Raw genomic sequence first — 111,890 nt, forward strand, 5'->3', positions numbered from 1 at the left:
GCGGGGCGATGCCTCGCGTCACGTCGTAGAGGGCGACATAGGCGGCGCGCTGGGCGTCGTACCACTCGGCCGACGCGGCGTCGGGATCGGCCGACGCCTCAGGAGCGGGGGCGACGAGGAGACCGCGCGGATCGCCGCCGATCCCCCCGAGTGCGAGCATCGCCGCTCCGCGGGCGGAGGCATCACGGGCGACGGGCGTCATCCGCACTCCGGCAGCTGCGGCCCGAGCGGCGAGCGCCGCGGCATTCTCCGACCCCGCTCCCGTGACCTGCAGGTCATCGACCGGGACGCCGTGGGCATCCAGCGCCGTGATGATCTTGTGGAACTCGAAACCGGCAGCCTCCACGACCGCTCGCGCCAGTTCCGGCACCGTGGTGTCGAGGGTGAGTCCGTGGATCGTTCCGCGCGCGGAGGGGTCGTTGTCGAGCGTGCCGGAGCCGGCGAGGTACGGCAGCACGATGAGGGCGGGCGGACCTACGGCGAGTGTGCCGAAGACATCGCCGACGTCGCGGCCCAGGAGCCCGGCCAGCCATTCGAGCGCCCACCCTCCGGCGGCGGTGCCGGCGAGCGTGATCCAGGTCTCGTCGTCGAGGCGGTAGCTGGCGAAGCCTGTCGCGCCGAGACCTCGCGGGCGCCGGCGGGTGGCGACCGTGAGACAGTCGCTCGAGCCGAGTGCGATCACGGAGCGGACCCCCGCCTCCCCACCGGCGCCGAGGAAGGCGGCCGCCTGGTCATGCGTGCCGGCGACCAGGGGTGTTCCGGGCGCGAGACCGAGCACGGCCGCCGCACGTTCGTGGATGCCGCCGATCACCGAGCCGGAGGGAACGGGCATGGGGAGACGTTCGGCCCGCAGCCAGGGCGCGGAGACGCCAGCCGCGTCGAGGATCTCTTCGCTCCATTCGCCGCGATCGACATCGAGGATGCCGGTGCGTGCGGCCTGACCGAGATCGATGGCTGCGACGCCGCTCCACCGCTCGGCGACCAGGTCTCCGACGCAGCGGTAGCCTGCAGCCTCGGCCCAGACTTCATCGCCGGCCATGATCTTGAAGATCGAGAACATGCCGTGCAGCGGCTGCCCGGTGACGGCCGTGAAGCGGCCGTCACCGAGCCGCGCACCGAGCGCGACCGCGGGCTCGATGCCGCGGGTGTCCATGCTCACCGCCACCGGGGCGAGGGGGAGCCCGGACTCGTCGACGGGAACGACGGCCTCGCCGAGCACGCTGAAGCCGATGGCCTGCACCGCGTCGCCGAGCTGTGCGGCGTCGGCCGCCGCCGCGCGCACCACCTTCTCGGCGGCGGCGATGATCTCCTCGGCATCGAGCTCGACGCGGCCGCGCCCGTCGCGCCGCAGGGTGAGGGGTGCCGACGCTCCCCCGACCATCCGCCCGTCCGCGGCGAAGGCGACCGCCCGCACACCGCTGGTCCCGAGGTCGAGGCCGATGACGCTCATTTGATCGCCCCCGACAGGCCGTTCACCAGGTACTTCTGGATGAAGACGAACAGCAGCACGACCGGGATGGAGATCAGCACCAGGATCGCGAACAACGCACCCGGCTGCGACAGGTACATGCCGCGATAGGCGAGAGGGACGAGCGTGAGCGGCTTGAGCTCGTTGTCGCCGAGCGTGACGAGCGGCAGCAGGAAGTCGTTCCAGCTCATCATCGTCTGCCACACCGCGACCACGGCGAGAGCGGGCTTTCCCAACGGCAGGTAGATGCGCCAGAAGATCTGCCAGGAGTTCGCGCCGTCGAGTCGCGCCGCTTCATAGGTCTCGAGCGGGATCGCCAGGTACGAGGTGCGGATGATGATCACCGCGAACGGCAGCCCGAGGGCGCTGTACACGAGCACGAGCCCGAGGAGGTTGTTGTACAGCTGCATCGACTGCAGGATGCGGAACGTCGCGACCACGATGCTCGACATCGGCAGGATGAGCGCGAGGATCAGCACCCCGAAGATCAGGGCCTTGAGCGGCACCCGCAGTCGGGCGAGGGCGAAGGCGGTCATCGATCCGAGCAGGCAGACGAGCAGCACCGACGGCACCGTGATGAGGAGGCTGTTGAGCAGGTGCAGCAGGATCGGGTTCTGGTCCCAGATCGTGAGGTAGTTCTTGATGCTGAACTCTGCGGGGAACAGTCCGAAGAACTGCGTGCTGGGATTGTTCGGCGGCATCATCGAGAGCCCGACGACCATGATGATGGGCACGAGCCAGAGCACGGCGAGCGGCACGAGCACGAAGTGCAGCCAGCCGACGCGCCGTCCGGGGGCTCCATGGCGATGGCGACCGGCCGTGTCCTTCGGGACGATCAGGGTGCGGGTCTCGCTCGTCGCGGTCATTTCTCGTCTCCTGTGATGAATCCGGCGCCGAACACCCGCACCATCGAGAGCGAGCTCACGACGGCGACCACGAGCAGGACGACGCTGATGGCCGAGGCGTATCCGACGTTCTGCAGCTGGAAGGCTTCGAGGAAGGCGAACGTGGGGAGCATCTCGGATGCGTGGTTGGGGCCGCCCTGCGTGAGCACGTAGACGAGCTCGAAGGTCTTGAGCGATCCGATGATGCCCAGGAGCACGAGCGACAGGGTCGTCGTCTTCAGCAGCGGGAACGTGATGCGCACCATGGTCTGGAAGCCGCTGGCGCCGTCGATGCGCGCCGCCTCCACGAGGCTGGGATCGATCAGCTGGAGACCTGCGAGGTAGAACAGCATCGAGAACCCGGTCCACATCCACACGTTCACGAAGATCACCGCGAAGATGGCCGTCTGCGGGTCGGCCAGGTAGTTGCCGCCGAGGAACGTGAGCCCCGTGGCCTTGCCGATGGCGGTGAGCACGCCGTTGAACGGGTCGAGGATCCGCTGCCAGACGATGCCGACCACGACCGGCGAGAGGATCGCGGGGATGAAGAAGATTGCCCGGTAGATCGTGCTGCCGCGGAGCCCCTGATTGAGGGCGACGGCGAGGAGGAACCCGATCACGCCCTGCGGGACGATCGTCAGCACGATCCAGAAGGCCGAGTTGCGCAGGGTGATGAGGAACGTCGGGTCCTGGAACAGCTCCAGGTAGTTGCCGATCCCGACGGCCGTGCCGACGTTGACACCGTCCCAGTCGAGCGTGCTCGCCTGGACGTTGTACACGATCGGGTAGACCACGAACACCGCGAACAGGATGAGTGTCGGTGCCAGGAAGGCCAGGCCGACCAGCCGCTCTCTCGTCAGGATCTTCATGCGCGTTCCTCTCAGGCAGGGCCCGGGGAAGAGGTCCCGGGCCCTGCACGAATTCCGCTGTTACAGCGTGTCCTGGACGGCCTGTACGGACTCCGCCGCTTCCTGCGGAGTGGCATCGCCGGTCGCGATGGCGGCGAGCGCATCGGCCACGGCCTGGTCGAGCTTGGGCGACTCGAAGTAGCGCGAGTACTTCACCTGCGGGAGCCACTCGTCGACGAACAGGTTCCAGATCTGCTCCTGCTTCTCGCTCGTGAACTTCTCCGGTGCGAGGCCGGTGACGGCGGGCACGTCGTTCATGGTGTTGACGAGCTTCTGCGCGGCGGAGCCGGCGATGAAGTCGGTGAGCACCTTGCAGGCGAGCTCGGGGTTGGCCGTGTTCTTCGAGATGCCGAGGCTCACGTCGATACCTCCGACGAACTGCGACTCCGCGGCCCCACCGGGAATGGTCGGGAACAGGAACGGCTCGTAGCCGGACATGCCCTCAGAGAGCGGCGGGATGTCGGACTTCGTCGGGTCGGACTGCTGGATCCACCAGGCGCCGAGCGGGATCATGGCGGCGTTTCCGGCCTCGAACTGGTTCACCGCCGACGGGTACGCGTCGAGGCCGATCGCGCCGTCCTGGGCGATGCCGTCGGAGAACAGCTTGCTCCAGTAGTCGAACGCCTTCACGATGGCGGGGTCGGTCCACGGCACGGTGCCCGCCTCGGCCTCGTAGACGGTCCCGGGCGAGACGTTGTTGGCGATCTGCAGGAACACGACGTTGCGCAGCCACGAGTCCTTGGCCGGCAGCAGGAACGGGGCGGCGTCACCGCCGCTGAGGTCCTTCGTGGTCTGGACGAGCTCGTCCCAGGTCTTCGGCACACTCAGGCCCGCCTCATCGAAGATCTCGGAGTTGGCCCACAGGTTGACGGTCTGGGTGAGGATCGGGAGCGAGTAGAAGTTGTCATCACCCTCGGGGTTGCCCATCCGCGCCTGCTCGATACCGATCGGGTAGAACTTGCTCTGCCAGTCGTCGCCCCAGGTCTCGGCGGCGCAGTCCTGCAGCGGCATCAGATTCTCGCGGTACTGCTGGGTGAGCGCTCCGGGCTGCAGGCCGAGCACGTCGGGCATCGTGTTCGAGCTGGCGCGGCTCTGCAGGTCGACGAGATACTCCGGGTAGTTGAAGATCGTCGCATCGATCTTCGATCCCTCGTTCTCGGCCTGGAAGGCCTCGATCATCTGGCGGGTCGTCTGCTCGATCGGGCTCCACGAGCGGAACGTGATGGTGTCGCTGGAGGCGTTCCCCGACGCGTCCGGCGCTGCGCCTCCGGCGCAGGCGGTGACTCCGAGTGCGGTGATGACCGTGGCCACTCCCGCGAGGCTCCTCTTGAGCTTCATCTGCAATCCCCTTACTTCGCTGTAAAAGTCCTCGGCGAGATGCCGGATGCGCTCAGTTTAGGTTTATTTGCGTATTATTCGCCAGGAATCCGGGGCACCTCGGGGAAAGTCTTTCTATTTCTGTGTTTTCACATATGTTGGTCGTCGAAATCGAAAGCGGACGGGTGCGCAGAGGCCGCAACGGCGCGGAATGCGGGTTTCTGTTTCGCAACACCCCGCCCTCGTGATACCCGCACAGACGACGGATGCCGCGACCCCTCGGGCCACGGCATCCGTCGTGCTGCTGAGGTTCTTCAGCTCAACCAGGCCGGTGCACGTCCTCGCAGGAACGCCCCGTCGAGGGAGAACCGCCCCGCGCCCGTGAGCGCGAGTGCGAGAGCTGCCGCGCCGAGGACGGCGACGAACTCGTAGCCGCCCTCACCGACCCAGAGGCCGGCGGGAAGGTGCACGGCGATGAGTGCGACGATCATGTCGATCGCCAGCAGGATTCCGACCGGACGGGTGAACAGGCCCAGCATCAGGAGGATGCCGCCGATGAGCTCGACGAAGGCGACGACGGGCCCGGCGATCTCCGGGAGGGGGACCCCCATGCCCGCGAAGCTGCCGATCGTTCCGGGGAGCGTGAACTCGAAGATCTTCTGCGCGCCGTGTGCGGCGAAGATCGCACCGACGACCACGCGCAGGACGAGGAGTCCCAGCGAGGGTGCGGCGGAAGGGGCTTTGGTGTTCGTCATGAGGAGTTCTTCCTTCGTGGCAGGACACCCGCGCGCCTGGCGCGGAGCAGGGGCTTTCCCTGCGTCCACGCTAGGAAGAGGACATTTCCATCTCCTGTGACCTGTCACCGGTGATGTGTCACCGGTGCGCGGCCACTACTTCGGCGACGGCGATGCGCTCGGCGGCGCTCGGCTCCGCGATCGCCATGCGGCAGTGCGTGTCGACGACCTCCAGCACGCGGTACGCCTCCTTCATGCGCGCCATGTCGCCGCCGATGAGCGCGACCACATCGTCGACCGCATCCTGTGCGGCGACGATGGCTGCCGCGTCTCCCGACCGCCCGGCATCAGCGAGAGCCCGGAACGGCTTCGGCGTGACCGACGACACTCCGGAGACGACGCCCTGCGCTCCGACCTCGACAGCGGCGATCAGGTCGCGGTCGGCGCCGGTGTAGAGATCGAAGTCGGCCGGCACGACGGCACGGTAGGCGGCGATGTCCGCGAGCGAGAGTTCACTGATCTTGGCCCCCACGACGTTGGGCAGCTCGGCGAGCCGCACGAGGAGCTCCGGCGACACCGGGTTGCCACTGCGAGCCGGGTAGATGTAGACGTACAGTCGCCCGTCGCCGACAGCCTCCGACACCGCGCGGTAGTAGTCGAAGATCGCCTCATCCGTCGCGCGCAGGTAGTACGGCGTCAGCGCGGCGAACTCCACGGCCCCCAGCTCGCGGGCGATACGGGTCAGCCGCACGGCCTCGAAGGTGCTGGGGCGCCCGACGTGCACGACCACGCGCATGCGGTGCTGCAGCTCGGCCAGCGCCGCTTCGACGATGGCCGCGAACTCGTCGGCGTCGACCGCGGGGAACTCCCCCGTCGTGCCGAGCACGAACGCCCCCTCGTTGCCCGAGTCGGCGACGAATCGGAAGATCGCACGCGAACCCTCGATGTCGAGGGCGCCGTCGCGGTGGAACGCGGTGGGCACGGCGGTCAGGATGTCGTAGCGGGTCACTTCTCGGTCTCCTCGGAGTTCTTGCGGGGCTTACGGGCACGACGCCGCGGGGCGTCGACGTTGCGGACGGTGGAGGTGAGCAGATCCGGCTGGGCGGCGAGCTCGTCGTGCGCCTTCTCGATCTGCTCGATGCTGTCGTCGTGCAGGATCGAGTCCGCGAGCGAGGCGCGCTCGGCACGGGGGCGGCGGGCGGCGCGGATCGCCGGCATCACGATCGAGAGCACCGCGAGTGCGAGCAGCACGAGCGCGATGGGGCTGACGACCTCGAAGAACGGACGCGTGGGCAGGATCGCCAGCGTGCGGGCGAGGTTCTCCTCGGCGAGCGGACCGAGCAGCAGTCCGAGGACGATGGGACCCGCCGGCACCTGCATGCGCTTGAGCATCACGCCGATCACGCCGAACACGAGCATCGTCACGACGGTCGAGAGGCTGTTCGAGGTGGCATAGGTGCCGATGATGCAGAAGATCAGGATGCCGCTCCACAGGTACGGCTGCGGCACGTCGAGCAGCTTCACCATGCCCTTCATGCGCACCAGGCTCAGGCCGAGCGAGAGGATCGTCGCGATCAGCATGATGCCCACGATCGAGACGACCAGGTCGGGACGGTTGGTGAACAGGGTGGGGCCCGGCGTGATGCCCCAGATGATCATGGAGCCGATCATCACGGCCATCACCGAGTCGCCCGGGATGCCGAGCGCCATGGTCGTGGTGAGCGATCCGCCCAGCGTGGCGCTCGAGGCGGTGTCGGAAGCGGCGACACCCTCGATCGATCCCTTGCCGAACATCTCGGGATGCTTCGACGCCTTGCGCGCCCGCTCCCATCCGATGAGTCCGGCGATGTCGCCGCCGGCCGCGGGGATGAGCCCGACGCCGAGTCCGACGGCGCCGCCGACCGCGGTCGCACGCCCGCTCTGCTTCAGCTCGGCGCGGTTCGGCCACCAGCGTCCGAGGCTCGAGATCGGGCGCACGACCGACTTCCGATGCGTGAGCAGTTGGTCGAACAGCTCGGCGATGCCGAACAGCCCGATGATCACGGCGATGAAGTTGACGCCCTCGACGAGTTCGAGCACCCCGAAGGTGAAACGCTGATCGGCGGTGGCCGCGTACGTGCCGACGCTGCCGAGCATGAGGCCGAAGAGTCCGGCGAGGATGCCCTTGAGCATCGACTTCGACGAGATGCCGATCATGATCGCGATGCCGAAGACCACCAGCGCGAACAGCTCGGGCGACTTGAAGTAGTCGCGGGCGAAGCTGGCGATCGGCACCGCGGCGACCGCGAACAGCACGAGCGAGGCCAGGATGCCGACGGCCGAGACGATCGCGGAGATGGTGAGCGCGAGACCCGCCCTGCCCTGTTTCGCCATCGGATACCCGTCGAGGGTGGTGGCGATGGACGCGGGGGTCCCCGGGGTGTTGATGAGGATCGACGGCACCCGATCGCCGAAGTTCGCCGCGACGTAGATCGTCAGCAGCACGGCGAGGCCCTGCACGGGCTCGAGGGTCATCGTGAAGCCGGCAGCGAGCGCGACGGCCATGGTCGCGGTGATGCCGGGGAAAGCTCCGACCATGAAGCCGAGCACGAGGCCGACGAGCATGTAGAGCAGGATCGAGATGTCGAGGAGCGAGTTCAGCCCCTCCATGAGCGCGTTCACAGGGGGATCCTCAGGAGCATCCCGAACACGACGTAGACGAACGCCGTGACGGAGGCGGAGTAGATGATCAGGCTCAACCAACGGCGGTGGCCGTAGAGGAGCATGAGGGCGGCCATCAGCAGGGCGGCGGCGATCGGGAAGACCTCGATGCGGTAGCCGAAGAGGATGACGGAGCCCAGCGACCACAGCGCGATGAAGGCGCCGGTGATCGCGAGCGTGGCGATGACGCGGAGGTAGCCGCCGGGCTGGATGCGCTCGAGGTCCTCGCGGGTCGGAGCGGGACGGGTGACCGCGACGGCGAGCAGCGCGATGGCGATGACGACCCCGGTGACCCCGATGACGAGGGGCCAGAAGCGGGCGTCGATCTGCCCGGGGGCGGCCTCTCGGCGCAGCGGGATCTGCGTGGAGAGGAAGAGGTAACCGGCGGTGAACGCCAGGGCGACGACCGCGAAGACGATCTCGAGCGGTCGCGATGCGGGCGCGCCCTGATACTCGCCGGCTGGATCGTCGTGGCCCGCCGGTTGCGCCGCGGTGTCGGGGGTGGACATCATGCTCCTTCTTTCATCGAAGGGGAACAGCTGCGGGGCCGGTCTGCACCGGCCCCGCAGTGTTCTCAACCCAGGAGATCCTTGAACAGGTCGAACTGCTCGTCGACGAACGTGGTCCACTCGGCGGAGTCGCGGTAGACGACCAGGTTCCCGGCATCAGCCTGGAACTTCTGGTAGCTGTCGGAGTCGACGGCCTTCTTGACCGCGGCCTCGAGGGTCGACTTCACGTCATCGGGCAGACCCTTGGGGGCGTAGATGCCGCCCCAGCCGCCGAAGACCACGTCTTCACCGATGGCCTCTTCGACGGTCTCGACGTCTTCTGCGTCGGGGTGGCGCACATCATTCATGACGGCCAGGATGCGCACGGCCTCGCCCTGCGCGAGAGCCTCGCCGAGTCCCGAGACCGCAGCGACCGTCTCGCCGGAGGCTGCGGCCGCGACGGCGGTCGCACCGCCGTCGTAGGGCACCGGGGTGAAGTCGGCCGCAGTCGCGTCGCCGAGTCCGATGGTCGCGGCCTCCCAGATGGAGCCGGCACCGGAATTGGCGACCGTGACCGCGCCGGACTTCGCCTGGCTGACGAGGTCTTCCAGCGTCTCGATGCCACTGTTCGCACCGACTGTGACCACGCCGGGGGCCAGCATGATCTGGCCGAGCAGGTCGAAGTCCTCCGGCAGCACGTTCGCGCTCTGCGTGGTGTTGAGCATCGCGATCTCGACGGGGGCGAAGCCGATGACGTAGCCGTCGGGATCCTGCGCGCCCACGTACTCCATGGCGAGGGCTCCGGCAGCACCGGGCATGTTCTCCGGGATGACGCTGATGCCGAGGATCTTCTCCAGCTCCGTGGCGAGCGCGCGCGAGGACAGGTCGGACCCTCCGCCGGGGTTCGCCTGGATGATGAGTCGGATGTCGTTCTCGGGGAACGCCGATCCGGTTTCCTCGCCCTCTTCGACCTTGGTGCAGGCCGAGACGATGAGAGCGGTGGCTGCGAGGGCGGCGATCGCGGCAGCCGCCCGGGTGATGCGCTTGCGGGGCATCTTTGCTCCTCTACGTGGGTCGACCCTGTTGTCGACATCCTGACCGTAGCAGTGTTGACTGTTAACAGTCAACACTGAAGCGTGCCCGTATCGCCTTCATGCGGGAAAGGCTCGCTCAGTCGCGGGCGGCGATCTCGCTCAGCATGCGCTCGCGGGCGCCGTCCAGGTGCTCCGTCAGCACCTTGGCAGCCTGGGTCGGCGTGCCGCTGCGCATCACGTCCATGAGCTTGACGTGGTCGCTCGACGACTCGTGCAGGTCTTCGTCGTGGTTGATCGTGACTTCGAGCAGCGCAGTGAACGTCGGAAGGTACTGGTTCCATGCGCCCTCGAGACGCGGATGGTCGGCGAGCGCGTAGATCTGCGAGTGGAACTCGAGATCGGCCGCGACGAAAGCCGCGTGGTCGCCGGCGTCCGCCGCCTCGCCCATGCGCTCGACAGCCGCCGCCATCGCCGCCCAACGCGCATCGTCATCGACGCGCATGGCCCGCGCGAGGGCGAGCTGCTCGAGCGCACCACGCAGGCTGTAGAGCTGGTCGACGTCGTCGTGCGTGAGGCCGACGATGTATACGCCGCGCGGTCGCTGCACCTCGACGAGCTTCTCGAAGCTCAACTGCGTCAGGGCATCGCGCACCGGTCCGCGGCTGACCGAGAACTCCTCGGCCAGCGCCTCTTCGGTGATGCGTTCGCCCGGGGCGAGTTCGCCGCGCACGATGCGGTGCCGCAGCACCCGCGCCACCTGGGCACCGAGAGATTCTCCGCGCGTGACGGTCTGCGTCATGGTGACCTCCTGTTAACTGTTGACAGGATACACACCACGGCGGTGCTTGACCTAGGCGCTCCCCCGCGGGTCCCAGAGCACGACTTCGGTCGAGCGCCGCAGACGCCGCCCGGTCGGCATGGGCACGACGCCGGCGGAGCCCGCGGCGAACACGCGCACTCCGGGACGACTCTCGCGCTCGGTGCGCAACGCACTCTCGAGCACGGCGATGCGGTTGCGCAGCGCCCTGTTCTCGTCTTCGAGGTCGAGCAGACGAGCGATCGCGGGGAGGCTCACGCCTTCGGAGGAGAGCTGAGCGACCTCGCGCAGCTGCTCGATGTTCCGGGGCGAGTACCGTCGCGAACCGCCGGAAGTGCGTCCGGGGACGACGAGTCCGATGCGGTCGTACTGCCGCAGCGTCTGGGGATGAAGGCCGGAGAGCTCGGCGGCGGCCGCGATCGCGAACACCGGGGTGTCAGCATTCATCATGAACGCCTCCGCCCCCGGTGCCCGCTTCGACGACTGCTCATCGCCGCGCCTTCGCCATCAGCTCGGCCCGCGGGTTCTCCTGCGGCTCGAGCTTCTGGAACTCCTCGAGCGCCGCACGTGCGGCCTCGTCGAGGTGCGTCGGCACCGCGACCTGGAGCTCGGCGAGCAGATCGCCCGTGCCCTTCGATGTCGCGACGCCACGGCCCTTGACCCGCAGCACCCGCCCGGAGGGGGTGCCGGGTGCGACGCGGAGCTTGACCACGTCACCTCCGAGAGTGGGGACCTCGATGGTCGCGCCGAGAGTCGCCTCGGTGAACGTCACCGGCACCACGACGCGCAGGTTGAGGCCGTCGCGGGTGAAGACCGGGTGCGGACGCACCGTGATCTGCACCACGATGTCTCCGCTCTCCCCGCCGTCGGGCGAGGGCCGGCCACGACCGCGCAGACGGATCTTCTGCCCGTCCGCCACACCCGCGGGGATCTTCACCTTGAACGGCTTGCCGTCTTCGCCCTGCAGGGAGATGGTCTCGCCCTGCACGGCGGTGGCGAAGTCGAGCGTGGTGCGCGCCGTGACGTCGGCACCGCGCTGGGGACCGCCGAAGCCGCGATAGCCGCCGCTCGGCTGCCCGAAGCGTCCGTTGCCGAAGCTCGCGCCCTGACCCTGGTTGAACATCGCGAAGATGTCCTCGAAGTCCGCGGTCTGCCCTCGACCCTGCTGGCCGAACCGGCTGAACACGTCTTCGAAGCCGCCGGCGCCCTGGCCACCCGCTGTGAAGCGGGCGCCGGAACCCATGGCGCGGATCTCGTCGTACTCCTTGCGCTGTTCGGCGTCGGAGAGAACCGAGTAGGCCTCGCTGATCTCCTTGAACTTCGCCTCGGCCGTGGCATCACCCTGATTGGAGTCCGGGTGGTACTTCCGCGCGAGCTTGCGATACGTCTTCTTCAGATCCGCATCACTGACGTCCTTGGAGACCCCGAGGGTCTTGTAGAAGTCCTTGTCGAACCAATCCTGGCTGGCCATCGATCACCTACCCTTCCGGGACAGCGACGACGACCTTCGCGGGACGCAGCTCGACGTCTCCGAGGCGGTAGCCCACCTCGACGACCTCGAGGATCGTGGTCTTCTCGGCGCCGGGGGTCGGCTGCTGGAAGATGGCCTCGTGGCGCTGCGGGTCGAATTCCTCGCCCTTCGCGCCGTACGCGACCACTCCGAGACGCTCCACGACCGTGCGCACCTTGTCGGCGATCACGGCGAAGGGCGTGCCCTCCACCAGATCACCGTGCTGAGCCGCGCGGTCGAGGTCATCGAGCACGGGGACCAGGCCCTTGGCGGCCTCGCCCTTCGCGCGCTCGATCTCGACCTGGCGCTGCTCCTCGGTGCGGCGACGGTAGTTGGCGTACTCGGCCTGGAGGCGCTTGAGGTCGTTCAGCAGCGTGGATTCGAGGTCGGCGAGCACGGCGTCTTCCGCCGCGGCTTCGCCGGTCTGCGTCGCTCCGAGGATGTCGTCGACCGTGAGGTCGTCGGGGGCGCCGTCGACAGGGGTCTCGTCCGACCCCTCGGCAGCCTTCGCCTCGGTGGAGTCCGGGTTCTGCGGCGCGGGGCCGGATGCCTGAGCATCCGACCCCTCGCTGCGACCTTCGGCGGACTCAGGAAACTGGTTCTCGTCGAAGTTCTTGTCCGTCATGATTACTTCTTCTCGTCCTCGTCGTCGACGACCTCGGCGTCGATGACGTCTTCCTCGGAGGAGGGAGCGTCACCGGCCGGGGCCTCGCCGTCAGCCGAAGCGCCGGAAGCGGCATCCGCCTGGGAGGAGGCGTAGATGGCCTCGCCGAGCTTGGACTGCGACTGGTTGAGCTTGTCGAATGCGGTCTTCACGGCCTCGTCGTCTTCGCCGGCCAGCGCCGTCTTGAGCGCGTCGACGTCGGCCTTGACCTCGGTCTTCACGTCTTCGGGCAGCTTGTCGTCGTTCTCGGTGATCAGCTTGTCGATCGAGTACGCGAGCGTCTCGGCCTGGTTGCGGACCTCGGCGGCCTCACGACGCGCCTTGTCCTCAGCCGCGTGCTCCTCGGCCTCGCGCACCATGCGCTCGATGTCTTCCTTCGACAGCGAAGAGCCGCCGGAGATGACGATCGACTTCTCGGTGCCGGTGCCCTTGTCCTTGGCGGACACGTGCACGATGCCGTTGGCATCGATGTCGAAGGTGACCTCGATCTGCGGGATGCCACGGGGAGCCGGAGCGATACCCGTCAGCTCGAACGTGCCGAGCGGCTTGTTGTCGCGCGTGAAGTCACGCTCGCCCTGGAAGACCTGGATCGCGACGGACGGCTGGTTGTCGTCTGCCGTGGTGAAGGTCTCGCTGCGCTTGGTCGGGATGGCCGTGTTGCGCTCGATGAGCTTGGTCATCATGCCGCCCTTGGTCTCGATACCGAGGCTGAGGGGGGTGACGTCGATGAGGAGAACGTCCTTGCGCTCACCCTTCAGGACACCGGCCTGGAGAGCGGCGCCGACGGCGACGACCTCATCCGGGTTGACACCCTTGTTCGCGTCCTTGCCGGTCTCGCGCTTGACGAGCTCGGCGACCGCAGGCATACGCGTCGATCCACCGACGAGCACGATGTGGTCGATCTCGGACACCTTGATACCGGCTTCGCGGATGACATCCTCGAACGGCTTCTTGGTGCGGTCGAGAAGGTCCTTCGTGAGGTCCTCGAACTTGGCGCGGGTGATGGTCTCGGAAAGCGACACCGGGCCGGACTCGGTCAGCGACAGGTACGGCAGGTTGATGCTGGTGGAGGTCGAGGAGGAGAGTTCCTTCTTCGCCTGCTCCGCAGCCTCCTTGAGACGCTGCAGGGCGATCTTGTCACCCGAGACGTCGACGCCCGTGGTCTCCTTGAACTGCTTGATCAGGTAGTCGACGAGACGCTGGTCCCAGTCGTCTCCACCGAGGCGGTTGTCGCCGGCGGTCGAGCGCACCTGGATCGTGGAGAAGTCGTCGTCCTTGCCCACCTCGAGCAGCGAGACGTCGAACGTGCCGCCACCCAGGTCGAAGACCAGGATGAGCTCGTCTTCCTTGCCCTTGTCGAGGCCGTAGGCCAGAGCGGCCGCGGTCGGCTCGTTGATGATGCGCAGGACGTTGAGGCCCGAGATCTCGCCGGCCTCCTTGGTGGCCTGACGCTCGGCGTCGTTGAAGTACGCGGGGACGGTGATGACCGCGTCGGTCACCGTGTCACCCAGGTACGCCTCGGCGTCGCGCTTGAGCTTCATGAGGATGCGCGCGGAGATCTCCTGCGGCGTCCACTTCTTGCCGTCGACGTCGAAGCTCCAGTCGGTGCCCATGTGGCGCTTGACGGAAGCGATCGTCCGGTCGACGTTGGTGACGGCCTGGCGCTTCGCGGTCTCACCGACGAGCACCTCCCCGTCCTTGGTGAAGGCCACGACCGAGGGGGTCGTGCGGAAGCCCTCGGCGTTGGCGATGACCTTGGGCTCGCCACCCTCGAGGACGCTGACGACGGAGTTGGTGGTTCCGAGGTCGATACCGACAGCACGTGCCATGTGTTCTCTCCTTTGTTGGAAGTTCGTTGTGGTTCGGAAATCTGCGGCGATCAGGAAAACCTGAGTCGCGATGACTCAAGTGTAACGAGGGGTTGCGGAGGTGTCAAATGAACTTGATATGAACTGACTCAACTTTGACGATCATGACCACCGGGAATCAGCGCGGCCACTCAGACCGGTCGCTCGGCACCGTCACTCAGAACGGCGGAACCCCTTGATCCTCGGCGAAGGTGACGGTGTTCTGCGGCGGCGGCCGATCGATGTAGACCTTGCCGGTCGGGCTGGTCCAGGCGTAGATCCCGCCGCCCGAGGGCTCGACCGCCCACGGCGAGTGGTGTTTGAGCACGTGATGACGTCGGCACAGGTGCCCGAGGTTCGATTCGCTGGTGGCTCCCCCGAGAGCGGCATCGTGATGATGATCGACGTCGCAGTCGATGGACGCATACCCGCAGGTGGGGAATCGGCAGCGCTGATCTCTGGCGCTCAGGTGCCGCTTCAGGTCGGAACTCGGACGATAGCGGTCGACCGCGAGGAGGGCCCCGGTGAGGGGGTGGGTGAGGATCCGATCCCACCCGGATGCCGCGCCGGCCAACCTGCGGGCGGTCGCCGCGTCGATCGGGGTCCGGCCGTTCAGCTCAGCCGGGGTCGTGTCGCTTCCCATCAGGGTCGTGACGGGAACGGTGATCGACACCGATCCGCGGATCGCCGCGAGGAGCCCCTCGGGCGCGTCATGTCCTGCCGGTGCGCCGGACAGGAGCAGATCGAGGGCCAGGTCGGCGCGGATCTGCGCGATGGTGCGAGGATCCGCCTCCGCATCGGGGGTCGCAACCCCCTCCGCGACCGGCTGCTCCTGCGTGACCTTGGCCATCTGCGTCAGCCGCTCGAAGACACCGTGGACCAGCGCGGAGGGACCGAGCAGCCCGAGCTGCGTCATCCCGTCGTCGACGTCTTTGATCCACACGGACCGCTGCTCCCGCGCATCCTCGTGCCGCTGATCGACCGATCGCGCCTGGAACCGTTCGGCGACCCGTCGCGCCATCCGTGCGACCCTGCCAGGAGACTCGCTCTCCGCGAAGGCGATCATCTGCGTCGCGTAGGCATCGCGGCCCGCCGCCTCGTCGAGATGCTCGCCGGCTTCGCAGATGACCCTGGCGTGCGCCGCGCTGATGCGGCCGGCGCCCTGTGCTTCCCACACCAGGGGAAACCGATCCACGACCCACGCCGCATCCGCCATGCGGCGCTGCACCGTGCGGTCGCTCACGCGCAGGGCAGTGGCGAACTCCGCGGCCACGGTGCGCGCCGACATCTCGCCGTGATCGGGATGCTCCGCCTGCGCGGCGACCTCGAGCGCGAGCCGGGACCCCAGAGCGAGGATGCCGTCGCGGGCGGCCTGGAGGCTGCCGATCGTGCGTTCGACCTCGACGAGCATCTCGGTGAGCGCGGCGAGCGCACCCACCTGTTCGAGAGTCGCATCCGCCAGTGCCGTCATACCTTCAGTGAACCAGGGGCCACCGACATTGAAAGGGCCAGATCAGCGAGCTAAAACGAAATACCGGAATGCAGCCGACACCGCGGAAGGCGCACCGCGAGCACGCCGAGCTCAGGCCCCGTCGAGCGACCGCACCCACACCGCACGGTGCTCTCGCACGTATCGCAGCGCCTTCGCCCAGTGGTCGCCATGGCCGCTCGCGTACATCGACGCCCACGGCTCGTCGCCGGTCGCGTGCGCCCCCTCCAGCAGCGCGAGCATCGCCGCCGTCCGCTCCTCCATCGCTCGAGGCAGGTCACGGCGCATGGGGCCATCCGCACCGTATCCGTCCACGAGCGCCGCGAGATCGACGGCCGCATGCTCCGGCGCCCGTTCGCCATCGGACAGGGCGAACGCCTGCGCCGCGTACGCGAGGTCCCAGAGGCGGGTGCTCGGTGCGGCGGCATCCCAGTCGATGAAGACCCAACGGTCTCCGGTGATGAGGTTCCAGGGCGCGAGGTCGTTGTGACACACGAGCTCGGCGGCGGGCGCGGGGATCGCCGTCCGCCACACGGCTCCGGCCTCCGGCACGTATCGGGCGCTTGCGTCGTGGATCTCACGGATCATCGATCCGACGCGGCGCAGTTCGCTCGCCGTCAGCGGAGCACCTGCGATCGCCAGCTCTCCCGGCACGAACTCGACGACCTGCCGCCCCTGCGCGTCCCGTCCCCGCGGCTCCGGCGCATTGACGCCCTCTGCCCGCAGGGCGGCCACGAAGCCGCTGACGCTGGGGGTGGCGTCCGACCATGGCTTGCGCACCGTGTCGCCGATCCGCACCACGGCCCCGCTCGCATTCCCGCCGACCAGCACCTCTTCGTCCACCCGTCGACGTTAGCGCGCCGACGTGAGCGCGCCGAGCATCCGCCCGCACCCACCGCGATACTTGACTCTGACACAGTGGCAGACGGGAGAACTGAGACATGTTGTCCATCGGAGCGTTCGCGCAGATCGGCCAGGTGACCCACCGGATGCTCCGGCATTGGGACACCGCCGGCCTGCTCGTGCCCGCCCACGTGGACGAGTTCAGCGGATACCGCTCCTACGATCCCTCGCAGCTGGAAAGACTGCACCGGATCGTCGCCCTGCGCCAGCTGGGCTTCGGGCTCGATGACATCTCGGCGATCCTCGAACGCGGTGTCGATGCCGGGCGCATCGCCGCCCTGCTGCGGATCCGTCGCGCAGAGGTCGAGCAGGAGCATCGGATCGCCGCGGAGAGACTCGTCGACGTGGAGAGGCGCCTCCACCTGATCGAAAGAGAGCAGCACATGTCCCAGATCGAGATCATCGACAAGCCCCTCCCCACCGTCCGCCTCGCGGCCATCCGCACGGTCGTCCCCGACCAGCCGGCGGTCGCGGGAGTGGTCGGACCCGCCTTCGACGCCGTGGCGGAGATCATCGGCGACGCGCACTCCCTGTCCACCCCGATCGCCGAGTACGAGACCCTCGACGACGGCCTGCAGGTCATCGTCGGGTACGCCTACGCCGGACCCGCCCAGGACGGGTTCGAGATCATCGAGCTCCCGGCGGCGGATGAGGCCGTGTGCGGCATCCATCTCGGCTCGATGGACCACATCGCCGAGAGCTGGCATGCGATCCACACCGAGATCTTCGCCCGCGGCCTGGTGCACGACGGTCCCTGCCGCGAGCTGTACGTGCGCGCCGTCTCCGACGACCAGTCCGACTGGGTCACCGAACTGCAGCAGCCCGTGCGGCGCGGCTAGGTCGGACCGGAGGACACCGACCCGCGTCGCGGCCGGCATCGACCGCCACGCGGGTCGCAGCCCGTCGAACAATGGCAGGATGAGAGTAAGGCGCGCCTTACGGGCCGCCCGGCGGCGTCGCCTCGGCAGACGCCGTGCGATGGACCCGCCCCTTTCTCGGAAGGACCTGCGGATGACATCACCGGCCCCTGGCATGAACGAGCGTGCCGACTACGACGTGCTCATCGTGGGCGGCGGACCGGCCGGCCTCTCCGCCGCGCTCAACCTCGGCCGCGCGCTCGCACGCGTGCTCGTGATCGATGCCGATCGTCCTCGCAATGCGGCGACGCTGCGATCGCACGGATTCCTGACCCGTGACGGCATCCCGCCCCAGGAGCTGCGCCGCCTCGCCAGGGACGAGCTGGCGGCCTACCCGAACGTCGAGGTGAGATCGCGGACGCGGGTCGCCGCGCTCCGCTCGACGACCGGCGGTTTCGCGGCCGACATCGGACGACGGGAAGCCGAGACGACCGTGACCGCCCGAGCTGTGCTGCTGGCCACCGGGCTGCGCGAGACGCTCCCCGACGTCCCGAACCTGCGCGGCTACTACGGCATGAGCCTGTTCAGCTGTGCCGCATGCGACGCGTGGGAGCTGCAGGGCCGCCACCTCGCCCTGATCGGCGAGACGCCGGACATCGCCGATCGCGCACGACTCATCGGACGCTGGACCGAGAGCCTCATCGTGTTCACGCACGGTGCGGACGCCGTGACCGCGGAAGAGGAGGTCGAGCTCGCCGCCGTGGGCATCGCCGTGCGCCGGGACCCCATCGTCGAGCTCGTGGGCGAGCGGGGACGCCTGGAAGCCATCCGCCTCGCCGACGGCACCGAGCTCACCGTCGACGGAGGCTTCGTGCGACCCGAGTGGGAGAGCACGCTGTCGTTCCTCGACGGGATCACGCCGGCGCTGGACGATGCCGGACACCTGCTCACCGACCGCTCCGGTCGCACCGACGTGCCGGGGCTCTACGCCGCGGGGGATGCTGCGGCTCCCGGTCCGCAGCAGCTCATCGTCGCGGCGGGGGCCGGGGCTCGGGTCGCCGCGGTGATCGTGCACGACTCGGTCGGCGTCGCCACCGCCCACTGAACGGCCGTCCGGGACCGGGACTAGGCTGACCGGCATGACGCGCACCTCCTCGATTCCCTTGCGCCTGGCCAGCACCGCGATCGCCGCCCTGGCCGTCCTGTCACTGAGCGGATGCCTGTACGCGCAGATCCCCGCAGGTTCCCCCTCCGACGCTCCGTCCGATATCCCATCGCCGAGCGCGGAGACCGACGCGCCCCTCGACGAGTCGCCCGGCGCGACGCTGACCTTCGCCGAAGGACTCGATCTCGCAGGCGACGCCTACATCGAGTGGGGCGACGGCCTCGTGGTCGACGAAGGATGGAAGATCGTCTCACCCGACGACGGCAACGGCGGCTGGACCTACGGCACGGTCGACGGCACCTGCACCGCGCGGTTCTGGCAGGGGCACACGACCGACGTGCCCCTGGTCGCCGGAGACGACAGCGCGTCGTCCGATGCGATCCTCGGCGTGCTGCTGCAGACACCGACGGCCGACATCACCCCGATCGCGACCACCGGAGAGTTCAGCTACATGGCCGGCGGGAACGGAGGCGTCGAGACGCGTCAGGTCGTCGGTGTGGACGGCAGCCGCACCTGGCTCATGGCCGCACGCGCGTTCACCCAGACCGGGGTGGGCCTGTACGTGATCGTGGACTGCACCGCCGCGGACGCAGAGTCGACGATGGCCGCGATCAACGAGGAGAACGCGGTCGTCGTCACGCCCTGACCGCGCGGAACTCGCGGCGGCATGGAGTCATTTGCCGCCGGGGGGACCCACCAGCAGCAGGATGACGTACAGCGCGACGATGCCGACGACCAGCAGCAGCGCGAGGACCCACGGCCGCTGCAGGAACCACCGCATCAGCCGGTCGTACCAGCGGCGATCGCGCGGGTCATCCGTCGCCTCCAGACGCCACTCGCCAGTGAGTCGTCCGGTGCGATGCAGCCAGATCTCGGTCGGGATCGTCGCGTACGGGACGACGGCGCTGGCGACGGCGAGAACACCGACGCCGACGTGCCAGCGCTGATTCAGCGCGACCAGGATCGCGGTCGCCGCATACGACAGGAAGACGAACCCGTGGATGCCTCCGCCCACGGTCACCACGACCCCCGGGGCGCCGACGGCGCGGGCGATGATCGCGGCGATCAGGATCGTCCAGGTGATCGCCTCCGCGATCGCGAGAACTCGGAACAGGCGGTCGGGGGTGCGGAACACGGTACTCCTCGGGTGGTGTCCTTCCACCGTATCCGGCGGTCGCCTCCTCCGAATCAACCGAATGGTTGAGGACGTCAGCTCGATGCGACCCGTTTCACGATTCGAGGAGCTCGAGTTCGGAATAGGACGCCACGCGTCGACGTTGCCGAAGGCATGGTGACAGTGGATGCGGACGCGCTCTCGCACGTGCTCGGCGCCGTCGACCTGCGCGTCGGTGTCGCGCGGCGCACGACCATCGCGGCCGGTTCTCTGCTGCCGATACCCGCCGGATCCATCACCCTCGTGTACATCGCGCAGGGCAGCGTGCACGGGCATCCACCCCTCGGTGACGGCTGCCGGCTCGACGTCGACCCCGACTCGCGACGCATCGTGCTCGACCCGCAGATCCGCCGCGACCTGCTCGTCGCCGGCGACGCCTTCCTCACCCTCGGCGGAACCCCGTTCGCACTCGAAGCCGATGATGATGCGAGCCTCATGGTCGTCGACCTCGAATTCGCGGATGCGGCCTCGCCCCTGCCCGCCCTCCTGCCGCCGTTCCTCACCGTCACCGGATTCGACGCACTCGAACCGGCGGCGGCCGCGCTCGCCGAGAACATGGGACTGGTGGACCCCGGCGCGTGCCCGGTTCGCCAGGGCGACCCTGTGATCTGCCGCATGATGGCGACGACCGTTCTCCTCTCGGTCATCCGCGCCTGGGCGGCGAACGGCTGCGCCCCGGCGGGATGGCCCTCGCTGTCGAACGACCCGTTCCTCGATCGCGTCGTCGACGCCATCCGCGAGGAACCGGGCCGCGACTGGACCGTCGAGCGCCTCGCCGGAATCGGCGCCATGTCGCGCTCGACCTTCGCCGAGCGGTTCCGCACCGCCGTCGGCCGCTCGCCCGCCGACTACGTCACCGAGGTGCGGGTCGACGCGGCCAAGCGGATGCTCGAGACCGGACGCAGCGTGTCGGACATCTCCCGCGAGCTGGGCTACGCCTCCGACGAGGGGTTCAGCCGGGCGTTCCGACGACGCACCGGGCAGACCCCCTCGTCGTGGCGCCTGGCGAACCGCACTCCCGTCTCCGCCTGAGAGTCTCCGCCTGAACAGCTCCCACCGCGTCAGCCTCTGCTGCTGACGCGGTTCGAGATGCCGAAGAGCACCGCACCGGCGAGCAGCGCGATCGCCCCGATCGCGTAGACGAGCTCGACGTTCAGGGTGTCGACGAGCAGCCCGCCGATCCCCGCGGCCAGGGTGATCGCGCCCTGGAAGCCCACGACGACCAGGCTGCCGCCGGCCTCGAGCCGATCGGGCATGCGGTGTCCGACCCAGGTGTTCGCGACGATCAGCCAGGACGAGAAGAAGAAGCCCCACACCAGCACGACGATGCCGACTCCCACGATCGACCCGGAGAACAGGATCATCGAGATCACGGATACCGCGATCACGAGGGGGGCGAACACCGCGAAGAATGCGAACGTGCGGTCGATCACGAGGCCGATCGTGATGTTGCCGAGCAGGCCGCCGACGCCGAACAGCGCGAGCAGCACGACGATGGTCGAGGCGTCGACCTCGGGGATGCGCTCCAGCGCGAGACGCACGTAGGTGTAGGCGAGGAAGTGCCCGAGTACGACGAGCACATGGCCGACCATGCCGAGACCGATGCCCGGACGGCGCAGAGTGTCGACGAGCAGGCGCAGGCTCGACGCCCGCTCCGCCGGCACCGACGGCAGCGCGAACCGCAGGACGACCGCGAGCGCGACCATCAGCACGCCCGCGATGGCGAAGACCATCCGCCAGTCGACGAGCTCGCTCAGCATGACGCCCAGCGGCACACCCGCCACAGTCGCCAATGAGACCCCGGCCGAGGTGAACATGACGCCGCGTCCGAGGTTCTCCGGCCCGGCGAGACGTGCGGCGACCGTGATCGACATCGCCCAGAACGCGCTGATCGCCGCGCCCAGGAGAAAGCGCGCCAGCAGCACGATGATCAGGTTCGGCGCGATCGCCACGATGAGGTTCGACACCGCGGCGGCGAGCGCCATCCACACCAGCAGCGACCGCCGGTCCAGACGCGGGAACATGAGCCCGACGGTCGGCGCGACGACGAGCCCGACCAGCGCGGTCACGGTCACGGTCTGTCCGGCCTGCCCCGGGGTGACCCCGAGACCGTCGGCCATCTCGGTGAGCACGCCGTTGGGCAGGAACTCGGCGGTGACCAGCAGGAACCCCATCAGCATCAGGACGATCAGGCCGCCGTAGCGGATGCGGGACGCCGCGGAAGGCGGCAGCGTGGGGACGGGCGCTGTGGTGGTCATGCCCTCCACACTCGCAGTGTGCGGATGCCGAGGTCCGATCAGGCGTCCGCAGCATCCGACCATTCGTCCGGAGCGCGATTCATGGATCTCCCAGTCGGAGCCTGCAGAGTATCGGCATGCAGCAGCAGCGGGGGAAGGCAGGACGACGGACGCTCCACGGGGCCGCAGCCACCGCGACGATCATGCTCGTCGTCGGATGCGCCCCGCAGCCGGCGGCCGGCCCGGACGATTGGACCCTTGCGCCGATCTCCTTCCAGAGTTCCTTCACCGGTTCGGGACCGGAGGCCGCTCCGGCCGGCCACCCCATCGACCTGGCGTACGGGATGCACGTGCTGTCGGCCGACGGCGCAGGGGGGTTCTGGACCGCGTCTGCCGGATCGTGGCTGCACGTCGGGGCCGATGGCAAGACGCTCGCCAGGTTCAACACCGAGCCGGGCGACCCGCTCTCGCAGATCGGAGCCATGGCGCCGCTGTCGGCGACCGAGCTCGTCGTGGTGCAGGGCGACCGAGTCCACGTGATGCCGATGGTCTCGGTGCTCGACACCGCCACCATGACGATGCGAGACCTGCCGGCCGACGCCGTGGGCGATGAGGGCGACGACGACTACGGGGACTTCGAGTTCGGCGACGTCGCCGTGCACGACGGGGACGCGATCGTGGTGCGATACCAGCCGCGCCCTCCCGACGCCTACCTCGACTACGAGGTGCTGCGCATCGACCTCGACAGCGGAGCACGGGCCCTGTTGCACAGCGGCCGGGTCGACCTCGACGATGCGCCGGGCGCTCGGCCCGGTGTCCCGCCCGTCGGCATCGATGTCGACAGCGCCGGACGTGTGTACATCGCGACCCCGTCCGCACGGATCATGCTCGCCGCCGACGGCACAGAGGTGAGCCGGGAGCCGCAGGTCGCGAACCGTCCGCTCGTCGCCGCTGCTCCCGACGGCACGGCGCTGTGGTGGGGCGGCGAGCCGGTGCAGAGTGACGCGCGGGCCGTGATCGTCGGCGGCTCCGCCGACGCGAGGACGGCGATCGAGGGCAGGATGCGCTGCGCCGAGCCCTCGCGCGGTGACGCCCTCCTCTTCAGCGACGCCGCCGGACAGCATCCGCTGCCGTTCCTGTGCGGCGCGAACGATGCGGTCTGGACCGGGATGTCATGGGTGGTCGCCACCGGCGGCGAGGGCGACGGGGTGCTCGTGCGGGTCGCACCGCCCGCCGGGAGCTGACCCCTCCCTCTGGACCTCTGGACTAGCCCGGCCTCTGAACAAGCCCGGCCTCTGAACAAGCCCGGCCTCTGGACAAGCCCGCCGCGCACGCCCTAGGCTCGACGTCGCACCGGGATGAGCCCGGGAAGCCGAGTGGAAGGAGCCGAGGACATGAACACCGTCTTTGTCGCGCTCTCCGCCGACCATCTTCCCTTCGAGGCCACCCGCTCCTGATCCTGGCGTGGCCTCCCCTCCCGGAGCCACATCTTGTCTGATCTCTTCGCTTCCTCGGAAGCCGCGTCCTTCGACGCCACCCCCTTCAATGCCACCCCCTTCGACGCCACCGCATTCGAGTCTCTCGAAACCGAACTCTCCTTCGCCGACGTCGACCCCGGCGAGGGGCAGCGCTGGTCCACCTGGCCGGCGATCACCCCGTCCGAGCGTGGACCCGAGCCGTGGCCCGCGTGGGTGGTGACCTCGGCCGGCGCGCTCGACACCGAGCGCGGCATCCTCAAGACCGGCAAGGAGGCCGACGTGTTCCTGCTCGAACGCGCGGTGCCGGGTGACCCCACGCAGCACACGCTGCTCGCCGCGAAGCGCTACCGCAGCGCCGAGCATCGCAGCTTCCACCGGTCGTCGGTGTACACCGAGGGGCGCAGCACGCGGAACACCCGCGACGCGCGCGCCCTCGCCAAGAAGTCCGACCACGGTCGCGAGGTGGCCGCCGCACAGTGGTCGTTCGCCGAGTTCGAGGCGCTGTGTCGCATGTGGGAGCTCGGCGCCCCGGTGCCGTACCCCGTGCAGGTGAACGGCACCGAGGTGCTCATGGAGTTCCTCGGTGACGCCGACGGCACGGCCGCGCCCCGACTCGCCCAGGCCCGCGGAGACCGTGCCGAGCTGCAGGACTACTACGCGCAGGTGGTCGATCTCATGCGCATCTTCGCCGCGGCCGGCTTCGCCCACGGCGACCTCTCGGCGTACAACCTGCTCGTGCACGAGGGGCGGGTGCGCGTGATCGACCTGCCGCAGATCGTCGACATCATCGCGAATCCGCAGGGGCTCGATCTGCTGCACCGCGACTGCGTGAACATCTGCGATTGGTTCACCCGGCGCCGTGTCGAGTGCGACGCCGAGGAACTGTTCGCCGAGCTGCTCGCCGCGTCATTCACGTGAGCTAGGCGGAGAGGCGGGCGGCCAGCAGCGTCACGAGCTCGTAGACCACGTGGCTCGCGGCGATGCCGGTGATCTGCGCGTGGTCGTAGGCGGGCGACACCTCGACCACATCCGCCCCGACGATGTTCTGCGACTTCAGGGCGCGCAGGATGCGCAGCAGCTCGCGGCTCGTCAACCCGCCCGCCTCGGGGGTGCCGGTACCGGGTGCGTGGGCGGGGTCGAGCACATCGATGTCGATCGAGACGTACAGCGGCTTGTCGCCGATGCGCTGCAGGATGCGGGCGATGCCGGCTTCGACGCCGTGCTCCTCGATGTACTCGCTCGACACGATCGAGAAGCCCAGCCGCTCGTCGTCCTCGAGGTCCTGCTTCGAGTACAGGGGTCCGCGGGTGCCGACGTGGCAGCTGGCGGTGAGGTCGATCAGTCCCTCCTCGCTCGCCCGGCGGAAGGGGGTGCCGTGCGTGATGGGAGCCCCGAAGTAGGTGTCCCACGTGTCGAGGTGGGCGTCGAAGTGCAGTACCGCGACGGGGCCGTGCTTGGCTGCCACGGCCCGCAGCAGCGGCAGGGCCACCGTGTGGTCGCCGCCGATCGTGACGATGCGCTGCACCTGCTCGCCGAGGGCCAGTGCCGCACGCTCGACCTCGGTCACCGCCTCCGTGAGATCGAACGGGTTGACCGGGATGTCACCGGCATCCACGACCTGCGCGATCGCGAACGGCGACACGTCCTGCGCAGGGTTGTACGGCCGCAGCAGCCGCGACGACTCGCGCACGTGCGACGGGCCGAACCGCGTGCCGGGACGGTAGCTCACCCCGGAGTCGAAGGGGATGCCGACGACGGCGATGTCGGCGCGCGGCACGTCTTCGATCCGCGGCAGCCGCGCGAAGGTCGCGATGCCGGAGTAGCGGGGGTTCACGGACGCGTCGATCGGGCCCACGTTCTCGGTCATTGCTCGTTCCTGTTCGTCGGGGAGGTCTGGAGGGTCGGTGTGGAGTCAGAGGGCGTTCTGCGGGATGTGCACCAGCTGCACTCCCCCGTCGGTGATCGCGGCGCGGATGCTCGACGCGATGTCGTCGCGCCGCTCGACTCGACGCCCGGTTGCGCCGAAGGCCGTGGCGAGCGCCGCCCAGTCGGGCTGCACCAGGTCGACGCCGATCGGGGTCATACCGCGGTCGACCTCGTTCTGCCGGATCTCCGCATACCCGCCGTTGTCGACGCACACGATCGTGACGTCGAGGCGCTGCTCGACGGCGGTCACGAGCTCGTTCACGCAGAACATCAGGGCGCCGTCGCCGATCACCGTCACGACCGGGTGCGCGGTCTGCGCGACCCGTGCGCCGATCGCGGCGGGCAGGCCGTAGCCGAGAGTCGCGTACGTCGGGGTGTAGAGCAGGGAGTGCGGGTGCGCCGACTGCCGCACGCTGCCGAGGGCCATGTAGACGATCTGCGACGAGTCGCCTGCCACGATCGCGTCGTCGGGCAGGGCGCCGGCGATGATCTCGGCCAGCGCGACCGTCTCGGGTGCGGCCTCCCGCATCTCGGCGGCGATCTCGGCGCGTTCGGCCGTCAGGTCGCGTGCCGGGCGGGTCTCGGCGAGGAGCAGATCGAGCAGCGCCTCCAGAACGGCAGCCGCATCACCCGTGATCCCGATCGTCGCTTCGAGATTCTTGTCCCGCTGCGCCGGCGAGATGTCGATGCGGATCACGGCTCCGCGCGCGTCGAGTCGCGGCGCCCACAGCTCGGCCTCGCCGAGTTTCGAGCCGACCACGAGCAGCACGTCGGCGTCTTCCGCGACCTCGCGGGCCGCGGCCAGGCGCAGGTTCGAGCCGAGCGAGAGCGCATGCCGTTCGTCGACGACGCCCTTGCCGTTCAGCGTGGTCAGCACCGGGGCGCCGAGTCGCTCGGCGAGGGTCGTGACCTCGTGCGCGGCATCCACCGCTCCACCACCGGCGACGACCACCGGATTCTTCGCGGCAGCGAGCAGGCGTGCCGCCTCGGCGAGCGCGGTCGGCTCCCCGGAGACCCGGGTCGGCACCGGGCGCGGTCGCCGCGCCTCGGCGGAGACATCGGCCGGAGCCTCCAGCACGTCGAGCGGGATCTCGATGTGCACGGGACGAGGACGACCGGTGCGGAACAGCGTGAAGGCGTCGTGCACGGCCTCGACGGCCTCGGCCGCGCTCGTCACCCGGCGCGACCACTCGGCGATGGCGCCGACCATGGCCGTCGCGTCCTTCGTCTCGTGCAGCGTGCCCACGTCGGCGAACTCGGCGCCGAGCGGCACTCCGGGCGAGAGCACGATGAGCGGCCTCGACTCGCAGAACGCGGTACCGATCGCGCTCATGGCGTTCTGCAGTCCGGGGCCCGAGGTGGTGATGACGACGCCGGGGAGGCCGGTCTGCTGCGCCCAGCCGTCGGCGCCGTATCCGGATCCCTGCTCGTGGCGGTTCGTCACCGCGCGGATGCCGAGGTCGGCGAGCGGCCGGTATAACTCGAGGTTGTGGGTGCCGGGGATGCCGAAGATCGCGGTCACGCCGTAGGCGCGGATCGTCTCCAGCACGGCTCGCCCTGCGGTGTCGGCGTACTGCTCCGCCGTCGTGGTGTCGGTGCTCATCGTGTCATCCTCACACCTGGTGACGGCGCGTGCCGTCGACCCAGGTCTCGCGCACAGTGATCGCCGAGATCTCGTCTGCCGGAACAGTCAGCGGGTCGCCGGAGAGCACCGCGAAGTCGGCGTACTTGCCGACCTCGAGCGACCCCAGGTCGTCTTCGCGGCCGATCGACACGGCGCCCTCGATCGTGTGGGCGCGGAGGGCTGCGAGCGCGGAGACGCGCAGGTCGTCCGGGCCGAGCTTGTGTCCACGCCGCGTGACGCGGGTCACCGCGGTCTGGATGGCCTCGAGCGGGATCGGCTCGGCGACCGGAGCATCCGACGAGATCGTGAACGGCACACCCGCGCGCTCGAACTCGCCCAGCGGGTTGAAGCGCTCGCCCGGGGTGCCGATGGCCTCTTCGACCCCCTCGCCCCAGTTGAAGTAGTGCTGGGTCTGGTTGACGGGACGGATGCCGGAGACGGCCATCCGCTCGATCTGCTCGGGCGTCGGCAGGCCGCAGTGCTCGATGCGGTGGCGGGCGTCGGCATCCGGATGCTCGGCGAGCGCGGCCTCGATCGCCGACACGACCATCTCGATCGCGGTGGGCGACTGGGCGTGCGTGGCGGTCTGGAGTCCTGCCGCATGCGCCTTGCGGATGAGCCCCGCGTACTCGGCCGGCTCGTGGTACAGCTGGCCGGTGCGGCACGGGTCGCCCACGTAGCCGTCGGGGAAGTACGCGGTCCAGCCCCCGAGCGTGCCGTCGGCGTAGAACTTGATACCCGCGAAGCTCAGGTGCGCGTTGCCGAACTGACCGACGAGACCCATCTCGAGCGCCTCGTCGAGCAGGTGCGAGAGCAGGTACATCGACACGCGCAGTTCGAGGCGTCCGGCTTCGGCCAGGCGCAGGTACATGTCGAACTCGCGCCGTGTGACCTGGGCGTCGCCGATCGAGGTGACCCCGCCGGCGAGGAAGCGCTGGGTCGCGGCGTCCAGCTGGCGCAGGTGCTCCTCGGGCTCGTCGGCGAGGTGGAAGTTCGGGCCGTGGTGGCCGATCTTCACGCCGTGCACTCCGGTGAGGATGTTGCACGCGGCATCCGACAGCTCACCGGTCAGCTCGCCATCGGCGTCGCGGAAGAACTCGCCACCGTCGGGGTGGGGAGTGCCACGGTCGACGCCGTTGATCTCCAGCGTGTGGGAGTTCACGACGCCGCCGTGGCCCGACGCGTTCATGAGGTACACCTCGCGGTCGGCGGCGACCTCGTCGAGCTCGAAGCGGGTGGGGTGACGCTTCTCGGCGAGGTTGCGCTGCTCGTAGCCGTAGCCGCGCACCGGACGCCCCGCGGGGAGGTCGGCGGCCGCGGCCTTCAGGAGCGCCACGATCTCGGGGATGCTGCCGGCCTTCTCTGGTCCGCAGTCGACCCAGCTCATCATCTGCCCGAACATGAGCGGATGGGCGTGGGCATCGACGAACCCGGGGACCACGACCGCGTCTCCGAGGTCGATGCGCTCCGGAGAGAGCCCACCCCGCTCGGCCGCCGCCTCGCACTCGGCGGGGGTGCCGATCGCGAGGATCCGCCCGCGGTCGGTCAGCATCGCCGTGGCCGTCGTGGCCGCGGCATCCGCCGTGTGGATCGCGTGCGCGGTCAGCAGGACGGGTGTCGTCTGCGCCGAGCGGTCGAAGGGGGTGAGCTTTCTCATGGCAGCCTGTTCGCGGTCGTGTCTGTGCGGGCGGTGAAGGAGAGGTCGCCGATCACGGAAGCCTGTTCGCCGTCGTGTCGGTGCGGGCGGTGAAGGAGGCGGTGACGGGGGCCTCGTCGGAGTGCTGCGGCGCGAGGCGCGTGCAGATGCCGGCGATCACGGCCATGCCGATGAACATCGCGATGACCGACCAGATGCTGCCGGTCCAGGCGATGAGCTGCGTCGCGAACCAGGGCGAGAAGCCGGCCCAGACCGCCGCACCCACGCCGTAGGACAGCGCGATCGAGGTGTAGCGGGCCTGCGGACGGAACATCTGCGAGAGCAGCGCGGCGATCGGCGCGTAGGTCGCACTCATCGCGATGCGCACCAGCGAGGCGAACAGGAAGATGAGCGGTTCGATACGGCCGGGCATGATCAGCAGGAACGGCACGAAGGTCAGCACCGAGGTGATCAGGCCGATGTACATGACGTTCTTGCGGCCCCACTTGTCGCCGAGCCAGGCGACCGGGAGGGTCACGACGAACTCCACGAACGAGGCGATCGTCATGGCGTCGAGGATGACCTGCTCGCTCACGGAGATCGGCTCGCCGGTCGCGTACGCGGTGACGAACGTGGTGGCCAGGTAGTAGCCGCCGGTCGAGATCGGGAGGATGCCGATGCCGAGGAGGATCGGACGCCAGTTGGTGCGCAGCGCGAAGGCCAGCGGCATCGACTGCTTGCGGCCCTCGACCTTCGCCTCGAAGACCGGGGTCTCCTCTACGCGGTAGCGCACCCAGAAGCCGACGCCGACCAGCACGATCGACAGCAGGAAGGGGATGCGCCAGCCGCCGTTGATGATGAAGTCGTCGCCCATGCGGGTCATGATCGCGAAGATGCCGGAGGCCAGCAGGGCACCGGCCGGGTTGCCGAGCTGCGTGAAGCCGCCGTAGAAGGTCTTGGACTTCTCGGGGGCGTGCTCGACGCTCATGAGCACCGCACCGCCCCACTCGCCGCCGACCGCGAGACCCTGCACCGCACGGAGCAGGATGAGGAGGATCGGGGCGAGGATGCCGATGTTCTCGTACGTGGGCAGGCAGCCCACGAGCACCGTGGCCGCGCCCATCATCAGCAGCGTGATGACGAGCGACGTGCGCCGGCCGAGCTTGTCGCCGATGTGGCCGAAGATGATGCCGCCCAGCGGACGGACGAGGAAGGCGACCGCGAAGGTCGCGAAGGCCGCTGCGGTCTCGGCCAGCCGGTCGCCGCTCGGGAAGAACAGCGGACCGAAGACGAGCGCCGCGGCGGTCGCATAGACGTAGAAGTCGTACCACTCGATGGTGGTACCGACGAAGGCGGCGATGCCGGCGCGTCGCGCCCGGCTGTGGGTGCCGCGGGTGGGGGTAGTGGTCATGGGGTGCCCGCTCCTTTGCGGAAGATGTCGGATAGCGAAGGATGCTACGGACGTGCAGCGCCGCCAGCAAGTGCAGAAATCCAGTGATAGAGGTTATTCACTGGAGAATTGATCGAGTGAGCGTGCAATGCGCGCCTTCCCGATGGCCGATCGCCCTCCTACACTGAACATGCGCACGGCGAAGCGTGCGATCGCGGGAAACTGACGAAATGGGCGGAACCATGGATTTCGACGCCGAGCTCATCCGCGCGCTGCAGGAAGACGGTCGCGCCAGCATCCTCTCGCTCTCCCGGCGACTCGGTCAGTCCCGGGCCGCGGTCGCCGCCCGGCTGCGCACGATGCTCGCCGACCGCACCGTGCGGGTCGTGGCCGCCGTCGACCCGGTCTTCCTCGGCCAGCACGTGCTCGCCCACGTGTCGATCCGCACCGACGGCTCCGTCGAGCTCGTGGCCGAGCATCTGCGCGACATGAGCGAGACCGTGCTGGTGTCGGCGGTGGGCGGGGCGCACGACGTGGTCACCGAGGTGCGCGTGGGGTCGATGTCGGAGCTGCACGACCTGCTGGCCCTGATCCGCGCGATCGACGGCGTGCTCGACATCAGCACGATCATCTACTCGACCGTGATCAAGGGCTTCTTCGTCTCGGAGTACCACGGCGGCGTCATGCTCGACACGATCGACGAGGCTCTGATCGAACGCCTCCAGGCCGACGGGCGCGAGAGCTTCCGCGCGTTGGGCGAGGAGGTGCGCCTCTCTCCCTCGGCCGTCGCGACCAGGGTGCAGCGGCTGATCGACGGCGGCGTGATCAAGATCAGCGCGGTCGAGGCGCGTGGCCTCGCGCACCGGCAGCTGTCGATGGGGGTGGGCATGACGCTCGGCGACGACGACGAGGCCGTGATCGACGAGTTGCGACGCGGACGCGGGGTGGACTTCGCCGCGCGCACGCTCGGCCGCTTCGATGCCGTGGCGACGCTCGTCGAACCATCGGCCGGCGCCCTCTATGCGAGCCTCGAGCGCCTGCGCGCACTGCCGGGCGTCACCCGCATCGAGGCCTGGCTGCACCTCGCCGTGCTGAAGGAGGACTACGCGCGCACGCTGCGGCCGCTGCGCACGGACTGAGGTTCAGGACGCGAGCGGTGCGAGGAAGGCGCGACGGACGGCGGCGATGTCGGCGTCTTCACGCGATGGATGCACGCGGTTGACGAGCAGCACACCGAAGCCGCCGGAACCGGTGTGGACGGCGAAGCATGTACCCGTGAATCCGGTATGCCCCACCGCGTCGATGCCGGACATCCACGACTCGTCCCGTACCCGCAACCCGATCGCCTGGCCGTAACCGGCATCGGCACGCACGGTCGGCACGCGGAGTGCGCGCGTGGAGTCCGCCGACAGCACGCGCTCCCGCGGCCCCTGCCCGTCCTCACGGATCATCCGCGCCAATGCGGCGACGTCGTGCACCGACCCGAACAGCCCGGCGTGACCCGCCGGGCGTTCGAGCGCGTGCGCCAGCTCGTCATGCACGTCTCCGCGCACCGGACCGCGGTGCGGCTGATCCTCCGTCGCCACGGCCTCGCGCGGATCGGGCGACGATGTCAGCGACCCCGCGCCGATGGCCGTCGCCACCTCCGCCCACAGCTCGGCGAGGGGTCTCCCCGCGACGCGCTCCAGGTACTCCCCTGCGGCGATGAACCCGACGTCGGAGTAGAGGTGACCACCACCGGGTTCATATCCGAGCGGTCGCTGCAGCACCCGCGCGCGCAACTCATCGCCGCGGATCCCGTCCCGCCACTCGCGTCCCTCGGCCGGCAGCCCTGAGCTGTGCGTGAGGAGGTGGCGGAGGGTGATGCGTCCAGCACCCTCACCCGAACCGGCATCCAGGACCGGCGCGACGGGCGCGTCGAGGTCGACCCTGCCCTGGTCGACGAGCCGTAGCGCGGCGACTGCGGTGAAGACCTTCGTGAGCGACGCGAGATCGAACAGGTGCCGCTCGTTCAGAGGCGTCCGATCGTCGTGGGCCGGGGCGCCGAGGAGCAGCAGCTCGTCGACTCCCCGCCCCGGCGTCGTGCGCAGGGAGGCCCACGCCGACCCCGGCGCCCCGTTCACCACGGCCGCTCTCCCGTCACTTGCTCATGCCGGAGGTGAGTCCGTTGATGATCTGCTTGGTCGCGAGCAGGAACAGCACGATGAGCGGGATCGTCGCGATCGTGAGCCCGGCGAACAGCTGCGGCCAGTCGGTGGAGTACTCGCCGAAGAAGCGGGTGAGTCCGACGGGAAGGGTGTACGAGTCCCGGTCGCGCAGCAGGATCAGCGGGTAGAAGAAGTCGTTCCACACCGGCACGAAACGGAAGACGATCACGGTCGCGAGCGCCGGACGCACGAGCGGCAGCAGGATCTGCACGAAGGTGCGGAACGGACCGGCGCCGTCGATGCGCGCGGCCTCTTCGAGTTCGATCGGCAACGCGCGGAAGAAGACCGTCAGCACGAACGTCGTGAACGGAATGCCGAGGGCTCCGTAGACGAGGATCAGGCTGAACACGTTGCTCGTCATCTTGAGCGAGTCGAGCAGGTAGAACAGCGGCAGGATCGCCAGGTGCACCGGCAGCATGAGCCCGGACAGGAAGACCGCCTCGATGCCACGGAAGAACTTCGCCCGAGCCCTCGCGAACGCGTACGCGGCGAGCACCGAGACGACGGTCGTGACGATGACCGAGCCGACGGTGACGGTAATCGAGTTGAGGAAGTAGGTGTCGAACGACGCGGTGATCCACGCGCTCTGGAAGCTCGTGAACGTCGGCGGGACCGGGAGTCCGAGCGGCTCGGTCGCGATCTGCTGCTGTGTGCGCAACGAGTTGTTGACCATCAGCAGCAGCGGGCCGATGGCGACGAGCGCGTAGCCCCAGAGGAACACGTTCGCGAACAACCGCCCGATGAACGGGGCATCGGCGGTGCGGCTGGAGCGGCGGCGGGGGGCGGAGGAACGACCGGAGACGATCGCTTCGGTGGTGGGCTCCGGACGGGTGTCGAGGGCAGTGCTCATCAGAACAGCTTTCGTTCAGCGCGACGCATCGTCGAGGTGATCACGACCGAGATCACCATGATGAAGATGAACAGGACGGTCGCGAGCGCGGAGGAGACGCCGATCGAGTTCGGGTTCCCCGATTCGAAGGCGGTCCGGTAGAAGAGGAGCATCATGACGTCGGTCGACCCGGCGGGCGCCCCGTTCGAGCCGGCGAGCGCGAACGGAATGGCCATCGCCTCCATGCTGCCGATGAAGGTGAGCACCGTGATGATGCCGATCGTGGGCGTGAGCATGGGCAGCGTGATGTAGCGGAAGCGCTTCGCCGCGGTCGCCCCGTCGAGCGAGGCGGCCTCTTCGATCTCCTCCGGGATCCCGCCGAGGGCGGCGCCGTACAGCAGGATCGGGAAGCCGATCCACTGCCAGGCGCTCACGAGCACGATCACCCAGATCGCGAGCTGCGGGTCGCCGAGCCAGGGAAGCGCGAGGCTCTCGAGGCCTACACCGCGGAGGATCGCGTTCACCGGGCCGAACAGCGGCGAGAGCATGAGCGACCACAGGTAGCCGATGACCATGGGGCTCACCAGGTAGGGCAGCGCGAAGATCGTCTGGAAGAAGCGCTTGGTGCGCTTGCGGCGGTGCAGCAGGGTGGCGATACCGAGGCCGAGCGAGTTCTGGAAGACCAGCGCACCCGCGAACAGCAGCAGGTTGTGCCCGAACGCGTTCCACAGCTCGGAGGCGTAGGGCTCCTTCGTGAGGAGGGTGATGTAGTTCGCGACCCCTGCGAAACCGCCCTGCTTCGTGCCCTGCCAGTCGAAGAACGAATAGCTGAGCGCAGCGAGCATCGGATAGAGGATGAGCACGGCGAACAGCACGGCGGCCGGCAGCACGAACAGGGTGGCCGTCGGGGTGGACAGGGCGATGCCCGCGCGTGTGCGTCGCTTCGTGCCCTCGCGCTTCGCGGGGTCGCGCCGGACGGGGATGGTCAGTGCCATGGTGTGTCTTTCGCTCCGCGAGGGGGCGCCGGATCGACGCCCCCTCGTGTTCGGATCAGGAACCAGGGGTGAACCAGGTGGAGACCCCGGACTGCAGGTCGGCACCGAGCTGCTCCGGCGTCTTGTCGCCGAGGAACATCGCCTGGATGTCCGGGCCCAGGACCGCGGTTCCGGTCGGGTCGCCGTAGCGGAAGTCGACGAGCAGCAGGTACGGCGCCGGGTTGGCGGTGTACTGCTCGTTCATCTCCTGCATGAGCGGGTCGGAGTACTTCACTCCGGGGAGGGCGGAGAACTGGTCCACCTCATCGGCGACGAGCTGACCGAATTCCGAGGTCGTCATCCAGTTCAGCAGCTCTGCCGCCGCCTCCTGGTTCTCGCTGGAGGCGTTGATACCGAAGCTGCCGTCGGCGTAGCCCGGGGTGACCGCATGGTCCAGAGCGCTGCCGGGGGCCGGGGGCACCTCGTACACGCCCCATTCCGTGTCGGGCGCGGAGTTCTGGAACGTCGGCAGATCGAACGATCCACCGGGCCACTGGGCCGCCTGCCCCGAGGTGAACTGCAGCACGGCGTCGGCGACGGCGATCGCGTTGACGTTCTTGTCGAGGTACTTCTGCATGTCCTTGACGATCTGCAGCGACGACACGTACGTCGGGTCGGTGAAGTCGATGTCGCCGGCGAGCACCTTCTCCTCGAACTCGGATCCGCCGTAGTTCGCCGAGCCCATGATGTCGTGGAACATCGGCAGCACCCAGTCCTCGCGGGCACCGAGTGCCATCGGGGTCACGCCCTCTTTCAGCAAGGTCTCCTGCAGGTCGATGAACTCGTCCCAGTCGGTGGGCTCCTCGAGACCCATCTCGTCGAACATGGTCTTGTTGTAGAACATCTGCATCGTCTGGTACGCGAACGGGACGCCATAGGTCTTCCCGTCGTCCTTGCCCTGAGCTGCCCGCAGCACGGTCGGATCGAACTGATCGAGTCCGTCGACGATGTCGTCGATCGGCACGATCTGCTCCGACTGGATCGCCGGCTGGATGCCGCCGTACGCGCGGAGCATGGCGATGTCCGGTCCATCGCTCCCCTCGAGACCGGTCGCCAGGATCTGGTTGTACTCGGTCGGCTGGAAGCCTTCGAACTGGATCGTGACCCCGGGGTGGGACTCTTCGTACTTGTCGAAGACGGCCTCCCACTTGGGCGAGGAGGAAGCCTGCCACGACCAGATCGTGAGCGTGACATCGCTCTCGGCTTCACCGCTGGACGCGGCGGGGGCACAGCCCGCGACAGCGAGCCCAGCGACGAGAATGCCTGCTGTGGATGCGAGGCGGACGGGGCGGTTTCGCATGATGTTCCTCTCGGACGGTGGCAGCTGCCTGGCACGTCGTGGGCTGCCGTTACTTCGGGGGGAACGCCCTTCGAAGTGCCCTCGGTGCTGAGGACACGTCGCGTGACGTCGATGTCATGCGGCATCCCCGTGGTTGGGGAGATGCCGACATGCCCACTTTGGGCAATCTCTTACAGAAATGCAAGCAAATCTGAAAATTTCTTCCGAAGTGGGTTTCGGCCTGACATCATGGGCACGTGCCGAACAGTGTCGTGACAGCCATCCATCAGCGTCTCTCCGAGTTGACCCCGACCGAGCGCCGTATCGCCGAGTACGTCCTCGCCGAGCCCCAGGCCGTCGTGGAGAGCTCCATCACCCGGTTGGCCGAGGAGTGCGAGGTCTCCGTCGCCAGCGTCGCCCGCTTCACCCGCAGCGTCGGCTTCGGCGGCTACCCGGACATGCGATTGGCGCTCGCGACCGAGCTCAGCCGCAGCGCCTCCGACCAGGAGAGGTTCCAGGTTTCTGCGGGCGACGTCAGCCGCTACGACGACGTCGCGACGACCGTGCGCAAGATCGCCTTCGCGGAGGCCGCCGCGATCGAACGCACCGCCCGCCAGATCGATCTCGACGAACTCGAACGCTGCGTCGCCGAGGTCCGAGACGCGCGACGCATCGACATCTACGGTGCCGCCTCCAGCGGACTCGCCGCCCAGGATCTGGAGCAGAAGCTGCACCGCGCAGGACTCGTCGCCCAGGCCCGCACCGACCACCATCTCGCGCTGACGGGCGCCGCGCTGCTCGACGGGCGAGATGTGGCGATCGCCATCTCCCATTCCGGACGCACGCTCGAGATCGTACAGGCGGCGCAGGTCGCGGGGAGAGCCGGGGCGACCACGATCGCCATCACGAACAACCCGAAGTCGCCTCTGGCCAGAGCGTGCGACCTGGTGCTCGTCACCGCGGTGTCGGAATCGACGTTCCGCTCCGGCGCGATGGCGAGCCGCATCGCGCAGCTCGCGATCCTCGACTTCCTCTACACCCGCATCGCGCAGGCCGACTACGACACCATCTCGGCGAACCTGCAGCGCACCCTCGACGCCGTCACCACTCACAGAATCGACTGACCATGCACCTCGGTATCGACCGGCTCCTCCGGCACGACCTGCCCCCGCGCCTGCTGACCACGCTGCGCACCGCGCGGATCGGGATGCTCACCAACGACCTGGCGCTGACGTCGCAGCTCACGCGTGGGCGGGCCGCGCTCGCGGCGGAGGGGTGGTCGCTGAACCTGCTCTTCGGCCCGGAACACGGGATGGACGGACGGGCGAAAGAGGGAGCGCTCATCGACGACGTGCGAGACCGCGTCACGGGCGTTCCCGTGCGCAGCCTGTACGGCCCCTCCGTGCGCCCCTCCGCGGAAGACCTCGCCGACCTCGACGTCGTGCTGGTGGATCTCCCGGATGTCGGCGCACGCTTCTACACCTACATCTGGACCATGAGCCACATGCTCGAAGCCTGCGCGCATGCGGGGGTCGCCGTCATCGTGCTCGACCGCCCCAATCCGCTCGGCGGTCTCCTCGAACAGGCAGAGGGCCCGATGCTCGACGAGGCGGCGCAATCGCTGGTCGGGCGCTGGTCGATGCCGATCCGTCACGGACTCACCATCGGAGAACTCGCTCGGCACTGGGTGCGCACCCGCGGCATCGATGTCGAGCTCGACGTCGTCGAGCTCGACGGCTGGCGACGCGGGGACACCGCGATCGGTCGCGAAGAGCTCCGCTGGATGCCGCCGTCACCGAACCTGCCGAGCGCGGCGACAGCCCTGCTCTACCCCGGGACGTGCCTCGCCGAGGGCGTGAACGTCTCCGAAGGGCGCAGCACCGCGGTGCCGTTCCGTGTGATCGGGGCACCCTTCATCGACGCCGAGGACTATGCGCAGGCGGTGGTCGACCTCGATCTCCCCGGGGTGACCGCCTCCCCCTACGGATTCACCCCCCTCGTGCGCGACCATGCCGGCGCGCAGTGCGAGGGTGTGATCCTGCACGTGACCGATGCCGCGGCCCTGCGGCCGGTGCACACAGGGGTGCGCCTCCTGTCACTCCTGGCCGAGATGTACCCGGAGTCCCTCGCCGAGCGGTCGCTGATCCCGATGCCGGGAGAGTCGAACTGGTCGCCGCTGGAGAAGCTCTTCGGCGTCCGCGGCGCATTCCGCCAGATCGCCGACGGGAGCTGGAACGACCCGGCGACACTCGCGGTACCGGACTGGCCCGCGGCCGTCGAGGCGGATCTGCTCTACGCCTGAGCCTCACTGCGGCTCCGATCTCTGCCCCCTGGCGCGGCGCGCCGTCACCGGGCGTTCACCGGGCACCGCCAGACTTCCCCCATGAGCGAACCCGAACCTCGCCAGGGCGTTCCCGAGCCCGTGGCGACCGCGAACAGCGGCGCCGTGGCCGTCGTCGGCCTCGACCTGCGCGGCGAGACGCCGGCACCGAAGAAGCAGGTGTACTCCTGGGCGCTGTGGGATTGGGCGACGCAGCCCTTCAACACCGTCATCCTGACGTTCATCTTCACGGCGCTGTACTTGACGACCGACGCGTTCCTCCCCGCCGAGGTCGCCGCGCTCGACCCGAAGAGCCAGGCGCACGAGGCGGCCATCGCCGATCTCACCTCGGGCCTGGGCCTCGGTTCCACCATCGCGGCCTTCGCGATCCTGCTCCTCGCCCCGGTGCTCGGTCAGCGGGCGGATGCCGCCGGACGGCAGAAGCTCTGGCTCGGCATCGGCACGGGCGCCCTCATCCTGTGCATGTTCGGGCTCTGGTTCGTCGAACCCACCCCCACGCTCTTCTGGCTCGGCGTCGCGCTGATCTCGGCCGGCTCGGTGTTCGGCGAGATCGCGGCGGTCAACTCGAACGCCATGCTCATCGGCATCGCCAACCCCAAGACCGTGGGTCGCATCTCCGGGCTCGGCTGGGGTTTCGGCTACCTCGGCGGCATCATCGCGCTCGTCATCGTGATCGTCTTCTACATGATGGACTGGTTCGGCCTCCCCTCCGACGGCGGCCTGCCCTTCCGGATCATCGCCGTCGGCTGCGCGGTCTGGGCCATCGTGTTCAGCATCCCGATCTTCCTGAACGTGCCGGAGCCCTCCCTCGGTCGCCCGGAGCGCAAGGTCGGCTTCTTCGCCTCGTACGGCCTGCTGGTCAAGGACGTCATCGGGCTCTACCGCTCCCCCGAGACGCGACCGACGTTCTGGTTCCTGCTCGCGAGTGCCGTGTTCCGCGACGGTCTCGGCGGTGTCTTCGCGTTCGGCGCCGTGATCGGATCGACGGTCTTCCACTTCCAATTCCTCGACATCGTGATCTTCGGCATCGCCGCCAACCTCATCGCGGGGGTCTCCACGATCATCGCCGGGCGCTTCGACGACCGGTTCGGCCCGAAGCGCATCATCCTGCTGTCGCTCGGCTCGATGGTGGTCGCCGGTCTCGGCGTGTTCTTCCTGCGCGACGGCGGCACCATCGTCTTCTGGATCGGCGGCCTCATCCTCTGCGCCTTCGTCGGCCCCGCACAGGCCTCCGCCCGCTCCTTCCTCGCGCGGGTCACCCCGGCCGGACGCGAGGGCGAGATCTTCGGCCTGTACGCCACGACGGGTCGAGCCGCGAGCTGGATGGCCTCGGGCGCCTGGACGCTGCTGATCGTACTGACGGCTCAGACGGCGTTCGGCATCCTGGGCATCGTGATCGTCCTGATCGCGGGCTTCCTGCTCCTGCTGCCGGTGAAGGCCCCGCGCTGACCGGGACTCGCCGTGCACAACTCCGGAGAAACGCGCTGAAACGGCCCCGCCGCAGACGGATCCGCGGCGTGTCGTCGAAGATCTCCGGAGTTGTGCACGCCCGCGGCGGGAGTAGCCTGACCGCGTGACCGTGATCCTCGCCTTCCTCGCCAACATCCTCGTCGCGGTGGCGAAGACCGTCGCCGCGATCATCACCTCGTCGGCGTCGATGGTCGCCGAGGCGGCGCACTCGTGGGCGGACGCCGGAAACGAGGTGTTCCTCCTCATCGCCGACCGTCGCGGGGCGAAGGCGAAGGATGCGCGGCATCCGCTCGGCTACGGTCGCAACGCGTTCGTGTGGTCATTGATCGCCGCGTTCGGGATCTTCACGGCCGGGTCGATCGTGTCGATCATGCACGGCATCCAGGAGCTGTCCGACACCGGTCCGGTCGAGAGCCCGATGGTGGCCTACATCGTGCTGGGGATCTCGTTCGTGCTCGAGGGCGCGTCGTTCACCCAGGCGATGGTGAAGTCCCGCCGCCTCGCGAAGGAGCGCGGTTCGTCGACCTGGGACTTCGTGCTGGAGACCAGCGACACCACGCTGCGTGCCGTGTTCTTCGAGGACTCAGCCGCGCTCATCGGCCTCGTGCTGGCGGGCGGTGCGATCCTCCTGCACCAGATCACCGGCGTCGCCGCCTGGGACGCGATCGGGTCCATCCTGGTCGGTGTGCTGCTCGGCGTGGTGGCGATCATCCTGATCCGGCGGAACATCGCGTTCCTCGTGGGCGCGACAGCGGCACCGGAACTGCGAGCGCGCGTCGGCAATGCGCTGCTCGGGCTGCCCCAGATCGAGCGGGTCACGTATCTGCACATCGAGTACGTGGGACCGAACAGGCTCTTCATCGTCGCCGAGGTCGACCTGGCCGGCGATGCCCGCGAACACGACGTGGCCCGGAGGCTGCGGGAGCTCGAGCAGCGGATCGAGGAGCACGACGCCGTCGAGACCGCGGTGCTGTCGCTGTCGGTCGACGACGAGCCGTCGGTGGAGTTCGCTTCGGCGTGACGTTCGCTGCGGGCGGCCTCAGCGCTGCCAGTTGTCGGCGAGCTTGTTCAGCAGCCGCGCGAGCTCGGCGCGTTCGTCGTCGGTGAACGACGTGAGTGCGCTCGTCAGCATCTCGCGACGCTCACCTCGAACCCCGCGGGCGAGGCGACGCCCCTCGTCGGTCAGCGCGATGCGCGTGCGACGTGCGTCGTCGGGGTCGGCCTCGCGGCGCACGAATCCTCGTTCCACGCCCTGTTGCACGAGCCGTGAGGCTCGCGGCTGGTCGACCCCGATCGCGGCACCGAGGTCGCTCACGCTGAGCGGTGCGGAGGCCGCGGCCAGCGCCTCCAACATCCGCATGCGGGCCGGGCCGGCGAGCCGACCGGACGGGTCGGCCATCCAGGGCGGCATCCCGGGATGACCCCGGTGGTGGTCGAAGTGGTCGTGGGGATCGTCGCCGCCTCGCCCACCGTCACGGTCGCCGTGCGGGCCGCCATGCCAGCCGTGCGGGCCGCCGTGGCCACGACCGCGTCCGTCCGTCCCTCTTCCCCCGGGCCCACGCTCACCCGGGCGCCGGCCGCGCAGACGGGACAACGCCTGGGCGATGGCTTCGGCGGGATCCGGTGCGGCGTCGTTCGGTTCGGCGTCGTTCGGTTCGTTGGTCACAGATCGATTTTACATGCGACTTGACATGGATTGAGCGTTCATGCCACACTACATGTACATGCACTGTGACATACACATGCACACTGACATCAAGTCACCTGACCACGAAGGACTCCCCATGAACACCTCTGAATCACAGAACGGGCCCGCCCAGGGCCCCGAGAACACCTCCCGCCCCTTCGGCTATTGGCTGAAGGCTGCCGACCGCCTGATGGCGGCCGAGTTCGCCGCCGCATTCGACAGCGAGCATGCGAGTCGTCGCGACTGGCGCATCCTCAACATCGTCGACGGCACCGTCGCATCCGACCGCCCGCTGAACGGCCACAAGCTGCACCGACTCGTCGAGCGCGGCTGGGTCTCCCCCGAGGGAGACGGCTGGACGCTCACCGAAGACGGCCGTGCAGCGAAGGAACGCCTCGGCACGATCGTCGACGAGATCCGCGCGAAGGTCAGCGAGGCCGCCTCTCCCGAGGAGATGGCCACCACGCTGGCTTCGCTCGAGAAGATCGCCCGCGCGTTCGGCTGGGACGAGGAGACCCCTCTTCCCCGCGGACGCCGGCACGGCTTCGGCGGACCCCGCCACGGACGCGGTTTCCCGCGCGGATTCGGACGCCCGTTCGGGCGCGGATTCGGCCCCGGACACGGCTTCGGCGCGGACGCGGATGCCGAGCACGGATGCCGCCACGACGAGTCCGGTGCCGGTCGCCGCGGTCGCGGACACGGAAACCCCGGTCACGGCGACCACGGCGACCACGGCGGTCACGGACACCGCGGACACGGTCCGCACCGTGCGGAGCGCATCGCTCAGCACGCGTTCGAGCGCGGTTTCGATGCGGGCTTCACCCGCGGTCGCGACGCCTGACCAGCAGAAGCACCCCGTGAAACGCCTCACCCGACACACCGGGTGGGGCGTTTCGTGTTCTCAGAGCTCAAGCAGAGCGATGGCCGACTCGTCAGCACCCGCGGCACGCAGCCGGGCACGCATCGCCGCGGCGGCGAGCGCATACGGTCGTGCGTCGTCCAACAGCAGCGAGCGCGAGTTGGCCTCTTCGTTCAGGGCGACCAGCTCGAACGCGAGCACCTCGGGGTCGGCGTCGACCTCGCCCGCGTCGACCGCGTGACGCAGCTGAGCTTCGACATAGCCGTACCAGTCGACCAGCGCGGCGCGTACGGCATCGCTCACCGGTCCGGATTTCGAGTCGACGTCGGCGGCGGTCGCCGCGAAGAAGCACCCGCCGGTGAAGACACGGTCCTTCGAGTACGTCAGCGAGTTGCGCAGCAGCGCGGCGAGACGGTGCACCCCGCGGGGGTATGCGCGCGCCGGCTCGACGATCCGGGCCGTGAAGATCTCGCGGGCAGCGGCGACCGTCGCCAGCTGCAGTCCCTCTTTGCTCTGGAAGAGCGTGGCGATGCTGCTCTTGCTCGACCCCGAGGCTTCGGCGAGGCGGCCGATCGTCAGCCCGTCGAGGCCATCGACCGACGCGAGGTCGGTCGCGCTCTGCAGCACGATCCGTCGCGACGCATCGCCGCGGGCTCTCCGCCCGTCCAGGACCGCGCTCTCCGTCATCCCCCTAGTATACGAACGATCGTTCGCCTAGTATACGTATGATCGTTCGTATTGTTCTGGCGAAGGAGCTCTCATGCCGTCCGTTCCCTCGATGCTCGCTCGCAGCATCCATGCCGCCGCCGCGGTCTCACCGACGCTCGCCGGCGACATCGCCTACCGCCTGTTCTTCACGATTACTCCGCGGATGGCGGTGCGCGACGCCGATGCGGCCACCCACGCCGACGCGCGCCGCGGACGACTGACCGTGCGCGGCCTCGACGTCGTCACGTACGAATGGGGCACCGGATCGCGGGCCGTCCTGCTCCTGCACGGATGGCGCGGGCGCGCCTCGCAGTTCGCGCCCCTCGTGCGGGAGCTCGTCTCCGAGGGGTTCCGTGTCATCGCGTTCGACGCCCCGGCCCATGGCGCCTCCTCCGGGCGGGGCACCGACATCCGCGACTGGATCGACGCCGCCGAGCAGCTGCAGACCGACCACGGAGCGTTCGACGCGGTCATCGGACACTCGTTCGGCGCATTGGCTGCGCTGACCGTGGCACGGTCGACCGTTCACACCCGGGCGGTTGCCGCGATCGCCGGGGCCGCCGGTCCCGACGCCTTCCTCACCCAGTTCGCCGACGACCTCCACCTCGACGCCGCGACGACAGCGCGCCTGTCAGAGCGGTTCCGCGGACGGCTGGGTATGGATCAAGCCGCGGTGTCGGCCCGATACGACGCCGCCCGTCACCCGCTCCCCGCCGACACCGCACTCCTCGTCGTGCATGACCGCGCCGACCGGCGCATGCCCGACCACGACGCCCTCCGCCTGCACGACGCCCATGGCGACCGCTCGCGCCTCGTCCGCACCGAGGGACTCGGTCACACGCGGGTGCTGTCGGCGGATGCCACGCTCGATGCGGTCGTCGCCTTTGTCACGGATTCGGAGGTGATGTCGCCGACGACGAGTAATCTGGCGCCGTGATCACCTGCGTCGTGACGTACACCATCGATCCGGAGAAGATCGATGCCTTCGAAGAGTTCGCGCGCGCCTGGATGCGGCTCGTCGACCGTCATGGCGGCACCCATCACGGCTACTTCCTCCCGTCCGAGGGCGCGAGCGACCAGGCCCTGGCCCTGTTCACCTTCCCGTCGCTCGCCGAGTACGAGGTGTATCGGGCGAGGTTCGGCGTCGATCCGGAGTTCATCGAGGCCGACCGCATCCGCGACGACAGCGGATGCGTGCGGCGATACGAGCGCACCTTCATGCGACCGCTGCTGCCGACGGACCTCGTCCCGGAAGCCACCCGAACCGAGGGCTGACCGCATGGACCGGGTCGGCGTCGTCAGATGCGGCGCGGCCCCGGCCCGTCGATGCTGAGCGCGTCTTCGGGGTTGAGCAGACGGCACGCCTTGAGCGACAGGCAGCCGCATCCGATGCATCCGGTCAGCTCGCGCCGCAGGTGTTCGAGCTGTGTGCGCCGGAGGTCGAGCTGCGCGCGCCACAGCTTCGCCACCCGCTGCCAGTCCCGTTGCGAGGGAGGCTCATCCACCGGGAGGCTCTGGAAGACCTCGTGCACATCGGTGAGAGGGATGCCGAGCCGCTTGGCGACGACGATCAGTGAGATCCGCCGCAGCATGTGCCGACGGTAGCGACGCTGGTTTCCGGTGGTCCGGGTCGACGCGATGAGGCCGAGCTGCTCGTAGAAGTGCAACGCCGTCGCGGGGACCCCGGAGCGCCGGACGACTTCGCCGATCGCCAGCAGGTCATCGGGTTCCAAAGACATCGTCGCCTCCTCTTGACCTCGAGTTTACTCGAGGTATTAGCGTGACGATCGGTCGCCGAGGAAAGGCGCCTCCGGGTGGATCACCGCCCGCTCCGACGTCACGAAGGGCAGCCGATGACCCAGACACCACCCCGCGCACACCCCGCAGGCAGTTGGCGCGAACTGCTCGGCAGCCGCTATGCCCCGATCGCCTCGGTGCTGGCCGGCGGCGTGCTCCTCGAGGCGAGCAATGTCTATCTCACGACCAGCCTGCTCCCCACGATCGTCGGTGACATCGGCGGAGCGGAGTTCTACGCCTGGACGATGATGGTCTTCCTGCTCGCCTCCGTCGTCAGCTCGATGATGGTGAGTCGGATCCTCACGCAGCGGGGAGCAGTGCAGGCCTACCTGCTGGCGCTCGGCCTGTTCGCGCTCGGCTCCGTGCTGTGCGCCGCGAGTCCCTGGATGTGGGCGCTGCTCGCCGGACGCGCCGTGCAGGGTCTCGGCGGCGGACTGCTCGCCGGGCTCGGCTACGCGCTGATCCAACGCGCTCTCCCCGAGCGCCTCTGGGCGCGCGGGGCCGCACTCGTCTCGGCGATGTGGGGCGTCGGCAACATCGTCGGCCCGGTGGTGGGCGGCGTCTTCGCACAGCTGGACGCCTGGAGGGTGACCTTCGTCGGGCTCGCGGTGGTCTCCGCGTTGATCGGCATCGTGGTGGTGCGCGCCCTGCCGCGCACCACTCGAAGCCGATCCAGCGAGTCCGTTCCGTGGGGATCCCTCGTGCTCCTCTCCGCCGGAGTCGCCGCGGTCGGCCTCGCCGGCGTCGTCCCCAGCGGCCTCGCCACCGGAGTCGCCATCGTGGTCGGCGTCGTGCTGGGCGCGTGGTTCCTGCGTCACGAGCGTCGGGGCCGCACGGGGGTCCTCCCGCGGATCACCTTCGCCGCCGGCTCATCCCTCGGCTGGGTGTACCTCACGGTCGCCGTCCTGGCGTTCGCGATCGGCACCGAGGCGTTCATCCCGCTCTTCGGCCAGGAGATCGGCGGACTGATGCCGTTCGTCGCCGGCCTGCTCGGTGCGGCCCTCTCGCTCGGGTGGTCGATCACGCAGGTGTTCACGGCCAACGCCACCGGCATCCGGTCGCGCCGCGTGCTCATCACGATCGGCCCTCTCGTCATCGCCACCGGCCTCACCGCATACGGTCTGCTCCAACACGAAGCCCCGTCCGTCCTCGTGATCGCCCTCTGGTTCGCCACGCTGTTCCTCGCCGGTGCCGGCATCGGCCTGGGGTTCCCGCACCTGACCGTGGCCGCGCTGGGGAGCACGCCGGGCGAGGAGGAAGGCGCCAAGGCGGCCGCGGCCGTCAACACCGTCTTCATCATCGCGAGCGCGTTCAGCTCGGCCATGGCCGGGGTGCTCGTCAATCTCGCGATGCCCGACGTCGTCGAGGCCGCCCGACTGCTGATGCTGGTGTTCGCGGGCGTCACCGTTCTCGGCACCTTCGTCGCCCGCGGTGCGAGCTGGGGCATCGGACGCGCGGACACCACACCGATACCGACACCGACACCGACTGATCGAAAGGCGCCATGAGCATGGACACGAACATCGACACCAACACTCCCGTCACCGTCATCGGCCTCGGAGAGATGGGAACGGCGATCGCCGCAGCGCTCATCGAGCGTGGCCACCGCACCACGGTGTGGAACCGCACCGCGAGCAGGACCGCACCGCTGGTCGCGCTCGGCGCCGAGGCCGCTCCGACGGCGGCGGCTGCAGTGGCCGCAAGCCCCCTCATCGTCGTGTGCCTGCTCGACGGTGCCGCCGTGGATGCCGTGCGGGGAACCATCGATGCGGATATGCGCGACAAGGTCGTGGTGAACGTCACCAGCGGATCGCCCGCCGCGGCCCGGCGCACCGCGGAGTGGGCGTCGGCACACGGCGCGAAGTACGTCGACGGGGGCATCATGGGCGACGTGTCTCGCGTCGGCACGCCCGATGTCCTGTTCTCCTTCAGCGGCGACCGTGACGGCTACGAGGCGCACCGTCCCGTGCTGGAAGGGCTCGGCACCATCGCGTACTTCGGGGAAGACGCCGGATTCGCCGCCGTCGAGTTCCTCGCCCAGGTCGCGGTCGGTTACGAGTTCCTCCTCGGTCTGCTGCACACGTTCGCGCTCGTGAAGGCCGAGGGTGCCGACGTCGCCGCATTCGCCGACCGCGTCGCCGGTTCGATCGGAGGCTACGTGCCGCTGGTGAAGAGCTTCGGCGCCGCCGTGTCGACGCGGGAGTACGGGCCGGACCTGGGTCCGCTGAGCGTGCAGGCGGCGCTGATGGACGACCTGATCAGCCATCGCGAATCCCTCGACATCGACACTGTGCGCATGCGAGAGGTCCAGCGATTGATGGACAGGCGGATCGCCGACGGCCACGGCGACCAGGGCTTCTCCAGCCTGTTCGAACTGCTGGACGACTCGCGACCCCACCGACGAAAGGGGGATGACGTGATCCCGTTCGGCCCTCAGCTCATCGGTCAGACGGAGAAGGCACTGAACGCGCTTCTTCAGACCGTCCTCTCCGGCCGTGACCTCACGGAACGCGAGTGGGTGTCGCTGCGACTCGCCTCACAGCTCGACGACGGCGACGACCTCGACACCTTCGTGGCCGCCCGCCTGCATGATCCGGATGTCGGGCGGCTCCTCGCTTCGCTGCGGGATCGCGGACTCATCGCCGGCTCCGGTCTCGCCGCCGGGGGAACAACCCTGGTCGCGGAGATCGGACACGAGATCGCCGAACTCACCGGCGCGATCTGGAAGGGCCTCGACGAGCAAGAGACCGAAGCCGCGACACGAGTCCTGAACCGGGTCCTGGGCGAAGCCCGGCTGCTCCTGCAACGATCGACCGCCTGACCCCGGCCGCAGCGGAGGATTCCGAGGGCGACGTAGGCTGGATCGGTGGCGGATTCCCGGGGAAGAGTGTGGACCGGCGTTCTGCGCGTCGAACCGCACCGCGGTGACCACAGGGTGGCTCTGCGCGCCGCGGTCAGCGTGGCGGTGCCGCTCCTCGTGCTGTGGATGCTGGGGCGCCTCGACCTGAGCATCTACGCGAGCTTCGGGGCCTTCGCCGCGCTCTACGGGCGCCACGACGTGTTCCGCGACCGCATCCGGATGCAGGCGAGCGCCGGTGGCGTGATCCTCGCCTCGATGCTCGTCGGCACCGTCCTGTCGGTCCTCGCCGCTCCCGCCGCGATCAGCATCCTCGTCGTCGCGGTCATCGCATCCGCCGTCACCTTGCTCGCCTACACGATGCGCTGGCATCCGCCGGGGCCGCTGTTCCCGGTGTTCGCGGTCGGGGCGTGCGCCACGATCCCGGCCACCGCCGCCTCGTTCGGCGACGTGCTCCTGGTCGGCGGTCCGAGTGTGCTGTTCGGGCTGGCCATCACCGCGCTCATCGGCATCTTCACGCGCAGCACGGCGGATGTCGCGCCGAAGGTCCGACAGCCTGTCGGTCCCATCGCCGGGGAGATGGCGGTGTCGGTCGGCGTCGCGATCGTGGGTGCGGGCTTCGCCGGTCTGCTGATCATGGATTCGCACTGGTACTGGGCGGCCGTCGGCGCGGTCGCCGCGGTCAGCGGGCCGCAGCTCAACGCCCGGGTGATCCGCGGCATCCAGCGCCTCGTCGGCACCCTGCTCGGCGTCCTGGTCGCCGCGGGCATCCTCGCGATCGACCTGCCGCCGCTCGCCGTCATCGCCCTCGTGGTCGTGCTGCAGGCTGCCGCCGAGCTGTTCGTGGGCCGCAACTACGGCATCGCGATGGTGTTCATCACCCCGCTCGCCCTGCTCATGGTGCACCTCGCCGCGCCCACCCCGGTCGACATGCTGTTGCAGGACCGCGCGATCGAGACCGTCATCGGGGTGGGCATCGGCACCCTCGTCGCCGTGGCGTCGGCGGCCCTCCGACGCCGGCAGCTGCCGAAGCGGGCCTGAGCCTCAGCAGTCCAGACCCGCAGGCGGCAGCTACGTGATCGGCGCGAACGAGATCGACGCCGCGAGATCGACACCGGCGACGTCTGCACCCGCGAACGGGAAGGTCGTGGTGTTCAGCAGGTACACGCCCACGATGATCGCGGCGACGAAGAGCACGAACAGGAACGCGAAGATCACGATGGTGAGCACGCGATAGCCGCCGGATGTCGGGACTTCGGGTGCGACGGACGGCAGCGCCCAGTCGTCCGCCACCGCGGCGGGCGGTTCCCCCTCGAGGATGGCGGGAGTCGGACGCGGGCGATCGGAACCACGACGCGTCGCGGGCGGAGGCGGCGGGATCACCGCGTCGGACGCGGATACGTCGGAGGGGATGTCCGTGGGTGGCGGGGTCAGCAGCCCCTCCGGGATCGGGATCTCGGGTGGGGGCGGCGGGATGACGACGTCGGCGGGCGGGATCAGCGGCTCGTCCGGGAGAGCGCCCGGCTCGTCCGGGACGACCGGCTCTTCCGGGGGTGTGCCGCTGACATCGCTCATCTCAGCCTCCGACTGCTCCGATGTCGGTACTGCCGACATCCGTTCGATGGAAGTTCTGGAACGACCGGGAAGCGGTCGGTCCACGCTGCCCCTGGTACCGGTTGCCGTAGGGCCCGGAACCGTAGGGGTTCTCGGCGGGCGAGGTGAGCCGGAAGAAGCACAGCTGCCCGATCTTCATCCCCGGCCACAGCTTGATGGGGAGGGTCGCGACGTTCGCGAGCTCGAGCGTGACGTGTCCCGTGAAGCCCGGGTCGATGAAACCCGCGGTCGAGTGCGTGATGAGTCCGAGGCGTCCGAGCGACGACTTGCCCTCGAGGCGTGCCGCGATGTCGTCGGACAGCGTGACCTGCTCGAACGTCGCGCCGAGCGCGAACTCACCGGGGTGAAGGATGAACGGCTCGTCGGGGTCGACCTCGATCAGGCGCGTGAGCTCGGGCTGGTCGACCGACGGATCGATGAAGGGGTACTTGTGGTTGTCGAACAGCCGGAAGTACCGATCCAGGCGCACGTCGATGCTCGACGGCTGGATCATCCCGTCTTCGCGAGGGTCGAGGCCGATGCGGCCGGATGCGAGTTCTGCCTTGATGTCGCGGTCGCTGAGAAGCACGGGTTCAGCCTAGTTGCCCTGGGCTTCGTGCGTCGTGCCTGCTTTGGCCAACCGGCACCTGCCAGGTAGGCTTGCGTTCACCCGGTCCTCGGATGCGAGTACGGGACTGTAGTTCAATGGTAGAACTTCTGCTTCCCAAGCAGATAGCGCGGGTTCGATTCCCGTCAGTCCCTCCACACGGTTTCCCCCCCATCTAGGCTGAGTAGTCAGAATCATCACGGGGGGAAGAGAATGGTTGATCGCGCACGACGATGGATCGCGGCCGGAGCAGCGCTGGCCGCCCTGGCGACCGCGGCGGTGGTTCCGAGCGCGGCAGCCGCGCAGGACTTCTCGTCCGGTGGGCCCAACTGGTACATGGATGCGATGAAGCTCGCCCCCATCCACGACGCCGGCATCACCGGTGAAGGTGTGACCATCGCCGTGTTCGACGGTGGCCTGTACCTGGATTCACCCACGCTGCAGGGAGCGGACATCGAGGTTCCCGACTTCGACGCGTGTCACGACCCGCTGGACTACGCGCCGACCCAGTACGAGGAACTGCAGCACGGCACCTCGGTGACCTCTCTCATCGTCGGCAACGGCACGTCCGAGAGCGGCGAGGGGCCGAAGGGAATCGCGCCGGATGTCGACATCCTCTACTACGGAGCGCTGCAAGGCGGCGACAGCCTGGGTCAGTCCCCGTACACGTGCAAGGCGCCGTTCGAGGACTTCCTCGACGATGCCGTCTCCCGCGGGGCCGACATCGTCACGATGTCGGGCGGCACGAACTTCCTCGTCGAGGAACTGGCCGAGGGCGCATACGAGGGTGTCGCGAGGGCCCTGCGAGCCGGAGTCGTCATCGTCACCGGGCTCCCCAACAACGACGACGTGTGGGCGAACGAGCTGGACGCGGCAAACGGCGTCATCAGCGTCGCCTCCGTGGACGCGATGGCGGCCCCAGCGAAGAAGAAGTACTCGGAGGAGGAGATGGCCGACCCGAACACCGACGTCACAGCGCCCGGGATCGGCGTGGCCGGCGTCGGCTTCAACGACACCTGGGGCATGACCACCTGGCAGGGCAACTCCGCCGCGGCGCCCCTGGTCGCGGGGCTCATCGCTCTCGGGATGCAGAAGTGGCCGGACGCGACAGCCGCGCAGCTGACCCAGTCGCTCATCCACAACACCGGATCGAACCCTCACGAACTCGAACGGTCCGACCGGTTCGGGTACGGGATCGTCAACGCCACCCGGTTCGTTGCCGAGGACCCGACACAGTACCCGGACGAGAACCCTCTCTTCGTGGAGGACCGCTCGCCGTCGTTCGACGCGGTCTACAACCCGCCCTCCCCCACGCCCACCGCCGAGCCGGTCGCTCCCCAAGAGTCGAAGCTCCCGATGGTGCTCGTGAGCCTGGCAATCGTCGCGGTCCTCGCCCTCGCCGCCGTCGCCGGCGTCATCATCCTCATCGTGATCATCGTGAAGCGCCGCCGACGAGCACCCCACCAGGACTGATCTGCCGGATCCACCCCATCCGAATCATCGCCGGCTCCGAACAGGAGGCGATGGGCCCGTTCTCGCGCGCCCGAGAGGAGCCCCGATGATCGAATCGTCGACCCCGCCGCTTGCCGCGCTCGACGGCTACCGCAACGTCACCGACCTGCTCGTGGCGCGCGCCGCCTCGGCCCCGGATCACATCGCCTTCGAGGTCGAGGACGCGCGCGCCGGGGCGTGGAGGCCGGTCACCACGCGCGCCTTCGAAGCCGAGGTGCGCGCGCTGGCGAAGGGCTTCATGGCCCAGGGGATCCAGGTCGGTGACCCGATCGCGATCATGGCACCCACGCGCTACGAATGGGCCGTCGCCGATCTCGCCGCCTGGTTCGCCGGCGCCGTCGTCGTGCCGATCTACGACACGTCGTCGCCATCGCAGGTGGATGCCATCGTCGCCGATGCCGGTGTGCGCCTGGCGATCGGCGGCACCGCGGAGCACGCGGCACTCCTGCAGAACGCGCTGGCGACGTCCGACACCGACACGATCGGGGCCTGGACGATGGATACCGGGACATCCGCTGCCCTCGCCGCACTGGTCGCGAGCGGCAGCGACGTCACCGACGAGGAGCTCGAGGCCCGCAGGACGACCGCCACCCAGGACGACCCCGCGACGATCGTCTACACCTCGGGCACCACGGGCGAGCCGAAGGGAGTCGTGCTCACCCATCGGAACTTTCTCGGCCAGGTGCTGAACATCGCCGCCGCGTACAGCGAGATCGTGAACGAAGACGGCAACACCGTCATCTTCCTCCCCCTCGCCCACGTGCTGGCCCGCGGCCTCCAGCTGATCTGCCTGGCCAGCGGCATGCGCATCGCACACCTGTCCGACCCCTCGACGGTCGTCGCCACCCTCGACACGCTGCGCCCGACGTTCCTGGTCGTCGTGCCGCGGGTGCTGCAGAAGATCCAGGCGGCGGCCGCGAGCAAGGCGGCCGACAAGGGGCTGGCGGGAGTCTGGGCGAAGGCCGAGTCGACGGCGATCAACTGGGGTCGGCGCGCCGAGCGGATCGATGCCGGCAGACGCGTCGCGAGGGACCGCGGACTCCACCTGCGACACCGCCTCTTCGACGCCCTCTTCTACCGTCGCCTGCGCACGGTGATGGGCGGGCGCGTCGGCTACATCCTGTCGGGCGGAGCAGCCCTCGACACCGACCTCTCGCTCTTCTTCCGCGGCATCGGGGTCCCTGTCATCGAGGGCTACGGCCTCACAGAGACCACCGCACCGCTCACCGGCAACCTGCCCGGGCGTATCGCCTCGGGCAGCGTCGGCGCGCCCCTCCCCGGGCTCACGGTCCGCATCAGCGACGAAGGCGAGGTGCTGGCCCGCGGCATCGGCGTGTTCGACGGCTACCGCAACCCGGCCCATGACGACGACGCCTTCGTCGACGGCTTCTTCCGCACCGGCGACCTCGGCCGTCTCGATGCGCAGGGCCGGCTGATCCTCGAAGGCCGGATCAAAGACGTGATCGTGACCTCGAACGGCAAGACGATCGTGCCGACCCGCTGGGAAAGCGCGGTCGAAGCGCATCCGCTCGTGTCGCATGCGGTGATGGTCGGCGAGGGGAAGCCGTACCTCTCGGCACTGCTCGTGCTCGACCCCGAGCAGGCCAGGGCGTGGGCAGACACGGAAGGCACCCGCATCTCCGCGACCACGCAGGCCGACATCCGTGCGGTGGACGACCCGACGCTGCACGCCCACCTGCAGCAGGCCGTCGACGCCGCCAACGCGCTCGTGGCGCGCAGCGAGCAGGTGCGCCGGTTCAGTGTGGTCTTCGCCGACCTCGATGACCGCGGGCTCGTCACACCGACCATGAAGCTCAAGCGGAACGTCGTGCTGGATCGCGCGGCCGTCACCGTCGAAGACCTGTACCTCTGAGAACCGGAAAGCACACCATGTCCTCCCCCACGCCCACCCGCCCCGCGTCGTCGCGCTCCTCCCTCATCGCAATCGGTGCCGCCCTGGTGATCGGCGCGCTCGTCGCGGTCGCCGGCAGCCAGAACAGCGCGACGATCGGCGGCATCCCGCTGTTCGCCCTGGCCGTCGCCGCGGCCTTCGCGATCCAGGTCATCGCGTTCATCCCGGCGATGCTCCTGCAGACCGAGCGGTTCTTCGACCTCACCGGCAGCCTCACCTTCCTCGTGATCTCCGCGGCACTCGTCCTACTGACGCCCATGCCCGACGCGCGCAGCTGGATCCTCGCGGCGATGGTGATGCTGTGGGCGGTGCGCCTCGGATCGTTCCTGGCCCTGCGCGTGCACAAGGCCGGATCCGACGGACGCTTCGATGCGATCAAGGGCTCGCCGCTGCGGTTCCTGCAGGTGTGGGTCATCCAGGGGGCATGGGTGTCGCTGACCGCGGCCGCGGCGTGGATCGCGATCAGCGCGGGTACCGCCGCCCGGGCGCCCATCGGATGGCTGACTGTCGTCGGGATCGTCGTGTGGGTTCTCGGCATGGTGGTCGAGATCGTCGCCGACGCGCAGAAGTCGGCGTTCCGTGCAGACCCGCGCAACCGGGACGAGTTCATCCGCACCGGACTGTGGTCGAGGTCTCGACACCCGAACTACTTCGGCGAGATCGTCATCTGGGTGGGTGTATTCCTCACCGCCGCCCCGGTACTCGTCGGATGGCAGTGGATCGCCCTGCTGTCGCCGCTGTTCGTGATCCTGCTGCTCACGCGGGTCAGCGGGATCCCGCTGCTGGAGACACGTGCCGAGAAGAAGTGGGGCGATCGCACCGACTACATCGCCTACCGCGAGAGCACGCCGGTGTTGATCCCGAAGCTCACGCGGATCGCGGTGCAGGAGACCGCGGCGTAGAAGTTGCTCTCAGCTTTTCGGCGTCAGCCGGATGTGCCCCAGGCCGTCCCTCCCGGAGGGTTCGAGTTCAGGGAACTGCGCGATGTAGTGCCGGGCGACCGCCCGGTTCTGTGCGCGGATGTCGAGCTCGTACCCCCTCAGCCCCACGACCCAATCGGCCACGGCCCGCCGCAATCCCGGGGCGCTGATCGCACTGAAGGCGCGGCCGTGGTTCGCGAGCACGATGCGGTGACGGGCCTTGAAGACCACGTCGAGCACCGCCCCGTTATCCGGAGCGAGCAGTATCAGACGGTTCGAGTCGAGAAGACGCCAGATCGTCTGGAGCGCAACCACCACGACGACGAGCAGCCCCAGCCCCATCACGAAGAGGAGGAGCAGCAGGAGCGGCAGCGGCGAGCCCAGCAGAAGAGCCAGCACGACCACTTCGAGCAGTAACAGACCGAACACGGCGATCATCAGCCATCGCCATAGCGGGGACCTCCACACCGCCAGGACCTGCATCGAGATGCCCAGCCCGAGGAGCGACCACACGTCGCCGAACGCAGCGTCGCGAGCATGGGCTGGTCGGCTGGCGGGGAGTCGGCTCACACCGACACTGTAGGGGACCGTGCGTGACCACCGTTCCCGCACCGACTTCGTCTCTCCGCACACATCCGGGCGCGACACTCGGTGCCCCCGGACATGACTTCGGGCGCCTGGCACGAGAGCCTGGAGACGAACCGGCGTTTCCCGCCATCACAGCACGCCCGAACAGAGGAGTCTCCATGTCCAGCGAAACCCTGGTCGTGCCGCTCGTCGATCAGCTCGACGCGTTCTTCGGGCAGTACACGGCTGCGGGTCAGTCCCCGGGGCTCGTGTACGGACTCGTCGGGCCTGACGGCCTCGAGCACACCCGGGGGTTCGGGTCCGCCGATGACGACGGCAGCATCCCCGATACCGACACCGTGTTCCCGATCGCATCGATGACCAAGAGCTTCGTCGCACTCGGCGCCCTGCTCGCCCGCGACCGCGGACTCCTCGACATGGACGCCCCCATCACCGACTTCTATCCGCAGTGGCACGGCACGGTGGGCGACGAACCGGCCGTCGCCCCGACGCTGCGGCAGTTGCTCAGCATGGGCGGCGGACTCACCGAGGACAACTCGTGGGTCGACCCGTTCCTGGGCCTGTCCGAGGCGGAGCTGGTCGAGCGGATCAGCCCAGGATTCAACTACAGCACCCATCCGGGAAGCGCCTTCGAGTACTCGAACATCGGCTTCACCATGGCCGGCCTCGCGGTCGGCACGGCTGTCGGTCGGCGCGTGGAGGACTGGGTCACCGACGAGATCCTGCGACCCCTCGGCATGAACAGCACCTGGTTCGACAACCGCGCACCGGAAGACGGTTTCCATCGAGCGGTCGGCTACTCGCTGGACACCGCGGGGAACTGGGTGGGGTTCCCTCCCGCCGTGTCCGACGCCATGGCCGCGGCCGGCGGCATGCAGTCGACGATCAACGATCTGAGCATCTGGGTGCGCTTCCTCGCGGCCGCCACGCGACCCGCTTCGACACCCGCGAGCGATGACGACGCCGTCGTCAGCCGGGACTCACGGCGCGAGCTGCAGCGCATCCATCAGGTCGACATCCCCTCGCTCCAGGCACGCCCCGATGGCTCGTGGAAGTTCGTCACGGGCGGCTACGCGCTCGGACTCTTCGTGCGCGAAGACCTGCACCGTGGACGCATCGTCACACACAGCGGCGGCCTTCCGGGATTCATCCTGAACATGGTGTGGCACGCGGGGTCCGGGAAGGGCATCGTCGTCTTCACGAACAGCCATCGGAGCAACCCCGTCGCGCTGTCGGAGGATGCACTGTTCCGCGCGCTCTCCTACGACGACACCCCCGCCCGCACCGTGCAGCCGTGGCCGGAGACGCGTCGACTGATGTCCGCCGCAGACGATCTGATCCGCTCCTGGGATGACGCCCTCGCCGCCGAGATCTTCGCCGACAACATCGACTTCGACCGCCCGCTCCCCCAGCGCCGAACTGCGATCGACGAACTCCTCGCTCAGGTGGGCCCGCTGCACGACGGCGTGGGCGCACCGGAAGTCGTCTCCGCGGCGACTCCTGCCGACATCACCTGGTCGATCCCCGCCGAACGCGGCGAGCTGATCTGCATGATCCACCTCACCCCGGTGCGACCCGCGCAGATCCAGGAGTTCGAGGTGATCGCCGTCGAGCGGAGCATGCCCCGTGCCGCACGACCGACCGACATCTCCGCCCGACGTCGCGCCTACGCGCGCCCGACGGTGAGCTCTCTGCCGAACACGCGCGTGCTCTGAGATCGAGCCGCCCTCGACTCAGCCGCGCGGGTCGAATCGGCGGGCCGGGTGGGTCGCCGCGACGAGCGCGCGCAGCCCCTCCAGGTCGGCAGCAGCTGCACCCAGGGCACGCGCCTGCACGAGCACGTTGCCGAGAGCGGTCGCCTCGACGGGACCGGCCAGCACGGGGAGTCCGGAACGATCGGCGGTGGCCTGGCAGAGGAGCGCGTTGAGCGAGCCGCCCCCGACGAGGTGGATCACGTCGATCTCACGCCTCGCCAGCGCCGACGCCGTGCGGACGGTCTCGGCGAAGGCCGCGGCGATGCTCTCCACGATGCTGCGTGCGAACGCCGGGCGGTTCGTCGGAGCGACCATCCCGGACGCGCTGATCAACGCGGCGATGCGTGCGGGCATGTCGCCGGGGGCACCGAGCGAAGGATCGTTCGCATCGAACAGCGGCACGTCATCCGAGACGGCGGATGCTTCCGCGAGCAGCTCGGGCAGGTCGATGCGCGCACCGTCCGCCGCCTCCCACGCCCGCACGGTCTCGCTCAGCAGCCACAGTCCGGTGACGTTGTGCAGGAAACGGTATCGACCATCGACGCCGAGTTCGTGGGTGAAGTTCGCCTCGCGCGCGGCATCCGTCAGCACGGGTTCGGCCAGCTCCAGTCCGACCAGGCCCCACGTCCCGCACGAGATGTACGCGGCAGAGGGCGACGTCATCGGTACGGCGACCACTGCTGAGGCGGTGTCGTGCGAACCGACCGCGATCACGGGGAGGCCCGTGCCGATCCGCTCCGCCAGCTCGGGGCGCAGCGACCCGATCACCGCGCCGGGGTCGATCAGCGGCGGCAGGATGCGCGGCGGGATGCCGATCCGCGACGCGAGATCCGTGTCCCACTCACCGTCTTCCACTCCGAGCAACCCGGTCGTCGAGGCGTTCGTGCGCTCGGCGACGCGGACCCCGGTGAGCAGGAACGCGATCAGGTCGGGAATGAGGATCGCGCTGTCGGCATCCGCTATGCGCCCGTCGATCCGGTACTGGTACAGGGTGTTGAACGGCAGGAACTGCAGCCCGTTTCGGGCGTAGAGCTCCGAGAACGGAACGAGGTCGTGCACCTCGGCGACGCCCCGCGCCGTGCGGGAGTCGCGGTAGTGGAACGGCTCGGCGAGCAGAACGCCGTCCGCGAGCAGGCCGTAGTCGACGGCCCAGGAGTCGATCCCGATGCTCTCGATCGCCGGCTCTCGCCGCACCGCCTCCGCCAGCCCGTCGACGACATGCTCGTACAGCGCGGAGAAATCCCAGTGCAGTCCGTCCTCCCGCTCGACGGGGCCGTTCGGAAAGCGCGACACGAGTTCGAGCTCGAGCCGCCCCTCCCCGATCCGCCCGATCATCACGCGGCCGCTGGTCGCCCCGAGATCGACGGCCGCGACCGCGCGCACGCTCATCGCAGGAACGCCGCGGCGACGCCGGAGTCGACCGGGATGTGCAGGCCCGTGGTACGGCTGAGCTCGGGACCGGTCAGCACGTAGACGGCGTCCGCGACGTTCTCGGGCACGACCTCGCGCTTGAGGATCGTGCGGTTCGCGTAGTACTGACCGAGGTCTTCTTCGGCCACACCGTAGGTCGCCGCACGGTTCGCGCCCCAGCCCGAGGCGAAGATGCCGGAGCCGCGGACCACACCGTCGGGGTTGATGCCGTTCACACGGATACCGTACTCGCCGAGCTCGACCGCGAGCAGTCGCACCTGGTGGGCCTGGTCGGCCTTGGTGGCGGAGTAGGCGATGTTGTTGGGGCCGGCGAAGACCGAGTTCTTCGACGAGATGTAGATGATGTCGCCGCCGAGCTTCTGATCGATGAGCACGCGGGCGGCGGCCTTCGACACGAGGAACGAGCCCTTGGCCATCACATCGTGCTGCAGGTCCCAGTCCTTCTCGGTGGTCTCCAGCAGCGGCTTCGAGAGCGAGAGGCCGGCGTTGTTGACCACGAGGTCGACACCGCCGAACGCGAGCACCGCTTCGTTCAGCGCGGCCTGGACGGCCTCGGCATCGGCGACGTTGGCGGCGATCCCGATCGCGACATCGGTGTTGCCCAGCTCGGCGGCCGCGGCCTGGGCCTTCTGGAGGTCGAGGTCGGCGACCACGACGCAGGCGCCCTCGGCGGCGAGACGGGTGGCGATGGCCTTGCCGATACCGGATGCGGCGCCGGTGACGAAGGCGATGCGACCCTGGTGCGACTTCGGCTTGGGCATCCGCTGCAGCTTGGCCTCCTCCAGCGCCCAGTACTCGATGTCGAACTTCTCGGCATCCGAGATCGGCGAATAGGTCGACAGGGCCTCGGCGCCGCGCATCACGTTGATCGCGTTCACGTAGAACTCGCCGGCCACGCGGGCGGTCTGCTTGTTCGCGCCGTAGGAGAACATGCCGATCCCGGGGACCAACACGATGAGCGGGTCGGCGCCGCGGATCGCGGGAGACTCAGCCGTCGCGTGCGCGTCGTAGTAGGCCTGGTAGTCGGCGCGGTACTGCGCGTGGAGCTCGTGCAGGCGCGCCACCTGCTCCTCGGACGATGCCGTGGCCGGCAGGTCGAGGATCAGCGGCTTGACCTTGGTGCGCAGGAAGTGGTCGGGGCAGCTGGTACCGAGGGCAGCGAGTGCGGGCGCCTTCTCCGAGGCCAGGAAGTCGAGGACCACGTCGGCGTCGGTGAAATGTCCGACCATCGGCTTGTCGGTCGAGGCGATGCCCCGGATGGTGCCGGCGAGGGCCGCCGCGCGCTCACGGCGCTCTGCCGCGGGGAGCGCCTCGAAGCCGGAACGGATGCCTCCGAACGGATCGGCCGTGCCGTGCTCGGCGATGTACGCGGCCGCGGTGTCGATGATCCAGAGGGAGTGGGCCTCCACCTCCTCCGAGGTGTCGGCCCAGGCGGTGATGCCGTGTCCACCGAGGATGCAGCCGATCGCCTGCGGGTTCTGCTTCTTGATCTCGGCGATGTCGAGTCCGAGCTGGAAGCCGGGACGACGCCAGGGCACCCAGACCACCTTCTCGCCGAAGATGGTCGCGGTCAGCGCCTCCCCATCGGCCGCAGTGGCGATCGCGATGCCCGAATCGGGGTGCAGGTGGTCGACGTGCGCGGCGTCGACGAGGCCGTGCATGGCGGTGTCGATCGAGGGGGCGGCTCCGCCCTTGCCGTGCAGGCAGTAGTCGAACGCGGCGACCATCTCGTCTTCGCGGTCGAGTCCGGGGTAGACGTCGACGAGCGCGCGCATCCTGTCGAGGCGCAGCACGGCGAGGCCGCTCTCGGTCAGGGTGCCGAGGTCGCCACCCGAGCCCTTGACCCACATCAGTTCGACCGGCTGCCCCGTGACGGGATCGGTCTCGGTGCCCTTGGCGGAGGTGTTCCCACCGGCGTAGTTGGTGTTCTTCGGGTCGGCGCCGAGGCGGTTCGACCGGGCGATCAGAGCGGCGGCGTTGGCGTTGGTCATGACTCTCCAAGACAGGGGCGGTGCACACGACCGTGCACACTCGTGCTGTTACTTCATGTGAAAGATAACACGAACCGACGTCACACGGGAAGGGTGAGGCTGGAAGGCTGCGGGAGGAGGGGTCAGAGGATGTCAGCGGTCTCGCGGAAGGCATCCAGCCGCTCGTCGCCGGGATCGAGCTCCGTGATCAGCACCGAGATCTCCTCGCATTCGAGCGCGCGGGCCACGGATCGCCGCCCGAGCTTGCTGGAGTCGACACACACCACCGTGGTGCCGGCGTTCGCGGCCATCGTCTGCTTCAGCTCGGCTTCTTCCACCGACACCTCGGAGGTGCCGTCGGCGCCGTCGAGCGCGTCCGCCGAGGAGAAGAAGATGTCGAAGTAGACCGACCGCATGCTCCGACGCGCGATCGGGCCGACGAGGCTGCCGGTCGTGGGCTCTGCGGTGCCACCGGAGATCACCGCCGTCACCCCGTCGAGCGGATGCAGCACCTGGAACGACTCGAACGAGTTCGTGTAGGCGGCGAGCCCCGCGCGGGGGCCGATCACCGAGGCGAGCATGTTGACGGTCGACGAGGCATCGAGCGCGATGCTGCCGTGGGTGGGAACCAGCCGCAGCGCCTTCTCGGCGATGGCCCGCTTCGCGCTCGCCCTGATCGCCCGACGCGCATCGAACGGGCGCGCGCGGGGGGCCGCCGTCGCCCCACCCCGCACCCGACGCACCCGACCTTCGGCCTCGAGTTCGAGCAGGTCGCGCCGGATCGTCATCGACGACACCGAGAAGAGCTCCGCGGCAGCCTCGATCATCACGCCCTGCGGACCGTTCGCGAGTTCGACGAGTTCGTCTCGACGTCGTTGCGCCTCGAGATTGCCGGAAAGAGCCATGGGAGGAATCTATCCGGTGCGCACGGCGAGTCAGATCGCGCGAGGTGCGACACCGATCCATTCCGCTCATATGAGCGGCTGGTGTCGCGAGGTGAGCGCCGCGACTAGGCTCTGCTCATGCTCGGAAACACCACGGAACCTCTTCTCGGCCGCGTCGCCGTCGTCACGGGCGGAGCGCGGGGTCTCGGCTATGCCATGGCCGAAGCCCTCGCCGCCGCCGGGGCCGATGTCGCCCTCCTCGACCGCCTCGACACCGTCGCCGATGCTGCCGACACCCTGCAGGCCGCGACGGGACGGCGGTGCATCGGCGTCAGCGTCGACGTCACCTCGGAAGCATCCGTCGCCGCGGCCTTCGACGCCGTCTCGGAGCACCTGGACGTCGCAGACGTGCTCGTCAACAGCGCGGGCATCACCCTGGGCACCCCCCTTCTCGACACCACGCCTGCGGACTGGCGGCGGGTGCTCGACGTCAACGTCACCGGCACCTTCGTCACGAGCCGCGAGTTCGCGCGTCGGCACGTCGAGTCCGCCAGGGGCAACCCGGCCAGCGTCGTCAACGTGTCGTCGATGTCGGCGTTCGCGGTGAACATCCCGCAGACCCAGGCGGTCTACAACACGTCGAAGGCCGCCGTGTCGATGTTCACCAAGAGCGCGGCGATCGAGTGGTGGCCGCACGGCATCCGCGTCAACGCCATCGCCCCGGGATACTTCGCCAGCGACATGACCCGGGACTTCGTCGCGGAGAACCCCGAGATGGCCGACGAGTGGGTGCGGCGCATCCCCGCAGGACGGATGGGCGAGCCCGAAGAACTCGGTGACCTCCTGGTCTATCTCGCGAGCGAGCGGTCGAGCTATGTCGTGGGGCAGAGCATCCTCATCGACGGCGGTTACACCAGCGTGTGAGAGCCCACCGGACCATGGGCCCGGACCATAGGCTGAGGGGCATGCCCGAACTGCCCCTCGGCTCGGCGACCTTCCGAGCTGCCGCCGTCGACCTCGGCGGGTCCAGCGGTCGTGTCGTGAGCGCGACCGTCGATGGGGAGAGACTGCGGATCGACGGGGTGCACCGGTTCCGCAACCGCGCGTTCACGGATGAACTCGGACTGCGGTGGGACGCCCAGCGGCTGTACCGTGACGCGGTCGCCGGCCTCACCAGACTCCGCCAGGAAGGGCACGCCTTCACCAGCGTCGGAGTGGACGCCTGGTCGGGCGACTACGGACTGCTCGCCTACGACGGCCTCCTGGACGCCCCCTTCCACCAACGCGACGCGCGCACCGATCGCAGCTTCCCCCTCGTCGAGGCGATCCTGCCCGCCGCCGACGCGTTCCGGGAGACCGGGGTCACCGCGCTCCCGATCATGACGATCTACCAGCTGATGGCCGACCGCGAGGCCGGACGCCTGGAGACGGTGCAGCGGATGCTGCTGATGCCCGACCTCCTCGCGCACTGGCTCGGTGCCGAAGAGGTCGCCGAGGCGACGAACGTCTCCAGCACCGGCCTCGCCCTCCCCCGCGGCAACGACTGGGACGCCCGGCGGATCGAGGCGCTGGGCCTGCCGTCACGGATCTTCCCCGAGACCGTCGAGCCCGGCACGGTGACCGGCCACGTGACGGAGGGGATCCTGGCCCCGGGCGACACCACCGACATCACCACCGTCGCCTCGCACGACACCGCGAGCGCCGTGATCGCCGTGCCGGCCCACGACGAGAACTTCGCCTTCGTCTCATGCGGCACGTGGATCCTCACCGGGGTCGAGGTCGATCACCTCATCACGAGCGACCGAGCCCGCGAGGCGGGGTTCACCAACGAGCTCGGTCTCGACGGCACCGTGCGGTTCCTGCGGATCGCCGCGGGCCTCTGGATCGTCAACGAATGCGTGCGGGAATGGGGACTCGACGGCTGGGGAGCCCGCAGCACCGCCGCCCGCCGAGAACTGCTCGCCCGCGCGGACGCCGCCCCGAGCACCGGCGTGCTGGTCGACACCGGCGACCCTCGTCTGCTGCGTCCTGGACAGATGACGGCACGCATCGCCGAACTCGTCGCCGAGGCGGGCGGGCGCATGCCGACCGATCGCGCCGCCGTCGTGCGGCTGGTGCTGGAGAGCCTCGGGGCGTTCGTGGCCCGACAGGTCGAGGAGGCCGCAGCGCTCTCCGGAGTCGACGTGCAGGTGATCCATCTCGTCGGCGGCGGCTCCGAGTCGTCGATCCTCGCCCAGGCCGTCGCCGACCGCTCAGGTCGCCCCGTGGTGGCGGGGCCGTCCGAGGCGACGTCGATGGGCAACATCCTGGTGCAGGCCCGCGCGCACGGTGAGGTGCGCGGAGGCCTCGGCGACCTGCGCCGCATCGTGCGCGCTTCGACGGACCTCCGACGCCACGAACCCGCCCTGCGCTGACGGGACGAGCCGCGCCCGGCTCAGACCGAGGTCTCGAGCAGGCGCCGCGCGAGAGCCGCGTCGGTCACCAGGGAATCGATGATCCCGGAGCGCAGAGCCGCGGCGACGGCGCCCGTCTTCGAGGGGCCACCCGCCACCGCGATCACTTCGGGGATGCGCCGCAGCTGCTCGGTGGACACCGCGAGCGACCGCTCGGCCACCGACCCCACGACCGCGCCGTTCTCGTCGATGAGCGTCGCGCAGATCTCGGCCTTCACTCCCGCCGCCAGCAGCTCGTCGAGCGCACCCGCACGCCCGGCATTGTCGTAGAGCTGCGAGTCGGGCGGACTCCAGGAGCCGATCGCGACGACGGCCTTGGTGACCGAGTCGAACCGACGGAAGGTCTCCATGATGCCGGGTTCTCGGCGCAGAGCCGAGGCGGTCGCCGCGGTCTCCACGAGGAGCGGGGCGAAGATGGCGCGGGATCGGCCGCCCGAGATGCGACTGACCTGACGGATCACCTCGACGCCGTTCTCGGGGGTCGGGGCGGCGACCCCGGCAAGCTGCACGACCTCGCACGTCGCCAGGGTGCGCAGGTGGCCGGCCATCGCGGTCAGCGTGCGCCCCGCCGTGAGACCGAGCACATCACCCTCGGTGACGATCTCGCTGAGGAGATCGGCGGCCGCACGTCCCAGACGATCCTGGATCAGGTCGGGCGTCGTTCCCGGGGTGATCACCGCGAGAGCGCGGGTCAGACCGAAACGCGCGCGCAGCTGCATCGACAGGTCGAGATCCAGGGAGTCCGGAGCCTCGATCGTGATCTTCACGAGCCCCTGCTCGAGCGCATCCTCCAGCATCCGGGCGATCTTGAAGCGGGAGAGACCGAGCTCTTCGGCGATCTCGATCTTCGTCCGCCCGTCCAGGTAGTGCCGGCGTGCGACGTGCGAGATCCGCACCAGCTCATCGGGTCCCATGTCGCCTCTTCCCCTCGCGTCGGTCAGGTCCGATCAGCATATCCCGGTTCCGGCGTTCGCGCTCATCTGAGCGGTCAGTTGTCTCATCCGTCGAGCATGGCTAATGTCGGTCGAGCAATCACGACTGCACGACCGCACCGCCGCACCACGAGGAGCCCGATGAAGCGCACTGACCTGCCGACGACCATGCGTGCGAGCGTATTGGTGCGAGCCGGCGAGCTCACGGTCGAGACCCGCCCCGTTCCAGCCCCGGCCGCCGATCAGGTGATCGTCCGGGTCAACGCGGTCGGCATCTGCGGCTCGGACGTCCACTACTTCCACGAAGGACGCATCGGCGACTTCGTCGTCGAGGAGCCGCTCGTGCTCGGCCACGAGGCCGGCGGCACGATCGTGGCGGTCGGCACCGACATCGACGACTCCCGCGTGGGCGAGCGCGTCTCGATCGAGCCGCAGCACCCGTGCCGCGTGTGCGAGTTCTGCCGCAGCGGCCGCTACAACCTCTGCCCGCAGATCGAGTTCTACGCCACCCCGCCGATCGACGGCGCGTTTGCCGAATATGCCGCGATCCAGGGCGACTTCGCCTACGCGGTGCCCGACTCCGTGAGCGACGACGCCGCGGCGCTCATGGAGCCGCTGTCGGTCGCCATCGCCGCCGTGCAGAAGGCGGGCGTGCGCCCGGGGAGCCGGGTGCTCATCACGGGAGCCGGCCCCATCGGCATCGTCACCGCGCAGACCGCGCGGGCATTCGGCGCGACCGAGATCGTGATCAGCGACCCGATGGCCGAGCGTCGCGAGGTCGCCCTCCGGTTCGGCGCGACCGAGGCCGTCGACCCTGCGGCCGGTCCGCTCGGCTCGGGGTACGACTCGTTCATCGACGCCTCCGGCTCCCCCGTCGCCGTGAAGCAGGGCATCTCGGCCCTGAAACCCGGCGGCGTCGCCGTTCTGGTGGGCATGGGCGCCGATGAGATCGCGCTCCCCGTCTCCACGATCCAGAACCGCGAGCTGATCGTCACCGGCATCTTCCGCTACGCGAACACCTGGCCCACCGCGATCGAGCTGGTCGCTTCCGGGGCCGTCGACCTCGATGCGCTGGTCACCGGATCGTTCGGACTCGCCGAGGTGCGCGAGGCGCTCGACTCCGCCTCGCACCCCACGACGCTGAAGAGCATCGTGCGCCCCGACCGCGAGCACGCGAGAGAATCATGACCGACCTCGGACACACAGGGAACATCGCCCTCGACGAGCAGCCCGACATGCTCGCGTGCGTCGACATCCGCAAGGCGTTCGGCGGGGTGCCCGTGCTCAAGGGCGTGGGTCTGCATCTCGTGCCCGGCACCGTCACCGCGCTCGCGGGAGAGAATGGCGCCGGCAAGTCGACGCTCATGAAGATCGCCTCCGGGCAGATGAAGGCCGATGCCGGGCGTGTGCTCGTGCGCGGCGAAGAGCTCACCGCAGGTTCTGCCCGCGACGCCCACCAGCGCGGCATCGCCATCGTGCCCCAGGAGCTCGCCTCGATCCTGGACACCACGGTGTATGAGAACATCTTCGTCGGTCGAGAACTCCGGGGCCGATTCGGCCTCGTCGACCGGCGCCGCATGGCGAGGGAGGCCAGGGAGATGCTCGCCGAGTTCGGCGTCGACATCGACCCCAAGGCGCGCATGGGATCGCTGCCGGTGGGACTGCGCCAGATCGTCGAGATCGTCAAGGCCACCAGCACCGGTGCCCGGGTGCTGCTGCTGGACGAGCCCACCAGCGCGATCGCCGAACGGGAAGTCGCCCGTCTGATCGAGAGCATGCGCATGCTGCGCGACCGCGGCGTCGCGATCCTCTTCACCACGCACAAGATGGAGGAGATCCGCGCGATCGCCGACCGGGTCGTGGTGCTCCGCGACGGCGGCCTGGTCGCCGATGAGCCGCTCTCGGAGCTCAGCGACGACGACATCGTCACCGCGATGATCGGGCGGGAGCTCGAGGATCTGTTCCCCGACCTGCCGCCGGCCTCCGACGACATCGCCCTCTCGGTGCGCGGGCTCGAGTACACGCCGGCCCCGCAGCCGGTCGACCTGCAGGTGCGGCGCGGCGAGATCGTCGGGCTCGCGGGCCTCGTCGGCGCCGGACGCACCGAGCTCATCGAGGCCCTCTTCGGGGTGCGCTCCTCGACGGCGGGCGAGATCACGGTCGGCGGCAGCCGCGTGCGCCGCGGCCGCCCCGCCGACGCGATCACGGCGGGCATGGCCCTCGTGCCCGAAGACCGCAAGGGCGCGGGAGCCGTGCTCAGCATGGACATCCTCGCCAACGCCACACTGCCGCGCATGGGCCAGTTCTCCGTCGCCGGGTGGCTCAAGGGACGCAGCCGCGTGGACGCCGTCTCCGAGGTGATGAGCTCGGTGCGCCTGCGCAGCCGCGGCCTCGGACAGCTCATGGAGACGCTCTCGGGCGGCAACCAGCAGAAGGTCGTGCTCGCCCGCTGGCTCACCGGCGAGGTCAAAGTCCTGCTGCTCGACGAACCGACCCGCGGCGTCGACATCGGCGCCCGCAGCGAGATCTACCGCATCATCACCGACCTCGCGGCTTCCGGCATGGCCGTGGTCATGGCCTCGAGCGACATGCCCGAGATCCTCGCCCTGTCGCACCGCGCCCTCGTGCTCAAGGACGGCGGCGTGGTGGCCGAGCTCGACCGCGCCTCGCTGCAGCAGCCCGACGTGCAGGACCGCATCTTCCGACTCGCGAGTGGACTCGACATCTCCGACATGCCGTCGAGCACCACGCCTTCCGGTACCGCCCCTTCCGCAAAGGACGACCAATGACCGACACCCGCACCGCCGCGCAGACCTTCGTGCCCGAGTCGGAAGTGAAGCGCTTCAGCCCGACCTGGTTCGGCGACCTCGCGATCCGCTACGCGATGGTGATCGTGATGGTGCTCATCATCGCGTTCTTCCTCTACCGCAGCGCGCGCTTCGGCACGGTCGACAACCTGCAGACGATCCTGGTCGCCGCCGCCCCGTTCGCCCTGATCGCGCTCGGACAGACACTCGTGATCCTCACCGGCGGCATCGACCTGTCGGTCGGCAGCGTGATCGCCGCGGCCGCCGTGTTCGGCAGCCTCACCGCCAAGGCCTTCCCCGATCAGATCTGGCTCGCGATCGTCGCCGGCGTCGTGGTGGGCTTCATCGCCGGCGCCATCAACGGCTTCGTGGTGTCGGTGATCAAGGTGCCCCCGTTCATCGCGACACTCGGGATGCTGACGCTCGCGTCCGGCGTCGCCTACGTCGCGGGCAACGGCGCCCCCATCACCGGGCTGCCGGCCGACTTCTCCCGTATCGCCAATGCCCAGTTCGGCGGACTCACGCTGCCGGTCATCCTGATGATCGTCGGCATCCTGGGGCTCGCCATCGTGATGCGCCGCACCACCTGGGGCATGCGCGTCTACGCGATCGGCGGCAACCCGATCGCCGCGGGCATCGCGGGCATCAACGTGGGTCGCACCATCTTCAGCGTGTATGCCATCTCCGGCATGCTCGCCGGCATCTCCGGCGTCATGCTCGCCAGCCGTGTCACCCTCGGTGCGCCGAACCTCGGCGTCGGGTACGAGCTCGACGCGATCGCCGCCGTCGTGATCGGCGGGGCGAGCCTGCTCGGCGGTCGCGGATCCATCTGGGGCACGGCCCTGGGCCTGCTCCTCATCCAGACCCTCAACAACGGTCTCGACATCCTGACCGTCCCCGCCTACTGGCAGAAGGTCATCAAGGGCGTGCTCATCGTCGCGGCGGTCGCCGTGGACGTGTGGGCGACCCGACGACGAAGCCGCTGACCGATCACGACGAAGACCCTGCTTCATCGCACCACCCAACGAGAGGAATCCCATGTTCACCAAGAAGAGCCGCATCGCCGCGGCTTTCGCCGTCACCTCCGTCGCCGCGCTGATGCTCGCCGGGTGCGGCGCCGGCGACCCGAACGCGAACGCCGGCGGCGGAGACGACAGCGGCCAGGAGCGCATCACCATCGGCGTGAGCGTCTACGACATGTCGTCGTTCGTCACCGAGGGCAAAGAGGGCATCGAGCGCTACGCCGAGGAGAACAACATCGAGATCCTGTGGAACTCCGCAGGTCTCGACGTCAACACACAGGCGAGCCAGGTCGACCAGTACGTCACCGCCGGCGTCGACGCCATCGTGGTCATCCCCGTGCAGGCCGACTCGCTGCAGCCGCAGATCGCCGCCGCGAAGGCTGCCGACATCCCCTTCTTCGACGTGAACGCGTCGCTCAACAGCGAAGACCTCACCGGCTCGGTGCAGCCGGACGACGTGGCTGCGGGCGAGCAGGAAGCGCAGATGATGATGGATGCCCTCGGGGGCACGGGCAACGTCATCATCCTGCAGGGCCCCCTCGGCGGATCGGGCGAGATCAACCGCGGCAAGGGCATCGACAAGGTGCTCGCCGAGAACCCCGACGTGAAGGTCCTCGCCAAGGACACCGCGAACTGGAAGCGCGACGAGGCCGTCAACAAGGTCAGCAACTGGATCTCGGCGTTCGGCGACGACATCGACGGCGTGATCGCCCAGAACGACGACATGGGCCTCGGCGCCCTGCAGGCCCTCAAGGAAGCCGGCATGACCGACGTGCCGATCGTGGGCATCGACGGCATCGCCGACGGCCTCGAAGCCGTCAAGAACGGCGACTTCATCGGCACCTCGCTGCAGAACGGCACGGTCGAGCTGTCGGCCGGCGTCGCGTACGCGGCAGCCATCGTGCGCGGGGAGGACGTCAAGGAGAACCCCATCTACCTGATGCCCGCGATCACGAAGGACAACGTCGATGAGGCGATCGGCCACGTGGTCACGGAGCGCGACGCGTTCCTGAAGAACCTCAGCGAGATGACCAACAAGAACCTCAAGAGCGGCAACATCGCTTATGAGGGTCTCACCGGCCAGTCGGAGTGACGGACGGACCCGAGCCGCGAGGATGCTTCGGCGTCTTCGCGGCTCGGGTCGTTCACGGATGAGGGAGAAGCGGATGCGGTCGACATACGTCGCCGGGGTGGATTCGTCCACGCAGAGCTGCAAGGTGACCGTGCATGATGTGGCGACCGGGGAGGTCGTGCGCACCGGACGAGCGTCGCATCCGTCCGGCACGGAGGTCGATCCCGAGGCCTGGTGGACGGCCCTGCAGCAGGCGATCGTCGACGCCGGCGGACTGGACGACGTCGCCGCGATCTCGATCGCCGCGCAGCAGCACGGCCTCGTCGCACTCGACGCCCAGGGGAACGTCGTCCGCGACGCCCTGCTCTGGAACGACGTGCGCAGTGCGGATGCGGCGGCGGCGCTCGTCGCGGAGGTCGGCGCCCAGGACTACGCGCGCCGGGTCGGAGTCGTCCCCGTGGCGTCGTTCACGGGCGCCAAGCTGCGGTGGTTGCGGGACCAGGAGCCGACGAACGCGGCCAGGGTCGCCGCCGTCGCCCTCCCCCACGACTGGCTCTCCTGGCGACTGCGCGGGTATGGGCCCGTCGGTGCGTCCGACCTCGGTCCCGACCTCGACGCCCTCGCCACCGACCGCTCCGACGCGAGCGGCACCGCGTACTGGAGCGCCTCCACCGGCACCTACGACCGGGACCTGCTCGAGCGCGCGTTCGGTCGCGTCCCGGTCCTCCCCCGCGTGCTCGGACCCGCTGAGCGGATGGGCATCACGCCCGCGGGTGCCGTGGTCGGCGCCGGGCTGGGCGACAATGCCGGCGGTGCACTCGGGCTCGGCGCCCGACCCGGCGACGCGGTGATCTCGATCGGTACGAGCGGCACGGTCTTCGCCGTCTCCGAACGCCCCATCGCCGATCCGACAGGAGTCGTGGCGGGCTTCGCCGACGGCAGCGGCCATCACCTGCCTCTCGTCGCCACGCTCAATGCGGCGCGCGTGCTCGATGCCGTGGCCGGGCTGCTCGGCGTCGATCACGGCGAACTCGCCCGCCTGGCGCTGGAAGCCGAACCCGGAGCGGACGGCCTGGTGCTGCAGCCCTACTTCGAGGGGGAGCGCACCCCGAACCGCCCGGATGCCACGGCCACCCTGTTCGGCATGTCGCTCGCCTCGACGCGGCGCGAGACGCTGGCCCGCGCCGCGGTGGAAGGGCTGCTGTGCGGTCTCGCCGACGGCCTCGATGCGATCCGTCGGTGCGGGGTGCCGGCCGCACGCATCCTGCTCATCGGTGGTGCTGCGCGCAATCCCGCGGTGTCGCAGATCGCCGCGCAGGTGTTCGACGTGCCGATCGTGGTGCCGGGCATCGATGAGGCCGTCGCCCGCGGAGCCGCGGTCCAGGCAGCCTGGGCCCTCACCGGCGAGCGCCCGTCGTGGGGCGACGGCGACGCGCAAGACTTCGCGGTCGACCACCGCCCCCTCATCCGGCAGCAGTACGCCGCCCGGGCCTGAGCACGGGCGGCGCACCGATCACCAGCGGCTGCGCGGTCAGGCGCCCCAGCCGGCCTGCACGCCACCCACACGCTCGGCGGCGATCTTCTGCGGGTAGCCGGAGGCGAGGTAGGCGGCCATCGGGTCGGCGGGAAGGCCGCGCGACTCTCGCCACTCGGCGAGGGCCGGACGCACGTCGGTGTAGAAGGCATCCATGAAGACGGCGTTCGCGGCGAGCACGTCGCCCGACTTCTGCGCGGCGGCGAGAGCGTCACGGTCGACGAGCAGCGCGCGAGCCGTCATCTCCTGCACGTTCAGCACCGAGCGGATCTGGCCGGGGATCTTGTCCTCGACGTTGTGGCACTGGTCGAGCATGAACGCGACGTCGGGGTTGTTCAGACCCCCGCCGCGGATGACCTCGAAGAGGATGCGGAACAGCTGGAACGGGTCGGCCGCCCCCACGATCAGGTCGTCGTCGGCGTAGAAGCGCGAGTTGAAGTCGAACGATCCGAGCTTGCCGAGGCGCAGCAGCTGCATCACGATGAACTCGATGTTCGTGCCGGGGGCGTGATGGCCCGTGTCGAGGCACACCATCGCCTTGTCCCCCAGGGCGCTCACCTGGGCGTACGAGGTGCCCCAGTCCGGGACGTCGGTGTGATAGAACGCCGGCTCGAAGAACTTGTACTCCAGGACCAGGCGCTGGTCGTCGCCGAGGCGGTCGTAGATCTTCTGCAGCGAGTCCTGCAGGCGGTCCTGACGCCCGCGCATGTCGGCCTGGCCGGGGTAGTTCGACCCCTCGGCCAACCAGATCTTGAGGTCACGGCTGCCGGTCGCGTCCATCACGTCGATGCAGGTGAGATGGTGGTCGATCGCCTTCTGGCGGATGGCCGGGTCTTCGTGCGTGAGGGCGCCGAACTTGTAGTCGTCGTCCTGGAACGTGTTGGAGTTGACCGTGCCGAGCGTCACCCCGTGGTCCTCGGCGTGCTTTCTCAGGTCGGAGTACGAGTCCACCACGTCCCACGGGATGTGCAGCGCTACTGCGGGGGCGAGTGCCGTGTAGCGGTTGACCTGGGCGGCGTCGGCGATCTTCTCCCACGCATCCCGCGGGGTGCCCGGCGTTCCGAACACTTTGAAACGCGTGCCGGAGTTGCCGAAGGCCCAGCTGGGGAGCTCGATGCTCTGCTGCTCGAGAATGGCGAGGTTCAGAGGGGTGAGGATGCTCACGATGCACTGCTTTCGTTCTGGAGACCGGAGGAGGAGAGCTGGTCTTCGAGGTGGAACACCTCGGGAAGTGTGGGGGCGGCCTGGTCCGGTCGGCCGTCGAGGCCGACGAAGAAGCGGCCCATCTCGGCCTCCCAGCGCGCGGCGACGGGCGACGCGGCGAGATACGCCTGGGCCGCCGCGTCGTCATCGGTCTCGTAGTAGCCGATGAGCTCACCGTCGGGGGCGAGGAAGAGCGAGTAGTTGCGGCGTCCGGCCGCCGCGATCTCGGCGAGCATCTCGGGCCACACGGGCGCGTGACGTTCGCGGTACTCGTCCAGAAGCTCCGGTCGCACCTGGAGCTTCACGCATACGCGGGTCATGAGGGCCTTTCTGCGAGCGCCCGGCCGACCCACTGTGCCGGCCGGGCGCTCGGTGTTCATCAGAAGTCGAACTCGCCGATGTTGTCGGCGTTGAACACGAACGGGTCGCCGAGCAGCACGACACCGTCGTCGCCGACCGTGTACTCGCCGAGGTCGCCCGCGGTGAAGGTGTCACCCTTCTTGCCGGTGATGTCGCCCTCGATGAGCGCCTGCGCCGCGAAGGCCGCGAGGTAGCCGAGGTCTTCCGGGTTCCACAGGGCGAACGACGTGACGGTGCCGTCCTCGACGTACTCGCGCATCTGGTTCGGGGTGCCGAGACCGGTCAGGGCGACCTTGCCCTTGTAGTCCGAGGTGGACAGGTAGCGGGCGGCTGCGGCGATGCCGACCGTCGTGGGCGAGATGATGCCCTTGAGGTTCGGGTGGGTCTGCAGCAGGGCCGCGGTCTTGTCGAACGAGGTCTGGTCGTCGTCGTCGCCGTAGACGGTCTCGACGAGCGTGATGTCGGGGTAGTCGCTGGCGAGGTACTCCTTCATCAGGTCGATCCAGGCGTTCTGGTTGGTCGCGTTGGCCGAGGCCGACAGGATCGCGATCTCTCCGGCGCCGCCGATCTGCTCGGCGATCTGGTCGACCTGCACCTTCGCGATGCCCTCGGAGTCCGCCTGGTTGATGAAGACGTCGCGGCATTCCGGGTTGGTGTCGGAGTCGAAGGTGACGACCTTCACGCCGCCGTCGCGCGCTTCGTTCAGCGCGTCGCAGATCGCCTTCGGGTCGTTCGCCGAGACGACGAGCGCTCCGACGCCCTGCTGCGTGGCGGTGTTGATGTAGCTGACCTGTGCGTCGGGGGTGGCCTCGGCCGGTCCGACCTCGGCGAACGTGCCGCCGAACTCCTCGACGGCCGCCTTGCCGCCCTTGCTCGAGGTGTCGAAGTAGGGGTTTCCGAGGTTCTTCGGCAGGAAGGTGATGGCGAGGTTGCCGTCTCCGCCGTCGCCGGCGCCGTCGTCGCCGCCGGTGCTCGCGCATCCGGACAGGGCGACCGCTGCGGCCACCGCGAGGGCGGCGAACGCGGTCACACGCTTGCGTGCAAACATCATTGTTCTGTTCCTTTCGTGAGGGGGTGCCGCGACTGCGGCGTCGGCGTCATGAAGCTGTGGGTGTGGCGCCGGTGGATGGACGTCCCGGCCGGCGACGGGTCTTCTGCAACCAGGCCAGGAAGCTTGCGGCCACCACCGAGACGACCAGGAGGGCGCCGGTGATGATGTTGATCACGTCGGAGGTCACGTTCATCAGGCGCAGCGCGCTGGCGAGCGAGCCGATGAGGAGGGCGGCGGCGACGACTCCGTAGATCTTTCCCCGTCCGCCGAACACCGAGACTCCGCCGAGGACGACCGCCGCGATCACCTGCAGCTCGAGCCCGGTGGCGTTGTCCCCTCGCGCGCTGCCGTAGCGGAGCGTGTAGAACACCCCGGCGAACGCGGCGACCACTCCGGAGAGCACGAAGAGGATGAACTTCGTCCGCTCCACGTGCACCCCCGAGAACCGCGCGGCGTCCTTCGAGAGGCCGATCGCGTACACGCCACGACCGAACGATGTGTAGTGCAGCAGGAGGATGAAGCCCACCAGCAGAAGCAGGAACGGGATCATGACCACGGGGATCGTCGTGCCGGCGAGCTTCGCCTTGGCGAGGTCGGTCCAGAACTCGGGGAACTCCGTGACCGCCGCCGTGCCGAGCACCCCGACCGCGAGCCCGCGGAAGAGCGCGAGCGTTCCGATCGTGACGGCGAGCGACGGCAGGCCGACCACCGTCACGAGGAACCCGTTGAACGCCCCGCCGACCAGACCGACAAGCAGGGCCGCCAGGGCGGCGACCTCGAAGGGGATCCCGCCCTGCACCAGGGCTCCGGTGACGACGCTGGAGAGCCCGACCATGCTGCCGACCGACAGGTCGATCTCGCCGGTGATCATCACGAGCGTCATCGGCAGGGCGATCAAGAGGATCGGGGCGATGTCGAGGAGCAGGTAGGTCAGCGTGATCGGCTGTCCGAAGCCGCGGACGGTGCTCGCGGAGACGATGACGACGAGGACGAGCAGGGCGACGATCGCCATCTCCCTGGTGAGGAGGACGCGGCGCCAGAGCGGCTTGTCGAAGTCGCGGATGACCCGGGTGGTCGCGGTCGTGGTCGCGGCGGTCATGACTTGTCCCTCGCTTCGATGAGCCGTCGTTTCTGGCGGACGGCGAGGACGCGGTCGAGCACGATCGCGCCGATGATCAGGAGGCCGACGACGGCGCGCTGCCAGAAGTCGGGGATGCCGAGGATCGGAAGGGCCCGGTTGATCGTGAGCAGCAGCACCGCGCCGATCGCCGCGCCCCACACCGAGCCGATCCCGCCGGTGATGGCGACGCCGCCGATCACGGCCGCGCCCACCGCGTCGAGCTCCCATCCGGCTCCGGCTTGCGAGTTGATGGTGCCGTAGCGGGCGGCGTAGAACACTCCGGCGAGACCGGCGAGAGCGCCCGAGACGACGAAAGCGGTCAGCACGCGGCGGGTGACGCGGAGGCCGTACAGCTCGGCCGCTGCGGGGTCGGAGCCGATCGCGTAGTACTCGCGGCCGCCGCGGGTGTTCTTCATGTACCAGGCGGCACCGGCGAGCACGATGAGGGCCACGATCGTGAGGATCGGGATGCCGACGAGCTGCCCGGTGCCGAGAGCCAGGAAGTCCTTCGGCATGTCGGAGGCGTTCACCCGGTCGCTGCCGGTCCACAGCACGTTGATGCCGCGGTAGGCGTAGAGCGTGCCGAGGGTGATCACCATGGCGGGCACCTTGGCGAAGGCCACCAGCGCGCCGTTGATGAGTCCGAGGAGGGCTCCGAAGACGACGGCCGCCACGACCACGATGACGATCGGGATGCCGGGGACGTCGATGAACAGGCGACCGGTGAGGTAGGCGGTGAGCCCCATGACCGAGCCGACCGAGAGGTCGACGTTGCGGGTGATGAGGACGATGGCCTGCCCGACGGCGACGAGCACGAGGATCGACGGTGTGAGGAGCAGGTCACGCCAGCCGTCGGGGCTGAACAGGAAGTTGGAGTTGTTCGTCGTGGCGGCGATGATCACGAGCGCCAGGGCGAGGAGGATGCCGAACTCCCGCGCCCTGCCGAGCGCGGAGAGCCTCTTCGTCATCGAGGAGACGGGGATGGCGGTGGTCACGAGGAGAGCTCCGATGCGTGCGTCGCGGCGTACATGACATTCTCGGAAGTGGCCTCCGAGCGGGCGATCTCTGCGGTGATCCGCCCCTCGCGCATGACGAGGACGCGGTCGGCCATGCCGAGCACCTCCGGCAGCTCGGACGAGATCATGAGGATTCCCATGCCCTGCCCCGCGAGCTCGGAGAGCAGCCGGTGCACCTCGGACTTCGTGCCGACGTCGATTCCGCGGGTGGGCTCGTCGATGATGAGGACCTTCGGCTGCGTCGCGAGCCACTTGGCGAGGACGACCTTCTGCTGGTTGCCGCCGGAGAGCGTGGCGGCGACCGTGTCGAGGGCGTGTGTCTTGACTTCGAGCCTGGTGGCCCATTCCCGGGCCGCGCGGTTCTCGATCCTCGTGGTGATGAATCCCAGCTTCGCGAGCTGGCGGCGGATCGAGAGGGTGATGTTGCCGCCGACGCCGGATTCGATCACGAGTCCCTGCTTGCGGCGGTCTTCGGGGACGAGCGCGAGGCCGGCGCGCATGGCGTCGGTGGGACGACCGCGAGGGATGCGGGCCCCCTGCATCGTGACTGTCCCCGCGCGGTAGGGGTCGACGCCGAAAACGGCACGAGCCACTTCGCTGCGGCCGGCGCCGACGAGACCGGCCAGGCCCACGATCTCGCCCGATCGCACGGTGAAGGAGATGTCGTGGAAGACGCCGGGGCTGGTGAGGTTCTCGACCTCGAGCAGCGGACCGCCGACCCTGGTCTCCTGCTTGGGGAACAGCTCGGTCACCTCGCGGCCGACCATCTGGTGCACGATCTCCTCGACCGAGGTGTCGGCGATCGCACTGGTGGCGATGTAGGCGCCGTCGCGCATGACCGTGACCGTGTCGCAGAGGGCGAACACCTCGTCGAAGCGGTGCGAGATGAAGATGAGTGCGCGGCCCTCGTCGCCGAGGCTGCGTGCGATCGTGAAGAGACGCTCGACCTCGACGCCGGACAGCGCGGCGGTGGGTTCGTCCATGACGAGCAGGCTCGCGTCGAGGGAGACGGCCTTCGCGATCTCGATGACCTGCTGGTCGGCGATCGACAGTCCCTCCGCCGGACGGTCGGGATCGATGGTCACGCCCAGTCGGGTGAAGAGACGCTCGACCTCGTGCCGCATCGCCTTGCGGTCGATCCGTCCGAAGCGACCGGTCGGCTGGCGCCCCATGAAGATGTTCTCGGTGACGGACAGATCGGGGAAGAGCGTCGGCTCCTGGTAGATCACGGCGACGCCCGCGCTCTTCGACTGCGCGGTCGAGGAGAAGTCCACGTCTTCGCCGTGGAACCGGAACACCCCGTCGTCGCGCTGGTAAAGACCGGCGACGATCTTCACGAGGGTCGACTTGCCCGCGCCGTTCTCGCCGACCAGGGCGTGGATGGAACCGCCGTCGACCGACAGCGTTCCGGAACGGAGAGCGACCACCGCGCCGAACGACTTGCGGATGTCGCGGAGTTCGAGCGCCGGCGGAGCGGCGGGAACCCCAGAGGGAATCGTCATTGATCGGACCTAAACTGCAGGATCATCCCTGCGGATTGAATCGTTTTAAAGAGTGGAGCATCTGTAAATTACGACCCTCGCGGGCGTGCTGTCAAGTCACAGAATGGGCAGTGGTACGTTTCAGGGAAGGTTTCGCGGATGCCGCGGGAAGGAAGAGGTCGTGGTCGTCAGTGTTCGAGATGTCGCTCTCGCCGCATCCGTCTCCGTCGGGACCGTCTCCAACGTCCTGAACCACCCGGACAAGGTCTCCCCCGCCACGGTGGAACGGGTCACCGCGGCCATCGAGAAGCTCGGCTTCGTGCGCAACGACGCAGCCCGACAGCTCAGAGCCGGCCACAGCCGCTCGATCGGTCTCGTCGTGCTCGACGTGCGGAACCCCTTCTTCACCGACATCGCCCGCGGTGCGGAGGAACGCGCCGCCGAGGCCAAGATGACGGTCACACTCGGCAACAGTGACGAGAAGGTCGAACGCGAGCGCGCCTACATCGATCTGTTCGAGGAGCAGCGCATCGCCGGCCTCCTCATCTCCCCGCTCGCCGATGACCTCCCACGCCTGCGTCGGCTGCGTGATCGGGGCACGACCGTGGTGCTCGTCGATCGAGAAGTCGCCGACGAGAGCTTCTCCTCGGTCTCGGTCGACGACGTGGGCGGCGGCTACCTCGCCGTGCAGCACCTCGCGAGCCTGGGTCGACGGCGCATCGCCTTCGTCGGCGGACCGATGAGCATCCGCCAGGTGGTCGACCGGCTCGAGGGCGCCAGCAGGGCGGCGAACGAGGCCGGGGTCTCGCTCGAGGTCATCCTGACCGACTCGCTGAGCGTGCTCGCCGGCCGTGCTGCCGGCGAGACCCTGAGCGCGCGCGCACCCGAGGAGCGACCGGACGCCGTCTTCGCCGCGAACGACCTGCTCGCGATGGGCGTGCTGCAGGCGCTCATGATGCGCAGCAGCATCCGGGTGCCGGAGGAGATCGCCCTCATCGGCTACGACGACATCGACTTCGCCGCGGCGGCCGTCGTCCCGCTCTCCTCGATCCGCCAACCTGCCGAGCTCATCGGCTACACGGCCGTCGATCTGATGCTGCGCGAGGCGGGGGGACAGTCCGAGCGGGAGCGCGTGGTGTTCCAGCCGGAACTCGTCGTGCGGGATTCGACCGCGCGACAGGGCTGACCGACGCCGTCGGACCGACCCCTGCTGAGGGGTCAGCGGCCGAGGGCCTTCCGCGCCTTCTTGGCCGCCTTCTCCGCGGTCTTCCGGCGCTGCTTCCTGGCTTTGGGGTCGTTCCACATGCGCACCAGCTGATGCCGGACCGACTCGCCCTTGTTCACCTGCACGGTGGCCGCCCGGCTGCCGAGGACGTATGCGACGAAGGCGACGCCGACGATGAGGAGGATCTTGTTGCGCATGATGCCTGCTTTCTGCGGGAGTGGGGCGACCGGCGCGCTCAGGAGAGACGGTGTGCTCAGGAGAGACGGCGCTGGTCGTGCGCGAGTCGGGCCCGAAGGCTCGTGTGGACCGAGACGAACGTCTCGGTGTCGCGCCCGGTCAGGACGGCGAGGTTCGCGAGCAGGCGGTCGACATGATCGACCAGCTCGCGCGGGTCGGTGTTCTGCCGCGGCGTCACGGATACGTGCAGCACGGGGCTGCGGCGCACGTCGTTGGCCGTGACCTGCGCCGAGAGCACCTCGTCCCGTGTCGTGAGGGAGTTCTTCACAGCATCCGACACGAACGACTCATTGACGGTCACACGCCCCAGCGGGTTCTGCGCTCCTGTCGAGCGGAGCACGGTCTTCGAGCGGCGACCCGCGATGCTCGTGAGCGCGAGGATCAGCAGCACGATCACGACCACGATCGCGACGACGGCGCCGATGCCGATCCACGACAGGCCTCCGCCCGCGATCGCGGTCGCGGCGATCGCCTGGTCGAGCCAGGAACGAGCGTTCTCGCCCGCAGCCGCCCAGATGTCCGACAGTGTCGGCCAGCTCATGATGGCGATGCCGAGAGCTCCGAGCGCGAGGAACAGCAGTCCGATGATCAGGAGGAGGGTGCGATTCAACGCACGGTTCGTGTTGTTCACAGGTCGTCTTCCTTCTCGGCGGGTCGCTCGATGCGCACCCGGGTACGGACCCTGCGGGCCAGCCTGTAGGTCTGCAGCTCCGCCTCGGCGGCCGCCTGCACGTCTGCCTTGTCGAGGGGGATGCCGATGCCGGGGCGCACGGTCACATCGACGGTGCGGTGTCCGACACCGACGGTGATGCTGTCGCGGGTGAGCCCGGTCTCCTCCGTGAGGTGCTGGGCCAACGCGCTGGCGATCACGCCGTTGTCGACGACGACGGCGCGTCCACCCGCATCGAGGACGTGCCTCGACAGTCGCCCGGGAGTGACGGCCAGCACGATGAAGATCAGTCCGATCAGGGCGAGGACCACACTGCCCGCGATCACGAGTCCGGCGGGCTGTGCGGTGGGCAGCCCGATCAGCCACCCTCCCGCGGCGGCCGGACCCACCAGGAGTGCGGGCTGCGCGGCGAGGCTCAGCACGATCTCGAGCCCGATGTAGGCGAGGGCCAGGATGAGCAGGATGACCGCGACGAACATCGCGACGGTGCGCGGCGAGTGCGTCTCGCGTCGGATGACGCGGCGCAGGACCGGGGTGCTCATTGCACTCGTCTCCTTTCCGGGATGGCGGCACCGGTGACGGTGAGGTTGATGCGGATGACGTTGCGTCCGAGGATCGCGCTCAGGCTCTGCTGCAGCTGTTCCTGCAGCTCGCGTGCGCGCTCGAGAACGGGCACGGTCTGAGCGATCGCGGCCGTGTCATCCAGGCGGGGAACGGGGAGAGGCGCGGCGATCCGCACCGTGAGCCCGCGCGGATGCTCGGCGACATCGACCTTCACGTCGCTGCGAGGCACCCCGATCAACGTCGCGGACGCCTTCTCGGTGACCGTGCGATAGACGCGATCCTTCACCTCGACGCGACCGCGGACGGCGGCCCCGCCGGCGGCGACTCCCGAGGGAGCGCCGCCGGCGATGTGCTGGTCGGCGCGCATCAGGAGGTGCGCCGCCCGGTGAAGACGTCGGCGAGACCGCGGACGTCGAGCTTGCCGGACGCGATCCGACCCACGAGCGCGCCGATTCCCGCGAACACGGCCATGAGGAGGAATCCCCAGAACCCGAACAGCAGGGCGGCGAGAGCGAGGAGAGCGCCGATCAGGGCACCGACCGTTGTGGCACTCATGAGACGCGCGACTCTTCGCTCTCGTCGCTGTCGTCGCCGGGCACGTGCACGTCGTTGACCTCGACGTTGACCTCGACGACCTCGAGGCCGACCAGGCGGCTGATCGCACCGGCGACAGCAGCACGGACGTTGTTCGCGACGTCCTGGATGGGTGCCGGGTACTCGACGACGATGGTCAGGTCGGCTGCGGCCTGCGTGTCGCCGACCTCGACCTTGACGCCCTGAGCGAGGTCGGTGGCGTTGATGACGTCGCGGATGGCGCCGAAGGCACGTGCGCCGCCGCCGCCGAGCGCGTAGACGCCGGCGACCTCACGCGCGGCGATGCCGGCGACCTTGGCCACCACGCCGTCGGCGATGGTCGTCTTGCCCGCGGCGTTCGCGTCGGTGGGGACGCGCGATGCGGAGAATCCGCTCGACCGGTCGACGCGCGATGCGCCGGTAGCGGCCTTCGGAGCAGCCTGGGCGAGCTCCTTCTCTGCCGGAGCGGGGGTGGTCTGGTCCTGGTTTGCCATGAGGTGTCCCATCTCGATCTGAAGACCGGTCGCGGGTCCCGTATGAGACTCCCGCCGGGAGCGAAACGCTCGCTCGGAGATAGGACGTGCGGGCGTGCGGATTCGTCACAAAACCGTTCAGATCCCGCCCCGCAGTCCGGAGGACGGCGAGCTCAGGTAGCCTCGGCTCCGTACAGCTCCCCCACCGGAACGGCGACCGGGAGCACGTTGCCCGGCTGCGCGAGCGGGCACGCCCACGCCGGGTCGTACGCACACGAGGGGTTGTACGCGAAGTTGAAGTCGAGCACGATCGTTCCGCTCACGGCGTCGGACCCGAGGTCGGCGCCCTTGATCGTGTCGATCAGGTAGCGTCCTCCGCCGTACGTTCCACCGGGGCGTCCGGCCAGCGCATCGCGCACCGGGATGAAGAGACCACCGCCGTAGGACTTCAGCCGCCAGACGTCGAGCGACCCGGCATCGGGGATCTCGACCCGACCGATGCGCGCGAACGGCACGATGCCGTCGGTGCCGGTCGCGAACTCGAAAGCCCCCTCGTCGGCGGGGAGGATCGGCAGTTCGAACCGCCACTGCGGATCGTAGGAGGCGATCGGAAGCCCCTCGAACAGCGCACGGTCCTCCGACAGCAGCGGGGTGGCGGAGTGGTGGAGCATCAGGTCGTCCCGCTCGATCCGCCAGAGTTCGTGCGCCTCTTCCGGGGAGTCGGCGATCCGCACGGCGTCATAGAGGGCGAAGACCCGACGCCGCCAGTCGACGACCTCGACGGCCGTGCGTGCAGCTGTGCTCGTCATGCCCCCAGGCTACGCGGAGGAGTCGGCGACCATCTCGGCGTATCCCTCTCGGTAGGTGGGATAGTCGAGGCTGCCGAGCACGGAGCGCAGAAGGGCCCCGTCGTACACGAACCCGCCCGGGTCCGCAGAGGCGACATCCGGCGGCACATCGAGGCCGAGCTCGTGCGCGATGAACGTGACGACCTCGCCGAGCGGCGCGGGGCTCTCGTCCACGGCGTGCACGAGTCGAGGCGGCTGCGTCATCCGCAACAGCAGCTCGAGGGTGCGCACCAGGTCGGTTTCGTGGATCCTGTTCGTGCGTCGCGCGTGTTCCACCGCCGCCCCTTCGCGCACCTTCCGCAGGAGGAACTCGCGGCCGGGCCCGTAGATCCCCGCCGGCCGGACGATCACCGCGTCGAAGATCTCGACCGCCGCCCGCTCTCCGTCGAGCAGTCCTCGCGACCGCTCGGTCGTCGGCGTCGGCCGATCCTGTTCCGTGAGCGGCCGCGAAGACCCCTGTCCGTCGAAGACGCCGGTCGACGACACGAAGACGGTGCGGGCGGGGAGTACGGGCAGGGCGTCAGCGAGATGCATCAGAGCCGTTCGATAGGCCGTCGCCGTGTCACCGGGCGGGAGGGTGACGAGCATGCGGTCGACGTCGGGAAGCCGCGCGCGGAGCGGCACCGAGAGGTCTGCGCGGATCCCGGTCGTGCCGGAGGGCGGAGCGCCGTCGCTCCTGCGCAGTGCGAAGACCTCGCCGTGCTCGAGAAGCTGAGGCGCCAGACGGGCGGCGATCTTGCCGGAGCCGACGAGGAGGGTGCGGGGCGGGCTGGTCACTGCCGAACCGTTCATCCGTCTCGCTCAGCCGGCGGCGAGGGCGGGCAGCGCCACACCGTGCAGGGCCTCGACGACGGGTGCCAGTTCCGGCTGCGTCGCCGCGTCTTCGAGCACCTGCTCGAGGGTGGCGTCATGGATGGGTCGCGCACGTTCGTAGAGTTCGCGCCCCGCGGGGGTGAGCTCGGTGTAGATGCCGCGCCGATCGTCGACGCACAGGATGCGTGTGAGGAGCCCCCGGTCTTCCAGGCGGTTCACCAGGCGGGTCGTGGCACTCGGGCTCAGGGCGGCCGCGCGCGCGAGCTGCTGCATGCGCATGTGCCATCCGTCCTGCCGGTCGAGCGCATCGAGCACGGTGTATTCGACCACCGAGAGGGAGGCCGCTTCCGCCAGGCTGCGTTCGAGCGCGGTCTCGATCAGACCGTGCAGGGCGGCGAGCGTCCGCCACCCCTGCGCGCGCACCTCGACCGCGTCGTCACCGATACCCATGGCCATCCTCCGAGATAGTTGCTTGCGCTAGATACTTGCGTGTGCAATCATTATGCTTCGACGCGCAATATGCGGCGTCTGCAAGTATCCCCACCAATGTACCAGGAGAATCGTCATGCCTCTAGGACTGATCGCCCTCGCCATCGGGGCGTTCGGCATCGGACTCACCGAGTTCGTCATCATGGGCCTGCTGCCAGAGGTCGCCCACGACTTCGGCGTCACCGAGTCGGCCGCCGGCTGGCTCATCTCCGGCTACGCGCTGGCCGTCGTGGTCGGTGCGCTCGTCCTCACCGCCGCGGCCACCCGGCTGCCCAAGAAGCCCGTGCTGCTCGGCCTCATCGTGCTGTTCATTATCGGCAACGTGCTGACCGCACTGGCCGACGACTACGGCGTCGCGATGCTCGGCCGCATCGTCGCCGCCCTCTGCCACGGTGCGTTCTTCGGCATCGGGTCGGTCGTCGCGGCGGGCCTCGTCGCCCCCGAGAAGAAGGCCGGCGCCATCGCCATCATGTTCACGGGCCTCACCGCCGCGAACGTCTTCGGAGTGCCGTTCGGCACCTTCCTCGGCCAGGAGCTGGGCTGGCGCTCGACCTTCTGGGCCATCTCCGGCATCGGCGTGCTCGCCTTCATCGGCATCGCCGCGCTGGTTCCCCGCCTTCCCCGCCCCACCGCGCAGGTCAGCCTCCGCAGCGAGCTCGCCGCGTTCCGCTCCGGACAGGTGTGGTTCTCGCTCGTCGTCACGATCCTCGCGTTCGGCGGGATGTTCGGCGCCTTCACCTACATCGCCTACACGCTCACCGAGGTCAGCGGCTTCGCGACCTCCGCCGTGCCGTGGCTGCTCGTGCTGTTCGGCGCCGGCCTCGTACTCGGCAACTGGCTGGGCGGACGCCTCGCCGACCGTGCGATCGACCGCACCCTGGTCATCTTCATCGCCGCCCTCGTGGTCGTCCTCGCCCTGTTCTCCGTGTCGGCGCAGTCGGGCATCGCCACGATCGTCGCCCTGTTCCTCATGGGCGGCTTCGGCTTCGGTACGGTGCCCGGGCTGCAGAGCCGCGTCATGCAGTACGCGGGCGGCGCGCCGACCCTCGCCTCCGGTGCGAACATCGGCGCGTTCAACATCGGCAACGCGCTCGGCGCCTGGGCGGGCGGAGTCGGCATCTCCGCGGGCCTCGGCTACACCTCGCCGATCTGGATGGGAGCGATCCTGACCGGCATCGCGCTCGTCGTGATGGTCGTCGCCGCGGCGCGCGCCCGCGCCACCGGATCGCGCGAGGGGGAGCCGACTCCCACCGCATCCGTGCCGGTCGGCTGACCCTGCCGCCGTCTCCGGCTCCTAGGCTGGGAGCATGACCCCCGAGCCGGCGGACACCGCGTCACGACGCGTCGTGTTCCGCCGGTTCGGCGGCCCGGAGGTGCTCGAGATCGAGCATCGCGCGGTCCCGCATCCGGCCAGGGGCGAGGTGCTCGTCCGCGTCGCCGCGGCCGGGGTGAATCCGGTGGATTGGAAGCTGTTCAGCGGACAGCCGATGCACGACCCCTACGAACGCAGCCTGCCCTCGGGCAACGGCTACGACTTCTCCGGCACGATCGAGGCGCTGGGCGACGGCGCGCACGACTGGTGGATCGGCGACCGCGTCTTCGGCGGACTGCGCTATCACGCACAAGCCGACCATCTCGTGATCGATCCCGCCGCGCTGGTGCGTGTTCCGCAGGGTCTCTCCCTCCTCGAGGCCGGGGCCCTCAACGTCACCGGCCGCACGGCCGTCGCGAGCGTGGAGTCGCAGAAGATCGCTGCGGGCGATGTCGTGCTCGTCAGCGGCGCGGCCGGTGGCGTCGGCATCCTCACGGCCCAGCTCTGCGTGCTGCGGGGCGCGCGCGTGCTCGGCACGGCCGGTCCACGCAATCACGCCCTGCTGCGTCGCCTCGGCATCGAGCCTCTCGCCCACGGGGATGCCCTCGCCCACCACCTCCGCGATGCGGCACCCGAGGGGCTCACAGCCGTGCTCGACACGGTCGGCCACGGCACGGTCGACCTGGCCCTCGCACTCGGTGTTCCCCCCGACCGGATCAACACGGTCGCCGACTACGACGCCCGTGCACGGCATCCGATCCGCGGGGTCGGCGGGGCTGCTGCCGGCGCCGTCGAACTCGCGCTCATCGCGCAGCTGATCGCCGACGGCCACGTCGAGCTGCCGATCGACTCGGTGCACCCGCTCGATGAGGTACGGGAAGCGTACGCGCGGTCGATCTCCGGCCGTGCGACTGGAAAGATCGTGCTCACGACCCCATCCGCCTCCGACTCCCGAGACGGATCAGGAAACCCTCCGGTCAGGTGACGGTCGCGGCGACGAACACCGGAGTCATCGCCACCATCAGCGCCGCCGCGACGGCGGAGTTCACGGCCTTCGAGACCGCGTCGCCTTCGGGAGAGCCGGCTGTGAGCTGCGCGATCCGCTTCTTCAGCTGACCGGCGGTGGCGCCACCCGACTCCGCGCGCAGGACCGGATGCGCCGCGTTGAGCGACTGCAGGATGGACAGCAGCGTGAGGTCGGCCTGGGTGGGAGCTGCCGTCCCCGCGAGCACGGCGGCCAGACGCGACCGCAACAGCACCTCGGGTCCGGGGTCGACCTCCGGGGTCCGCTGCGCACCGAGGCCGAAGAATCCGCGCTCTCCGCGCACGAGCACTCCCTGACGCACAAGCGACGCGACGACATCCTCGAGCGGGTCGAGCTTCGAGCGCATCACCAGCGACTGCAGACGCGTGCCGTCGACAGGGGTGAGCCGCGCGAGAGTGGCGTCGAGCACGGGGTGGCCCGTCGGCTCCGCAGACGAGATCTGCACCGCAGGATGCTTCTCGTCGGTCACTCGCACCTGCCCATGCAGGGCGAGATCGACGATCACGGCGGCGATCTCGCCGTACAGCCGGTGCACGCTCGCCGCGGTCTCGATCCGTCCGTCCGGGCGCAGGAGCAGCAGGTGGAGTTCCTCGACGATCAACATGGTTCCACGCTACGAGCCCTCGCCCGTACCGGCATCCCCCGTGCGGGGGATCCTCGACGACGGCCACCGAACGACGAACACCGAACGCGGAAGCGCCGCGCCCTTCGAGAAGGATGCGGCGCTTCGAGCGTGCAGCGGGAGTTACTCCGCCGCGGCGATCTTCTTGGCGTCGTCCGTGTTGAGCACGCGGAACAGGATCGCGGCGATCACGGCGCCCACGACCGGGGCGACGATGTAGAGCCACAGCGAGCTCCACGCGAAGTGACCACTGACCGAGAGGCCGAGTGCGACGGCCGGGTTGAAGCCGCCACCCGAGATCGAGCCGACGGTGGCCGCACCGATGAACACGGTCGCACCGATCGCGAGGCCGTAGAACGAGTTGCCCGCGGTGTCCTTCGACGTGGCGGTGTTGAGCACGACCCACACCAGGATCAGCGTGAAGAGCGCCTCGACGAGGAACGCCGGACCGACCTCGATGACCATGGCCTTCTCGCCGGCGGGCCACACGGCGAGCGCGACGAGCGCAGCCACGGCGCCACCGACGAACTGGGCGACGAGATACGCGATGAAGTCGACGGCATTGAGGCCGCCGCGCAGGAACACGCCGACCGAGACGGCCGGGTTGAGGTGGGCGCCCGAGATGTGGCCCGTCGAGTAGACGAGCACCATCAGGGTGAAGCCGATCGCGAGCGGGGTCAGCGGGCTTTCGCTGTTCACCGCGGCGATGATCGCGAGGACGAAGAGGAAGGTGGCGATCGCTTCTGCGAGCGCCTTGCGTGCCGTACCAGTCATGAGAGAGCCCTTTGTCTTGGGGATTCGAGAGAGAAGGCCCGTCTGCCACGCGCTCCGGTCGAGGCCCCCTCGTGCGGCACCGACGTTATCGCTGCGCCTGCCGGGATATCGGTAGCCGCGCGGACTTTCTGTGAATTCGCTGAACTTGCGCGCGAGCGGCGATCGCAATGGCCGACGCCTGACCGCTCCCGGCGATGTCAACCCCGTGGCCCATGCTCCCGCGCACCCGTACCTTTCGAAGATGACCACCGAGACCGCGCCGGCCGCCGAGACCTCCACCCGGTTGCGCAGGGCAATCACCGGTCCACTCTTGTTCGCCTTCATCCTCGGCGATGTGCTGGGTGCGGGCATCTACGCGCTGATGGGCGTGCTCTCCGAGAAGGTGGGCGGGATGCTCTGGGCTCCCCTGCTCCTGGCGCTTCTTCTCGCCATGCTCACCGCGGGCTCGTACGCCGAGCTCGTCACCAAGTACCCGCGCGCCGGAGGAGCGGCCGTCTTCGCGGAGCGCGCGTTCCACAGTCCGCTGGTCTCATTCCTGGTGGGCTTCAGCATGCTGGCGGCGGGCGTGACCAGCGCGGCCGGTCTCGCCATCGCGTTCGCCGGCGACTACCTGGGCACTTTCCTCGACCTGCCGACCATTCCGGTCGCGATCGCCTTCCTCGCCCTCGTCGGTCTTCTGAACGCCCGAGGCATCCGCGAATCCATGGGGGCGAACCTCGTGATGACGGCGATCGAGCTCAGCGGCCTGGTCATCGTCGTCGCCGTGGTCGCGATCTTCGTCGGCGGCGGCGGTGGCGATGTCTCCCGTGTCGCCGAGCCGCCGGAGGGAACCGGTGTCGCCGTCGCGGTGCTGTCCGGTGCGGTGATCGCCTACTACTCGTTCGTCGGGTTCGAGACCTCCGCGAACATGATCGAAGAGGTGAAGGATCCGCGCCGCACCTACCCCCGGGCTCTGTTCGGCGCACTCATCACCGCCGGGGCGGTCTACGTCCTGGTGGGCCTGGCCAGCTCGATCGCCCTGCCTCCCGCCGAGCTGCAGGAGTCGAGCGGTCCGCTGCTCGCCGTGGTCGAGGCCACCGGCGTCAGCATCCCGTCCTGGCTGTTCAGCCTCATCGCGCTCGTCGCCGTCGCCAACGGTGCACTGCTGACCATGATCATGGTCAGTCGTCTGACCTATGGGATGGCCGAGCAGGGGCTGCTGCCCGCAGCCCTCGGCCGCGTGCTCCCGAAGCGGAAGACCCCGTGGGTCGCGATCCTGACCACCACTCTCGTGGCGATGGGGCTGACGCTCGTCGGCGATCTGGCGACCCTCGCCGAGACGGTCGTGCTGTTGCTCCTCGTCGTCTTCCTCAGCGTCAACGTGTCCGTGCTGGTGCTGCGTCGAGACCGCGTCGACAACGATCACTTCCGCGTGTGGACCTTCGTCCCGGTGCTCGGCATCGGCTCCTGCGTCCTGCTGCTCACCCAGCAGCGTCCGGCCGTCTGGCTCTTCGGCGCGATCCTGCTCGCCGTCGGCGGCGTGCTGTACGTGCTGGCGCGCTGGGGCAGGAAACATGCCGCGAAGAAGAACCCCCCTCTCGACGGCGAACCCGTCGACGACCAGAAGGAGAACCATGAGCACGCCTGAGCAGCACACGTCGGCCGACCAGATGACGAGCGCGCAGAAGCGGCACGATCAGCTGACGGCTGCGCCCGACGCCACCGAGGCCGACGCCGCACCCCGCATCGAGGTCAGCGAACACGACGGCAACACGCGCATCGACGTCGCGCCGGAAGCGCCGGTGCGTCCAGGACCCGGCCCGGGAATGCCCGAGGCCGACTCGGAGGCCGACCCCGAAGACTGACCCGCCGGCCGGGCTCAGCTCGAGACGGGGGCGTGATCCGCGGTCGCGCCGACCCGTTCCCGCGTGCTCGAGATCGTCGCGAACCCCCGGGCCGAGAGGATGCTCTCGGTGCGGCGCATGATGTCCTCCCCCGAGACGGCGGTCAGCCCGTCCGCCGCCGGTATCGACGATGTCGTGGTGGCATCCGTGATGAACTCCACGTCGAACCCGAGGTCGGCAGCCACCCGCGTCGTCGTCTCGCAGCACTGCTCGGTGCGGATGCCGCAGACCACGAGGCGACGGATGCCGTCACGTTGCAGCCGCTCCTGGAGGTCGGTCGACGTGAAGGCGTTGATGGTCGTCTTCGTGAGCGCCTGTTCCGAGGCCAGAGGAGCGAGTGCGGCGATCACTCGCACGAATCCGTTGACGGGGTCGAACACTCCCCCGGTACCGGGCTCGGAGTGGGTGATCCAGACGACGTGGTCTCCCACCTCACGCGCGTGCGCGACGAGGAGCGCGATGTTGTCGAGCACGGCAGGATTGGCGGTGTGCTCCCAGTCGTCGACGCGCTGGCGGAACGACTCCTGCGCATCGATGACGAGCAGGGCGGTGGCGGAATGAACGTTCATCCGCTCATCGTCTCGGTCGTCACCGCCGCCGGCAAGGTGTCGAACGGCCGACGACCGCGCGAATCCGGACAGTCCTAGAGCCAGCCCTTGCGCTTGAACGCCGCATACAGACCGAAGCCCAGCGCGATCATCATGCCGACCGCCATGGGGTAGCCGAGCAGCCAGTGCAGCTCCGGCATGTGGTCGAAGTTCATGCCGTAGATGGTGCCCACGAGCGTCGGGGCGAACAGGATCGCCGCCCATCCCGAGATCTTCTTGACCTCGTCGTTCTGACGGATGCTGAGTTCCGTCATCCGCCGCATCTCTTCGTTCTGGCGGCGCGCGACGATCGTCGACTCGACGGTGAGCGCGTTGTCGAGCACGGTGCGAAAGGTCGTCGCACGGTCGCTCACGCGCAGGGTGTGATCGAGCACGTCGCGGAGGTAGCGCCGCAACTCCTCACTCACCTCGTACTTGTCCGACCCTCGCAGCAGGGCCTCCAGCATCCCCGACAGCGGCTGCGTGGCGCGCTGGAAGTCGATGACCTCGCGCCCCAGGTCGTAGATGCGCTGCGTGGCGTCGGTGTCCTCCTCGAACAGCTGGCTCTCGATCTCGTCGATGTCGTTCTCCAGCCCTGCGAGGACGGGCGTGTACTCGTCGACGACCTCGTCGAGGATGGCGTACAGCACGGCTTCGGGACCGTGGGCGAGGAGCGCGGGGTCGGCCTCCAGCCGGCGTCGGACGCGACCGAGGTCAGGAGCCTCCGCGTGCCTGATCGTCACCACGAAGTCGCGGCCGACGAGCACGTGCACCTCGCCGAACTCGACCTCCTCGACGTCGTCGAGGTAGCGGGCCGGCCTCAGCACCATGAACAGCACGTCACCGTAGCGTTCGAGCTTGGCACGCTGATGGCCGGAGAGGGCGTCCTCCACGACGAGCTCGTGGATGCCGAACTCGTCGGCGACCTCCCGGATCTCCTCTTCGCTCGGTCGATAGAGGCCGATCCACCCCATGCCGTCGCGCTCCCGCATGCGCTCGAAGGTCTCGCTGAGGGTCACCGGATTCTCAGTGCGGACGCCATCCACGTAGATCGCATTGTCGATGATCGCCATCGTCGCCCCTTCGCGTCCCTGTCGGTCAGACCGCGATCATTCCGCGGCGGGCGGAGCCACGCAGGGGATCGCCGCGTCGGTGGTCGCCTGATGGTACTGCTCCGCCGTGAACGGAAGACCGAACTCCGGCGCCGTCTGGCCGGCGGCGGCGGGAGCCTTCGATGCGATGGCCGCGAGCTCCCACGACAGCTGCTGGGCGAACTGCGCACCGGCTGTCGAGTCGTTGAGGACGACGGCCACGGTGAAGCCGGTCGCGGGGTCGGAGTACGCCGCCGTGGCGTATCCCGGCGTCCAGCCGTGCTGTCCGATCATCGAACCGACGAGGTAGGCCCCACCGGTGGCCTGGTACCAGGATTCCGCGCCGTCGGCGGCCGGGAGCGGTGCGCCGAAGCGATCCGGCTTCTCCTTCGTGCGCAGGGCCTGCTTCGCCTCCGCCTGTGCGTAGCGGCCGAGGTCGGTGATGGTCGACACGACGCCGGAGTCGGTGAAGCCCGAGCTGGACGACAGCGTCGTGATGTCGACGGGCGCTGCGCAGTCGTATCCGCCCTCGACGGGGTTGAGGAAGTGGCCGTTCAGCACCGCACCGGTTCCCGGCGTCGCGGGGGTCGGCCCCGGCAGCGACGTGTCCGGCAGGTCGAGGGGCTCGGTGACGTACTCGGCGATCAGCTCGGAGGCCGTCATACCCGACGCACGCTCGAGCGCGAGGCCGAGCAGAAGGTAGCCCGCGTCGGAGTCGCGGAAGGTCGTGTGCGGCGCGACGCGTGCACGTGCCAGCCCGAAACCGGCCAGCTCCAGCGGGGACCACACGCGGTCGGGGGTGCTGAGCCATGCCGACTTGACGGTTCCCTCGGACGACCCCGCGCCGCTCGTGCCGTTGCACAGGTCGAGGAGGGTGATGCCCTCCTCGCGCATGTCCGCGACGCCCGAGACGTAGTCGGCGACGTTCGCATCGAGTTCGACCACGTCGCGGTCGGCGAGGGCGTAGAGGACGTCGCAGGTCATCAGACGGGTCACGTCCGCGATGCGGAAGGACATGTCGGTGGACAGCTCGCCGCCTTCGCGGTCCTGCGTGCCGATGCCGGCCACCCAGCTTCCGCTCCAGGGCGCCCAGACCCCGACGATGGCGCCCGACGCGCCGGACGAGACGAGCGCGTTGTCGACGGCGGCCTGCATCGCAGCGACCGTGTCATCGGGCAGCGGGCCGTCGACCTGGTTGGGGGGCGTGTAGGAGAAGGACTCCTCCGACGAGCATCCGGTGAGGACGAGAGCGAGCACGGCCGCCGTCGCCGTTGCGGCGCGCCACCGGCGCGACGAGAGAAGCTGCATGGAAAGAACCCCCGAAGACGTGTCTCCCGAGTCTAGAGCGCCGATGCTGAAAGTCGGCCCCGTAGCGATGACAGAGCCGCGCGTAAGGTTGTGATCGTGCCCCACACCTTCGATTCCGACGTGATCACCGCCGTCCTGCGCCACATGAACGGTGACCACACCGATGACAACATCCTGATCGCCCGCGCGTTCGCAGAGCCGTCGGATGCCGAGATCACCGGCTCCGTCATGACCGGGTTCGACGGCGATGCCGGGGTGTGGGAGGTCACGCGCGACGGCGCGGTCGCCGAACTGCGCGTTCCTTGGCCGGGCGGCCCGATCGCCGACCGGCCGTCCGTGCGCCGGGAGGTCGTCGCACTCTACGACGCCGCCTGCGCCCGCCTGGGCGTCGAGCCGCGACCGCACGCCTGACGACTCCGACTTCCCTCGGGGGTTAGGTTACCCTTACACTGGCCTCATGCCCGAGATCCTCTCCTTCTCCGCCGCCCTGCGCGAGCGTTCGTCCGGATCGCACTCCCGCAGCGAGACCGCCGGCTTCATGTCCGACCTCCTGAAGGGCGAAGGGTCGCGCGAGGACTACATCTCCCTCGTCGCGCAGCACTACTTCATCTACGAGGCCCTCGAAGGTGCAGGAGAGCGTATGCGCCAGGACCCGGTGGCATCGGTCTTCATCACCGACAAGCTCACCCGGCTCCCCGCGCTCGAGGCCGACCTCGAGTTCCTGCTCGGCGCCGGCTGGCGCGAGCAGATCGTGGCCCTGCCCACCACGCAGCGCTACGTCGACCGCATCCGGCAGGTGGGGGCCACGTGGGCGGGCGGCTTCGTCGCGCACCACTACACCCGCTACCTCGGCGACCTGTCCGGTGGCATCTTCATCGGCCGCGTGATGGCTCGTCGCTTCGGCTTCGAGACCAACGGCATCGGGTTCTACCTGTTCGACGACATCGCCGACCCCTCGGCGTTCAAGGACGTCTACCGCGAGCAGCTCGACGCGGCACCCTGGGACGACGCGGAGCGTGAGCGCGTGATCGACGAGGTGCTCCTCGCCTACCGCTTCAACACCGAGCTGTTCGAAGACCTCGACCGCGCACGCGCCGCCGCCTGACCTCGGCTCCCTGCCGAGAGCTCAGTTCTTGGGCAGCTCCGGGGTCGACGCCGCGAGCCAGGCATCGCGCATGAACCGACGCACGTCTTCGTCCACCCGGATATCTCGGGGGCGTAGCGGCCGTGACAGGTAGAGCCCTTCGAGCGAGGTCAGCCGGCTGAGGGCGACGTAGGTCTGTCCCGGAGCGAACGCCCCCGACCCGAGGTCGATGATCGCACGCTCGTAGGTCTTGCCCTGCGACTTGTGGATCGTGACCGCCCAGGCCAGACGCAGCGGGAACTGGGTGAATTCGGCGACCACGTCGCGGGAGAGCTTCTTGGTGTTCTGGTCGTACGCGTAGCGGAACCGTTCCCACACGGCGGGCTCGACGTCGACCTCCTCGCCGTCGATGTCGACCCGGACGGCACTGCCGAGGATGCGCACGACCGTTCCGATCGTGCCGTTGACCCAGCGCGGCGGCTCCCCCGACATCGCGGTGTCGTTCCGCAGGAACATGACCTGCGCGCCGACTTTGAGCTTCAGTTCTGATTCGGCCGGGAGAGCGGCCTCACCCCTCCCGAAGTCTCCGCTCACCTCGGCGCGCGCGGTCTGCTCTTTGCCCGGCAGTGCGGCGAGGTGTCGGCTGTTGATGGTGTTCACGATGTCGTTGCGCGTCGCGAGCGTGATCATCGGAACCTCGCCCGGTTCCGGGTCGGGTGGTGTCCGCGCGCCCTGGGTGTTCAGCACCCCGGCGATCTCGGCGGTCACCCGTCCGTAGCGGACGGCGTTCAGCATGGCCTTGAAACCGTCGTCGGACTGACGGTGGATCTGCACGAGCTCGCGCACGTGCAGTTCGGCGCGCGAGTCGACCGCGAAGAGCCCGTCCTGATCCGACTCGCCGGTGCCGCCGCCGGTCCCGGCCCACACCTTCGCGTCGAAGAACCAGAACGAGCGGTAGTGGTCCTGCACGTAGCGGGCCTCATCACCGCGCGGCGGCACGGGCGCCAGCTGGTACGGGTCTCCGAACATGACGACCTGCACCCCGCCGAAAGGCTCGCCCCTGCGCCCCCGCGCCTGCCGCAGCGAACGGTCGATCGCGTCCATGAGGTCGGCGTTGACCATCGAGATCTCGTCGATCACCAGCGTCTCGATGGCGTTCAGGATGCGGCGGGTCGCGTCGTTCTGGTCGATGTCGGCGTCGCCGATCAGACCGATCGGCAGGCGGAAGAGCGAGTGGATCGTCTGCCCCTCGACGTTCAGCGCCGCGACTCCCGTGGGCGCGCAGATCGCGATCTGCTTCTTCGTGTTCCACGCGAAGTGCTGCAGGAGCGTCGATTTGCCGGTCCCGGCTCGACCGGTGATGAAGACGTGTTCGCCGGTGTCCTCGATGAGCCGGAACAGCTCTTGCTGCTCCTCGGACAGGGCGGGAAGGGACACGGTTCTCACAGGGGCAGCGGACGGACAGGGCGCTCGTCCATGCTACGTCCCGGCATCCACTCGTGGCCGCCGACGCTCGGCGTCCCCCCAGGACGCCCTCCTAGACTGACGCCATGGACCGGGCACGTGCGAGCGCGCCCCGGCGTGCGCGCCTGGGGGTCGATCTGGCGATGCTCGCGGTCATCGGTCTGCTGCTCGTCGCGGCTCTCGGGGCGGGCGGCGTCACGCTGTACCAGCAGTTCTACGGGCCGTCGGCGTTCGTCGTCCGCTACCTCGATCTGCTCTCCTCCGGTCGCGCAGCCGACGCACTGCGTGTGCCCGGTGTCGCGATTGACCGGGAGACCCTCGACGCCGCCGGCATCGACCCCGCGGCGAGTGAGGCGATGCTCCGCCACGCCGCGCTCGCTCCGCTGACCGATGTGAAGGTGCTGTCGGAGGAACCCGCGGAGGGCGGCACGTCCGTCACCGTCAGTTACGAGGCGAGCGGCCACCCCGGAACCAGCACCTTCCTGATCGCGCAGGACGGATGGGCGGGCGTCACACCGAACTGGCGCTTCACCACCAGCCCCCTCGCCGTGGTGGAGCTGACGGTGCGCGGTGCCGACAAGTTCGCGGTGAACGGGTTCGAGGTCGACAGGCGTCAGGTGTCCGTCGACGGCGTCGATGCGGTCCCGCTCGACCCGTTGCCGCTGCTCGTGTTCACGCCAGGGCTGTATGCGGTGACGGTCGAGACCCCGATCGCGACGGCCTCCGGCCACGGCGTCCTCGCCGACACGCCTCTCGCCGTCACGCCGCTCGATGTGCAGACCACACCGACCGACGAGTTCATCGATGTGGTGCAGGAGCAGGTCGAGTCCTTCCTCACCGAGTGCACCACACAGGAGGTGCTCCAGCCGACGGCCTGCCCCTTCGGCCTGCGCGTCACGAACAGACTCGCCTCCCTTCCGAAGTGGTCGATCGCGACCCAGCCCCGGATCACCGTCACACCTGACGGGGGGCAGTGGCAGATCCCGACGACGGATGCGGTGGCCCACGTCGACGTCGACATCAAGTCGCTGTTCGACGGCAAGACTCAGCCGCTGTCGGAAGACGTTCCCTTCCAGCTCACCGGGACGATCGCGATCCTGCCCGACGGTACGGCGTCGATCCGGATCGGTTCCCCCGGCGAGCCCCCGGTCGACTGACCGGAGCGCGCGACGGTTTCAGCGACCTTCGCGCTGGTCGCGCTCGGCGAGGGCGGCGAGCTTGGCGTTGTACTCCTCGAGCTCGGCATCTCCCGTGCGATCGGCGTGCCGGTCTGCCCGGCGCTGCAGCTTGGTGTCGCTGCGGCTCCATTGGATCGCGACCGTGATCGCGAGGATCAGCGTCGGGATCTCCCCGATCGACCAGGCGATGCCGCCGCCCACGTACTGATCCTGCATCGGGTCCACACCCCAGTCACGACCCATCGAGCCGAACCAGTCGGCGACCATGAGCCCCTCCTGCATCATGATCGCGATGCCGAAGAAGGCGTGCATAGCCATGACCGCGATCAGCGTGATCAGACGACCGGGGTACGGCAGACGGTAAGGCACCGGGTCGGCGCCGATCAGGCTCATCACGAAGAGGTAGCCGGAGATCAGGAAGTGGATGACCATCCACTCGTGACCGAGGTGCTCGTACATCGACCAGCGCACGAGATCGGTGAAGTAGAAGGCCCAGAGCGACAGGATGAAGATCGCGGCCGCGACGAACGGATGCGTGACGACGCGGGCGAAGGGCGAGTGCACGGCCCACATGATCCACTCACGACCACCGCGGGTGCCGTCGTCGCGCTTGTGGATCGCGCGCAGGGCGAGGGTGATCGGGGCGCCGGAGACCAGCAGCAGCGGGATCGCCATCGACAGCATCATGTGGCCCATCATGTGGATGCTGAACAGGTACTCCTGGTAGGCGTTGAGCGGCCCGCTGGTCACCCAGACCAGCATCAGCATTCCGAGCACCCAGAACACGGTGCGATGGATCGGCCAGCGGTCGCCGCGCAGCCGCAGGCGTCGCACTCCGGCGAGGTAGAAGAACAGGCCGAGGCCCGCGGCCACGAGCCAGAGCACGTCGAAGTCCCAGGCGGTGAACCAGCGCTCGAGCGTCAGCTCCGGAGGCAGTGTGGCTCCGGTGAGGATCTGCGCGGGGGTCTGGCTGAAGGCGGCGACCTCGCCGGTGGGGGGAGGGGTGCGCGCGAGCGCGGCGGCAGCACCCGAGGCGAGACCCATCAGCGCGACCTCGCACAGCACGAGGAGCCAGAACCAGCCGGCCGCGCGCTGACCGGCGAGCCGGGGGATGAGGCGGGCGCGATACCAGGCACCGAGCAGGCCCATCCCGCCCAGGAGCGCGACCTTGGCGAGCACGATCCAGCCGTACGGCGTCGCCCACACGGCGTCCCAGCTTCCGACGGCCACGATCGACCGGGTGACGCCCGACACGGCGACCACGGCGAAAGCGGCGATCGCCAGCGACGAGTAGCGTCCGACCAGGCGTGCGGTGTCGACATCGGCTCGCCCGCGCAGCAGGACCAGCAGCAGGAGCCCGCCCAGCCAGACGGCAGCGCCGATCGTGTGCAGAAGGATCGAGTTGACGGCCATGTTGTGCCCGGCCAGGTCGCCGGCATGGCCCTGGGTCGCGAGCGGGAGGAACGAGGCCGCGGCGAGCAGTGCCGTGATGAGCGTGGGAGTCCACGAGCGCCATGCGAACGCGAGCACTGTGATGATCGCGCCGAAGATGGTGGTGATGAGCCAGGACTGGCCTAGCGGCAGCTCCAGCAGGAAGCGGCCGAGCTGCGATCCGAACTCCCGCTCGATGCTGAGCTTCGGGTTGAAGGCGGCCATGAAGGCGAGGAACCCGGCGAGACCCGCGGAGACCGTGAACACGGCCGCTCCGACCGAGGCGATGTTCAGAGCGGCGTCGAACGACCGCTCCCCCGCCCGCAGCCCGAACAGCGCGAGCACGAGTGAGCCGAGCATGACCGCGCCCGAGATGTTCATGACGAGCTTGGCGATCGGTGTGCCCCAGAGCACGAAGGGACCCGGGTCCTGCAGGAGCGGCGGCTTGGCCCCTCCGCCGACGAGGAGCGCGAGCACCAGGGCCACGAGGGCGGCGATGAGGAGGATCACGATGCCGGCGATTCGATACGCCGAAATCCGACTCGTCGACTCGCTGCGGGAACTCACCCCTCCAGCCTAGGCGCGCCCGACGGTGAGAAAGCACGAAGGCCGCCCCCGTCGGAACGGGAACGGCCTTCGAAGAGGTGCGGTCTGCTTACTTGACGGCAGCCTTGAGCTTGGAACCAGCGGTCACCTTGACGCGCTTGCCGGCCGGGATCTTGATCTCGGCGCCGGTCTGCGGGTTGCGGCCCGTGCGAGCAGCGGTGTCGACCTGCTCGAAGGAGATCCAGCCCGGGATGGAGACCTTGCTGCCCTTGGCAACAGCGTCGGAGACCGTGGCGAACAGCGAGTCGAGGACACCGGAGACGGTGGCCTGGCTCTGGCCCGTGGCGCTTGCGATGCTCGCGACGAGCTCGGTCTTGGTGATGGACTTGTCAGCCATGTCATCCTCCAGCGACGAGATCCCGTCGCATCGTTGTGGGTATCGGAGCGGATGCTCCTGGTCTAGCGACCGCCTCGAATGTACCAACCACCACCCTCATTTCCGCGTCATTTCGCGGGTTTTGGTCAATTACTGGGCGTGTCGCGTCACTTTTGTCACTCCAGTCACAGAAACGAGCGCGTTCAGCGGGGCCGGTGCGCCTCGATCACGGACCCTGCCGTGCGCTCGAAGGCGGGCGCCACGCGGTCTTCGCCGTCGAGATAGCCCCCCACGAGAGCCGCATCCCGCAGCAGCACGAGAGAGGCGGCGACCTCTTCCGGGCGCTCCAGCCCCGCCGTCTCGGCGACCTTCTGCAGCGTGGAGCGGAACCACTCCCGGTGCTCGTCGATGAGACGGCGCACGGAACCTTCGGCGTCCGGATACTCGGCGGCCGCGTTGATGAACGGGCAGCCGCGCGTGTGCCGCTCGCGGATGTCGGCGGCGATGCCCTGAACCACCGCGCCGAGCAGGGCATCGGGATCGGACACGACTTCACCCGCCTCCGCGAACATCGCGCGCAGCATCTCGTCCTCCTGCGCGAGGTAGGCGAGCACGAGATTCTCCTTGCCGCCGAACTGCGTGTAGAGCGTGGCGCGGGTGACGCCTGCCTCCTCGATCACACGGTCGACGCCGACCGTGTGGATGCCCTCCTCGTAGAAGAGGCGGGTGGCGGCGTCGATCAACCGGGTGCGGGCGGGGCTGGGGCGCTTCGTCGTGGTGTTCATGATTGTCCTTCCTCATCGTGGCATCCGAACCGCGGCTTCCGTTCGACGACTTCACGACTTTCGGGAATACGTTGCGGTAGATAGAACGTTCGGTCTACTATCAGCGTAACCCACTCCCGAGCAGCGGGAGCCGAATCAGAGAGAAAAAGATCATGAACAGCACCGACAAGACCCCGATCGTCCTCATCCACGGCCTGTGGATGACGCCGGCAAGCTGGAACACCTGGGCCGAGCGCTTCCGCGCCGAGGGTCACGAGGTGATCGTCCCGGGGTGGCCCGGCATCGACGACCGCTCTGTCGAAGACATCCGCCGCGACCCGTCTGCGCTCAAGGGCATCGGCCTGAAGCAGATCGTCGACCACTACGAGCGCATCATCCGTGCCCTCCCCGTGAAGCCGATCATCATGGGCCACTCCTTCGGTGGCGTCATCACCCAGATGCTCGCCGACCGCGGCATCGGAGCCGCCTACGTGGGCGTGGCACCGGGGCAGACGGCCGGCATCACGACCCTCCCGCTGTCGACGCTGTGGACCGGCACCCCGATCCTGTCGAACCCCTTCGGCCGCAACGGCGCGAAGCCCCTGTCGAAGCGCCACTTCCACTTCACGTTCGGCAACGACCTGAGCCGCGCCGCCTCCGACCAACTCTGGGAGGAGTACGCGGTGAACTCCTACAACCGGGTGTTCTTCGAGGGCGTCGCCTCGGCGTTCAACGAGAAGGGCGGCGTCACGCACGTCGACTACACCCGCACCGACCGTGCACCGCTCTACATCATCACCGGCGAGATCGACCACGTCGTTCCGCCGGCCATCGGTCGCGCGATCGTGCAGAAGTACCGCTCCACCGGAAGCCCGTCCATCGTGGAATACAAGGAGTACCCCGGGCGCACCCACCGGCTGGTCAGCCAGGACGGCTGGGAGGAGATCGCCGACGGTGCCCTCGCCTGGGCCGTCGCACACACCCCCACCCCCGTCGCGTGACGAGAGTCGCCCACCCCCCCCACCCCCTTCACCCTCCACAACCCCACCCGCGTGGGGAGGAGATCTCGCTGATGGGCGGAGCATGCGGGCAAGGTGTTCCGCCCGACGGGGAGTTCTCCGCCCATCGCGGTCCGCGTGGACGCAGGGCTCACCGCGCAAGATGGAGGCGCTGGGCGATCGCGACCAGGATCCGGCTCTGCACGGACGCCCACTGGTTCATGAGCTGGTCATAGCCGATGCGGATCACGTGGTACCCGCGGAGCATCAGCTCGGCGTCGTGAGCGATGTCACTGGTGCGTTGGGATCCGACATGGTGTCCTCCATCGATCTGCACGACGAGTCGTTCGCCGATGAGGAGGTCGACCCGATGCCCGATGACCCACACCTGCGGCGTTATCGGCAGGTTCAACCACGCCATCCGCGTCCGGAAGATGGTCTCGGTCCCCGCGTCAGCGAAGGGCCGAGCGTCGATCAGGAGCCGCCTCGCCGCCGGTGGCAGGGGCGCGCGGTCGAGCACGTCGGGGTCTACCATGCCGGCCCGCATCGCGGACTCCCACGTCGCGAGCGCATCCTCGTACGGCTGGCAGCGCGCCACGAGCACGAGCGCGTTCTCGATCGAATCCTCGAGCAGCTCAGGGTCTCGAGGGAAGACCGGCCTGCTCCAGTGCACGACACCACGAGCAGCCTTCGCGTGGCCTGACTTCGGGGGCGCCGCGACGTGCGGATGCGATGCCGCCGTCACCCACAGATCCTTCCGTGCAGCGAGGGTCACACAGCTGAGCACGACTCCTCGCTTCGCTGCGGCGATGAGCATCGGGTCCGCACCGGGGAGCCCCACCCACCCTCGGCACACCGAGACCACCACCCCGGCGCGCACCGCCTGTCGCAGTTCGTGCTCCGTGACCCCCGACCGGCGAAGGGTGGCGACTCGCACGATCCCGTTCCTGGCCTTGAGAGCACGGAAGACATCCATGTCTCGAGCCTGCGGCCTCCCGGAGACCCCGCCCGTCTCCGCTGCCGCTCTCTGTTCACTGAATCGGGGCGGCTCCCTCTTGTGCAGGGGCACTCTTCGGGCGGACTTCCACCCGATGGGAGGAGACTGCCACCACCGGAGTCCGCCCATCGGGGAGGAGTCCGCCCATTGCGTGCACGGGTGTGCCGGGGATGTTGGGGACGCGAAAGGGGCGAGGATCCGAAGATCCCCACCCCTTTCGACTGTCTGCTGAGACTTACCAGCTGGACTTGGTGACACCGGGCAGCTCGCCACGGTGTGCCATGTCACGGAAGCGGACACGCGAGATGCCGAACTTCGTGAGGACACCGCGGGGGCGGCCGTCGATGACGTCGCGCGAACGCACGCGAGCCGGCGACGCGTTGCGCGGCAGCTTCTGCAGGCCGACGCGTGCGGCCTCGCGGGCCTCGTCGGTGGCGTTCGGGTCGACCAGGGTCTTCTTCAGCTCGGCGCGACGCTCGGCGTAACGCTCGACGATGACCTTGCGCTGCTCGTTGCGAGCGATCTTGCTCTTCTTAGCCATTGATCAACGCTCCTCTCGGAATTCGACGTGCTGACGGATGACCGGGTCGTACTTCTTGAGCACGAGGCGGTCGGGGGTGTTGCGGCGGTTCTTCTTGGTCACGTACGTGTATCCCGTACCTGCCGTCGAACGCAGCTTGATGATCGGACGTACGTCCTGAGCCTTCTTGGCCATTAGAGCTTCACACCCTTCGCCTGGAGGTCCTTGACCACGTTCTCGATGCCACGGACGTCGATCACCTTGATGCCCTTGGCGGACACGTTGAGCGTGATCTTACGACCGAGCGACGGAACGAAATACGTCTTCTTCTGCACGTTCGGGTCGAAGCGACGCTTCGTCCGGCGGTGCGAGTGCGAGACATTGTGTCCGAAGCCGGGAACAGCTCCGGTCACCTGGCACACTGCTGCCATGATGTGACTCCTTCTATACCGTGAGGCCGGACGGCCCCACCCAAGATCCCTTGTCTGCACGCAACCACGACCCGCCGATCTCTCGGCCGCAGAAGGGGAAGCATGCGAACTGCGCACAGGAGTGTGCGCAGACAAAGAGTCAGTTTAGCACGGGAGACGGCCCGGTCGATCCCCGTGACTCGGGCGTGAGGCCCTGCGCAGCCTCGGCCGCACCTCTCCCCCACCGGAACGGCGACACCGTCGGATCCGCCTCGATCCAGAAGCGCCAGGGGAAGGCATCCGTCCCCGCGACACCGGCGACGCCGACCCGCGGGCCAGTCGCCACGTCGTTCCGCTCCTCGCCCAGCCAGAGTTCGGCCCGCGCTCCGTGCCGCTCCTCGCTCGCGACCGCATCGATGCCGTCGTGCACCGGATGCCGCAGCCCCACCGCCTGACCGAGACGACCGGGTCCGCGCGCGAGATCTCGAAGCGCGATACGGCCGAGGGGCGGAGCCACCCCACGGCGCCGAGCCGCGGTATCCGTCCCCCACACGACCTCGCCCGCTCGCAGCAGCACACCGTCGCCCTGACCCTCAGGCCCGCACACGACGTTGACGCAGGAATGGATGCCGTGACTCAGATACACGTACAGATGCCCTGGCTCACCCCACATCGTGGCGTTGCGGGCGGTGCGCCCCATCCGCGCGTGCGATCCGGGGTCAGCGAACTCGCCGGTGCCCTGCCCGTGATAGGCCTCGACCTCGGTGATGCGCAGCCGCACCTCTACCGGAGCGGCAGCGGTCGAAGTGCTGACGAACGTGCGCAGCTCACCCCCGAGAAGGCGCGGCGCGACCTCGACCGCCGATGCGCTCAAGTCGGAGCGGACGGCACGGCGCAGTGCATCGTGAGGCCGTTCAGCGCCGCGGGCGAGGTCGGAACCGCGGGGCATCTCAGAATCGCGGGGCCGTCTGGCACCACGAGGCATCGAAGCCGGTGAGGGCGACGATCTCCTTGCCCGAGGCCATGTCGATCAGGTGCGTCTCGACGTTCTCGGGCAGCGGCAGCAGCATCCCGTCGTACGCGTTGTCCGCCAGGTCGGGCGCGACGACCACGGCGGCGTACTGGCCGCTCGGCGACGCACACGCCTGCAGGATCGAGTCCGTGGATCCGACTTCGACCAGCGGGGTCGCCGTGCCGTCGTCGTCGACGCGCACGACCACCTGTCCGATCGGGAGTCCCTCTTCGTCGCGGGCGACCACATGGCGCAGCGTGCCGCCGGGGAACGGCGTGATCGAGCTCGCGGTGCCGTAATCGGGATCGGATGCGGCGAGCGGCTGCTCCGACCCGTTCGCGAGGTCGAGCTCGACCACGGCCCCGTCGGGCCTTTCGACGATCGCTGTGTAGGTGCCGCGGGAGATCCCCTGGATGGTGGCGGCGAGGCCGAGGGACTGCACGCCGGCATCGGTCGAGCGGTCGACGAGCGAAAGTGCCCCGTCGAAGTCGATGAACAGCACGGCCGCACTGTCGGGCACGAACTGCCAGACGAAGACGCTCGCCTCAGACCCGGCGACCTCGATGATCTGCGGGTCGTCATCGCCGCTCAGCGATTGGGTGACGAGCACGCTCGCGCGCCCCTCGGTGTCGCTCAGCTCCTTATCGGAATAGCTGTAGCCGACGAGGCCGCCGCGCTCGGAGACCTGGATCGCGCTCACGTAGCCGTCGCCGGGGAGCTTCAATTCGCGCTGGTTCTTGCCGTCGCGGTCCATCACGAGCAGTCGGGATCCGCCGTCCTCCGCCACCGCGACCACGAGCTTCGTCGACGTCGCGCGGAAGTCGTTGATCTTGTCGTGCTCGAAGACCGGAACGGCCTTCTCGCCGCTGAGGTCGGTGAGGAAGATCTTGTCCTTGCCCTCGACATCGCGACGCAGCAGGAAGATGTTCGACGGCGGAGTCGTGAAGCTCGTGGTCAGCGTCGTCGTCGGGCCGCCCCCGGCACCGACGACATCGGCCACACGGATCTTGTACTCGGTCGAATCGTCCAGCGGGACGGTGAAGCGGATACCGACGCCCCGACCGGAGGCGTCGACCGTGAACGGCACGTCCGGCTCGACCGAGACCTGGGCGGGGTCGATGTCGGCGAGCGCCTGGTTCGCGGTCAGGATGACACGGCTCCCGGACGACTCGATCGCCTGCGCGGCGTTCACCTGCACGTCGCTGATGCGCGGGCCCTGCAGAAGGCTGGCGACACCCAATCCGGTGCCGACGACGACGAGAACGCCGAGCACCGCGACGAGCGTGACCGCGAACCGGCGACGGCTCACCGGCGTGTGACCGGGCTCCCGCTCGGCGGTGGCGACGTGCGGTGCCGGCGGTGCGTAGGGCTCCTCCGCGGCTGCGGCTTCGGCGGCAGGCTCGGGGGCGGCGCCGACGAATACGGGCTCCGTCGCAAGCGGGACGGGAGGAAGCGTCGTCGCCTCGGCATCCTCGCGCGCTGCGGCCTCGAAGGCGGCCATCTTGCGGGCGGCGGCTTCCTGCTCCGCGACCTCTCGGTCACCCGCCTCACGAACGGCGGCCTCACGCGCGGCGACCTCACGCGCGGCCGTCTCGCGAAGGGACGCTTCGTCCGCATCGGCATCCGGCTGATCGACGGGCTGCGGGGTCTCGCCGGCGGGCTGCGCGACATGATCGGCGGACGCGACGGCGCGGTCGATCCGCTCGGCCTCCGCCGCCTCGGCCGCTTCTCGCGCTGCACGCATCTCCGCGCGGGTGCGCGGGACGGCGGGCACTTCGGGGCGCTCGTCGTCAGTACTCATAGGGGTCTCCCGGCTCGTCGATCGCGGCGACATCGGTCGGCTCGATGCGGAGCTTGCCGTCGGCGTCCGCTCGCACGGTTCCGGTGATCTCGACCCATTGGCCGGTCGCGTAGTCGTCGGCCTTCACATCGACCGGCAGCACCGCGGTCTGCGCGTCGATCACGCAGTGGGTGATGACCAGGCGGGTCAGGTTCACGCCGTCATCGCCCGAGCCGCCCGGCGTCACGAAGCCCGTGAGCTTCACCGGTGCGCCGTCGTAGGCAGCTGTGTTCGTCGCCGCGGCGAAGACGCTCGCCCAGTCGCCGACACCGAAGGTCGAGGTGTCGGCCACGCCGAGCGCGACCGTGTCCGCACCGGAGAACAACGCGCTCTGCTCGCCTGCACGCGACATCGCGAGCTCGACCGACAGCGAGGCCGGCGGCAGCACGAGAGCCGCCACGACGACCCCGGAGGCGATGACCCCACCGGTGACGGCCGCGACGCCGGCGAGCGAGCGGCGGGAGGAGGCCGGCGCCCTGTCGTGATCTCCGTCGTCGTGACGCGCATCCACTGGAGCAGCGACAGGCCCGTGATCGTGGCCGTGGTCGCCCTCCTCGCCGAGCGGGAGGGTGCACGACCAAATCGCTCCCGCCAGGGTCACGACGGCGGCGGTGCAGGCGAACCACACCGACTCGGGGCTGATGTAGAGGTTGAGACGTCCGGTGAGGCCGAGGCCGAGCGTGACGACGGAGATCACGGCGGCGAGACCCACTCCCAGCCACCGGGTGCCGAGTGCACGTGCGCGGGCAGCGGTCTGCTCGGACCGCGCCATCTGCTCAGACAAGGACGTTCACCCCGATCCCGATCGCGAAGGCCGAGGCGAGCACGATGCCGACGATCCCGACGAGCGTGCGGGTGGTGAATGTCGTGCGCATGAGCGCGAGCATCTTGATGTCGACGAGCGGACCGACGAGCAGGAAGGCGACGAGGGCACCGGAGGAGAATGTCGAGGCGAACGACAGCGCGAAGAACGCATCGACGTTCGAGCAGATGGCCACGGTCATCGCGAGCGCCATCATCGCGACGATCGACAGCACCGGGTTCGACCCGATCGCCAGCAGCCACTCCCGCGGGATCAGCACCTGCACGGCTCCGGCCAGGGCCGAGCCGATCACGAGCGCGGGCATCACGGCGCGCAGCTCGACGAGGAACTGCGTGAGGCTGCGGCGCACCGGGGTACCCGGTTCGTGGGTGACGCGGTCGCACGTGTCGACGAAACGCTGCGTGAGCATGCCGTCGGGGTCGGGGTGACGGCTGTAGATCCAGCCGATCAGGTTCGCGATCAGGTAGCCGCCGACGAGGCGGGCGACGAGGATGCCGCCGTCCCATCCGAAGGCCGCATGCGTGGTGAGGATCACGATCGGGTTCACGATGGGCGCCGCGATCAGGAACGTCATCGCCTCGGCCGGAGCGAGTCCGCGCATCATGAGTCCGCGGGCGAAGGGGACGTTGCCGCACTCGCACACCGGGATCAGCATGCCCAGCAGCGACAGCACGGCCCGGCGGGCCCACGCGCGCTTCGGCAGCCACCGGTGGATCACATCGGCCGGAAGCCACACCTGCACGACGATCGACAGCAGCACGCCGAGGATCACGAACGGCAGGGCCTCGATGAGCACGCTCAGGGCGAGGGTGAGACCGTCCTGCGCGCGAGTGGGCAGCGATGCGGGGAACAGCGACGGCAGGAAGGCGTCGATCAGGAAGAGCGCGGCGATGATGGCGGCGCCGAGGCCGACGCCGATCCATGCCGATCGCGGCGAGGGTGCCGGGCGATGGGAGTGGCCGTGACGGGTCGCCGTTGCTGCCGAGGAGCTCACGCGGACGCGGCCCTCTCCGCGTCGCGCTTATTCGCGCAGGGAGTGCACAGACCGAAGATGTCGACCACGTGGGCGGCCTCGGTGAAGCCGTGCAGCGCGGCGGTGCGGTGCGCCCACTGCTCGACGTCTTTCGCCTCGATCTCGACGGTCAGACCGCAGGATCGGCAGATGAGGTGATGGTGGTGGCCCTGCGTGGTGCAGGCGCGGTACAGCGCCTCACCTTCGGGGCTCTGCAGCGAGTCGGCGTCTCCGGATGCGGCGAGGCCGGCCAGCGCACGGTAGACCGTGGCGAGGCCGATGCCGGTGTTGTCGTCGCGCAGTGCGGCGTGCAGGCTCTGCGCGCTCACGAATCCGCGCGCGTCGGCGAGTGCTTCGCGCACGCGTTCGCGCTGCCAGGTGTTCCGCTGAGCCATACGAAGAGTCTAGGCCGCGGGGGTTGGGGAGGGCTGGGAGTGGATCCTCACCCTTCGAATCGCGCAAGTGGTCGCATCCCGGCCCGATTTCCGACCATTCACGCGATTCGAAAGCCGGGGGTCAGGCCGGCACACGGCGAACCCGGGCCCGCGTCTTCTGCACGATCCAGCACACCACGTAGATCGTGAACGACAGGGTCGTGATGTACGGGCTCACGGGGAGTGTTCCGGCGAGGGCGAGCAGGATGCCGCCGACCGCCGAGACGAATCCGAACAGCGCGGCCAGCAGCGGCACGGCGATGGGTCCGGCGGTGACGCGCATCGCGGCGGCCGCGGGTGTGACCAGCAGCGCCATCACCAGCAGCGCTCCGATGATGTGCACGCTCACCGCGACGATCAGGCCCAGCAGCACCATGAACAGCAGACTGACGGCACGGGTGGGCACCCCGCGCGCGGCGGCCGACTCCGGGTCGAGCGAGTCGAACCGCAGCGGATTCCACATCACGAGCAGCCCGATCAGCACGACCATGCTGATGCCGATGAGCCAGCCGAGGTCGGGGCTCGAGACCGAGACGATCTGCCCGGTGAGCAGGCTGAACCTGTTGGCACTGCGGCCGTCGTAGAGCGAGAGGAACAGGATGCCGAGGCCGAGGCCGAACGGCATGAGCACGCCGACGATCGAGTTGCGGTCCCTGGCCTTGGCTCCGAGGATGCCGATCAGGATGGCGGCCACGAGGGCACCGCCGAGAGATCCGGCCACGACGCTGCCACCGAAGAGGAGGGCGGCTGCGGCCCCGGCGAACGACAGCTCGCTGACGCCGTGCACCGCGAAAGCGAGGTCGCGCTGCATCACGAAGACGCCGATGAGTCCGCCGACGATGCCGAGCACGGCGCCCGCGATGATCGAGTTCGACAGCAGGGCGACGAGCTCGCCGTAGTCCTGGAACGAGAAGACGTCGCTCCAGTCGACCAGGGGCACCATGCCCAGTGCGGCGCTCATGCCGCTCCTCCGTGCTCGTGGTCGCCGTGGTCGTGGTGGGGCTCGGCATCCGGAACACCGACGACGACGAGCCGGTCGCCCGCCCGCAGCACGAACACCGGGGTGCCATAGAGGTCGGTGAGCACGCGCGTCTGCAGCACCTCGTCGGGGGTCCCGAGCAGGAACCGCCCGCCGGCGATGTAGAGGATGCGGTCGACCCGGCCGAGGATCGGGTTGATGTCGTGCGTGACGAACAGCACCGCCGCCGCGCGCTCACGGCGCTGACGGTCGATGATGTCGGTCACAGCGACCTGATTGGCGAGGTCGAGGTTCGACAGCGGCTCGTCGCACAGCAGCAGGGCGGGTTCGTCTGCGAGGGCCTGCCCGACCCGGAGACGCTGCTGCTCACCGCCCGAGAGAAGTCCGACGCGACGGTCCGCGAAGTGCGAGGCGCCGACGGATTCGAGCAGACGGTCGACCTTGGCACGGTCGCCGCGGTGCGGGATGGGGAAGCCGAAGCGGCTCCCCTGCACCCCGAGGGCGACCAGGTCGCGAGCGCGCATGCTCGTGTCGGGGGCGAGCGAGCGCTGCTGCGGGATGTACCCGATGCGGGAGTTGCCGCGGTGCACGGGCTCACCCGCGACGCGGATCGTCCCGGACGACAGCGGCTGCAGACCCAGGATGCTGCGCAGCAGGGTGGTCTTGCCCGACCCGGAGGGGCCGAGAACCGCGATGAACTCCCCCGGCTCGACCGTGAGGTCGAGACCCGACCAGAGTTCCCGGTCGCCGCGGTGCAGCGACGCGTCGGAGATCTCGAGGACCGGATTCTCGCGCTGTGCGGTGCCGCTCACGACTGGACGGCGGCGGCGAGGCTCTGGATCGCGTCACTCATCCACTCAGAGTACGACGATCCGTCCTCGAGCAGCTCCGTGAAGGCGACGACGGGGATGCCGGCGTCCTTCGCCGCGGTCTCGACGCGCTGCGTCTCGGATCCGCCGGTCTGAGCGTTGGTCAGCAGAGCGGTGACCTGACCGCTGCCGATCACGTCGAGCGCCTGGAGCAGCACGGCCGGGGCGACGTCGGTGCCCTCCTCGACCGACTCGGCGAATCCTTCGGGCGTGACATCGGTGAAGCCGGCGGCGGCGGCGAGGTACCCGGGCAGCGGCTCGGTGATGAAGACGTCGACGTCCGGAGCATCTGTCTGGAGGGTCGCAAGCTCCGTCTCGAAGCCCTCGAGGTCGGCGGTGAGGTCGGCCGCGTTGGCGGCGAACTCCTTCGCACCGTCGGGGTCGAGCTCGGTCAGCTCGTCGGCGATGGCCTCGACGACGTGGATCATCGTGTGCGGGTCGAACCAGACGTGCTCGTTGAAGCCCTCGATATGGTCGTGCCCCTCGTGACCCTCTTCGCCCTCGGCGTGATCGTGGTCGTCAGCGTCTTCCTCGGGGGCGTCGCTCTCCTCGGGCGCACCGGTCGCCGACTCGTCCGTGTGGTCGTGGTCGGCTTCGTCGTCGTGGCCCTCGTTGCCGGGGAAGTCGTGCGAGTACTCGACGGCCGTGACGACGTGCGGGTCCTTCGCATCCTGCAGCAGCGTGTCGATGAAGGCGTCGTAGCCGCCGCCGTTCTCGATCACGAGGTCGGCCTTTTGCACGGTCAGCCGGTCGCGCGCGCTGGCTTCGTAGGAGTGCGGATCCTGCGAGGCGGAGGTGATGATCGACTGCACATCGACGCGATCGCCGCCGATCGTCGCCGCGATGTCGCCGTAGACGTTCGTGCTCGCGACGACAGTGATAGTGCCGTCGTCGCCCTCTCCCGCCGAGGGGGTGGAGCATCCGGCCAGCGCGAGAGCGGCGACGGATGCGAGGGCGAGGGCGACGACGGGCTTCTTCATGTCCTCACTCTAAACGCTAATGAGAACCATTATCAAATCGATTCGGAGGGCGCGGGAATCAGCTGCGCAGGCCGGCCGGTGCGATCCAGGCGGTGGTTTCGCCGGGCAGCGTCGAGCCGTCGAGCGCTTCACTCGCGAGCACCACGTCGGCGGCGTCCGCACCCAGATCGAACGACTCGGCACCGAAGTTCGACACCACCTGCCATCCGTTCGGCCGGGCGAAGCGCAGCACGTCGGTGCGTCCGGTCTCGATCCACTCCAGCGTCTCGCCGGTCTGCAGAAGGTGCCGCAGGCGCAGGGCCTCCCGGTACAGCGAGAGCGTCGACGAAGGATCGGCCGCCTCGACGTCGACCGCGTACTGGGCGAACCACTCCGGCTGCGGAAGGTGCGCACCCGCAGTCCCGAAGCCGTGCGAGGAACCGGCCGCGGTCCACGGCAGCGGCACACGGCATCCGTCACGGCCGAGGCCGTCGAAGTCGGCACCGCGGAAGAAGCCCGGGTCCTGACGCTGCTCCGGTGTGATCTGCGCCACCTCGTGGAGTCCGAGCTCCTCCCCCTGGTAGAGGTAGGTGCTGCCAGGAAGGCCGAGCAGCAGCAGGGTCGCGGCGTGCGCCCTGCGGAGTCCGCCCTCGCGGTCCAGCCCCTCTGCCGGGCCGCCCGCCTTGACCCACTCGGTGCCCTGCTTGACGGGGCGGCCGTTCAGCGCGGGGAGACCGTAGCGGGTGGCGTGACGGGTGACGTCGTGGTTCGACAGCACCCAGGTAGTCGACGATCCGGTCGCCTGCGCCTGCTGCAGGTTGTCGGCGATGATGCTCCGGAACTGCGCGGCGTCGAAATCGGCCACGAGCAGGTCGAAGTTGAACGCTTGCCCGAGCCCCTCGGCCGAGGCGTACTTCGCACGGCGCTCCGGAGTCTCCACCCAGGCCTCGGCGACGGCGGTGCGCGGCGGGTCGTACTCGTCGAACACCGCACGCCACTCGGCGTAGATCTCGTGCACGTCGTCGCGGTCGACCATCGGGTGCGTTCCCGAGGTGCGGTCCATCGCGTCGAGCTCGGCACGCGACGGCAGCGGCTCGGTGAGGTCCTTCGTGAGCATGTGGGCGACGTCGATGCGGAACCCGTCGACCCCGCGGTCCGACCAGAAGCGCAGGGTCTTCAGGAAGTCGGCGCGCACCTCGGGGTGATCCCAGTTGAGGTCGGGCTGCTCCACCGCGAAGTTGTGCAGGTACCACTGACCGTCCGCCACGCGCTCCCAGGCGCTGCCGCCGAACACGGAGTCCCAGTCGGTCGGCGGCTCCGAACCGTCGGGTCCGGTGCCCTCCCGGAAGATGTAGCGCTCGCGTGCGGCCGAACCGCGTCCGGCGGCGAGCGCCTCCTGGAACCACTCGTGCTGGTCGGAGGAGTGGTTCGGGACGATGTCGACGATCACGCGGATGCCGCGGGAGTGCAGCGCCTCGACCATGTCGTCGAAGTCGGCGAGGGTGCCGAGCCGCGGGTCGACGTCACGGTAGTCGGCGACGTCGTATCCGCCGTCGGCGAGCGCGGAGGGATAGAACGGGCTGAGCCACACCGCATCGATGCCGAGGCCCTGGAGGTAGTCGGCCCGCGAGACGATGCCCGGGATGTCGCCGATCCCGTCGCCGTTCGCGTCGGCGAAGCTGCGCGGGTAGATCTGGTAGACGGCTGCCTGACGCCACCAGGCGGCGTCATCGGCGGTGCGGGTCTCGGCGAGAAGCGCGTCGGTCATGAGAGGAGAACTCCTTCTTTCTTTCCGGTGGTCGGGTGCTCGGTGAGCGTCAGCCCTTGACGGCGCCCTGCGTGACGCCCTCCATGACCCATCGCTGCGTGAACAGGTAGGCCACGATCGCGGGTGCCATCGCCATCAGGTACGAGGCGAACGCGACGTTGTAGTTGTTGCTGAACTGGGTCTGGAACAGGTTCTGCCGTACCGGGAGCGTCTGCAGCGCCGGGTCGGCGATGATGAGCGACGGCATCATGAAGTCGTTCCAGGCGTACAGGAACGCGAAGATGCCGACGGTCGCGCTCATCGGGGCGAGCAGGGGGAAGATCAGCTTCCAGAACGTCTGCCAGGTCGTGGCGCCGTCGATGCGCGCACTCTCCTCCAGCTCGATCGGGATCGACCGCAGGAACGCCGTGAACAGCAGCACACTGAAGCTCAGCTGGAACATGGTCGCGAGGATGATGACCCCGAGCGGATTGTCGAGCCCGACACGTCCGGTCAGCTGGATCTGCGGCAGCGCCACGACGGGGAACGGGATGAACATCGCCGCGAGCAGGTAGAAGAACGAATACCGGAACAGCCGGCGGTCCCAGTTGCGCACGATGGCGTAGGAGGCGAAGGCCGCCAGCACGATCGTCGCGGTCACGGTGCCCGCGGTGACGAGCAGCGAGATGCCCGCGCCGACGGGGAACTTCGTGAGCGTCCAGGCCTGGACGAAGCCGTCGATGCTGAACGGAGCCGGGAGCGAGAAGGCGTTGCCGTCGACCGCCTGACCCGTGGTCTTGAGGGCCATCGAGATGGTCACGTACAACGGCAGGAGCACGGTCACGGCGCACAGGATCAGGATGATCGTGCCCGACCAGTTCACGCGCTCCATGCGCACGCGGCGCTTCTTGCCCGATGTGGGGATGGTGGTGAGTGTCTGCGTCGACATCAGAGTGCGTTCCTTCCGCGCGTCAGCGACAGCTGGAGGAGGGAGATGAGCACGGCGACGATGAAGAAGATGGTCGCGTTGGCCATCTGGTAGGCGTAGTCGCCGCCGTTGAAGCCCGCGATGATCGTCATGGCGACGCTGCGGGTCGAGGTGCCGGGGCCGCCGTTCGTGAGGCCGACGATGATGTCGTAGGCGTTCAGGAATCCCTTGAATCCGAGGATCACGTTGATCACCACGTACCCCGCGACGAGCGGGAGCGTGATCCGGGTGAGCTGCTGCGTCTTGCTGGCGCCGTCGATGCTGGCTGCCTCGTAGACCTCGCCGGGGACCGAGAGGAGCCCGGCGATGTAGATCAGCAGCGTGCCGGGAACGGCCTGCCAGGCGGTGACGATGACGATCGCGACCCAGGCGAGGTCGGGGTTGGCGAGCAGGCTCGTCTCGAGC

General features: G+C 69.0%; 112 protein-coding genes and 1 tRNA gene (2 of these 113 cut by a window edge). 38 read left to right on the forward strand and 75 right to left on the reverse strand.

Translation table 11 applies throughout. From position 1 onward, the window contains the following. The 16 genes from ACFVWL_RS05135 to ACFVWL_RS05210 form a co-directional block, all read right to left on the reverse strand. Positions 1-1,450, reverse strand: the 5' portion of a protein-coding gene (locus ACFVWL_RS05135; RefSeq protein WP_387179368.1) for an L-fuculokinase. The gene continues 80 nt to the left of window position 1, outside the view; the window shows 1,450 of its 1,530 coding nt (coding positions 1-1,450); the start codon lies at positions 1,448-1,450; the stop codon falls past the left edge of the window. Further along, on the reverse strand, positions 1,447-2,334 hold the full coding sequence (locus ACFVWL_RS05140) for a carbohydrate ABC transporter permease (protein ID WP_387179370.1): 888 nt from the start codon (positions 2,332-2,334) through the stop codon (positions 1,447-1,449). The genes ACFVWL_RS05135 and ACFVWL_RS05140 overlap by 4 nt, the downstream gene beginning before the upstream one ends. Continuing rightward, a complete protein-coding gene (locus ACFVWL_RS05145; protein WP_387179372.1) occupies positions 2,331-3,221 on the reverse strand; it encodes a carbohydrate ABC transporter permease in 891 nt (296 codons plus the stop codon). Before ACFVWL_RS05145 ends, ACFVWL_RS05140 begins: the two co-directional genes overlap by 4 nt. A gap of 60 nt (positions 3,222-3,281) precedes the next feature. Continuing rightward, positions 3,282-4,598 carry an ABC transporter substrate-binding protein gene (locus ACFVWL_RS05150; RefSeq protein WP_387179375.1) on the reverse strand — a complete coding sequence of 439 codons (1,317 nt, stop codon included), beginning with the start codon at positions 4,596-4,598 and terminating at the stop codon, positions 3,282-3,284. A gap of 293 nt (positions 4,599-4,891) precedes the next feature. Next, positions 4,892-5,332 (reverse strand): DoxX family protein, encoded by a 441-nt coding sequence (locus ACFVWL_RS05155; protein WP_387179377.1) that lies wholly within the window; start codon positions 5,330-5,332, stop codon positions 4,892-4,894. A gap of 118 nt (positions 5,333-5,450) precedes the next feature. Continuing rightward, complete coding sequence (locus ACFVWL_RS05160; RefSeq protein WP_387179379.1) at positions 5,451-6,320, reverse strand: dihydrodipicolinate synthase family protein; 870 nt, start codon at positions 6,318-6,320, stop codon at positions 5,451-5,453. Then, positions 6,317-7,972, reverse strand: a complete 1,656-nt coding sequence (locus ACFVWL_RS05165; protein WP_387179381.1) for a tripartite tricarboxylate transporter permease — start codon at positions 7,970-7,972, stop codon at positions 6,317-6,319. Before ACFVWL_RS05165 ends, ACFVWL_RS05160 begins: the two co-directional genes overlap by 4 nt. Beyond that, positions 7,969-8,520 (reverse strand): tripartite tricarboxylate transporter TctB family protein, encoded by a 552-nt coding sequence (locus ACFVWL_RS05170; protein ID WP_387179383.1) that lies wholly within the window; start codon positions 8,518-8,520, stop codon positions 7,969-7,971. The genes ACFVWL_RS05165 and ACFVWL_RS05170 overlap by 4 nt, the downstream gene beginning before the upstream one ends. Before the next feature lie 65 nt (positions 8,521-8,585). Continuing rightward, positions 8,586-9,554, reverse strand: coding sequence for a tripartite tricarboxylate transporter substrate binding protein (locus ACFVWL_RS05175; protein WP_387179386.1), 969 nt, complete (start codon positions 9,552-9,554; stop codon positions 8,586-8,588). A 115-nt stretch (positions 9,555-9,669) separates the two neighbouring features. Beyond that, positions 9,670-10,332, reverse strand: a complete 663-nt coding sequence (locus ACFVWL_RS05180; RefSeq protein WP_387179389.1) for a GntR family transcriptional regulator — start codon at positions 10,330-10,332, stop codon at positions 9,670-9,672. Positions 10,333-10,383: 51 nt separating this feature from the next. Beyond that, a complete protein-coding gene (locus tag ACFVWL_RS05185; RefSeq protein ID WP_200942459.1) occupies positions 10,384-10,797 on the reverse strand; it encodes a heat shock protein transcriptional repressor HspR in 414 nt (137 codons plus the stop codon). Positions 10,798-10,837: 40 nt separating this feature from the next. Further along, positions 10,838-11,821, reverse strand: coding sequence for a DnaJ C-terminal domain-containing protein (locus ACFVWL_RS05190; RefSeq protein WP_387179393.1), 984 nt, complete (start codon positions 11,819-11,821; stop codon positions 10,838-10,840). A gap of 7 nt (positions 11,822-11,828) precedes the next feature. Next, a complete protein-coding gene (locus ACFVWL_RS05195; RefSeq protein ID WP_387179396.1) occupies positions 11,829-12,485 on the reverse strand; it encodes a nucleotide exchange factor GrpE in 657 nt (218 codons plus the stop codon). Between the two features lie 2 nt (positions 12,486-12,487). Then, positions 12,488-14,353 carry a molecular chaperone DnaK gene (gene dnaK, locus ACFVWL_RS05200; RefSeq protein WP_387179399.1) on the reverse strand — a complete coding sequence of 622 codons (1,866 nt, stop codon included), beginning with the start codon at positions 14,351-14,353 and terminating at the stop codon, positions 12,488-12,490. Between the two features lie 196 nt (positions 14,354-14,549). Then, positions 14,550-15,842, reverse strand: a complete 1,293-nt coding sequence (locus tag ACFVWL_RS05205; RefSeq protein WP_387179402.1) for a DUF222 domain-containing protein — start codon at positions 15,840-15,842, stop codon at positions 14,550-14,552. A gap of 111 nt (positions 15,843-15,953) precedes the next feature. Beyond that, on the reverse strand, positions 15,954-16,703 hold the full coding sequence (locus tag ACFVWL_RS05210) for a phosphotransferase (protein ID WP_387179405.1): 750 nt from the start codon (positions 16,701-16,703) through the stop codon (positions 15,954-15,956). A 98-nt stretch (positions 16,704-16,801) separates the two neighbouring features. Here ACFVWL_RS05210 and ACFVWL_RS05215 point away from each other — a divergent pair, with 98 nt between their 5' ends. The 3 genes from ACFVWL_RS05215 to ACFVWL_RS05225 all read left to right on the forward strand — a co-directional run bounded on the left by ACFVWL_RS05215 (position 16,802) and on the right by ACFVWL_RS05225 (position 19,431). Further along, entirely contained in the window at positions 16,802-17,602 is an 801-nt protein-coding gene (locus tag ACFVWL_RS05215; protein ID WP_387179407.1) for a MerR family transcriptional regulator, read from the forward strand. A 172-nt stretch (positions 17,603-17,774) separates the two neighbouring features. Next, positions 17,775-18,725: an NAD(P)/FAD-dependent oxidoreductase gene (locus ACFVWL_RS05220; protein ID WP_387179410.1), complete on the forward strand. Its 951-nt coding sequence runs from the start codon at positions 17,775-17,777 to the stop codon at positions 18,723-18,725. Positions 18,726-18,759: 34 nt separating this feature from the next. Further along, entirely contained in the window at positions 18,760-19,431 is a 672-nt protein-coding gene (locus ACFVWL_RS05225) for a hypothetical protein (RefSeq protein WP_387179413.1), read from the forward strand. Between the two features lie 27 nt (positions 19,432-19,458). Here ACFVWL_RS05225 and ACFVWL_RS05230 read toward each other — a convergent pair whose 3' ends face one another. Beyond that, positions 19,459-19,920, reverse strand: coding sequence for a DUF3817 domain-containing protein (locus ACFVWL_RS05230; protein WP_387179416.1), 462 nt, complete (start codon positions 19,918-19,920; stop codon positions 19,459-19,461). Between the two features lie 153 nt (positions 19,921-20,073). On the opposite strand from ACFVWL_RS05230, the gene ACFVWL_RS05235 reads away from it, so the two are divergent. Next, complete coding sequence (locus ACFVWL_RS05235; protein WP_387179419.1) at positions 20,074-20,991, forward strand: helix-turn-helix domain-containing protein; 918 nt, start codon at positions 20,074-20,076, stop codon at positions 20,989-20,991. Positions 20,992-21,020: 29 nt separating this feature from the next. On the opposite strand, the gene ACFVWL_RS05240 is transcribed toward ACFVWL_RS05235, so the two are convergent. After that, positions 21,021-22,217 (reverse strand): MFS transporter, encoded by a 1,197-nt coding sequence (locus ACFVWL_RS05240; RefSeq protein ID WP_387179422.1) that lies wholly within the window; start codon positions 22,215-22,217, stop codon positions 21,021-21,023. Positions 22,218-22,333: 116 nt separating this feature from the next. On the opposite strand from ACFVWL_RS05240, the gene ACFVWL_RS05245 reads away from it, so the two are divergent. Continuing rightward, positions 22,334-23,440: a hypothetical protein gene (locus ACFVWL_RS05245; RefSeq protein WP_387179425.1), complete on the forward strand. Its 1,107-nt coding sequence runs from the start codon at positions 22,334-22,336 to the stop codon at positions 23,438-23,440. Between the two features lie 246 nt (positions 23,441-23,686). After that, complete coding sequence (locus ACFVWL_RS05250) at positions 23,687-24,592, forward strand: serine protein kinase RIO (protein ID WP_387179428.1); 906 nt, start codon at positions 23,687-23,689, stop codon at positions 24,590-24,592. Position 24,593: 1 nt separating this feature from the next. Here ACFVWL_RS05250 and speB read toward each other — a convergent pair whose 3' ends face one another. The 4 genes from speB to ACFVWL_RS05270 are packed head-to-tail and all read right to left on the reverse strand — an operon-like array spanning position 24,594 to position 30,271. Further along, on the reverse strand, positions 24,594-25,541 hold the full coding sequence (gene speB / locus ACFVWL_RS05255) for an agmatinase (protein ID WP_387179431.1): 948 nt from the start codon (positions 25,539-25,541) through the stop codon (positions 24,594-24,596). Positions 25,542-25,586: 45 nt separating this feature from the next. After that, positions 25,587-27,203: a thiamine pyrophosphate-binding protein gene (locus ACFVWL_RS05260; RefSeq protein WP_387179434.1), complete on the reverse strand. Its 1,617-nt coding sequence runs from the start codon at positions 27,201-27,203 to the stop codon at positions 25,587-25,589. 10 nt (positions 27,204-27,213) lie between these two features. Further along, positions 27,214-28,881 (reverse strand): amidohydrolase, encoded by a 1,668-nt coding sequence (locus ACFVWL_RS05265; RefSeq protein WP_387179436.1) that lies wholly within the window; start codon positions 28,879-28,881, stop codon positions 27,214-27,216. A gap of 52 nt (positions 28,882-28,933) precedes the next feature. After that, the gene (locus ACFVWL_RS05270) at positions 28,934-30,271 is read right to left on the reverse strand and encodes an MFS transporter (RefSeq protein WP_387179439.1); all 1,338 of its coding nucleotides are present in this window, start codon (positions 30,269-30,271) and stop codon (positions 28,934-28,936) included. Between the two features lie 209 nt (positions 30,272-30,480). Between ACFVWL_RS05270 and ACFVWL_RS05275 the strand changes: the two genes are divergently transcribed. Continuing rightward, a complete protein-coding gene (locus tag ACFVWL_RS05275) occupies positions 30,481-31,389 on the forward strand; it encodes an Lrp/AsnC family transcriptional regulator (RefSeq protein ID WP_387179442.1) in 909 nt (302 codons plus the stop codon). A gap of 3 nt (positions 31,390-31,392) precedes the next feature. Here ACFVWL_RS05275 and ACFVWL_RS05280 read toward each other — a convergent pair whose 3' ends face one another. From ACFVWL_RS05280 to ACFVWL_RS05295, 4 genes are read right to left on the reverse strand one after another with little or no spacing between them, the layout of a single operon-like run. After that, positions 31,393-32,376, reverse strand: coding sequence for a serine hydrolase domain-containing protein (locus ACFVWL_RS05280; RefSeq protein WP_387179445.1), 984 nt, complete (start codon positions 32,374-32,376; stop codon positions 31,393-31,395). Positions 32,377-32,389: 13 nt separating this feature from the next. Next, the gene (locus tag ACFVWL_RS05285; RefSeq protein WP_017829671.1) at positions 32,390-33,307 is read right to left on the reverse strand and encodes a carbohydrate ABC transporter permease; all 918 of its coding nucleotides are present in this window, start codon (positions 33,305-33,307) and stop codon (positions 32,390-32,392) included. Next, the gene (locus ACFVWL_RS05290) at positions 33,307-34,281 is read right to left on the reverse strand and encodes a carbohydrate ABC transporter permease (protein ID WP_055866355.1); all 975 of its coding nucleotides are present in this window, start codon (positions 34,279-34,281) and stop codon (positions 33,307-33,309) included. The genes ACFVWL_RS05285 and ACFVWL_RS05290 overlap by 1 nt, the downstream gene beginning before the upstream one ends. A gap of 55 nt (positions 34,282-34,336) precedes the next feature. Then, the gene (locus ACFVWL_RS05295) at positions 34,337-35,620 is read right to left on the reverse strand and encodes an ABC transporter substrate-binding protein (RefSeq protein WP_055866357.1); all 1,284 of its coding nucleotides are present in this window, start codon (positions 35,618-35,620) and stop codon (positions 34,337-34,339) included. A gap of 236 nt (positions 35,621-35,856) precedes the next feature. On the opposite strand from ACFVWL_RS05295, the gene ACFVWL_RS05300 reads away from it, so the two are divergent. From ACFVWL_RS05300 to ACFVWL_RS05315, 4 genes are all read left to right on the forward strand, one after another. Next, positions 35,857-36,723: a MurR/RpiR family transcriptional regulator gene (locus tag ACFVWL_RS05300; RefSeq protein WP_051056561.1), complete on the forward strand. Its 867-nt coding sequence runs from the start codon at positions 35,857-35,859 to the stop codon at positions 36,721-36,723. A gap of 2 nt (positions 36,724-36,725) precedes the next feature. Continuing rightward, positions 36,726-37,901 carry an exo-beta-N-acetylmuramidase NamZ domain-containing protein gene (locus ACFVWL_RS05305; protein WP_387179449.1) on the forward strand — a complete coding sequence of 392 codons (1,176 nt, stop codon included), beginning with the start codon at positions 36,726-36,728 and terminating at the stop codon, positions 37,899-37,901. Between the two features lie 81 nt (positions 37,902-37,982). Further along, on the forward strand, positions 37,983-39,389 hold the full coding sequence (locus tag ACFVWL_RS05310; protein WP_387179452.1) for an MFS transporter: 1,407 nt from the start codon (positions 37,983-37,985) through the stop codon (positions 39,387-39,389). Positions 39,390-39,513: 124 nt separating this feature from the next. Continuing rightward, positions 39,514-40,431 (forward strand): cation diffusion facilitator family transporter, encoded by a 918-nt coding sequence (locus ACFVWL_RS05315; protein WP_387179455.1) that lies wholly within the window; start codon positions 39,514-39,516, stop codon positions 40,429-40,431. Positions 40,432-40,449: 18 nt separating this feature from the next. On the opposite strand, the gene ACFVWL_RS05320 is transcribed toward ACFVWL_RS05315, so the two are convergent. Further along, complete coding sequence (locus ACFVWL_RS05320) at positions 40,450-41,076, reverse strand: MarR family winged helix-turn-helix transcriptional regulator (RefSeq protein WP_387179458.1); 627 nt, start codon at positions 41,074-41,076, stop codon at positions 40,450-40,452. A gap of 118 nt (positions 41,077-41,194) precedes the next feature. On the opposite strand from ACFVWL_RS05320, the gene ACFVWL_RS05325 reads away from it, so the two are divergent. Beyond that, positions 41,195-41,938, forward strand: coding sequence for a hypothetical protein (locus ACFVWL_RS05325; RefSeq protein WP_387179461.1), 744 nt, complete (start codon positions 41,195-41,197; stop codon positions 41,936-41,938). A 60-nt stretch (positions 41,939-41,998) separates the two neighbouring features. Here ACFVWL_RS05325 and ACFVWL_RS05330 read toward each other — a convergent pair whose 3' ends face one another. After that, positions 41,999-42,643 (reverse strand): TetR/AcrR family transcriptional regulator, encoded by a 645-nt coding sequence (locus tag ACFVWL_RS05330; protein WP_387179464.1) that lies wholly within the window; start codon positions 42,641-42,643, stop codon positions 41,999-42,001. A 73-nt stretch (positions 42,644-42,716) separates the two neighbouring features. On the opposite strand from ACFVWL_RS05330, the gene ACFVWL_RS05335 reads away from it, so the two are divergent. Next, entirely contained in the window at positions 42,717-43,601 is an 885-nt protein-coding gene (locus ACFVWL_RS05335) for an alpha/beta fold hydrolase (protein ID WP_387179466.1), read from the forward strand. Next, the gene (locus ACFVWL_RS05340) at positions 43,598-43,939 is read left to right on the forward strand and encodes an NIPSNAP family protein (protein WP_387179469.1); all 342 of its coding nucleotides are present in this window, start codon (positions 43,598-43,600) and stop codon (positions 43,937-43,939) included. The genes ACFVWL_RS05335 and ACFVWL_RS05340 overlap by 4 nt, the downstream gene beginning before the upstream one ends. Positions 43,940-43,962: 23 nt before the next feature. Here ACFVWL_RS05340 and soxR read toward each other — a convergent pair whose 3' ends face one another. Further along, positions 43,963-44,403, reverse strand: a complete 441-nt coding sequence (soxR, locus tag ACFVWL_RS05345; protein WP_387179471.1) for a redox-sensitive transcriptional activator SoxR — start codon at positions 44,401-44,403, stop codon at positions 43,963-43,965. A 114-nt stretch (positions 44,404-44,517) separates the two neighbouring features. Between soxR and ACFVWL_RS05350 the strand changes: the two genes are divergently transcribed. Genes ACFVWL_RS05350 through ACFVWL_RS05360 form a run of 3 tightly spaced genes read left to right on the forward strand, consistent with a single transcriptional unit; the run spans position 44,518 to position 48,359 of the window. Then, positions 44,518-45,969 (forward strand): MFS transporter, encoded by a 1,452-nt coding sequence (locus tag ACFVWL_RS05350; protein ID WP_387179474.1) that lies wholly within the window; start codon positions 44,518-44,520, stop codon positions 45,967-45,969. Positions 45,970-45,971: 2 nt separating this feature from the next. Further along, a complete protein-coding gene (locus tag ACFVWL_RS05355) occupies positions 45,972-47,282 on the forward strand; it encodes an NAD(P)-dependent oxidoreductase (protein ID WP_387179477.1) in 1,311 nt (436 codons plus the stop codon). 45 nt (positions 47,283-47,327) lie between these two features. Further along, on the forward strand, positions 47,328-48,359 hold the full coding sequence (locus tag ACFVWL_RS05360) for an FUSC family protein (RefSeq protein ID WP_387179480.1): 1,032 nt from the start codon (positions 47,328-47,330) through the stop codon (positions 48,357-48,359). 30 nt (positions 48,360-48,389) lie between these two features. Here the strand turns inward: ACFVWL_RS05360 and ACFVWL_RS05365 are convergent, their stop codons facing one another. Both ACFVWL_RS05365 and dcd read right to left on the reverse strand, forming a co-directional pair. After that, positions 48,390-48,893, reverse strand: coding sequence for a hypothetical protein (locus ACFVWL_RS05365; RefSeq protein WP_387179483.1), 504 nt, complete (start codon positions 48,891-48,893; stop codon positions 48,390-48,392). A 1-nt stretch (position 48,894) separates the two neighbouring features. Beyond that, a complete protein-coding gene (dcd, locus tag ACFVWL_RS05370; protein WP_017829685.1) occupies positions 48,895-49,500 on the reverse strand; it encodes a dCTP deaminase in 606 nt (201 codons plus the stop codon). Positions 49,501-49,602: 102 nt separating this feature from the next. Here dcd and ACFVWL_RS05375 point away from each other — a divergent pair. From ACFVWL_RS05375 to ACFVWL_RS05390, 4 genes are all read left to right on the forward strand, one after another. Then, a tRNA-Gly gene (locus ACFVWL_RS05375) sits at positions 49,603-49,676 on the forward strand. Between the two features lie 55 nt (positions 49,677-49,731). Beyond that, positions 49,732-50,991 carry a S8 family serine peptidase gene (locus ACFVWL_RS05380; RefSeq protein WP_387179486.1) on the forward strand — a complete coding sequence of 420 codons (1,260 nt, stop codon included), beginning with the start codon at positions 49,732-49,734 and terminating at the stop codon, positions 50,989-50,991. Positions 50,992-51,076: 85 nt separating this feature from the next. Beyond that, complete coding sequence (locus ACFVWL_RS05385; protein ID WP_387179489.1) at positions 51,077-52,903, forward strand: AMP-dependent synthetase/ligase; 1,827 nt, start codon at positions 51,077-51,079, stop codon at positions 52,901-52,903. A 17-nt stretch (positions 52,904-52,920) separates the two neighbouring features. Next, positions 52,921-53,844 (forward strand): DUF1295 domain-containing protein, encoded by a 924-nt coding sequence (locus ACFVWL_RS05390; RefSeq protein WP_387179491.1) that lies wholly within the window; start codon positions 52,921-52,923, stop codon positions 53,842-53,844. 9 nt (positions 53,845-53,853) lie between these two features. Here ACFVWL_RS05390 and ACFVWL_RS05395 read toward each other — a convergent pair whose 3' ends face one another. Next, entirely contained in the window at positions 53,854-54,432 is a 579-nt protein-coding gene (locus ACFVWL_RS05395; RefSeq protein ID WP_387179493.1) for a hypothetical protein, read from the reverse strand. A 176-nt stretch (positions 54,433-54,608) separates the two neighbouring features. Between ACFVWL_RS05395 and ACFVWL_RS05400 the strand changes: the two genes are divergently transcribed. Then, positions 54,609-56,165 (forward strand): serine hydrolase domain-containing protein, encoded by a 1,557-nt coding sequence (locus ACFVWL_RS05400; protein WP_387179496.1) that lies wholly within the window; start codon positions 54,609-54,611, stop codon positions 56,163-56,165. An 18-nt stretch (positions 56,166-56,183) separates the two neighbouring features. Here the strand turns inward: ACFVWL_RS05400 and ACFVWL_RS05405 are convergent, their stop codons facing one another. The 3 genes from ACFVWL_RS05405 to ACFVWL_RS05415 form a co-directional block, all read right to left on the reverse strand. Then, complete coding sequence (locus tag ACFVWL_RS05405; RefSeq protein WP_387179497.1) at positions 56,184-57,593, reverse strand: rhamnulokinase family protein; 1,410 nt, start codon at positions 57,591-57,593, stop codon at positions 56,184-56,186. Next, positions 57,590-59,626: a bifunctional aldolase/short-chain dehydrogenase gene (locus ACFVWL_RS05410; protein WP_387179500.1), complete on the reverse strand. Its 2,037-nt coding sequence runs from the start codon at positions 59,624-59,626 to the stop codon at positions 57,590-57,592. Before ACFVWL_RS05410 ends, ACFVWL_RS05405 begins: the two co-directional genes overlap by 4 nt. A gap of 122 nt (positions 59,627-59,748) precedes the next feature. Further along, entirely contained in the window at positions 59,749-60,510 is a 762-nt protein-coding gene (locus ACFVWL_RS05415) for a DeoR/GlpR family DNA-binding transcription regulator (RefSeq protein WP_387179503.1), read from the reverse strand. A 117-nt stretch (positions 60,511-60,627) separates the two neighbouring features. Between ACFVWL_RS05415 and ACFVWL_RS05420 the strand changes: the two genes are divergently transcribed. After that, positions 60,628-61,413 (forward strand): SDR family NAD(P)-dependent oxidoreductase, encoded by a 786-nt coding sequence (locus ACFVWL_RS05420; RefSeq protein ID WP_387179506.1) that lies wholly within the window; start codon positions 60,628-60,630, stop codon positions 61,411-61,413. A 41-nt stretch (positions 61,414-61,454) separates the two neighbouring features. Then, positions 61,455-62,903, forward strand: coding sequence for a rhamnulokinase family protein (locus tag ACFVWL_RS05425; protein ID WP_387179509.1), 1,449 nt, complete (start codon positions 61,455-61,457; stop codon positions 62,901-62,903). 20 nt (positions 62,904-62,923) lie between these two features. Here ACFVWL_RS05425 and ACFVWL_RS05430 read toward each other — a convergent pair whose 3' ends face one another. Continuing rightward, positions 62,924-63,856, reverse strand: a complete 933-nt coding sequence (locus tag ACFVWL_RS05430) for a sugar-binding transcriptional regulator (protein WP_387179511.1) — start codon at positions 63,854-63,856, stop codon at positions 62,924-62,926. Between the two features lie 159 nt (positions 63,857-64,015). Here ACFVWL_RS05430 and ACFVWL_RS05435 point away from each other — a divergent pair, with 159 nt between their 5' ends. From ACFVWL_RS05435 to xylB, 5 genes are all read left to right on the forward strand, one after another. Then, positions 64,016-65,062 carry an NAD(P)-dependent alcohol dehydrogenase gene (locus tag ACFVWL_RS05435; protein ID WP_387179514.1) on the forward strand — a complete coding sequence of 349 codons (1,047 nt, stop codon included), beginning with the start codon at positions 64,016-64,018 and terminating at the stop codon, positions 65,060-65,062. Beyond that, entirely contained in the window at positions 65,059-66,663 is a 1,605-nt protein-coding gene (locus tag ACFVWL_RS05440) for a sugar ABC transporter ATP-binding protein (RefSeq protein WP_387179517.1), read from the forward strand. Before ACFVWL_RS05435 ends, ACFVWL_RS05440 begins: the two co-directional genes overlap by 4 nt. Further along, positions 66,660-67,667 carry an ABC transporter permease gene (locus ACFVWL_RS05445; RefSeq protein ID WP_387179520.1) on the forward strand — a complete coding sequence of 336 codons (1,008 nt, stop codon included), beginning with the start codon at positions 66,660-66,662 and terminating at the stop codon, positions 67,665-67,667. The genes ACFVWL_RS05440 and ACFVWL_RS05445 overlap by 4 nt, the downstream gene beginning before the upstream one ends. Before the next feature lie 112 nt (positions 67,668-67,779). Then, entirely contained in the window at positions 67,780-68,796 is a 1,017-nt protein-coding gene (locus ACFVWL_RS05450; RefSeq protein ID WP_387180924.1) for a substrate-binding domain-containing protein, read from the forward strand. Between the two features lie 73 nt (positions 68,797-68,869). Further along, the gene (gene xylB, locus ACFVWL_RS05455) at positions 68,870-70,270 is read left to right on the forward strand and encodes a xylulokinase (protein WP_387179523.1); all 1,401 of its coding nucleotides are present in this window, start codon (positions 68,870-68,872) and stop codon (positions 70,268-70,270) included. Between the two features lie 36 nt (positions 70,271-70,306). On the opposite strand, the gene rhaI is transcribed toward xylB, so the two are convergent. Genes rhaI through ACFVWL_RS05485 form a run of 6 tightly spaced genes read right to left on the reverse strand, consistent with a single transcriptional unit; the run spans position 70,307 to position 76,561 of the window. Then, on the reverse strand, positions 70,307-71,473 hold the full coding sequence (gene rhaI, locus ACFVWL_RS05460; protein ID WP_387179526.1) for an L-rhamnose isomerase: 1,167 nt from the start codon (positions 71,471-71,473) through the stop codon (positions 70,307-70,309). Beyond that, entirely contained in the window at positions 71,470-71,832 is a 363-nt protein-coding gene (locus ACFVWL_RS05465; protein ID WP_387179529.1) for an L-rhamnose mutarotase, read from the reverse strand. Before ACFVWL_RS05465 ends, rhaI begins: the two co-directional genes overlap by 4 nt. A gap of 59 nt (positions 71,833-71,891) precedes the next feature. Beyond that, entirely contained in the window at positions 71,892-72,923 is a 1,032-nt protein-coding gene (gene rhaS / locus ACFVWL_RS05470; protein ID WP_387179532.1) for a rhamnose ABC transporter substrate-binding protein, read from the reverse strand. Positions 72,924-72,969: 46 nt separating this feature from the next. Continuing rightward, positions 72,970-74,022, reverse strand: coding sequence for an ABC transporter permease (locus tag ACFVWL_RS05475; protein ID WP_387179535.1), 1,053 nt, complete (start codon positions 74,020-74,022; stop codon positions 72,970-72,972). Next, positions 74,019-75,011 carry an ABC transporter permease gene (locus tag ACFVWL_RS05480; protein ID WP_387180927.1) on the reverse strand — a complete coding sequence of 331 codons (993 nt, stop codon included), beginning with the start codon at positions 75,009-75,011 and terminating at the stop codon, positions 74,019-74,021. The genes ACFVWL_RS05475 and ACFVWL_RS05480 overlap by 4 nt, the downstream gene beginning before the upstream one ends. Before the next feature lie 23 nt (positions 75,012-75,034). Further along, positions 75,035-76,561, reverse strand: a complete 1,527-nt coding sequence (locus tag ACFVWL_RS05485) for a sugar ABC transporter ATP-binding protein (protein ID WP_387179538.1) — start codon at positions 76,559-76,561, stop codon at positions 75,035-75,037. Between the two features lie 160 nt (positions 76,562-76,721). On the opposite strand from ACFVWL_RS05485, the gene ACFVWL_RS05490 reads away from it, so the two are divergent. Then, the gene (locus ACFVWL_RS05490; protein WP_387179540.1) at positions 76,722-77,726 is read left to right on the forward strand and encodes a LacI family DNA-binding transcriptional regulator; all 1,005 of its coding nucleotides are present in this window, start codon (positions 76,722-76,724) and stop codon (positions 77,724-77,726) included. A 32-nt stretch (positions 77,727-77,758) separates the two neighbouring features. Here the strand turns inward: ACFVWL_RS05490 and ACFVWL_RS05495 are convergent, their stop codons facing one another. The 9 genes from ACFVWL_RS05495 to ACFVWL_RS05535 all read right to left on the reverse strand — a co-directional run bounded on the left by ACFVWL_RS05495 (position 77,759) and on the right by ACFVWL_RS05535 (position 82,393). Then, on the reverse strand, positions 77,759-77,962 hold the full coding sequence (locus tag ACFVWL_RS05495; protein WP_387179543.1) for a hypothetical protein: 204 nt from the start codon (positions 77,960-77,962) through the stop codon (positions 77,759-77,761). 56 nt (positions 77,963-78,018) lie between these two features. Beyond that, on the reverse strand, positions 78,019-78,633 hold the full coding sequence (locus ACFVWL_RS05500; protein ID WP_387179546.1) for a hypothetical protein: 615 nt from the start codon (positions 78,631-78,633) through the stop codon (positions 78,019-78,021). Further along, a complete protein-coding gene (locus ACFVWL_RS05505; RefSeq protein WP_387179549.1) occupies positions 78,630-79,214 on the reverse strand; it encodes a DUF6286 domain-containing protein in 585 nt (194 codons plus the stop codon). Before ACFVWL_RS05505 ends, ACFVWL_RS05500 begins: the two co-directional genes overlap by 4 nt. Continuing rightward, on the reverse strand, positions 79,211-79,603 hold the full coding sequence (locus ACFVWL_RS05510; protein WP_387179552.1) for a hypothetical protein: 393 nt from the start codon (positions 79,601-79,603) through the stop codon (positions 79,211-79,213). Before ACFVWL_RS05510 ends, ACFVWL_RS05505 begins: the two co-directional genes overlap by 4 nt. After that, positions 79,603-79,791 carry a DUF2273 domain-containing protein gene (locus ACFVWL_RS05515; RefSeq protein WP_017829702.1) on the reverse strand — a complete coding sequence of 63 codons (189 nt, stop codon included), beginning with the start codon at positions 79,789-79,791 and terminating at the stop codon, positions 79,603-79,605. Before ACFVWL_RS05515 ends, ACFVWL_RS05510 begins: the two co-directional genes overlap by 1 nt. Beyond that, positions 79,788-80,303 carry an Asp23/Gls24 family envelope stress response protein gene (locus ACFVWL_RS05520; RefSeq protein ID WP_029264815.1) on the reverse strand — a complete coding sequence of 172 codons (516 nt, stop codon included), beginning with the start codon at positions 80,301-80,303 and terminating at the stop codon, positions 79,788-79,790. Before ACFVWL_RS05520 ends, ACFVWL_RS05515 begins: the two co-directional genes overlap by 4 nt. Before the next feature lie 152 nt (positions 80,304-80,455). Then, positions 80,456-81,091 carry a DUF1684 domain-containing protein gene (locus ACFVWL_RS05525; protein ID WP_387179556.1) on the reverse strand — a complete coding sequence of 212 codons (636 nt, stop codon included), beginning with the start codon at positions 81,089-81,091 and terminating at the stop codon, positions 80,456-80,458. Positions 81,092-81,100: 9 nt separating this feature from the next. Further along, complete coding sequence (locus ACFVWL_RS05530; RefSeq protein WP_387179559.1) at positions 81,101-81,907, reverse strand: sugar nucleotide-binding protein; 807 nt, start codon at positions 81,905-81,907, stop codon at positions 81,101-81,103. Between the two features lie 24 nt (positions 81,908-81,931). Then, positions 81,932-82,393: a MarR family winged helix-turn-helix transcriptional regulator gene (locus ACFVWL_RS05535; RefSeq protein WP_387179562.1), complete on the reverse strand. Its 462-nt coding sequence runs from the start codon at positions 82,391-82,393 to the stop codon at positions 81,932-81,934. Positions 82,394-82,508: 115 nt separating this feature from the next. Between ACFVWL_RS05535 and ACFVWL_RS05540 the strand changes: the two genes are divergently transcribed. Together ACFVWL_RS05540 and ACFVWL_RS05545 are read left to right on the forward strand one after the other, a co-directional pair. After that, positions 82,509-83,705, forward strand: a complete 1,197-nt coding sequence (locus tag ACFVWL_RS05540) for an MFS transporter (protein WP_387179564.1) — start codon at positions 82,509-82,511, stop codon at positions 83,703-83,705. 34 nt (positions 83,706-83,739) lie between these two features. Beyond that, positions 83,740-84,729, forward strand: coding sequence for an NADP-dependent oxidoreductase (locus ACFVWL_RS05545; RefSeq protein ID WP_387179567.1), 990 nt, complete (start codon positions 83,740-83,742; stop codon positions 84,727-84,729). Here ACFVWL_RS05545 and ACFVWL_RS05550 read toward each other — a convergent pair. Together ACFVWL_RS05550 and ACFVWL_RS05555 are read right to left on the reverse strand one after the other, a co-directional pair. Beyond that, complete coding sequence (locus tag ACFVWL_RS05550; RefSeq protein WP_387179570.1) at positions 84,722-85,393, reverse strand: GPP34 family phosphoprotein; 672 nt, start codon at positions 85,391-85,393, stop codon at positions 84,722-84,724. The genes ACFVWL_RS05545 and ACFVWL_RS05550 overlap by 8 nt on opposite strands. A 141-nt stretch (positions 85,394-85,534) precedes the next feature. Next, the gene (locus ACFVWL_RS05555) at positions 85,535-86,185 is read right to left on the reverse strand and encodes an MIP/aquaporin family protein (protein WP_387179574.1); all 651 of its coding nucleotides are present in this window, start codon (positions 86,183-86,185) and stop codon (positions 85,535-85,537) included. Positions 86,186-86,426: 241 nt separating this feature from the next. Here ACFVWL_RS05555 and ACFVWL_RS05560 point away from each other — a divergent pair, with 241 nt between their 5' ends. Together ACFVWL_RS05560 and ACFVWL_RS05565 are read left to right on the forward strand one after the other, a co-directional pair. After that, positions 86,427-87,812: an APC family permease gene (locus ACFVWL_RS05560; protein WP_387179576.1), complete on the forward strand. Its 1,386-nt coding sequence runs from the start codon at positions 86,427-86,429 to the stop codon at positions 87,810-87,812. Continuing rightward, the gene (locus ACFVWL_RS05565; protein WP_387179578.1) at positions 87,799-88,029 is read left to right on the forward strand and encodes a multidrug transporter; all 231 of its coding nucleotides are present in this window, start codon (positions 87,799-87,801) and stop codon (positions 88,027-88,029) included. Before ACFVWL_RS05560 ends, ACFVWL_RS05565 begins: the two co-directional genes overlap by 14 nt. Positions 88,030-88,043: 14 nt before the next feature. Here the strand turns inward: ACFVWL_RS05565 and ACFVWL_RS05570 are convergent, their stop codons facing one another. From ACFVWL_RS05570 to ACFVWL_RS05580, 3 genes are all read right to left on the reverse strand, one after another. Further along, on the reverse strand, positions 88,044-88,637 hold the full coding sequence (locus ACFVWL_RS05570; protein WP_387179581.1) for an isochorismatase family protein: 594 nt from the start codon (positions 88,635-88,637) through the stop codon (positions 88,044-88,046). A gap of 74 nt (positions 88,638-88,711) precedes the next feature. Further along, complete coding sequence (corA, locus tag ACFVWL_RS05575; RefSeq protein ID WP_387179584.1) at positions 88,712-89,728, reverse strand: magnesium/cobalt transporter CorA; 1,017 nt, start codon at positions 89,726-89,728, stop codon at positions 88,712-88,714. A 36-nt stretch (positions 89,729-89,764) separates the two neighbouring features. Continuing rightward, positions 89,765-91,054: a serine hydrolase domain-containing protein gene (locus ACFVWL_RS05580; protein WP_387179587.1), complete on the reverse strand. Its 1,290-nt coding sequence runs from the start codon at positions 91,052-91,054 to the stop codon at positions 89,765-89,767. Between the two features lie 96 nt (positions 91,055-91,150). Here ACFVWL_RS05580 and ACFVWL_RS05585 point away from each other — a divergent pair, with 96 nt between their 5' ends. Beyond that, entirely contained in the window at positions 91,151-91,465 is a 315-nt protein-coding gene (locus tag ACFVWL_RS05585; protein WP_387179590.1) for a DUF2470 domain-containing protein, read from the forward strand. A gap of 46 nt (positions 91,466-91,511) precedes the next feature. Next, positions 91,512-92,159 (forward strand): heme oxygenase (biliverdin-producing), encoded by a 648-nt coding sequence (locus ACFVWL_RS05590; RefSeq protein ID WP_387179593.1) that lies wholly within the window; start codon positions 91,512-91,514, stop codon positions 92,157-92,159. A 21-nt stretch (positions 92,160-92,180) separates the two neighbouring features. Here ACFVWL_RS05590 and ACFVWL_RS05595 read toward each other — a convergent pair whose 3' ends face one another. Next, on the reverse strand, positions 92,181-93,575 hold the full coding sequence (locus ACFVWL_RS05595; RefSeq protein ID WP_387180929.1) for an ATP-dependent RecD-like DNA helicase: 1,395 nt from the start codon (positions 93,573-93,575) through the stop codon (positions 92,181-92,183). 113 nt (positions 93,576-93,688) lie between these two features. Here ACFVWL_RS05595 and ACFVWL_RS05600 point away from each other — a divergent pair, with 113 nt between their 5' ends. Then, on the forward strand, positions 93,689-94,759 hold the full coding sequence (locus ACFVWL_RS05600; RefSeq protein ID WP_387179596.1) for a hypothetical protein: 1,071 nt from the start codon (positions 93,689-93,691) through the stop codon (positions 94,757-94,759). 18 nt (positions 94,760-94,777) lie between these two features. Here ACFVWL_RS05600 and ACFVWL_RS05605 read toward each other — a convergent pair whose 3' ends face one another. From ACFVWL_RS05605 to ACFVWL_RS05615, 3 genes are all read right to left on the reverse strand, one after another. After that, positions 94,778-96,778, reverse strand: coding sequence for a cytochrome c oxidase assembly protein (locus ACFVWL_RS05605; RefSeq protein WP_387179599.1), 2,001 nt, complete (start codon positions 96,776-96,778; stop codon positions 94,778-94,780). A gap of 88 nt (positions 96,779-96,866) precedes the next feature. Beyond that, entirely contained in the window at positions 96,867-97,154 is a 288-nt protein-coding gene (locus ACFVWL_RS05610; RefSeq protein WP_017203554.1) for an HU family DNA-binding protein, read from the reverse strand. Positions 97,155-97,336: 182 nt separating this feature from the next. After that, on the reverse strand, positions 97,337-97,918 hold the full coding sequence (locus ACFVWL_RS05615) for a TetR/AcrR family transcriptional regulator (protein ID WP_387179603.1): 582 nt from the start codon (positions 97,916-97,918) through the stop codon (positions 97,337-97,339). A gap of 152 nt (positions 97,919-98,070) precedes the next feature. On the opposite strand from ACFVWL_RS05615, the gene ACFVWL_RS05620 reads away from it, so the two are divergent. Next, complete coding sequence (locus ACFVWL_RS05620; RefSeq protein ID WP_387179606.1) at positions 98,071-98,898, forward strand: alpha/beta hydrolase; 828 nt, start codon at positions 98,071-98,073, stop codon at positions 98,896-98,898. Between the two features lie 148 nt (positions 98,899-99,046). On the opposite strand, the gene ACFVWL_RS05625 is transcribed toward ACFVWL_RS05620, so the two are convergent. From ACFVWL_RS05625 to ACFVWL_RS05695, 15 genes are all read right to left on the reverse strand, one after another. Continuing rightward, positions 99,047-99,871, reverse strand: a complete 825-nt coding sequence (locus ACFVWL_RS05625; RefSeq protein ID WP_387179609.1) for a DUF559 domain-containing protein — start codon at positions 99,869-99,871, stop codon at positions 99,047-99,049. Positions 99,872-100,127: 256 nt separating this feature from the next. Further along, positions 100,128-100,433, reverse strand: a complete 306-nt coding sequence (gene rpsN, locus ACFVWL_RS05630) for a 30S ribosomal protein S14 (protein WP_017829734.1) — start codon at positions 100,431-100,433, stop codon at positions 100,128-100,130. Between the two features lie 3 nt (positions 100,434-100,436). Beyond that, complete coding sequence (gene rpmG / locus ACFVWL_RS05635) at positions 100,437-100,607, reverse strand: 50S ribosomal protein L33 (protein WP_017203558.1); 171 nt, start codon at positions 100,605-100,607, stop codon at positions 100,437-100,439. Next, positions 100,607-100,843 carry a 50S ribosomal protein L28 gene (rpmB, locus tag ACFVWL_RS05640; protein WP_017203559.1) on the reverse strand — a complete coding sequence of 79 codons (237 nt, stop codon included), beginning with the start codon at positions 100,841-100,843 and terminating at the stop codon, positions 100,607-100,609. Before rpmB ends, rpmG begins: the two co-directional genes overlap by 1 nt. Before the next feature lie 139 nt (positions 100,844-100,982). Then, positions 100,983-101,771 (reverse strand): DNA-3-methyladenine glycosylase, encoded by a 789-nt coding sequence (locus tag ACFVWL_RS05645; protein WP_387179613.1) that lies wholly within the window; start codon positions 101,769-101,771, stop codon positions 100,983-100,985. A gap of 1 nt (position 101,772) precedes the next feature. Beyond that, positions 101,773-103,635, reverse strand: a complete 1,863-nt coding sequence (locus tag ACFVWL_RS05650) for a hypothetical protein (RefSeq protein ID WP_387179616.1) — start codon at positions 103,633-103,635, stop codon at positions 101,773-101,775. Further along, positions 103,625-104,446: a TIGR03943 family putative permease subunit gene (locus ACFVWL_RS05655; protein ID WP_387179619.1), complete on the reverse strand. Its 822-nt coding sequence runs from the start codon at positions 104,444-104,446 to the stop codon at positions 103,625-103,627. The genes ACFVWL_RS05650 and ACFVWL_RS05655 overlap by 11 nt, the downstream gene beginning before the upstream one ends. Positions 104,447-104,450: 4 nt before the next feature. Beyond that, positions 104,451-105,491 carry a permease gene (locus tag ACFVWL_RS05660; protein WP_387179622.1) on the reverse strand — a complete coding sequence of 347 codons (1,041 nt, stop codon included), beginning with the start codon at positions 105,489-105,491 and terminating at the stop codon, positions 104,451-104,453. Beyond that, positions 105,488-105,904, reverse strand: coding sequence for a Fur family transcriptional regulator (locus ACFVWL_RS05665; protein ID WP_021201611.1), 417 nt, complete (start codon positions 105,902-105,904; stop codon positions 105,488-105,490). The genes ACFVWL_RS05660 and ACFVWL_RS05665 overlap by 4 nt, the downstream gene beginning before the upstream one ends. A 121-nt stretch (positions 105,905-106,025) precedes the next feature. Further along, on the reverse strand, positions 106,026-106,886 hold the full coding sequence (locus tag ACFVWL_RS05670) for a metal ABC transporter permease (protein WP_387180932.1): 861 nt from the start codon (positions 106,884-106,886) through the stop codon (positions 106,026-106,028). A gap of 14 nt (positions 106,887-106,900) precedes the next feature. Beyond that, a complete protein-coding gene (locus tag ACFVWL_RS05675; protein ID WP_387179625.1) occupies positions 106,901-107,734 on the reverse strand; it encodes a metal ABC transporter ATP-binding protein in 834 nt (277 codons plus the stop codon). Continuing rightward, a complete protein-coding gene (locus tag ACFVWL_RS05680; RefSeq protein WP_387179628.1) occupies positions 107,731-108,771 on the reverse strand; it encodes a metal ABC transporter solute-binding protein, Zn/Mn family in 1,041 nt (346 codons plus the stop codon). Before ACFVWL_RS05680 ends, ACFVWL_RS05675 begins: the two co-directional genes overlap by 4 nt. Before the next feature lie 58 nt (positions 108,772-108,829). Continuing rightward, positions 108,830-110,518, reverse strand: coding sequence for a glycoside hydrolase family 13 protein (locus ACFVWL_RS05685; protein WP_387179631.1), 1,689 nt, complete (start codon positions 110,516-110,518; stop codon positions 108,830-108,832). A 49-nt stretch (positions 110,519-110,567) separates the two neighbouring features. Further along, positions 110,568-111,446: a carbohydrate ABC transporter permease gene (locus ACFVWL_RS05690; protein WP_387179634.1), complete on the reverse strand. Its 879-nt coding sequence runs from the start codon at positions 111,444-111,446 to the stop codon at positions 110,568-110,570. Continuing rightward, a protein-coding gene (locus ACFVWL_RS05695; RefSeq protein ID WP_387179637.1) for a carbohydrate ABC transporter permease crosses the window boundary here: on the reverse strand, positions 111,446-111,890 show its end. 494 nt of this gene lie beyond the right edge of the window; only the last 445 of its 939 coding nucleotides appear in the window; the start codon falls outside the window, past its right edge; it ends in the stop codon at positions 111,446-111,448. Before ACFVWL_RS05695 ends, ACFVWL_RS05690 begins: the two co-directional genes overlap by 1 nt.

It is taken from the genome of Microbacterium sp. NPDC058269 (assembly GCF_042881445.1).
Lineage (GTDB): Bacteria > Actinomycetota > Actinomycetes > Actinomycetales > Microbacteriaceae > Microbacterium.

Bases quoted from the DNA above. Each gene is read 5' to 3' on its own strand.
- ACFVWL_RS05150 (WP_387179375.1), bottom strand. From the start codon at position 4,598: ATGAAGCTCAAGAGGAGCCTCGCGGGAGTGGCCACGGTCATCACCGCA.
- ACFVWL_RS05645 (WP_387179613.1), bottom strand. From the start codon at position 101,771: ATGCCCCGCGGTTCCGACCTCGCCCGCGGCGCTGAACGGCCTCACGAT.
- ACFVWL_RS05625 (WP_387179609.1), bottom strand. From the start codon at position 99,871: ATGGATGTCTTCCGTGCTCTCAAGGCCAGGAACGGGATCGTGCGAGTC.
- ACFVWL_RS05390 (WP_387179491.1), top strand. From the start codon at position 52,921: ATGTCCTCCCCCACGCCCACCCGCCCCGCGTCGTCGCGCTCCTCCCTC.
- ACFVWL_RS05650 (WP_387179616.1), bottom strand. From the start codon at position 103,635: ATGAGTACTGACGACGAGCGCCCCGAAGTGCCCGCCGTCCCGCGCACC.
- ACFVWL_RS05600 (WP_387179596.1), top strand. From the start codon at position 93,689: ATGGACCGGGCACGTGCGAGCGCGCCCCGGCGTGCGCGCCTGGGGGTC.
- ACFVWL_RS05350 (WP_387179474.1), top strand. From the start codon at position 44,518: ATGACCCAGACACCACCCCGCGCACACCCCGCAGGCAGTTGGCGCGAA.
- ACFVWL_RS05525 (WP_387179556.1), bottom strand. From the start codon at position 81,091: ATGACGAGCACAGCTGCACGCACGGCCGTCGAGGTCGTCGACTGGCGG.
- ACFVWL_RS05180 (WP_387179389.1), bottom strand. From the start codon at position 10,332: ATGACGCAGACCGTCACGCGCGGAGAATCTCTCGGTGCCCAGGTGGCG.
- ACFVWL_RS05185 (WP_200942459.1), bottom strand. From the start codon at position 10,797: ATGAATGCTGACACCCCGGTGTTCGCGATCGCGGCCGCCGCCGAGCTC.
- ACFVWL_RS05145 (WP_387179372.1), bottom strand. From the start codon at position 3,221: ATGAAGATCCTGACGAGAGAGCGGCTGGTCGGCCTGGCCTTCCTGGCA.
- ACFVWL_RS05550 (WP_387179570.1), bottom strand. From the start codon at position 85,393: ATGTTGATCGTCGAGGAACTCCACCTGCTGCTCCTGCGCCCGGACGGA.
- ACFVWL_RS05565 (WP_387179578.1), top strand. From the start codon at position 87,799: ATGAGCACGCCTGAGCAGCACACGTCGGCCGACCAGATGACGAGCGCG.
- rpsN (WP_017829734.1), bottom strand. From the start codon at position 100,433: ATGGCTAAGAAGAGCAAGATCGCTCGCAACGAGCAGCGCAAGGTCATC.
- ACFVWL_RS05285 (WP_017829671.1), bottom strand. From the start codon at position 33,307: ATGAGCACTGCCCTCGACACCCGTCCGGAGCCCACCACCGAAGCGATC.
- ACFVWL_RS05670 (WP_387180932.1), bottom strand. From the start codon at position 106,886: ATGGTGCCCCTGGTCGACTGGAGCGACGTCTTCTCGTTCCAGGACTAC.
- ACFVWL_RS05475 (WP_387179535.1), bottom strand. From the start codon at position 74,022: ATGACCGCCGCGACCACGACCGCGACCACCCGGGTCATCCGCGACTTC.
- ACFVWL_RS05330 (WP_387179464.1), bottom strand. From the start codon at position 42,643: ATGACGGAGAGCGCGGTCCTGGACGGGCGGAGAGCCCGCGGCGATGCG.
- ACFVWL_RS05265 (WP_387179436.1), bottom strand. From the start codon at position 28,881: ATGAGAAAGCTCACCCCCTTCGACCGCTCGGCGCAGACGACACCCGTC.
- ACFVWL_RS05215 (WP_387179407.1), top strand. From the start codon at position 16,802: ATGTTGTCCATCGGAGCGTTCGCGCAGATCGGCCAGGTGACCCACCGG.
- ACFVWL_RS05170 (WP_387179383.1), bottom strand. From the start codon at position 8,520: ATGTCCACCCCCGACACCGCGGCGCAACCGGCGGGCCACGACGATCCA.
- ACFVWL_RS05685 (WP_387179631.1), bottom strand. From the start codon at position 110,518: ATGACCGACGCGCTTCTCGCCGAGACCCGCACCGCCGATGACGCCGCC.
- ACFVWL_RS05570 (WP_387179581.1), bottom strand. From the start codon at position 88,637: ATGAACGTTCATTCCGCCACCGCCCTGCTCGTCATCGATGCGCAGGAG.
- ACFVWL_RS05400 (WP_387179496.1), top strand. From the start codon at position 54,609: ATGTCCAGCGAAACCCTGGTCGTGCCGCTCGTCGATCAGCTCGACGCG.
- ACFVWL_RS05445 (WP_387179520.1), top strand. From the start codon at position 66,660: ATGACCGACACCCGCACCGCCGCGCAGACCTTCGTGCCCGAGTCGGAA.
- ACFVWL_RS05435 (WP_387179514.1), top strand. From the start codon at position 64,016: ATGAAGCGCACTGACCTGCCGACGACCATGCGTGCGAGCGTATTGGTG.
- ACFVWL_RS05535 (WP_387179562.1), bottom strand. From the start codon at position 82,393: ATGGGTATCGGTGACGACGCGGTCGAGGTGCGCGCGCAGGGGTGGCGG.
- ACFVWL_RS05430 (WP_387179511.1), bottom strand. From the start codon at position 63,856: ATGGGACCCGATGAGCTGGTGCGGATCTCGCACGTCGCACGCCGGCAC.
- ACFVWL_RS05615 (WP_387179603.1), bottom strand. From the start codon at position 97,918: ATGAACACCACGACGAAGCGCCCCAGCCCCGCCCGCACCCGGTTGATC.
- ACFVWL_RS05260 (WP_387179434.1), bottom strand. From the start codon at position 27,203: ATGAGCACCGACACCACGACGGCGGAGCAGTACGCCGACACCGCAGGG.
- ACFVWL_RS05235 (WP_387179419.1), top strand. From the start codon at position 20,074: ATGGTGACAGTGGATGCGGACGCGCTCTCGCACGTGCTCGGCGCCGTC.
- ACFVWL_RS05380 (WP_387179486.1), top strand. From the start codon at position 49,732: ATGGTTGATCGCGCACGACGATGGATCGCGGCCGGAGCAGCGCTGGCC.
- ACFVWL_RS05420 (WP_387179506.1), top strand. From the start codon at position 60,628: ATGCTCGGAAACACCACGGAACCTCTTCTCGGCCGCGTCGCCGTCGTC.
- ACFVWL_RS05485 (WP_387179538.1), bottom strand. From the start codon at position 76,561: ATGACGATTCCCTCTGGGGTTCCCGCCGCTCCGCCGGCGCTCGAACTC.
- dnaK (WP_387179399.1), bottom strand. From the start codon at position 14,353: ATGGCACGTGCTGTCGGTATCGACCTCGGAACCACCAACTCCGTCGTC.
- rhaS (WP_387179532.1), bottom strand. From the start codon at position 72,923: ATGATGTTTGCACGCAAGCGTGTGACCGCGTTCGCCGCCCTCGCGGTG.
- ACFVWL_RS05325 (WP_387179461.1), top strand. From the start codon at position 41,195: ATGAACACCTCTGAATCACAGAACGGGCCCGCCCAGGGCCCCGAGAAC.
- ACFVWL_RS05305 (WP_387179449.1), top strand. From the start codon at position 36,726: ATGCACCTCGGTATCGACCGGCTCCTCCGGCACGACCTGCCCCCGCGC.
- ACFVWL_RS05310 (WP_387179452.1), top strand. From the start codon at position 37,983: ATGAGCGAACCCGAACCTCGCCAGGGCGTTCCCGAGCCCGTGGCGACC.
- ACFVWL_RS05245 (WP_387179425.1), top strand. From the start codon at position 22,334: ATGCAGCAGCAGCGGGGGAAGGCAGGACGACGGACGCTCCACGGGGCC.
- rpmB (WP_017203559.1), bottom strand. From the start codon at position 100,843: ATGGCAGCAGTGTGCCAGGTGACCGGAGCTGTTCCCGGCTTCGGACAC.
- ACFVWL_RS05545 (WP_387179567.1), top strand. From the start codon at position 83,740: ATGACCCCCGAGCCGGCGGACACCGCGTCACGACGCGTCGTGTTCCGC.
- xylB (WP_387179523.1), top strand. From the start codon at position 68,870: ATGCGGTCGACATACGTCGCCGGGGTGGATTCGTCCACGCAGAGCTGC.
- ACFVWL_RS05365 (WP_387179483.1), bottom strand. From the start codon at position 48,893: ATGAGCGATGTCAGCGGCACACCCCCGGAAGAGCCGGTCGTCCCGGAC.
- ACFVWL_RS05405 (WP_387179497.1), bottom strand. From the start codon at position 57,593: ATGAGCGTGCGCGCGGTCGCGGCCGTCGATCTCGGGGCGACCAGCGGC.
- ACFVWL_RS05555 (WP_387179574.1), bottom strand. From the start codon at position 86,185: ATGACTGGTACGGCACGCAAGGCGCTCGCAGAAGCGATCGCCACCTTC.
- ACFVWL_RS05680 (WP_387179628.1), bottom strand. From the start codon at position 108,771: ATGAAGAAGCCCGTCGTCGCCCTCGCCCTCGCATCCGTCGCCGCTCTC.
- ACFVWL_RS05450 (WP_387180924.1), top strand. From the start codon at position 67,780: ATGCTCGCCGGGTGCGGCGCCGGCGACCCGAACGCGAACGCCGGCGGC.
- ACFVWL_RS05295 (WP_055866357.1), bottom strand. From the start codon at position 35,620: ATGCGAAACCGCCCCGTCCGCCTCGCATCCACAGCAGGCATTCTCGTC.
- ACFVWL_RS05665 (WP_021201611.1), bottom strand. From the start codon at position 105,904: ATGGCTCAGCGGAACACCTGGCAGCGCGAACGCGTGCGCGAAGCACTC.
- ACFVWL_RS05465 (WP_387179529.1), bottom strand. From the start codon at position 71,832: ATGACCCGCGTATGCGTGAAGCTCCAGGTGCGACCGGAGCTTCTGGAC.
- soxR (WP_387179471.1), bottom strand. From the start codon at position 44,403: ATGTCTTTGGAACCCGATGACCTGCTGGCGATCGGCGAAGTCGTCCGG.
- ACFVWL_RS05610 (WP_017203554.1), bottom strand. From the start codon at position 97,154: ATGGCTGACAAGTCCATCACCAAGACCGAGCTCGTCGCGAGCATCGCA.
- ACFVWL_RS05540 (WP_387179564.1), top strand. From the start codon at position 82,509: ATGCCTCTAGGACTGATCGCCCTCGCCATCGGGGCGTTCGGCATCGGA.
- ACFVWL_RS05515 (WP_017829702.1), bottom strand. From the start codon at position 79,791: ATGAGTGCCACAACGGTCGGTGCCCTGATCGGCGCTCTCCTCGCTCTC.
- ACFVWL_RS05205 (WP_387179402.1), bottom strand. From the start codon at position 15,842: ATGACGGCACTGGCGGATGCGACTCTCGAACAGGTGGGTGCGCTCGCC.
- ACFVWL_RS05220 (WP_387179410.1), top strand. From the start codon at position 17,775: ATGACATCACCGGCCCCTGGCATGAACGAGCGTGCCGACTACGACGTG.
- ACFVWL_RS05140 (WP_387179370.1), bottom strand. From the start codon at position 2,334: ATGACCGCGACGAGCGAGACCCGCACCCTGATCGTCCCGAAGGACACG.
- ACFVWL_RS05155 (WP_387179377.1), bottom strand. From the start codon at position 5,332: ATGACGAACACCAAAGCCCCTTCCGCCGCACCCTCGCTGGGACTCCTC.
- ACFVWL_RS05590 (WP_387179593.1), top strand. From the start codon at position 91,512: ATGCCCGAGATCCTCTCCTTCTCCGCCGCCCTGCGCGAGCGTTCGTCC.
- ACFVWL_RS05620 (WP_387179606.1), top strand. From the start codon at position 98,071: ATGAACAGCACCGACAAGACCCCGATCGTCCTCATCCACGGCCTGTGG.
- ACFVWL_RS05385 (WP_387179489.1), top strand. From the start codon at position 51,077: ATGATCGAATCGTCGACCCCGCCGCTTGCCGCGCTCGACGGCTACCGC.
- ACFVWL_RS05225 (WP_387179413.1), top strand. From the start codon at position 18,760: ATGACGCGCACCTCCTCGATTCCCTTGCGCCTGGCCAGCACCGCGATC.
- ACFVWL_RS05335 (WP_387179466.1), top strand. From the start codon at position 42,717: ATGCCGTCCGTTCCCTCGATGCTCGCTCGCAGCATCCATGCCGCCGCC.
- ACFVWL_RS05425 (WP_387179509.1), top strand. From the start codon at position 61,455: ATGCCCGAACTGCCCCTCGGCTCGGCGACCTTCCGAGCTGCCGCCGTC.
- ACFVWL_RS05195 (WP_387179396.1), bottom strand. From the start codon at position 12,485: ATGACGGACAAGAACTTCGACGAGAACCAGTTTCCTGAGTCCGCCGAA.
- corA (WP_387179584.1), bottom strand. From the start codon at position 89,728: ATGGCGATCATCGACAATGCGATCTACGTGGATGGCGTCCGCACTGAG.
- ACFVWL_RS05655 (WP_387179619.1), bottom strand. From the start codon at position 104,446: ATGGCGCGGTCCGAGCAGACCGCTGCCCGCGCACGTGCACTCGGCACC.
- ACFVWL_RS05495 (WP_387179543.1), bottom strand. From the start codon at position 77,962: ATGCGCAACAAGATCCTCCTCATCGTCGGCGTCGCCTTCGTCGCATAC.
- ACFVWL_RS05175 (WP_387179386.1), bottom strand. From the start codon at position 9,554: ATGCCCCGCAAGCGCATCACCCGGGCGGCTGCCGCGATCGCCGCCCTC.
- speB (WP_387179431.1), bottom strand. From the start codon at position 25,541: ATGACCGAGAACGTGGGCCCGATCGACGCGTCCGTGAACCCCCGCTAC.
- ACFVWL_RS05690 (WP_387179634.1), bottom strand. From the start codon at position 111,446: ATGTCGACGCAGACACTCACCACCATCCCCACATCGGGCAAGAAGCGC.
- rpmG (WP_017203558.1), bottom strand. From the start codon at position 100,607: ATGGCCAAGAAGGCTCAGGACGTACGTCCGATCATCAAGCTGCGTTCG.
- ACFVWL_RS05520 (WP_029264815.1), bottom strand. From the start codon at position 80,303: ATGGCAAACCAGGACCAGACCACCCCCGCTCCGGCAGAGAAGGAGCTC.
- ACFVWL_RS05290 (WP_055866355.1), bottom strand. From the start codon at position 34,281: ATGGCACTGACCATCCCCGTCCGGCGCGACCCCGCGAAGCGCGAGGGC.
- ACFVWL_RS05480 (WP_387180927.1), bottom strand. From the start codon at position 75,011: ATGACGAAGAGGCTCTCCGCGCTCGGCAGGGCGCGGGAGTTCGGCATC.
- ACFVWL_RS05580 (WP_387179587.1), bottom strand. From the start codon at position 91,054: ATGCAGCTTCTCTCGTCGCGCCGGTGGCGCGCCGCAACGGCGACGGCG.
- ACFVWL_RS05270 (WP_387179439.1), bottom strand. From the start codon at position 30,271: ATGACCACTACCCCCACCCGCGGCACCCACAGCCGGGCGCGACGCGCC.
- ACFVWL_RS05410 (WP_387179500.1), bottom strand. From the start codon at position 59,626: ATGACCAACGCCAACGCCGCCGCTCTGATCGCCCGGTCGAACCGCCTC.
- ACFVWL_RS05355 (WP_387179477.1), top strand. From the start codon at position 45,972: ATGGACACGAACATCGACACCAACACTCCCGTCACCGTCATCGGCCTC.
- ACFVWL_RS05415 (WP_387179503.1), bottom strand. From the start codon at position 60,510: ATGGCTCTTTCCGGCAATCTCGAGGCGCAACGACGTCGAGACGAACTC.
- ACFVWL_RS05505 (WP_387179549.1), bottom strand. From the start codon at position 79,214: ATGAGCACCCCGGTCCTGCGCCGCGTCATCCGACGCGAGACGCACTCG.
- ACFVWL_RS05190 (WP_387179393.1), bottom strand. From the start codon at position 11,821: ATGGCCAGCCAGGATTGGTTCGACAAGGACTTCTACAAGACCCTCGGG.
- ACFVWL_RS05510 (WP_387179552.1), bottom strand. From the start codon at position 79,603: ATGCGCGCCGACCAGCACATCGCCGGCGGCGCTCCCTCGGGAGTCGCC.
- ACFVWL_RS05275 (WP_387179442.1), top strand. From the start codon at position 30,481: ATGGGCGGAACCATGGATTTCGACGCCGAGCTCATCCGCGCGCTGCAG.
- ACFVWL_RS05240 (WP_387179422.1), bottom strand. From the start codon at position 22,217: ATGACCACCACAGCGCCCGTCCCCACGCTGCCGCCTTCCGCGGCGTCC.
- ACFVWL_RS05560 (WP_387179576.1), top strand. From the start codon at position 86,427: ATGACCACCGAGACCGCGCCGGCCGCCGAGACCTCCACCCGGTTGCGC.
- ACFVWL_RS05440 (WP_387179517.1), top strand. From the start codon at position 65,059: ATGACCGACCTCGGACACACAGGGAACATCGCCCTCGACGAGCAGCCC.